The organism is Vibrio sp. 1731 (genome assembly GCF_033339955.1).
In the GTDB taxonomy this organism is placed as follows: domain Bacteria; phylum Pseudomonadota; class Gammaproteobacteria; order Enterobacterales; family Vibrionaceae; genus Vibrio; species Vibrio alginolyticus.
On the sequence record NZ_JAWOVO010000013.1, the window covers coordinates 57,672 to 150,043 of the forward strand.

The following is a 92,372-nucleotide window of genomic DNA, read 5'->3' on the forward strand; positions in this document are numbered from 1 at the left end:
TCGACTTGGTGGTTGCATCATCAGTTTTAGCGTTTGTGGAAGACTTAGACGCGTCATTAACGATCTCGCATTCTCTACTTAACCACGGCGGCTATTTTGTTCATTTTGATTGGATTGCAGAATGTGAACAAGACGGTTTTACCCTTGCGAAGTCTGAGCGTGCACTGAAAGAAGCGGGTTTTACTGAAGTTGAATCGCAACACGTTTTTGACATTACATCTGATGGTAAAACAATGTCGGTATTAATGGGGCTTGGTCGTCGCTAATACCGCTGAATAAAGAACAAAAAATGACAAAAGCGAGCTAACAAGCTCGCTTTTTTCTTATCTGCTGAGGATATATGTAACTTCACTTGCTCTAAACAAGCGTCGTGGTGCAGGCAAGGACATACTCGAACAACTTAGTCTTCGGAGGTTATTTTGAGACGACTATCCTGCGTATCTCCTCCAGCACTTCAGGGTTGGCTATTGCGCCTAAATTTTCGACGCTTCGGTTGTTAACGACTTGCTTAACGGCTAACTCGACCAGCTTTCCTGAGCGTGTCTTAGGTATATCGCTTATTGCGTAAATTGCACTAGGTACATGCCTTGGAGAACATGCAGACTTTAGCTGTGCTTTGATGGAAGCGATCATCTCGTCATTGAGCTCTACCCCTTTGACTAATTGGACAAACAGCCATATTTGTTCGTTGCGATCGACTTCTTTTCCTACTGCGATCGAATCTAGAATACCGTCTATACAGTTCACTTGCTGATAGATTTCGGCCGTGCCGATTCTTACGCCACCAGGATTCAACGTGGTATCACTTCGACCATAAAACACGTATGCCCCAACGCGAGTCTGTTCAACATCATCGCCGTGGTGCCAAATATTGTCGAACTTATCCCAATAAGCGCGATGATATCTCTCACCGGTGTCGTTCCAAAAGCCAGCAGGGAAGTTGGGTAATGAATTGGCGCAAACCAACTCACCGCGCTCTCCCATTACGCTATTACCTTGTGGGTTAAAGACTCGGACATCGACCCCTAACCCTGCTGATTGGCACTCTCCCCGATAAACGGGAGAAATAGGGTTGCCTAATACAAAGCAGCCACAAATGTCTGTTCCGCCAGAAATCGAGGCGAGGTGTACATCTTCTTTAATGTGCTGATAGACATAATCAAACTGTTCTGGATACAGAACAGAGCCCGTTGAGCATATGGTTTTCAGACTTGGAAATGCATCACTTTTCTGCGGAGAAAAAGATGCTTTTTCCAGCGCCTCTAGGTATTTTGCTGAGGTTCCAAACAGCGTCACTTCGGCTCGTTCTGCGAGGTCCCAGAGCACATCATGAGTGGGGTAAACAGGGCTACCATCAAAAATCACCAAACACGCACCGCTCGCGAGTGAAGAAACGTGCCAGTTCCACATCATCCAACCGCAGGTCGTGTAATAAAACACGCGTTCGTTCGGTTGAATATCGCAATGCAGTTGATGCTCTTTCAAGTGATTAAGCACCGTTCCGCCGACGGAATGAACGATGCATTTCGGTTTGCCTGTTGTGCCTGAAGAATAAAGCACAAATAGCGGATCGTTAAAATTCACACGAGTAAAAGTCAGCGCTTCGGGTGTGTATTGATTCAGGACGTTTTGCCAATCTTGGGTGCAGACATCGCATTCAAAAATGTGTGGTTTAAGGTAGCTAATTTGGCAAACTTGTTTAAGACCATCAAGATGATCCGCAATATGCTGGTTTTTCTCAGACATATCGAAAGTTTTGCCATTGAATGTATAGCCATCACAAGTAAACAGGATTTTGGGTTTCACTTGACCAAAGCGCTCCAAAACGCTTTCGACGCCAAAATCAGGTGAGGTGGAAGTCCAGATCGCCCCTAAACTGGTGGTTGCTAGCATAGCTATCACCGTTTGAGGTAGGTGAGGTAAATAACCAGCGACGACATCACCTTGCTTAATTCCACATTCTTTCAACCATTGCTGCACACTCGAAACTTCTTCGCACAATTGTTTCCAGGTGCAGGTCTGTTTTTCTTCACGTTCATTTTCAAACCAAATCGCGAGATCATCGGGTTGGTGACACGCGTAGGTTAGCAAATTTTCGGCGTAGTTAATTTGCGCGTTTGGGAACCATTTTATATCCCTATTTTCAACAGGTTGCTGCCAGCGACTTTCTGCTCGCTCTTTTATGGTCTCTCCCTGAGTGCCAATGACGTCGCAGAATAGCCAAACTTCCTGCCAAAACTTTTCTACATGATCGAGTGACCATTGATGCAGATCAGCGAAGCTTTCAAGGGTATTTCCTTGTCGATTAATGTGTTCAATAAACTGTGTAATGTTGGCTTCTTCGATACGACTTTCGCTCGGGTGCCATACTTTGCTGCTCTCGCGCATAGGTCCCTCTATAACAAAGTGATAACAGGTTTTAGTTTGAGAGGAATACACGATAAAGTCAAACAAGCCAGAGATTATATCGTGTCATAAAAATCATGCAGTTACGATGCATTGTAAACAATATGTTACATCGGGATGGTGCTGAGAAAATCGCGCAGGGATTGGAAGCTCTTAAGACTACAGATAGGCTTAATGTAAAGGATTTGTTAATGGAGATGAGCCATGACGCAGTATCGTTCTAAACCCGTAAACCAGGAAGGCAGGGTTGAATGGAGCCGTGAAGAAGACGCCATTTGGCGAGATTTGGTAACACGACAAATGGGTGTGATCCAAAACAGAGCTTGTGAGGCTTATTTACACGGTTTGACGCTGCTTGATTTACCTCAAGACCGCGTTCCTCAGTTACCAGAAATTAATCGTGTCTTGATGGAGACAACAGGTTGGCAAGTGGAGCCCGTTCCCGCGCTTATTGATTTCGACCGATTTTTTAATCTACTCGGTAATAAGCGCTTTCCAGTCGCCACATTCTTGCGTACAAGAGATGAGTTCGATTACTTACAGGAGCCAGATTTCTTCCACGAAATATTTGGTCATTGCGCGATGTTAACCAACCCAGACTTTGCTGCATTTACCGAGCATTATGGTCAACTAGGGCAAGCCGCTACCCCAAAACAAAGAGCCTATCTCGCTCGTCTCTACTGGTTTACCGTAGAGTTTGGTTTGGTGAAAGAAGGGGACAAAACCAAAATTTACGGTGGTGGTATTCTTTCATCTCCTGGCGAAACCCTCTACGCATTAGAGAGTGATGCAGCAATTCGCGCCCCATTTGAATTACAAACTGTGCTGAGAACGCCTTATCGTATCGACATCATGCAACCGAAGTACTACGTGATTGATGACTTTTCTCAGCTTTTTAAAATCAGTCAGTTGAATTTATTGAAACAAGCCGATCTAGCGATTGAAGCTGGACTGCTTCCTCCACTTTTTGAACCAAAGGAACCTGCTCATGTTGAATGAACAAAAATGCGAAGCTTGTAGTATCGATGCCATTGCACTAAGCAAAGAAGAACAACAATCTCTGCTGCTGCAATTGTCTGATTGGCAGATCATTGAAAGAGAAGACATACCTCAACTAGAAAAGGTGTATAAATTTAAGAACTTCAAACAAGCATGGGCTTTCAGTAACAAAATCGCGGAACTGGCAGAAGATGAGTTCCACCATCCTTCTATTTTGTTGGAGTGGGGTAAGGTTACCGTAACGTGGTGGAGTCACTCTATCAAAGGTCTGCATAAAAACGATTTTATCTGCGCATCAAAGTGTGACGCGCTAGCATCGGCAGAGTAGGACATTACCTCATACAAAAAACGCCCGGCTTACGTCGGGCGTTTTGGTTCTAAATGACTTTTACATTACTTTATAGATTGATTCGGAAGACGGATGTCGTGCCCGATACCTCATTGCCAACGACGATAAAATGACCACCGTTACGGGTAAAGTAATTAATGGACTCTGGACCTAAATCGCCTGCTTTTGGATTGTATGTGTCGTTCATGCATTCGCCATCTTCGACTTCTGTACATACTGGCTGATTGTAATCACGGCGGTTGACGTAATGCATAAACTGCGCTTGTTTCGGGTCTGTGATGTCATAAATCATGATACCGCCTTGACGCTCCAAGCCGATAAACGCGTAATGACGACCGTTAATTTGTGCTACTTCAATCGCCTCTGGCTCAATACCTTTATCATCACTTCGGTCATCGCCACTATTATTGTTATCGTTGGTGCTGTTGAAGTTCTTGCCTTCATTCAGCAGCGCGATAGTCGCGAAATCGTCACCACTATCGAAGACCAACTTGCCGTTTTCATCCCAAATCGAGAATGAACGCGCGCCAAATGATTGAACATTCTCTTGTGCAGAAAGCGTTTGTTCCGGCTTAATCACTTTTAAACGCGCGAGTTGTTTGTTGTCTTTTAGTGCCTCTGCCAATGGGTGTTCTGCTGCCACTTTCAGCTTCTTACCGCGCACTTCATCAATATGGCTTAAACAGGCTCCTTGCTCAGATGTATATTCATCTGTACCGAGGTAATCGTCTTCATCCCACATAAAGCCAGCTTTGTCGCACAGTTCTTGAGTGGTTTTGAATCCGTACTCACGCCCGTCGCCTTCATTTGCCGATACGATGTAAGTACTCCCATTCACTGAGTAGCTGTCGATAGTGTCAGGCATAAATAAGCCAACCAGTTGTGGGTAGCTTTTCAAGTTCCCAATGATTTTGTCTTTGTTGGATGCATCGAGTTTAGCGCCCGACCAAGACTTCTCACCCAAGCCAACAATTCGCTCTACTGATTTGCTCTCTGGATTGACGATTGCCATGGCGTTATTTTCTTGTAGCGCGACATAGATTTTACCGTTATCTGCAAAAGTGAGGTATTCAGGCTCTAGATCTTGTGCAACGGTGGCGTTTGGCCCCGAAATACGCACATTCATTGGGAGCTCTGCTTTTCGTGAACCATCAAATTCGTTAAAGCCAATTTGTGTCACTTCTGCTTGAGTAACACCAAGGCTCAGATCGATCAAAGTGATACTACCTTCAGGGTCAATGCTGTAATCGCTGTTTGGTTCTCCTTCATTAGCGGTTGCGATGTATCGGCCATCTTTCGAGAAGCCAACCATGTCTGGCAATGCGCCTGTTGGAAACGTCATGACTAATGACAAATCGTCGGAGCGGTACAAGCCAACAATACCATTCGCTTGTTTATTACTGTTTTCAATCGCAACAGCTACCAAACCATTGAATACAGCGACACTGTTTGCTGCGCCAATTTCAATGCCCGCTGCTTCGCCAGCGCTGTTGAGATCAATGAATGCGCTTTGCGTTGGTACGCCGTTGTCATCCATAGACATTACATCGACACGTTTTGCTTGAGCATTAACCACATAGAGCTTATCTGTACAGGCGTCATAACTCACGATTTCAGCTGCCGATGTGTCGAATGGTGCATCAGCAACGGATGTTCCGATAAACGTTAAACCTTGAATTGACGTTTCCCCAGTAACGGGTGCAGTGGTAGGTTTGCATTGTGTAGCGAATGAAGCCACGGTATCTTCGGGTTGTGATGAACACGCGATGGCAAGTGATGACAATGCGAGTGCACCGATTGCCTTTAAAGGGGTGATCATAATATCTCCTTATCAATCCGATAGGTTGTCAATCAGCATGGGTTTTATGCTGCTGTCCATTTCCGCAATTGGAATGATAGAGCGCTGAATGACGTTTGATTTGGTAAGGCTCTGAATATATGTATGATTGATGACTCTTATATTGGCTTTTTATGAAACTAATGTGTCATCAATATGATGAAGTAGGGATAGAGGAATAATGGAATTAAAATCGTTTTTAGATTTATTGGCAGCGTCACCAGAGCAGGTCGAATTTGAAGCAACGATGGCGGTGATCGAAGATAACTATACGTTTGAGCCAACCGCTTTTGTAAATGGTGAGACACAAAACAATGCAGGCGAGAACAACGGTTCGTGTAAGATCTTCGCTTTCGGTTTGCTAAACAACCTAGACAAAGAAGCGACGCTAGCCTGCTTTGGCCGTTTTTATCGTGAAGATGTATTGCAGCATCCAGAGAACAGCGATCACCAGAATATTCGTAATTTTATGGTGACAGGGTGGGAAGGCATTAAGTTTGAAGCGTTCGCTTTAACCGCTAAATAAACACCAGTCAGAAAACGATGATCAGTAAGCCAGTCGTATTACGCGACTGGCTTTTTTTCTAGACATTTTCGGCACAAACACAGCTGGTTGGCGCTTGGCTTGGGTAAATCACGGGTTTCAATAGTAAAGCACCAGCATGTCTCTTTGCCTGCGGCGATATCACAATGGGCTTGAGTCCCGCATTCAGGACAACTGTGTGTTGAATCTTCTCCTGCGATTTGTTCGATAATCGCATCTCGTTGGAGATCGGTTTTGTCTTTCCATTGGATGATTTCATCCATCGTCCGGTGACAACCAGAGCATATTCCGGCGTTATTTTTACATGCAGCTCGACAAGGTGACTTCATTGCTTTCTCGTTCTCATTTTTTATGCCGCGTACTCTAGCACAAAGCGAGTCAAGGCCGCCAAAAATAAACGTGACTGCGATTTGCTGGTGAGGAGGGAGAACCAGTGTTACCCTTGGACGAGTTACCTTAACTCTCTGTCACTTATGTTAGAAAAAGAAAACCTCATTAAACTCGCTAGAATGCAAATGCCATTTGGGAAATATGCAGGGCGAGTGTTAATCGACCTGCCTGAAGAATACTTACTGTGGTTTGATAAAAAGGGCTGGCCAAGCGGCGAGCTAGGGGATTTGCTCAAGCTATGTTTAGCGCTCAAAATTGAAGGCTTAGATAGTGTCGTGAAGCCTTTGAAGCGTATGTAACTAGCCACAGAAACTCCCACTCTTAATGAAAAGACTTATTATGAATTTTGATATCGATGCACTGAAACATCACCAATTGGTCGAAGATGGTAAATTAGAGGGATGTTACATTCATCAGCCAGCTCAAGGTAGCCAGCAAGATGACAAAGTTGTTTTGGCAGAGCGCCAAGCGTTGGAAAAGTTGGGATATAAGGTAATACAGGTTAAAGCTAAAGGCGGGACAACAACGTTTGCCGAGGCGATGCAAAAGCTTGCGAAGGAAACTGGTCACCTGCCTAAGGAGTAAGTGAGTGTAACCTGCCACAGCCTTACAAGTTCTCCCACCAGACTATTTTTTCATTCAAAAGAGCCAGACCGTTAGGCTGACTCTTTATTGCCCCAAAGTTTGTTTCGTCAAAAAGAACAGGATTGTTACTGGTTGAATTTTGACCAAGTATAACTAGTACGAAAAATGGGCATCATTGTGCTGTTCTTGTTTCAAGCGCACTCGCTGACTTTTGCCCTGTAAATCAAGTTCAAAGTGTCACAAACTTTCAAAACGTTAGGTATAGATTTCTTATTAAAACCGTTGCTAACGCTTTCTAGGTAACAGGAAGCCTGATTTTTGATAGCTAACTTACGGATTTACCATAGTAGGAATAACCTGCACTTAAAAAAGCCTCCCGAATGGGAAGCTTTTTGGTTGTGATAGCTCATTCGTAGCAAGCTACTAGAAGTTATATCTCATACCAACTGTCACACCTTGAATGTTGATATCTACACCATCAAATTCAGCAGACCTGTATCTGTAGCCGATAGCAAGGTCTACATTGTCAAGCATGTAACCTACTTCCAATCCTGCTTGATAAGAGAACTTGGATTCTGATTCAGATATACCGAAGACGTTGGCTTCGCCCTTTAATGAACCAACGCCAAGAATGAGTGCGCTATATAATTTATTACCTTTATCTATAAACTTAGGGCGTGCGTTAATATAAAAGGCATCACCTTTAACACTGGCATCTTCATTAAATTCAGCTTCACCAAAATGTTGGTATTCTAACTCCACACCTAAATCTACATTAGGGTGAACTGCAAAATTATAACCAGCATACACACCTCCACCTAAGTCGTTGCTTTCATCAATAGTTGCAATACCAGCATCTAACTCAGTATTGTGACCTACAAGTAAATTGCCGCCGACATAAAAATGGTCTACCTCGTTTGCACTTGCACTTGCACTTGCACTTAAGAGTGCTAGTAAAATCAGTTTTTTCACTTTAAGTCCTTATAGTTGATTTGGAGATATTATGCATGCATGGGAGTATCGTTAATAGCGAATATTTAACGTAACGCTCGTTGTGCGCATCAAGCCAAAGCCTAATCTTGAGGCAATCCTTTTAGCTAGCGCTATCTTAACCGAAGCGCTAGCTCTCCCAAACTCACTTTGCCATACAAAAAGTAATTTATGAATTGCTAATTTAAGTAGATGCTCTAGCTGATTTCTGTCCAATTATAAGCTATAGGGTTTTCTCAAGCTGTATTTTGCTTTACAGGAGTCAGAATGCCTGACTCCTTTTCACTTTGCTTGTCGTGAGCTTTACCATCTTGGTCGTAGAGTATTGGTTATCGAAACCATTAACTCATGTTAGTGAAAGGAAGTTCCTGAACCCTATAGTGCTTCTTTCACCAATCTTCTGTTTGGGCCATTATCTCTAACATCCAGACGCGAAATAGCATAAGATACACGGCCTTTACTAGCACTGAGCCACTCATTGTAATGACAGATAAAACACAGCAAGCGACATTTGCCGATCTTGGCCTGATTCCAACATTAGTCGAGCGACTAGAAGCGTTGGAATACAGCCAACCGACGCCCATTCAATCCCGTTCTATTCCTGATATCCTTGAAGGGAAAGATATTATTGGTGGTGCCAATACGGGGTCTGGTAAAACCGCTGCTTTTTCGCTGCCAATCTTGCAAAAAATTGTTCAGCAAGACGAATCAAACAATCGCCGTGGCAACTTCGTTTCCCACCTGATTTTAGTACCAACTCGTGAGTTGGCATCACAGGTGGCATATAACGTCAAATCTTACTCATACCATCTCAGAGATAAGATCAAAACGGTTGCCGTATTTGGTGGTGTATCGGTGAACCCACAAATGCTGGCGCTTCGTGGTGGCTGTGACATCATTGTTGCAACGCCGGGTCGATTACTTGATCTGGTATCCAGTAACGCGATTAAGTTGGACCAAGTAAAAACGCTTGTTCTTGACGAAGCCGACCGTATGTTGAGCCTCGGATTTACCGAAGAACTGAATAAGATTCTTGCGTTACTCCCAGAGAAGAAACAGACGCTGTTATTTTCTGCAACTTTCCCTGATAAAGTGACGACGTTGGCTCAGCAGTTGCTCCGCGACCCTGTTGAAGTTCAGTTGCAGAGCGCAGAAGCCAGCACTTTGGTGCAGCGCGTGTTTAGTGTAAATAAAGGTGAGAAGACGGCGGTACTCGCGCACTTAATCAAACAGCATCAGTGGCGACAGACTCTGATTTTTGTGAATGCTAAGAATGCCTGTAATCATTTAGCTCAAAAGTTGTCAAAACGCGGTATTACCGCTGAAGTTTTCCATGGTGATAAAGGGCAGGGCGCTCGTACTCGTGTCCTTGACGGTTTTAAGTCTGGCGAGATTCAAGTTCTTATTGCCACCGATATCGCAGCACGCGGCCTTGATATAGAAAAACTTCCAGTGGTGATTAACTTCGATCTTCCGCGTAGCCCTGCTGATTATATGCATCGAATCGGTCGTAGTGGTCGTGCTGGTGAAGTAGGTTTAGGGTTATCTCTTATCGATTACGACGACTACCACCATTTCAAAGTGATAGAAAAGAAAAATAAGTTTCAACTTGAACGCGAGCAGGTAGTCGGTTTTGAAGTGGAAGACGATCAGAGTGAAGCCTACTTTTTACCAATGAAGCCGCGAGCGAAGCCGGCAGGTACGGGTAAAAAGAAGAAAAAGCGTAATCAATAGAAAACGTAAACTACATGTGAGTTTACTTACGGGAGTTGTTAGAGAAAAGGAATGCTCACTAGCTTGAGTCTTCGCTTCTAGCCATTCCTTTAAAGAACAATAGAGCCCTGCTGGAGCTACCAGTAGGGCTCTATTGCTTTTCAAGATAGTGTTATTGGCGACGAGCAGGGCGTCCGCGAGGTGAACGCTTTTTAAATGCAGACGCTGCTTTGGCTTGTGACTTAAGAATAGAGTCAACGGTTAGCGGCATTGGCTCTTTAGGTTCAAGGCCATGAGGGAAGGTACGAGCTCTTGGTGGTAAGTTGTATTCTTCTTCGCTCGCGCGTGGCATGCGCTTAAAGCGATAAAGGTAAAAGTTTTCTAATTTTTCTCTCGCCCATTCGGTTTTCTTTAAATACTTCACGCTACTTGCAATCGAAGGCTTAGTGTTAAAGCAATTAAAACGCATTGCTGTATCTAGAATGTCCCAGCCGTAAAAATCCACTAACTCTTGCAACATAGTCTCTAGCTTTAATCCGTGCAGTGGATTGTTCTGTTGCAGCTCGATTCTCTCTTCGTCAGTCATCATTTTTAAGGGCCTTACTCATTAAAGGGCGGAGTTTAACAAAGTATACAATGTAGAGATATCTATAGTTACTTTGCGATGGATGCGAGCACAGTGCTCTCTACCTTGAAAGTATAAATCGGAATTGGCCGCTCTACTTGGCTCTCTGCTCAAAAATGACTCTTAAAAGTTCAAGCGTCCCAGCTCGATGTTAAATTATTGTGTAATAAGTGAGATTTTTGTTGTTCTTTTACTAATGTCTAATATTCCTACCCATAGCAACACATGCTTAATAAGCTCAAAATCAAAATTGGTTCATGCCGCTTTCTTAGTATGGCCTAGAAGTTTGATGTGGGTGTTGTCTCGTATTGGTCGAAGGCCTGTCTACCAAGCGAAACTCTAGTTGACGTAGTTCAACGTTGAAACATAAAAGGATGACTCAATGTCTGACAAAAGTAAGACTTTTTACAGGGATGTGCGCAAAAAACCGCATGAATTTGAAAGCCGAGAAGACTTTCTAAATCATGATTTAACCGTCATGAGTTTCCGTCGCTGGGGAATTCATTTGCCTTCACGTGATTACAGTATTGAAATCGAAGACTGGGTACCGGCATTAGCAGCAACCATTGGTAAAGTGGTTATGGTCACTGCCATGGTTTCCGCTTTTGCTGCTCAGTTTGGTTTATCTCCGGAATTCATTGCAGAAAACGTGCGTTACGAATTACTTATCGCTGGAGCCCTGTTCGTCATCCTGTTTTCTGCCATCCTAAACCCGAATGCAAACTTAGCGGGAACCCATGGACCAATGATACCGCTGATTCCTATGATTGCAGCTGCAGGAGGGCACCCTCTCGCGCTAGGTTTGATGGTGTGTGTTTTTGGGTTAATTCTCGCCTTAACCAAAGGTGGCTCTAAACTCATGACTCTTACTGGTATCGGGGTTCGAGGAGGGTTGTTGATCTACCTTGGTGCCGTTGGGTTGCTCGGGCAAATTAATAAGACGGAAGCGTGGGCTGCAAGTACGGACCAAGGTTACATTTCGTTTGTGGTCATAGGCCTAACCGTTATGGTTTACGCTTACTTAGCCAAGATCAATAAACGTTGGCTCGCTATCCCATTGTGCTCTGCACTCGCGGGTATTGTTGCTTATTTGATGGGCGCTGAGTTTGCTTTTACCACAGAACCGGGCCTACCTAATTTCAGTCCATTCTACTGGTGGGGGGAAGATACAGGCTGGCAGCTAGGCTGGCCAACCCTAGAGCACTTTATTGCCGTGACTCCATTTGCTCTACTGGCAGTCGCTATGTGGTCCCCTGATTATCTCGGCCATCGTGTGTTTCAAGAACTTAACTACCCAAAAGAAGCGAAAGGTGTACTCATGGATGTCGACGACACGATGGTCGGAGCATCTGTTCGTCAGGGGGTTGGTTCACTCTTAGGGGGCGGAAACCTAGCTTCTTCTTGGGGAACGTACATGATTCCTGCCGCAATTGCCAAGCGTCCTATTCCAGGTGGCGCTCTGTTGACGGGTTTCATGTGTATTGCGGCGGCGGTAATTGGCTACCCAATGGATCTAGCAATGTGGGAACCTGTTCTGCGCGTTGCTTTGATTGTGGGTGTATTCTTACCACTCCTTGAAGCGGGTATGCAGATGATCCATAAGCATAAAGATTCACTCAGTGCAGGTATCTGTATTTTTGCCTGTGCATTCGTTAATCCAGTCTTCGGTTGGGCAATCACGATGCTGTTGGATAACCTCGGGCTTATCGGCGACCATGAGCGTGCTAACGAACTATCGCGCAAAGATAAATATCTGATTCCTGGCACTGCGTTTATCGTATGTGCAGGCTCCCTTGCTATTGTTGGTCAGCTTCCAGGCATTCCAGCTCTTATCGGTTAATCGAATTATGCTCTAAAGGTATAGTGAGAGCAGTGAGTAAAGGGACTTGCTTCTTAAAATAGTAGACAAAAACAAAAAGCTACCTAGTACCAGGTAGCTTTTTGCATGTAGGGTTAGGCTACGGAGTTAGGCTATATGAGTGATTCAATGCCGTATTTTGCGCCGTAGTGTTCAACGACAAAATCAATGTCTTTGTCACCACGGCCTGATAAGTTGATCAAAATCGAGCCGGTTTCTCCTTGCTGTGCGAGTTTAATTGCGTAAGCGACAGCGTGTGAGGATTCAATAGCAGGGATTATTCCCTCTTCACGAGACAGCTCAAAGAAGGCATCAATCGCTTCGTCATCACTGATTGAGCCGTAATTGACACGGCCAATGTCTTTTAAGTAACTATGCTGAGGCCCAACCGATGGGTAATCCAAGCCACTTGCTACAGAGTACACTTCCTGAGGTTCGCCTTGCGCATCTTTAAGCATGTAAGACTTAAATCCGTGCATGATACCTGGCTCACCGAGTGTGAGTGTTGCAGCATGCTCGCCAACCTTTTGCAAAGAGCGGCCCGCAGGTTCAACGCCGTGAATGGCGACTTGTTCATCCTCTAAGAAAGCAGTAAATAGCCCCATCGCGTTAGAACCACCTCCAACGCATGCGACGAGATTATTGGGTAACTTGCCGGTCATTTCTTTGAATTGAACTCGTGCTTCGTTACCGATAATTGATTGGAAATCTCTCACCATTTTAGGGAATGGGTGAGGGCCAACGACAGAGCCTATCGCATAAAGTTGTGTATCAGGATCTTTCAGATAAGCTTCGAATGCAGAATCTACCGCTTCTTTGAGGGTTTTGCGCCCATGAGTGGCAGGAATGACATTAGCACCAAGGATTCTCATGCGGACGACATTCGGATGTTCTTTGGCGATATCAACTTCACCCATGTAAATGTCGCATTTCAAGCCAACCAATGCCGCGGCTGTAGCAAGCGCAACACCGTGTTGCCCTGCGCCAGTTTCTGCAATTAGTTTCTTCTTACCCATCTTTTTAGCGAGAATGGCTTCCCCTAAGCAGTGGTTAATTTTATGTGCGCCTGTATGGTTTAAGTCTTCGCGCTTTAGGTAGATGTCTGCTCCGTATTTTTTAGACAAGTTTTCCGCATGGAAGATTGGGCTAGGTCGTCCAACAAAGTGCTTATACAGGCGAGCGAGTTCCGCTTTAAATTCAGGATCTTTGCTGCATTCCTCATAAGCTGCGTTGATGTCATGCATGATTTGTTCAAGCTCAGGTGGAACAAAGCTACCACCGTATTCACCAAAGTATCCTTCTTCGTTGGGCATAGTGAGATCAAACGAGTTTTTCATTATTTACATCCTAGTTAACGAAAGTATTGATACTTTTATACCCAAAATTTAGAAGTGGTTGTGTGATCAGTTGCTTAAATCAGAGTTCGCGATCTAGTGCACTAGTTAAAAAGTACAACTTGTGTAGGGGACAATAGTTGTGATGTAGAATCAGGTGGTTTGAATAGATGCAAAAAAGCCTCGAGAGATCCTAGGCTGTCATAAGAACCTCTCGAGGCAAACAGAATGCTGGAAATACACTCTGCGATGGTGTCTGGAAACAAAAATTAGATTCGTTTCCTTTGTCAGATATTAGGGTTTTAGAATGAGTCGATGTCAGCGAAATGTCACAAGTTAATTGCGGTATTAAAAGCTTATTTTTTATTTTTGATTAATGGATTAGAAAGTAACCTAAAACAGGCTAACCTACCGCGTGTTCCGCGTCTTTTAAGTTGGACATGATCTTTCTTTGTCTCGAATCGGCGTCTTTAACCAACACGTGCACTTTAGCTCCTAAAGTAAACGTGGCGCTCTGGCTGGAAATTTTTTGTTTGACTGCATCAAATTCGAACTCACCATTTTGGAAACTTGATAAAGGAATGAGACCTTCGGTTCGGTTCCTCTAACTCAACAAATACCCCGAAGTGTGTGACTCCACACGCTGTCCCTATGAAGTGTTGTCCGATAAATGGCTTCATGTAATGACATTTCAGTGCTGACTCAACCTCTCAGCTAGGGATTATGTGCTCGTAGTTATTAGAATTTATTGATTGAGCAGATATATTTAATTTCATTTTTTCTCTTATATTCGCCAATCGCTTTTATTTTATAAACTTTATTTTTATGAGCAAAGCATGAGGCGAAGTGATTCAGATATGAATGAGATTAATTTAATTCCAAACTGGAATTGCAAGGTAGGTTGTGTGATTACCTAAAGATGTATACCAAAGTGACTTTATTGAAAGTGATTAATGATGGTGTGGGAGAGGTAAGTGATTTGGGTATATAAACTTAGATAGAGAATAGTAAGGGCAGTAATAAGTGGAAGGGGATTGTGGCACCAACAACATTGATGCCACACAAAGAATTACAGAGCAGTTACTTCAGCTGCTTGTAAACCTTTGTTACCTTGTTCAACAACGAACGATACTTTTTGGCCTTCAGTAAGAGTTTTGAAGCCTTCAGAAACAATAGAACGGAAGTGAACGAATACGTCATCACCGCCATTGTCTTGAGAAATAAAACCAAAACCTTTAGTTTCGTTGAACCATTTTACTGAACCAGTTAATTTATTAGACATAGATACCTCTATATTTGATTGTTTTAAATATTGAATTTTTAGCTAATATCAAGTGCTACTATATGATTTTAGAGATAACTATTTTGTCGCAGGAACGTAAACGAGGAATTCGATGTGGAACTGAGAGAAACTTTGATCTTTAATTACATTAATAGCTCTTTCCGTAAGAGCTGATGTGCAGTATACCGACAAAATTAATAAAGGCTAGCCTTTTCTTTTTTATTTTTTGAGTACACCAAGCGCATTGCTTTCAAAGCATACGCTTGGTGTATAAGACGGCGTGATGTTATAGGTGGCGTCGAGCGCTTAGTGTTTTCTGGTTGGGCCGTTACGAACGATGTCTTTACCATTGTCATATACGTGCTGCGAAACCCAGCGACCGAGGAGCAATTGGTGCTTTTCTCCTAATACGGCAACAAATGGACGACCATCGGTATTAGAGGTGGCTAGCGCAACGCCAGTGACACCTTCAAGGCCAAGAGCGCCGCTTTCTACTAAATGCAGAAATGCCTCTAACTCTTCAATCGTTTCGATTACATGGTTATCAATATTCATTGTATTCAATCTCTTCGAATTGCATTGCGGTCGCGTACTCTACCTAAGTTAAGCGTGGAAACCAAGCTTCTACGTGCGTCATGTAATGAGAGAACCTTGCCCTGCCACTAATCATCAATAAGTTAGTCTCGATAGTCCGGAACTTGCCTAGATTCAATGAGGCAGAAAACACTCTCTGGCTAGACATGAGTCACATAATGTTGTCTGGTTTATCTCATCAATACTTTTGCTATTGGATGGGGTAAAGGGGAGTGCAATAATTTGTAAAACTCTTTTCCTAAAGGCTGTTATGAAGAAAGTCCTGATTACCGGTTTTGAACCTTTTGGTGGTGACGCCATTAACCCCGCCTTAGAAGCGGTCAAGCAATTAGAGGCTGCGGCCATAAAAGGCGGTGTGATAGTTACTTGCCCAGTCCCCGTAGTTCGATATGACTCGGTGAAAGTCGTTATTGAAGCAATAGAAGCGCACCAGCCAGACTGTGTGATTACTGTAGGGCAAGCGGCCGGGCGTAGCGCGATAACCCCAGAGCGTGTCGCAATTAATGTCGATGATTTTCGTATTCCAGATAACGCTGGTCATCAGCCGATTGATGAACCCGTGGTGGCCGATGGTCCTGATGCTTACTTCTCGACGCTGCCGATAAAGCGTGTTGTTCAAACGCTGCAAAAGCAGGGGATACCTAGCCAGATTTCCAACAGTGCCGGAACATTTGTATGTAACCACCTTTTTTATGGCATCCAACATTATCTAAAAGACAAACCTATTCGTCATGGGTTTGTTCATATCCCATTATTGCCAGAACAAGCAGTAGATGGCAGTCAGCCTTCTATGTCTTTGGACATGATAGTCGAAGGGCTAAGGCTGGTGGCGCAAGTTTGTATTGCCAATGATAGCGATATCCTGGTAAGCGGTGGAACGATTTTCTAGTAAGTGTTTTAAAATCCAGTAAGTGTCTGAAAGATAATAATAAGCTCGTCGTTTGATGTTGTAGTAAATGTTAGCTTTGTCAAATTTCACAAGTAGCGAAAGGAGTAGCATTGAATAGTCAGGTTGGATGTTGTTCAAACTGGCATTCCTCTAGTACAGGAGGTGTTAGGGGCTAACTTTACGAAAGGCGAGTTATTATGAAAAGCAACAAAAGTAAGTCAATCGCACTTATCTCTGTCGTTGTTTTCGCGTTGGCTATTGCTGCGCTTAAATTCGAAAACACGCTCGGAGTTCTTCCCATCGTAGTCGCTATTATCGCGTTTTTTACTTGCGTTATTTATACCGGTAGGTACTTGTCCGATATGAAGCGTTCAGAGTTGATAAGTCAACCCAAACAAGCTCGAAAAATGTGTGCCAACGCATCACGCAATGAGCTTGATGAGTGCGATAAAAAGCGTTGAAGCGAGTCACATTCTCCGTATACTTTGCTGGAGCATTAATGCACTAACGTGTCGGAGATAAGCATGTCAAATCGAGTACCAACCAACATACTGACCGGATTTTTGGGTGTCGGTAAAACGACCACGATTTTAAATCTACTGAAGAACAAACCGGAAAAAGAAAACTGGGCGGTTTTGGTCAATGAATTTGGTGAGATTGGCATCGACGGTGCATTGATGACCGACCAAGGAGCGCTGATTAAAGAAGTGCCGGGTGGTTGTATGTGCTGCACTGCGGGTGTGCCGATGTCGGTAGGTATCACCGCATTATTGCGTCAAAAACCGGACCGTTTATTGATTGAGCCGACAGGCCTTGGTCATCCAAAACAGGTTATCGCGACGCTTACCTCACAGCAGTATGAACCTTACGTTGATCTTAAAGCGACGATTGCCTTGGTTGATCCGCGTAACTTAAGTGATGAAAAGTATCTTTCTAACCAAAACTTCGTGGACCAGTTAGACAGTGCAGATGTGGTTATTGGTAGTAAGGTTGACCTATGTTCCAGCCACGACCTTGATGTGTTTAATGACTGGGTGACGGGCCAATCCCCTTCAAAAGTATTCAGTAAGCTTATTCATGACGGTGAGTTGCCGATAGAAGTCTTGGATATTGAACGGGTTTACGGCAGCGCTTCTTCCCATATCGAGTCACATCATCATGACCACGCTCATCAAGAGCCTCAATTCCAGTTGGCGCCTGGTGAAGCCTTTGTGCGCAAAGAGAACGAAGGGCAGGGTTATTTTAGTTGTGGGTGGTTGTTTGGGGCAGAGTATAAGTTTGATTTTGAAAAGCTTTTCTCTATGCTTTCGGACTTGACCGCAGAGCGTGTTAAAGCAGTGGTCAATACGGATCAAGGTTGTTACGCGTTTAATGTTGCCAACCGAGTCGTGTCGGTGAATGAAATCAGCTTAGAAGGCTTTGAATCACGATTAGAAGTGATAGATTCTCAGCTGTTGCCATGGGATGAGCTTGAGCGAATTCTCCTTCAGTTATCTGGCATCAAACATTAAATTGCGCAAAGGTTAAACGAAAACGGTGAACCACTGATATATCTGTGCTCACCGTTTTTTCTTTTGTAGGATTTCAATGAGAAAAGTGAGATAAATCACTCAAATTCGGGTATAGTGCACGGCTAAATTTTTAAAGCTATTTTTAGTGGTTTGTTTAAGGAATACGCTCAATGTCATTTTCATCTCAAGGTTTTGCGCCAGAAGTGGTTAAAGCACTGGCAGAATGCGGTTATGAAAAGTTAACGCCAATTCAACAGAAGGCGATTCCAATGGCTCGCAAAGGCCATGATATTTTCGCTACAGCACAAACAGGTACTGGTAAAACGGCTGCGTTTTCTCTGCCTATGATTCAGCAGCTGCTAGACAGTAACCGTAGCGCTTCTCGTAAGACTGCTCGCGCACTTATCTTGGCTCCAACTCGTGAGCTTGCTGAACAAATTGCTGACAACATCAAAGCTTACACGAAGTACACGAACCTGTCGGTGGCTGCGATTTTCGGTGGCCGTAAAATGTCTTCTCAAGTAACGGCATTAGAAAACGGTGTAGATATCCTAGTGGCTACACCAGGTCGATTGGAAGAGCACATTGAACAAGGTAATGTCTCGGTCGCACACTTAGAGTTTTTAGTGTTTGATGAAGCAGACCGTATCTTGGACATGGGCTTTATTCACGCAGTACGTAAGATCATGCTAGATGTGGATACTGATCCGCAAATTATGATGTTTTCCGCAACGACTTCGAGCCAACTAAATCTGTTAGCAAAAGATATCCTGCGTAAGCCTAAGCGTATTGAAGTTGAGCGAGCGAATACGACAGCACAGACAGTTGCTCACGTGTTATATCCAGTTGATCAAGAGCGAAAAACGGAACTGCTTTCGGAGCTGATTGGTCGTAAGAACTGGAAACAAGTGTTGGTATTTGTGAACTACAAAGAGACCGCAAACGAAGTGGTAAAAGAGCTGAAACTTGATGGTATCAAAGCGGTGGTTTGTCATGGTGACCGTGCTCAAAGTGCTCGTCGTCGTGCGTTAGAAGAGTTCAAGTCCGGTAAAGCACGTGTCATGGTGGCTACCGATGTCGCTGCTCGAGGTCTAGATATTGAAGATTTACCTCACGTTGTGAACTATGACATGCCTTTTCTAGCGGAAGATTACGTTCACCGAATTGGTCGTACAGGCCGTGCAGGTAAACAAGGTCATGCCGTTTCATTTGTAAACCGAGATGAAGAGCTCACGGTTGTTCAGGTTGAAAATCTAATCCAGCAGCGAATTCGCCGTATTGAGCTTGCAGGCTATGAACCAAAACAGCGTGAATCTTACATTGAAAAGCTGCACTCAAAACCAGCGTTTAAGAATCGTCAAGGTCGTCGTAATAACCCGAACCAGTCGGCAACAGACCAGGGGTCGGCAGAGCGTCGTCTTGCTATGGTGAAGCGCCTGAAAGCGCGTCGTGGCGCAAAGTAAATTACACAGTCTGTGTGAAAAGAGCCCCTCAATTGAGGGGCTCTTTTTGTTTTGTCGTTTCGCGTTAATTTAGGCCAAGCATATTCGGTTCACCACGATAAATAATGCGATCGTTTCCTCGGTGAATACCAAACGTAACAATGACGGGTGGGTTTTCCTCTTCACTTGTAGAGCTATCCCAATCGTATTTTAGCCAAGGGATGCGATTGCCTGAGCTGTCTAAATCTAGGTGGAATTGTATTTGCTCGCGCGCTGAGTCAATTTGGCTTGCAACGATATCGGTTATCCTGCCGATACTCATCGTTCCAAGGCCAGAAAGCAGGGCGTTGTTTGCAGGCGCATGCGACCAAATTGGCGTGCTGAAGTAATATTCACCATTCGCCGTTGTTGAGCTGTCATCGAAGTTAGTCGTAAATCGACCGTTTTGCCAAATTTCCACATCAAGTGGCACTTTGATCACCATGCCTTGGTTGCCACCTACATCTTGAAAGTTCAAACGACCGAATCGAATGTCTGGTTGTTTTGTGAGCACTTCGCTATCGTCGAAGAAGTTTACCTCATCAACGGCTTTTACTGAGACTAAACCTATTTGGCTGCTGTCACTATTAGTCTCGGTATTGAATGGACCATCAGGATATTGCTTATCTGTCGTGTTCTTTTTCCAGCATGGGCTATTGTTACAAGTCGCATTGGTCGAGGGCTTCTCTATAACAAACGTTCCAACACTCGCGCTACCCAGTAGTTTCCAGTCTACCTTCTTAGGCTTAGGCGGCAAAAACCGATCGGAGTATGAGCTTAGCTCGCCTAAATCGAAATGTTGTTGAAGGTTAGACGAAAAGTGGACGTAATTCTTCACGTTTTCCTTATTCGCATTGAGTGCGACAACATCGTAAGTGACTTTCTCAAAAGGTTGATTCATGTAAGCAAAAGTTTGGCCATGTGGGTAGTGCCATTCTTGGTCTTGCACTTGAAAATATTTTGGGTAAAAACGACCAACGTAACGATAGCCTTCGTTCACAGTCATACCTAGATATTTACTTTCTAGGTTTGCTTTTACTCTCAAGCTCCCGACTTCTTCCCAATATAATCCATTAAAGAAGAATTGATCATTCTTGGCTGAATTATGCGCCTGAGCCAGTGAGTCACTACTTTTTAGCAATTTTGAGGTTTGGTTCGCTGTCTCTGATGGCGTATGTTGCTCACTCGACAAGACAACCGATGCTGCTGGAGCGTCATCAAGCGTAAAATTACGGGTGATAGAAGCATCACAATAGCGTGCTGATTCAACAGACCCACTTACAGAGCCGTCAGGTTGCCAAATGATTGGTTTCACCGTTAGAGAGAAAAGTTCTCCGGCAGCAAGAAACCCTTCTCCTTGTTCAGAGGTGCCAGAAGGCAAAGCACGTTGGTTGTCACAAATAGCGAGTGTCCATGGTCGCGAGTGCACATTAAATGTTCCTCTCACTTCCACTTTGCCTTTTTCTGGGCACTCTTCAAATCCCTCACATTCAAAATGATCGGACAGTGTCACTTCAAATATGCCGGATTCGTTCGTGATAAGGCCATGTTCAGACAAGCCATCTTCAAACTTTGCTGAATAGCTAAAGTTTCCTTCACTTCCTCCTAATGGTTGAACCAATGGATGAAAAACTTTAGGCGTACCATTGTAGTTGCTTGCTACTACAGGTTCGCCGGTGGTGGCACAAGCAAGTAATCGCGTATGCACGTTTTCTGGCTTACCTGCAATAACGTGTATTTCGTTTAAAGCGGTGCTTTTCGCCTTTGAGTAGGCCTCAAACATAAATGGTGTAAACATAAAGCTAACAGTTTGATGCTTGCTCGTGTCTTTCGCCATAGTGAAAGTCAGCGTGTAGTTAGTACCTAACGCGATGGTATCAATATCGTTCGGGACCACTCGAACAACAAGTTCACCATTCTCGTCAGATATAAATTGGTTTGCTCCTAATGTCTGCTGACCTTTAACCACCTCTAAAGTGAACAAGTCAGGGTGTGATAGGACAGCACTGACTTCTGCGCTTACAACTTCTCCATTATTGGTTGTTGTTGCTGTAAATTGCGGAAGATCGTCGCCGCACATCAGTGCCATGTCGTCCGATGGTGTGACGCTGAGGTTTAAGTCGTTCTCCGATGGAGGCTGCATGCTGCAATTCGGAACATCTTGAGGGGTGATTGGACAGACTTGGGAAGAGTAGTGACAATCAGCCTCGCCCAATCCACAGTATTGCGTGTATTTGTTGTCTTGTGCTTTCGTTTGTGCACTTCCTGGCGTTTGTTGGATTTCACCACAAACTTGACTAGGCTGATTTGGAGCGTTGTTGAAGTTCAATGTTTGGAAGTATTTAATTGCTGCGGTGGGACTATAGAATGAGCCACTTAATGTAGCTGACGATCCTACAGATTCAGCCGTACCATAGATCGACATATCTTTTATAATCAGAGATTTGTGCGCAGAAACATCACCGACGACAAAATGGTCTTGTAAAGGATGGCTTGTTTTTAGGTGTAGTGTTTCGCCTTGTGATTCGACCTTACCACAGATGTTTGTATTAAATATATTGGTCGTGCTGTGAGTCAAAATGTCACCAATAATGGTGTTGTACTCACCATTAATATGAAGGGCCTCACCTGTTAGCTCTATATCCCCATCGATGAGAACGTTATGCAGCTTTGTTGGATAAGCCGATAGAAGATCACCATAGATAACAGTGTGCTTGTTTTGGTAATCGTCGAGGTTTGATGCTTTCTCATTGTTAACCGTTAATCCGGTAGCGAGGGCGTGTAGAGAGATACGTTTATTGGGTTCACCAATTGTATTATTCCCCTCTAACACAATTCCATAATCTGCTTTTAATGTTATCTCTTTTTCCGGTAATGAGGAGACAATTTTATCACCAGCGGGTAGGACTAGTTTCCCTGTACAGCGATAAGTCGTGCCATCGCTTTCGATACTAAAACTCTTGTGTGAGCAAAGTTGACCTAACTCAGATAGATCTTTTACGTCATAAGTGGTGGCGTGTGAGGTTAGCGGTAAAAAAAGAACCGCAGTGAAAATACTGCAAAGACGCATCATCAAATGTCCTAATGAGTGGAACAAGATGGCATCAAGCGAGCGTGAGCAAATGCTCACTGAAATTGGAATAGCTGCGGTACTTTTTTGTTTTGAAGCCGCTTAGTTATTGAACTTTGGTTAATTTTTATTTCGTATGTCATACCAAAGTTTAGCGGCCTTATTACAACGTAAGTGTCAGGTTAGTTCAAGAGGTAAGTGTGATGTGTGTCGCTTTATATGTGTAACTATTTGTTAGTTAAGGATAATGAGTAAGCATGTTGGTTCAGAATCAGGAAGGACGCGATCCTGATTCTGAATGTTTATAACGCTAGGCAGCGTGAACGATGAGTGGGGCCATCTGATATAACTCTTCTAGTATGGCTTTCGTTTGTCTCGAATACACCAGACAATCTCGATCGCCAACGAGCTGAATTGCTCGCACTTTACCTGCAACCAAACATTGCCTAATCGTGCGTAGAACCATTTGGATATCAATTTCTGACGCGCCATCAAGGCTGTTTTTGGTTTTTAGAGATCCAAGGTCGATGCTAATGATTATTTGGTCGCAGTGGTCTAGGTAATTGCCGATCTGTTGCTTAACGTTATTGCGATGACGAAAAGAAAACTCTTTCTCGGTCACCCAATCACAACCTTGATCCTCCGCGTATTCCCACGTTTCCTGCTTCGTCTCTTGCTCACTGACGCCAGCAAAAAACAATCGTACGTTTTGATAGCGAGAAAGAGCAAAATGGAATGCAGAGCCTAAGCGTGGCTCAAGTGTCGGCTTCAAGTTCATGTTATGCCCGATATTTACGACACCCACTTCGTCTCGATAGGATACGACCACAGGTAACATGGACAAGATTGCCTCGGTACAGTTAGTGACTAAAACGGGAATTGAGTGGCGAGAAAGCGAAAGACTTAACGCTTCCTGAAACTCGCCATTCTCCAGTTTGTCGTGGTTGAAGTGCCCATAGTTTTCAGCGGTTTCATGATCATGTTGTTGGTAAAGCCAATCACTAGCATTTTCCAAACTTTGATCAGCTAATTCAAACGCGCCCTTAGACATGGGTGGCAAATACTCACACACTGTCATAAAAGAAAAAGGGTAATGTTGCGGCTGTTTCACTGTGTGATGGAGTTTATAGCGTTTGAAAAAGCTTAACATGATGAATTACCTTTCTGGTGGTAGTGCCCTTGCCGCTTGCAGTACATGTAAAATAATGCGCTGCTTATCCTTTTCGACTCGGTGGGCCGGAGCCATTACCGAGACTGCGCCAATCAGTTTGCTTCCTTTCATTACCGGTGCGCTAATACCTGACACACCAGGGTCAATCTCAGAAGTACTGACGGCATATCCGTGTTTACGGATGGTTGTGAGCTCTTTTTCCCACTCGTCGCGTCGGTGATCTTGATTAAAATATCTCAAGATTTTCTCGCATCGACTTTGAGGCATAAAAGCGAGCATCACTTTAGATGAGGCACCGCGCAGCAGAGGTTGACTTTGACCCTGGACGAAGCTGCAACGCAGCGCCTGCATACTTTCTTTCTGTCTGACACAAAGCGCACGATAACCAGCTGGTACCATATAAGCGGCCATTTCCCCGGTTTGTTGTACCAACCTAGCCAGTATGGTTTCGACCATGTCGAGCCCATGTTGCGCGGTCTCATAGCTGTGCATGAGTAATAATGCCGCTGGACCAACGACAAATGTCTTGTCGTGAACGCTTTCTTCGATCAAGTTCCACTCTTTAAGCAGTTTTAAGTGTCGGTAAAGGCTGCTTAAAGGAACGTTCAATTGCTCGCTTAGCGCTTTCGCAGAAACTGGGAACGGACTAACTGCAACTTGCATTAACAACTGCAGTGATTTTTCGTTTACCTGGTTAGCATTAGCTTTGTTTGTCGTCATGAGAGTGTTGTAACGTGTTGTAGGAGTTACGACAAATATAATTCTTAATTACTGAGAAAAGAAAAATAATTTTAATGGGTAATTCTTACATGATGAGAAACAGACCGGTAAAGACTTTCGCAAGTACCGATAGACATAACATGGTGTCGAATTAAAGTCTCAGGTTTGAGGCGCTTGATACTAAATTGGAACAGGAGTGAATAAGACATTGTTTAGTTTGCGGTATTACTCAGCGTTTCGCATACTGAGTTAATCCAAACAAATAATGTTAAAAAACGTGAGTTGCTAGCGGGTATCGGAATCGAGGTACCATCTCAGTAAATCGGTTTTATAAAAGGTTACTTTTATATGCTGAATAAGGCGATTTTTAAAAAAGCCATCATTTTCCTTCTGCCTATTCCCTTGGTTATTGGAGAGGTTTTGTATTTAGCTCGTGAAAGCGTGCAAAACAATCTCAATCATTTATTAGAAAAAAATGTGCAAATTGCAGATGAAATTTTATTCCAAATAGAGACAGAAAACCGCACGGCGCTGCTACACCCTGAACGATGTGAAGAGCTCCAGCAAAGCTTAATGTTTGAACGAGATATTGAAGAAATGCTCATTGTGAAAGAGGGAGTCATTACTTGTTCTTCGAAATTGGGAAGTATCTCTAAACCGTTAGCTGAGCACATCGCCTTTCCCAAGGGACAAACGCTAGCGCTTGGTAGTGTTGATAGCTTGTACGATCAGTTCTTGCTAGTGGTAACGGAAGGAGAGCGGGGTTATCAAGCCGTAACGATTATCGATCATGACTACTTTAATGCGACAATAGGGTTTAACAACGATTTACGCCTAAAACGCTCTGCGCTGTTTATCCATGATCAAGTTTCACCAGAAGGAGCATTAAGAGCGGGAAGTAATCCTATCGGTATCAAATCGTCGCAAATGTTTGAGTATGAAGCTTTGAGCGAAGCCAGCGATCTTTTCGTCAAACAGAGAACACTTTCCTATTTTTTGTACTCAATTCCAATTATTTTCGTTATCTACCTTTGCTTGTATGCGTTGAATAAGTTTATTGATCCCCATCGCAATTTGATACTGGATCTTAAAAGAGCGATAAAAAGAGGAGAGTTGACCCTGTATTACCAACCGCAAGTTAACGTTGATACCGGTCAGTTATTCGGGTTTGAAGCGCTAGTGCGATGGGAGCATCAAAGTAAGGGGTTCATTTCTCCGGATGAGTTTGTCCCTGCGGCAGAGCAAAGTGGATTGGTTTTTTTACTTACTGATTTCGTTCTGGATAAAGCGGCAGAGGACTTCAGTAAATTAGGCTTTGATCAGCCTGTCCACCTTGGTATTAACGTGCCGCCTGGTTATTTAGTCGGACCAAACGCGATCAGAAAAATTCAATTGCTCGACAGACAGTTGAGCCGAAACAAAGTCTCATTAGGGGTAGAGATAACGGAGCGTCAGCTCATTGATTCAGAGGCGAGAAAATGCATTGCAGCGCTGCGAGTGCATGGTATTGATGTGCTGATCGATGATTTTGGAACTGGCCAAACCTCGTTAGCATTTCTACAGCACATGCGCATAGATTACTTAAAAATCGATAAGTGTTTTGTCGAAACTATTGGTATTCCTAGCCTTAGTGCTTCTGTCTTAAAAGCGATGGTTCACTTCGCGGAAGAATTACAAGTACAATTGATCGCTGAAGGCGTGGAAACCATAGCGCAAGCTGAACACTTAAAGCAGATGGGAGTGAGATATCATCAGGGATACCTGTACTCCAAACCATTACCTTATGAGCAGCTTGCGCAGCGAAGTCATTATGATTGGTAGACGTTAGCTCTATAACACTGAGCATTTTCATCAAACACAAACTCTAACTCATTTTTGATGCTATCTAAGCGGTCTTCTTGGTAGTGAGACACATACAATAGTTGGCTTAAATTCTCTCTAGCGATGAGTTCAAGTGTGTTCTTAACTAACCGTCTACCCAAAAAATCTAACCCTTGATACGGCTCGTCCAAAATCAATAATGTGGGTTGTTTCACGATGGCTCTTGCAATCAGTAACAGTCGCTGCTGGCCGTACTCTAATTGCTTAAATGAGGTTTTTTTGTACTGGCTCATATGTAAGATATCGAGCCACTCGTTTGCAATATCCATTTCTTTGCGAGTTGGCTGGTTATACAACCCAATCGAATCGTAAAATCCTGACAAAATGACTTCTAATGCGCTGCAATTGACTCGATATTGGAGGTGTAGCGCTGAAGACACCATACCGATATGCTGCTTAATTTCCCAGATTGTCTCGCCAGTACCACGCTTTTTACCAAAAATATCAATGTCATTGCTGTAGCATTGCGGATGATCGCCAAAGATCAATCCAAGTAAGGTACTCTTTCCACAACCATTTGGGCCTTTGACCTGCCAATGTTGGCCCTTGTCTATGCGCCAGTTCAAGTCAGTAAAAATCTTCTTATCGGTGTATTCAACAGTCCCATTCTTTAGTTCAAATATTGGGTTGTTGAATGGTGTCGAGTGCTGATGCTGACGTATCAAGCTCATCATTTCTTCACTCTGTTGCTTTGACTGAGATTTAATTTGTCCAATGATTGGATGATTATCCCAACTGGACTTATCCATTGTACTATCAAGCTTTCCTGCACTGAAAAGCGCGATGCTATTGATCCACTCAGGCATGTCAGATTCGCGAGAGAAGGTTATGAGTAGTTGCACATTTTGAGAAAGCGAGTGTAAATAGCGAGCGAGAGCAGCTCGGTGCGCAATATCTAAGCCAGTAAATGGATTATCGAGTAATACTAAGTCAGGTTGTGTGGCTAAAGCTCGGGCGAGCATTACTCTTCTGGTTTCTCCGGTAGAGAGAACACGGAAGCCACTATCTCTAAGATGACTTAGGTCGAGATCATTAACTAGCTGTTCAGTTAAGTTAGTGTCTTGGCTCTGTTCTAGGATTAATGAATAAACAGTGCTTCCTTGGTCGATACGATCAAGAAAATCCGTATCATCTTTTTCTAATTCTCTTTCCAGTAATCGCTGTTGCTCTGATAACGACACTTGCGCAACGGACAGCCCATTTAGCTCAATTTCCCCACTATTTGGTGATATTTCATCACAAATAAGGTCTCCAAGCAGAGAGCCAATATCTCCATCCGCGCTGAATATCCCCCAAGACTGCTGAGTGTTAATTTTCCAATCGTCAATAAACAAGTGTGTCGTGTTTCTCTTAGCTGCAAGCTGACGAAAGTGAATAGTCATTGTGTTTGTCTTCCCTGTTTTCGTTTTAGTGGATTACTTATAACAATTTACGAACTCAGTACGGAAGCGCTTTTGTGTATTAATTTTGAACAGTGCTCAGTCTTGTGCATATTAACGAAGCCTTGTAGTAGAGGATAAAAATGCGACTAGAGTCATTAAGTAACAAGTAAACTTGTCAATAATTTTGTTTTATTTTTGAATCAACCTATCATTATGCATGTATATGTTATGCTGATAAATTCATATTTGCCGTTTGTTAATTAATCAATGTAAGGACACATGTTTATGAGTGAAACGGAATACGATTACCCTTCGAGTTACAGCCTAGTTTCCATTACCGATACCTCCAGTTACATCAAATATGCCAGTGAAAACTTTAATGAAGTCGCGGGGTTTGATGAAGGGGAGCTTATCGGTAAACCCCACAATGTTGTGCGTCATCCTGATATGCCAAAACAGGCTTTTAAAGATTTATGGACTCACCTGAAAACTGGCAAACACTGGATGGGAATGGTCAAAAATCGACGTAAAAACGGCGGCTATTATTGGGTTGACGCGTTTGCTTCTCCTATAAAATCTAATGGTGAAGTTGTGGAATACCAATCAGTGAGATTTAAACCTGAGCGTATACACATCCAGCGAGCGGAAAAAGCGTATTCGAAGCTTCGAAATAATCGTAAGCCGTGGAAAATGTATCTTCCTCGTACACGTTTGTGGATGAGATCGGCCTTCTTCCTTTTAATTTCAAACCTTCTTGGCTTACTCATTCTACAAATGAATCAATCACCAGTGATAGCGTTTGGCGTTGTTGCGTTACTTTCCGTTTTCTCTATTTATGTATTAACCAGACCAGTTGAGAAGCTCGCTAAACAGGCTAGGCAAGACTTCAACAATCCACTCATGGAATATATTTATTGCGGAAGAATCAACGATCTGGCTGAGATTGAGCTGGGTATGAAGATGCGTAAGCAATTTGCAAATGCGCTATTGGGGCGCGTTGGCGTGTCTGTAAAAGACTCTTGCGAAGAAACGCGCGCAAGTGCTAACAGTGCTGCGACAAATAGCCAGCAAGTGACGGAGAACTTAAGCGCACAGAAAGTGGAGATTGACTCGGTCGCAACAGCGGTCAACGAGATGCAAGCCTCTTCATCTGAGATATCAAATAATGCTCAAGCGACCGCCGAGGCTACGTTAGAAGCGCAAAATACGATGATAGACAGCCGTAGCGTTATCGATAATGTTAACCAATCGGTTTTAGAGTTGGTGGGTGAGCTCGGCGAAATATCTAAAGTGGTCATACGTTTGAACCAACAAACCGAGCAAATTGGAACCGTTGTTGAAGTCATCAATGGTATTGCCGAACAAACTAATTTATTAGCGTTGAACGCTGCAATTGAAGCCGCGAGGGCAGGCGAACAAGGCAGAGGGTTTGCCGTTGTAGCAGATGAAGTGAGAACCTTAGCTAAAAGAACTCAGGAATCGACAACAGAGATTAAATCGGCCATTGAAGGGATTCAAAATGGGAGCAAATCAGCGGTTTCTGCGTTAGAGAAAGGTAATGAAATGTCGACCGGAACGGTAACATTGTTAGGTACTGCTTTGGATAGCATTCAACAATTGGAATCCCTTGTTCAGGACGTCGTCGAACGAAACCAACAAATTGCGGTCGCGATAGAAGAGCAGGTTTATGTAACGGATGAAATAAATGAAAACATCCAGTCGCTTAATTTAAAGTACAGTGAATCGTATGAACTGATGACTGAAACGAATCATATGAACACCAAAGTGCAAAATTGCACCAATGACCTGTCTGAAATGATTAAGAAGTTTGCTTAAACTTTAGAAAATCGAAGTTAAAAGCCCGCTAAACATTAGCGGGCTTTTAACTGGAATATAGTGAAGTGCCGGATTCGTTTACGAGCGAGGATTTCTAAATCTCGTTTTTTAAGAGCTAAAACGACGAAAGCTCGCAATAAATGCGAGCTCTCTAAATAAGTGGCGGAGAGATAGGGATTTGAACCCTAGATACGCTATTAACGTATGCCGGTTTTCAAGACCGGTGCTTTCAACCACTCAGCCATCTCTCCGTTGTGGGCGGTATAATAAGGAGCATAGTCCGACTTGTAAAGTGCTGAATTATAATAGAAGTACTGTTTGCTTGTTTTATGATCACTGATGTGATGTTGGACAGTTTGAAAACGGAGTGAAAAAGGGACAAAAAGTACCAATTTATAGAGTTTTTACTTTATATTGGCGCACGTCAATAAAATGGTGTTTTATTGTTATCTTGCTGATATATAAGACATAACATGCTTTTAGGGTACATGTGTTCGCCCGAAAGTATTTGCAAGACTTTGTGAACTAATTCAAAATTAACTGGTATAGCCAGTTGTGCTTAGAATTCTTAAGGGTGTTTATGAAGGTCACAAATCTATTTAAAGACAAAGTTGATGCGATTTCTGCTCATCAATCCGAGTTTATGAATTGGATGTCTCCAACGTTACGCGATTATTGGAGTGACTTTTTGGGGAAAGCTCAAAATAGCTTTCTTTTCTCAAAAGTTCGTGATCACCAGCAGCCAGCCGTCAACGAAGAAGTTGCACCTCAACCTGCACCGATCGTAATGGCACCTGAGGCTCAAAAGCTTTATGACGAGTTAAGTGAAAAAATTGGCGAAGTTATTCACACTGGTGATTGGGTTCATGTGTCTCAAGAACGTATTAACCAATTTGGTGCTGTAACGGAAGACATGCAATGGATTCATACCGATCCAGAGCGTGCTTCAACTGAATCTCCATTTAAGACAACTATCGCTCATGGCTTTTTAACATTAGCATTGCTGCCTAAACTGACGGATTCAGTCGATCCAGACAAGCCAATGTTCCCAACAGCTAAAATGGTAGTTAACTTGGGTTTAAACCAAGTCCGTTTCCCTTACCCTGTCAAAGCAGGCAATAATGTTCGTGCAGTCAGCACGTTAACAAAAGTAACGCCAATCAAAAAAGGTTTGGAGATTGAGCGCGAAATTAAAGTGGAAATTGAAGGTATTCGTCGACCTGGTGCGGTTGTGGTCTCTGTAATTCAACTGCATTTCTAATTCCGAAACCGGATAGAACACGACATAGTAAAAGAGAGCATCAGGGTGCTCTCTTTTTCATTTTTACTGATTAAAGTTTTTTACTGGCGTATAACCGTAATCTGCAATCGCTTTTTGTCCCTGCTCTGAACGAAGGAAAGCGATAAAACCTTTACCTGCATCGCTAATCTTATCTACTTTGTATAGCACTAGGAATGGTCGCGCCAACTTGTACTTATGATTGCTAATGTTTGTCGAGGTTGGGTCAATACCATCTAACTGAATCGCCTTGATCGAGCGATCTACTGACCCTACAGAGATAAAACCAATGGCGCGAGTGTTATGGTTAACAATGGTTTTTACCATGCTGTTGCTGTTTACAACCAAGTTGTTTGGGCTGATATCCGAGACAAGGCGATCATTAACGATTTTGGTCAGTCCCAGCAAGCTTTCGAAGCTGTAACGTGAACCTGAAGACGCTTCTCTAGTAACCACCGCGATAGGCTGATCTGCGCCCCCGACCTCTTTCCAATTCTTAATCTTACCTTTGTAAATATCAAACAGCTGTTGCTGAGAAAGGTTTTCTACAGAGTTGGTACGGTTTACAACAACAGCGAGGCCATCATAAGCGATAGGGTATACATTGAGATCTTCACCTTTTTCGCTTTCAGTCAGATAGCGAGAGCTCATGCCTATTTCGGCTACTCCTTTATTGACCATGGTGATACCAGCACTCGAACCAATGCCCTGAACAGCAACGTAATCGTCTGGGTGTGTTTTGTTGTATTCCTCAGCAAGTACATCCATCACACGAGCAACCGACGTTGAACCCGAGATGTTGATTTCTTTTGCAATGGTAGGGAGGGAGACTGCTATGGCCAATAACGTCGCCACAGTAAAACGTAACATATTAAACTCCATATACGGGATAAAGCAGAGTTTATGATATTGCGTTCAGGTTACACTTTTGTGAACTGTTAGCGCTAAACAGGGGAATTGTTTCTAGTCAAGAGGTGATGGAGCTAGCGTTTCCAAGTGGACTGAGATGATAATCTGGGCAAATGATAATATAGCTATCTTATACTTGAGTTAGGTAGATAACTACCATCGGTGATGATGTAAAGGTTATATACTAGGATCGACAGCTCTAACTATCATCCATCGGGAGAACGTTGATGTCAGTGTCCCAAATGGCGACAAGTCGTTTATACAAATCAGTTCAATCGCTCTGCTCTGCGCGTAATGCTAACTTGCCTGTCGAACAGGGCAAGTGCCTCTATGAGCTAGTAGAAAATGGCGTTGAGCTTCATCGGGCGCATTTTCTCCTCGACTCCCAGCATAGCGAGTATACTTCTCCCGTCGCGAAGATCATGTTTGATGAGGAAAACCAACTTTGGTATTTCTATGTTCCCACATATCACAACGAGCTGTTAAGGTGGGTGCCTTATAAGCCACTTCCATTTAGCCGAATGCTTGAGGACTTACTCAACGAGTTGGAGCGCGATCCTCAAGCGTGTTTTTGGGAATAGGGCGAGCCCAACGGATGCGAATGCCGACATGATTTATACTTTAGGCCTAACAACTTGGTTTCTAAAGTCTTTGGGGGTCATGTTGTAAACGGATTTAAATGCTGTACTGAAATGCGCTGCACTTTTAAAGCCAGACTCAAACGCTATTTCTGTTATTGATTTTTCTGACTTGCGCAGTTGGGTTGCTGCGAAGTTTATCCGTTTCACCTTTAATATCTGAGAAAACGAAAGATCATCTGCGGCGAGGCGACGTTTTAAGGTTGCGATGGACATGCTCATATGAGCCGCTAAGCCTTCTAGCGTGATGTCTTTTTCAATATTACCCTCAATGTACTTAATGGCTTTTTGAGAGTCGCTCAGGCTACTTGCATCATCTATGATAGATAGGATGTTTGGCTCTACCTCAACCATCAACGACAGCAATGCCATTGCGATATGGCTTTGTGTGTAGTCTGGAGCATTGCGACTCGCTAACTTAACCAACATGTCCTTCAATTGTGCTACTTCGCTACTGGATTGCGTTGAAAAAGGATAGAAGCGCCTTTCTTCCGTTTTGGAACGTAGCATCGGGTGCGCTTTCTTAAAGTCACAGAATATATTTGGATTGAAGACTAAAGCCAGTGCTTTAAAGCCTCCGTCACTAGAGACGGCTTCTGCACTGCTCAGATCTGCGGAGTTATAGAGTGTGAAATCTCCGGCTTTAAGTTCAAATTGCTCGCCATTAGGTTGATGAACTAATAGGGCACCTTCTTCAACAATATATAACCCATTATGTGTTGCAGTGTAACGCTCACTTTTGCGCGCAGTGAAGTGATTAAAGCGAATGATCTCAATGTTCGGCATACTCTTTCTTATCGTTTTACATAACAAATAAAAAAGGCGCTCAATAGAGCGCCTTTTAACTTCATTCGGTATTACTCACTTACAGTCTGTTCTGTTTGTGCTGCTGGTTGTTCAGCGAATACCTGGGTTGGCTTTGCAACTAAACTGCGGTTTTCTTGGTTTACGTCCGTAAGGACAATTTCCAATGTATCCCCAAGTTTGTATACGACCTCTTTATCGATAGAGATGGTACCGTTGTCGCCATTGCACTCAATTCTTTCTTTATTATCAAGAATTAGTGCACCAGGAATAAAGGCTGCTGCGCCATTTTCGAGAAGTCGGACACGTGCGCCTGCACGATTAATATCGAAAATCTCACCTGTGAAACAAGTTTTCTTACTCGGCTCATCAGCAAGCGTGCGTGCATATAGCCAATCTGAGACATTTCGCTCAGCGATTTTATGATGTTTACGATGTAGAGCTAGCTCTTCGCCTACTTGGTCATCTGGTTTTTGTACGGGTTCTTTACCAAGGATGACGGCCTTCAACATACGGTGGTTGATCATATCACCGTATTTACGAATTGGTGATGTCCAAGTTGCATAGATGTCTAAACCCATTGCGTAATGAGGCAGAGGCTGATTACCCACCTCACTGTATGCTTGGAACTTACGAATGCGGTTATCTAGATAAGACGTTTCTTGAGCTGCCAACCAGCGGCGCAACGCAGCAAAGCCTTCTAGCGTAGCAATAGACTCCGCTGTGAACTCCAACTGGCCTTCTGGATTGACAAGTTGAACCACTTCTTCAATCTTCTCGTTCTTGATACCTGCATGCGTATTGAAGACACCTGTTTCAAATTTATCGCGTAATGTACGACCTGCACAGATGTTTGCGGTAATCATGGATTCTTCAACAAGACGGTTTGCACTGCGGCGCATGTCTGCGTGGATAGCGATTACATCGTTATCTTCACTGAGCTCAAAACGGTAGTCAGGACGATCAGGGAAGACCACTGCGTTTTTCTCACGCCATTCAGCGCGAGCAAGAGAGAACTCATAAAGATCACGAACGATGGTCGCGATCTCTTCAGATGGCGTCCATGCTTCAGAGCTGCCGTTTTCTAACCAATCAGACACGTGATCGTATGCTAGGCGTGCATGTGATTTGATGTTTGCCGCGAAGAATTTAATATCGTCGCCAATCACACCATCTTTACTTACCGTTACGGTACAGCAAATAGCAGGGCGGGTTTCACCTTCAATCAGAGAACATAGGTTGTCCGCTAAATCACGAGGTAACATCGGGATGTTGCGGCCTGGAAGATAAATAGTATAGCCACGCTCACGCGCTACTTTATCCATTTCATCTTCAGGTGTGATGTAGGCGGTTGGGTCCGCAATAGCGATGGTGAGTTCGAAATCGCCAGATACGGTTTTCTTCGCGTACAGCGCATCGTCCATATCTTTAGTCGATTCACCGTCGATAGTGACGAATGGAACATGAGTCATGTCTACGCGTTTTAGCTCCGCGTCGTCTTTCAGTTCCCAGTTATCGATGCCTGCTGGCTCAGAGTTTGGTAGATCGTTTTGAGCAAGCGTTACCCACCAAGGCGCAATTTTATCATTCGCGTCAGTGATTTTTTCAGAAATTTCTACGAAGAAAGAGTTATCGCCTTTTAGAGGGTGGCGAATAAGATGTGCGACAACCCAATCACCTTCGGCGAACTCGTCAGGTTTTAGACCTTTCTTTAGTTTCGCTTTAAGAGATAGCTTTTTAAGCTGTGGGTGATCAGGTGCTACGTTGAGCTTGCCTTTGAACATTTTTACTCGACCAATAAAGCGAGTCACGGCTTGTTCCAGCAGCTCTTGTGGCTCTGCAACTTCGCGTTCATTTTCGGTGCGGATAATGGCGATGACTTTGTCACCGTGCATGCACTTTTTCATGTACGCAGGCGGGATGAAGAAGCTCGTCTTACTGTCCACTTCCAAAAAGCCAAAGCCTTTATCTGTGGCTTTTATTGAGCCTTCTTTTTTAGGCAGGTTTTCTTGGATTTGCTGCTTAAGCTGAGCGAGTAGTGGGTTATCTTGAAACATCTTTTCTTAAATTACCTATGGAGTTGGGCACACTATAATCATTGCGAGCTATTATTACTACCTGTGAAGCGTAATTTCGCCGTGAATTTTGCCAATTTAACCACGAGAAATTGGCTTAAATATTGATGAAATTCTCATCTGTGAGTTACGCGAATCTACGGGGAATGGTAGGGTTGGTGGAAAAATATGCTAAAAATACCATTGTTGAGAATAAATTGTGATGTAATTCAATTTTTTCTGGATTTTTTTATGCTTTTAAGGAATAATCCGCCTCCCTTAGTCGTCCCTAATGGCTTATCGCGGTTGTGTACTGTGCTGTGTTCCCGTCTGAATGGAATCAGTATCTGGATGGATCAGTATCGAATTGGAAGAGCATATGGGACTGTTTTTTTGTTTAATTAAGTAGGATCCCAATGCAAGATTCTGTTATTCAATTCAGTGATTTATCTCTGAATGATTCTATCCTTTCTGCTCTAGACGGAATGGGTTTCGTGTCACCAACTCCAATTCAGGCTGCGGCAATCCCACACCTATTGGAAGGTGCTGACGCGCTGGGTAAAGCTCAAACAGGTACAGGTAAAACAGCAGCGTTCTCTCTGCCTCTTCTCAACAAACTCGATCTAAACCAACGCAAACCGCAAGCGATTGTACTTGCTCCGACTCGTGAGCTGGCAATTCAGGTTGCAGCGGAAATGAAAAACCTTGGTAAAAACATCAAAGGTTTGAAAGTTCTAGAGATTTACGGTGGCGCATCTATTGTCGACCAAATGCGTGCTCTTAAAAGTGGCGCTCATGTAGTTGTCGGTACTCCAGGCCGTGTTCAAGATCTTATCAATCGCGAACGTCTACACCTAGACGAAGTTAGTACTTTCGTTCTTGATGAAGCAGACGAAATGCTAAACATGGGTTTCGTAGATGACGTAACTGCGATCATGGAGCACGCTCCAGAGTCAGCACAACGCGTTCTGTTTTCTGCAACTATGCCTCCAATGCTGAAGAAGATCGTTGAACGTTTCCTTCGTGACCCTGTAACGGTTGACGTTGCTGGTAAAAACCACACTGTAGACAAAGTTCAACAACAGTTCTGGGTAGTGAAAGGTGTAGAGAAAGATGAAGCAATGTCTCGTCTTCTTGAAACTGAAGAAACTGACGCGTCAATCGTATTCGTACGTACTCGTCAAGATACTGAGCGTCTGGCTGACTGGCTATCTGCACGTGGCTTCAAAGCAGCTGCACTGCACGGTGACATTCCTCAGTCTCTACGTGAACGTACTGTTGATCACATCAAACAAGGTGTTATTGACATCCTAGTTGCAACTGATGTTGTAGCTCGTGGTCTTGACGTTCCACGTATTACGCACGTATTTAACTACGACATCCCATTTGATGTTGAGTCATACATCCACCGTATCGGTCGTACTGGCCGTGCTGGACGTAAAGGTAAAGCGATCCTTCTAGTTCGCACTAACCAAATTCGTATGCTTCGCACTATCGAGCGTGTAACTAAGTCATCTATGGAAGAAATCCAACTTCCTCTACGTGACCAAGTTGCTGAAGCTCGTCTAGCTAAGCTAGGCGCTGAGCTTGAAGCAGAGAAAGAGCACAAAGCACTAGACAAATTTGCTGAGTTGGTAGAGAAACTACAAACTTCTCTAGACATCGACCCTGCAACACTTGCTGCTATGCTTCTTAAGCGTCAGCAAGGCAAACGTCCTCTGTTCTATATTGGCGAAGACCCAATGGTTGAAGCAATTGAGCGTGACAAGCAACGTCGTAAAGAGCGCCGTGAAGGTGGTCGCGACGGCGGTCGTAACTTCAACAACCAAGACTGGGATACTTACCAGCTTCAAGTTGGTCGTGAGCAAGGCGTTCAAGTTAAAGACATCGTTGGCGCTCTAGCAAACGAACTAGGTCTAGGTAAAGGTTCTATCGGTGCGATCAAACTAGCTCAAGGTCACACATTCGTACAGCTACCTAAAGCAATGACTTCAGACGCGGCGAACAAGCTAAGCAAACTACGTATCCGTCAACAAGATGTTGGTGCTGTAGTATGTGACTTCGATGATTTCCGCGAGTCTCGTGGTGGTCGCCGTGACGGTGGTCGTCGCGATGGTGGTCGTCGTGATGGCGGTGGTTACCGTGGCAACCGCGAAGGCGGCAATCGTGGTGGTGATCGTCGTGAAGGCGGTCGTCGCGAAGGTGGTTTCCGTGGTAACCGTGACGGCAACCGCGATGGTAATCGTGAAGGTGGCGAACGTCGTTTCGATCGCAACCGTGGTGGTGATCACCGTGGTGCACATCGTGGTGAACGTGGTCACGGTCGTGGCCGTCGTACAGACGCATAATCACGAGTGATTAAAGCGACGGTTTAAGTTGCTACAAAAAGAATTGAAAGCCGAGCAAAGCGCTCGGCTTTTTTATGCGCGTCTAATACGGTTTTGCTTTTCATCGTGTTTGTTTACCCAACTTATTACTTCGTCTAAGGGCAGGGCAGAACAAGTAACCCTGAATGATGTCACAGCCTCGACTTCTCAAAAAATGCAGTGTGTCCATGTCTTGAACGCCTTCTGCTACGACCGAATACCCTAATCCATGTGCTAGCGCAATCGTGTTCTCAACGATAGAGCGGGAGCCTTCAGTGCGGCTTGCTGTGAAAAGAAATTAACCAGCTTACCTTGAAACGTATTATCAATCTTTCGACGTTTTTGAGGTTATCTCATAATTTGAATCAGTCATTGGCCTTCAGGTTGTGTCATGTCTTCGATAGACTCAAAGTAGTATTTACGATAAGGGAGCCCAGTAAGAGCGTCATGGACGGCATTGCGCTTCTCTCTTTCAGCAACGGTATGAAGCTCTAATATTGAATCGTTGCTCCACTTAATCACCAGCACGACAAAGATACTGCCGCCAAAAAGTATAAGAGAAACCCCCGTTTCTAAGAGAGAAGCAATAGGTTTTTGCATGATAGCGTGCAAAAAAACGGCATAAGCAAAAATGAAACAGCTGATTAACAATAATAGGAAAGTCCACCCGGTTACGTCAGTTTTCGAGCAGATGTTTTTTGTCATCTGCCATCCCCAGCAGAGCAAAATCAAACCTAAGATCACTAATAGAAATGCAATAGTGGGCACATTATTACCCCGATTTATTGATTGGTTTGTTATTTTTGTTCACCCAATAAACAACGTAGCTTATATATCTGACTTTGTACAAATTGACCTATTCATAAATTATGTTTAACAAGTGATATTTTTTAGTCTTCAAATAAAATCAAAACTTGCTACAGATCAACAAAATTTGTTCAATCAAATCGCTTTTACTAAAAGATTGTTGAAAGATTAAAAAATTATTGAATAATAGAGGGGCAAACAAGAAGTACGCAGCGCACAAGCGCTATTACAACCTCTGCTCTACAACAGGATAACTATTTCATGTCTAATTCGTTTGTACTGGTGATCAACTCTGGTAGCTCTTCATTAAAATTTGCTGTTATTGATTCTGAAACCGGTGAAGCTTTGGTATCAGGTATTGGTGAGTGTTTTGGCCTACCTGAAGCTGAAATCAGTTGGAAATATCAGGGAGAAAAAACCGTTGAAGCAATTCCAGCTGGCGGTAACCATCATCAGTACGCTGTTGAGCGAGTGGTAAAACTACTCGAAACTCTAGGTTTGAGCTCAAAATTTGTCGCTGTAGGCCATCGCATTGTCGCAGGCGGTGAAACCTTTAAAGGAACTGTGAAAGTTGATGAAACAGTTATTCAAGAAGTAGAGCGCCTTGCTGAACTTGCACCACTTCATAACAAAGCGAACGCTGAAGGCATGAGAGCGGCAATGGCGGCGTTCCCTTCACTGCCTCAATTTGCTGTATTCGACACTGCTTTCCACCAAACAATGCCAGCCAAAGCCTTTATGTACGCACTTCCTTACGAGCTTTACGAAGAGCATAAAGTGCGTCGTTACGGTGCTCATGGCACAAGCCACTACTACGTAAGCCGTGAAGCAGCGAAAATGCTAGATAAGCCGGTTGAAGAAAGCAGCTTTATCACTGTGCACTTAGGTAACGGTGCATCAGTGAGTGCGGTTAAAAATGGCGAATGTGTTGATACAAGTATGGGTTTGACGCCGTTAGCTGGCCTAATGATGGGCACTCGCTGTGGTGACCTCGACCCAAGTGTTATCGAGTTCCTTTTCCGTAAAGGCTGGGAAAAAGACGAAGTGTTCGAGATGATGAACAAGAAGTCAGGTTTCTTAGGTGTATCTGGTGTGACAAGTGATGCTCGTGGTGTACTAGAAGCAATGGAAGCGGGGAATTCACGTGCGAAGTTGGCATTTGAGATCTTCACTTACCGCGTTGCGAAGTACATTACTTCCTACCTAGCGGCTCTGGATTCATTAGACGGCATCATCTTCACTGGTGGTATTGGTGAAAACTCACTACCAATTCGTCGTGAAATCTTGAAAAACCTAAAACTGTTAGGTTTTGTTGAAGATGAGAAAGGTAACGAAGATGCAAGATTTGGTAACGCAGGTGTTATTGCAACATCTGAGTTGCTCGGTGCGAAAGCACTAGTTATTCCTACTAACGAGGAATTTGTGATAGCCAAACAATCGGTTGAGCTATTGTAATATATAACGAAAACAGAAAGTTAAAAGCGAGCCTCGTGCTCGCTTTTTTTATTTAAAGCAATTTGGCAATTACTCTTTGAGTTTCAGAGCTTCGCGCTTTTTGATTAAAAAATCCATCAAGACGCGGATTTTTTTCGGCATATGCTCTCGTGAAGGTATATATAAATAAAACCCTGGAAACTCTTTGCACCAAGGTGTCAGAACTCGGGTCAATCTTCCCTCATCTATGTGCTTTTCCACCCATAAATCAATATGCTTCACTAAACCCACACCCTGTATTGCAGCTTGTAACATACTATAGTCATCATTAAAAATAGCATTACCTTTAGGCTCGAAAACGAGGGTGCGCTTTGCAACATCTGGAGAGGTTAGCGACCAATGATCAATTGTTCCGCTAGAGGTAAAACGATAAGCAAGGCAATTGTGATCTTCTAAATCCTCAGGAGTTTGAGGTAGTCCATTTTGCCTAAAGTATTCAGGAGAGCCCACTATTGCCGTTGTTAACGGCGGAGTAATAGGGATCGCAACCATATGTTCATCTAAGCTTAATCCTAAGCGAATGCCAGCGTCAACGCCTTCTGCGACGATGTTAGAAAACCCATCATCCATGATTAGCTCTAGGCGTATTTTAGGATAACGAGAGAGGAACTCACCTAGATAGGGCTCAATAAGCAGCCGAGCAGCGGTTCTTGATACACTGATACGGATTAATCCCGAAGGCTCAAGATGAGAGTCGTTCAATTCGTTAACGACCTGCTCAATGTTCACCAATGAAGGTTGCAAAATATCAAGCAGACGTTGGCCTTCTTCCGTCAGCGACATACTTCTGGTGGTTCGATTAATTAACCGAACTTGTAGCTGTTGTTCTAACGCTTTTAGGTGTTGTGATAAGGCAGCACGGGTTACCCCCATTTCTAAGGCTGCTTTAGTGAAACTACGATGGCGAGCAATATGTGCAAACCACGTCAGTGATGAAATTAAAGAAGGTTCTATTCTCATTTGTTAAGTATAACTAAACAGTCATGTAGATAAAACGATATTTATCCGAAACAGTGTGTTGACTAATATTACATCGAAGCTTAGGTCAGCCTGAGATGAACAGTTAACTTCTAATGGAGAATGTCGCTATGTCTAAAGTCACTTTCAAAAATCTCAATGGTCAAGGTATTGAGATTTCAGCGGTTATCAACTTCCCTACAGATTTTGATGCAAGTAAACAATATGCGGCGGTTGTTGTTTCACACCCAGGTGGTGGCGTAAAAGAGCAAACCGCAGGCCTATATGCGAGTAAACTTGCAAAAAGCGGCATAATTGCCATTGCGTTTGACCGTTCGTATCAAGGTGAAAGTACAGGTGAGCCTCGCCAAATGGAAAACCCTTACACGAGTACTGAAGACGTGAGCGCAGTCGTCGACTATCTGACAACGTTAGAGTACGTCGATAACGATAAAATTGGCGCAATGGGGATTTGTGCTGGTGCGGGCTATAGTGCAAATGCAGCGATCAATGATCGTCGAATCAAAGCACTGGGTATGGTTAGTGCCGTAAACATTGGCCAAATGTTCCGTAATGGTTGGGATAATTCGGTTAACGATGCTGACGCTGTTGGTTACTTAGAATTTGGTTCGAATGCTCGCACAACCGACACGAATGGTACAGAATTCGCGACTATTCCTCTAGCTCCGATGCGTGAAGAAGATGCCTCAAATGCAGAGCTACGCGAAGCTTGGGAGTATTACCACACACCACGTTGTGAACATCCAAATGCGCCGGGTTTTGCTCTAACTCGTAACTTAAACCAGATCATTACTTACGATGCGTACCACAAAGCGGAAGCATTCCTAACTCAGCCAATTCTTGCTGTCGTTGGTAGTGACGCAGGCAGCAAATGGATGAGTGATGACCTGATAGAACGTGCAGCGAGTTCAGATAAAACCTTGTATGCCATTGATGGTGCAAACCATATGTCGCTTTATGATGTTGCCGAATACGTCGATGACGCAGTATCCCAACTCGCATCTTTCTTCCAACGCACTCTTTAATATTCCCGATGAAAGGCTCAATTGCTTCGAGCCTTTCTGCTCTCAAGGCTTTTTACTCTTAAGGTATTGATTATGAATATGCAAAAAATCACTTTTAGAAATGCTGATATGTCTTGGGATATGTCTGCATTAATTTTATTCCCAGAAGGCTTCAATGAATCGAAACGCTACCCAACAATGATAAGTGTTCATCCTTTTGGTAGTTGTAAAGAACAAACATCCAGCGCTGTCTATGGTAAAGCCCTTGCTGAGTTAGGTTACGTCGTGATCGCATTTGACGCGAGCTTCCAAGGAGAATCGGGAGGATTGCCTCGCTACGTAGAAGACCCAAGTCAACGTGTTGAAGATATCAGTCGCGTTATCGACTATGCAGTAACTTTACCATATGTCGATGAGAATAGAATTGGTGGACTCGGTATCTGCGGCGGTGGTGGTTACATGATCAATTCAGCCCTAACCGAAAAGCGCTTGAAAGCTGTCGTAGGTATTACGCCTGTTAACTTAGGCCGCTTGTTCCGTGAAGGCTTTAGTATGTACGACCCTATCGCCAATCTTGAAGCTATGGCTGCACAGAGAACAGCCGAAGCTCGCGGCTCAGAGCTGAAAATCGATGAACTTCTTCCTCCAAATATTGAATTTGCAAAAGAAAATGGATTAACAGAACGAGACGTGTTCGAAGCTACTGAATACTACAAAACATCACGTGGACAAACCGAAGGTGGTGCAACTCGTATGCTGTTTTCACATGCACAGAAAACACTGAGCTGGGATGCCTTTGCATTTGCCGAAACGTTATTGACTCAGCCTGTTATGGCCGTGGTAGGGCAAAAAGTCGGGGCATTTGGTGCTTATCGTGATGGGCAGGAAATTTATGGCCGCTCTGTTCAATCAAAAGACCGACAGCTGGTTAATTTGGAAAATTGGTCTCACTATGAACTGTATGACCATCCAGAAGCAGTCGGCATTGCAATGGACAAGGTTTCTGCATTCCTTGAAACACACTTAAAATAATCTAATAAGTTAGAAGCGTTTTGTAGAGTTGCAAAGCGCTTATTTTTAACAGCGTAAGATGTAGTTCGAAGCGAGTAGGTCGGTAAATCTTCGTGCGAATAACCTCATCTACAGGCTATTGACTAAATACCACTGCCAAATACTGTTTAAGACAATGTACACTGAAACCTAATTAAAGGCGTTAGATAGGAATGAAGTTTAATTTATGCGCAAATCAGATAAGAAGGTCGAGAATCTAATTAGAGAAGTGTTGACCGAAGTTTGTGAAGATACGCTAAAAGGTTACGATGGCTTTCTTTGGGTGACTCATACCGTCAAATTCTCTTCTTTTCCACAAAGTTTAGAAATAGTCTGCGTATTCGAAACGAAGCAAGATCGAGCTAACTTTTTTGAAGGAGAGGGCCGCCAGCATGTTTCCACAACTATTCAAAAGGCATTTAATAAGGCAGGAGTGCAACTAAAGAACGCCAGTAAGCAAATCAGTTACGATACAAAACAAAAGTGTTAGTGCGGGCAGCAATGGTCCGTAATAAAATGGTGCTTGGCTACCTTGCTATAAAAATGCAAAGGGCACTGGATGGGCAATGGAGCTTCAGCTCACTTAGATATACATCGGTGTAACTATGAGTTATGGAGTTATGGAGTTATGGAGTTATGGATTGTGAATACGGTTGGTTTTCTAATGTTGCCTTAAGAGGCCATGATTAGTCGTTTACAATGAGTAAAGTACAAACTTCTGCATGGTGGATATCCGCAGAAAATTATTGAAAAGAAAGGCTCTAGCTGGAGCGGTCTATCATTTTCTTTGGGTTACCTCGACTATGAATAGCTTAATTGCTATGTTTCGCAAAATATATGGATATTCTTCTGCTCGTTATCTTCAGATGCCGTGCAGAAGAATGTGTTTGCCGGCTGAGGGAAAAATGAAAACCAAAATAATAATGTCTTTTCTACTCGCTACATTATGTGTCAGTGTCAGCGCCAGTACGAATGAGCCGAAATACCATTCTGCGCTAACAGTCAAAACGGGATTCAGTGAAGACAGAGACAAGCCTGTGGAAGTCTATTATTGGTATCCCACAACGAACGAAAAAAACAACTTCTCGTTTGGTAGGGGGAACATTTTTAAATCAGTCGAAACGCAGTTAGATGCCCCTTTAGCAAGTGGAAAATTTCCCGTTGTGCTTTTGTCGCAGGGCGGAACACGGTCAGCGTTTTCCCACAGTGGTTGGATAGCCTCGAGCCTGGCGCAACAAGGTTATGTCGTTGTGGTACCAAAGCCTCCTGCACCGAACGAAATCAATGCAGAAATGGCTGTTGATGAAATCACATTCAGAACCAGTGATTTGGTGCTTGGGCTGAACGAATTAAGTTCGGTCGGGATACTGTCCGGAGGCGTAGATACTGATGCAGTGCAGGGGGTCGGCTTTTTTCTGGGCGGCACATCTATGCTGATGCTCTCCGGAGCGCAAATAAGCCCGGAGAAATATCGAACATCGTGTCACAACGCCACCAATGTAGACTGTCATTGGTTACGTGAAAATAACGTTGATATTACCAGCATCCCGGATCAAAAATTCCCCCGATTTCAGTCTGAAAACAAACTGAAATCGGTCGTCGTTATCAACCCTGAGCTAACGAAAACTTTTGTCCCTGAAACTCTGGCCTTGATGAACAATGCTATCACCGTGGTGGCGCTCTCTGATCGGCTACATCCCGCACTGACACCAGCCGAATCACTTGTTGCTCTTCCCAATGTGACGTTTCAAGAGATCCCCAGTGCGAGTCAGTTTAGTGCGTTCGCAGAATGTACTGAGCGTGGCATTAAAATTCTCGCATCAGAAGGGGAGGAAGCACTTTGCCAGGAGCGTGACGAGGTTTCCAGAAAGGACAATCACCAGAAAATTTTGGATGTAATTCTGACTAGCCTAACAAAGCCACAAGAATAGCAACAATGTGACACTTTCTTACACATTGTCTGTTCGAGTAAGCAAAGCGAGGAGTAAGTTTTGTGCAGGCTTATCCCTCCACCATACTGCAAGACATACTAGTGACCGTATTATTTGCCTTAATTAAGTACTTGTCCCAGCATTTTAAAGCTTAGAAGAACACACAAAATACCAACGATTTTCTTAAGAACTTTATTTGGGAAATACGCTGCACAACGCACGCCGAGGCTAGTAGTTAAGTAGCTACTAATGGAGAAGCTGATCATTGCAGGAAGGTATATGTATCCTAAGACTAAGTTGTTCCAATCTGTATTTTCCCATCCGTTTAACATGTAACCGAGGCTTCCTGACAGCGCGATAGGGAAACCTATCGCAGCAGAGGTACCAATAGCACGTTTTACCTCAAAATTTTGCTGGACAAGATAGGGGATGATCAACCCCGCACCGCTTATAGAGACAAGTGCTGATACAGAGCCAATCACCGAGCCTACAGTGATATTACCGATAGCCCCATGTGGGTTAGGGTTGTACTCATTTTCAGTGTTGAGGAACATCTTATAAGCAACATACAACATGAATACGCTGAAAAAGCCTGCAAGATAGACGCCTCGTAGATACGATGCTACGAATGTGGCGCAAAATGTTCCGACTAGAACTCCGCTCAACATTTTTACTACCATTGTCGAGTCTACATTCTCTTTTTTGTAGTGAGCGCGCATGCTGCCCAATGTTGTAATAATCATCGAAGCCATTGATGTCCCCAACGCAAGATGCACTACTTCCGTATCAGCTATTCCCTGTAGTGAAAATAGAAACGCAAAAATAGGGACGGCCATTCCACCACCACCCACACCAACGAGTCCTGCGAGAAAGCCAATGCCCAAGCCTGCCGTAATGTAATAGATAATAAAGATAGGTTCGTTCATGATGGTTCTGCCTTCGATAAAATGGTCGTTGCTAAAATGTTACTCGAACGCTAACTTGCTATGGTAACGTTAAGAGGACAGAAAATAATGAATAATGGCCAAAATGGAATTGAGTAAATAAAGTGACAAACTCTGATTACAGCGAATGGAAAAATGGCGCCGCACTGATCGTTAAGGAGTGGCAGCATGAAAGGAGCGACTTCAACCATTTGGATCAACGGCCACATAATTGGCACAGTCATCATCGAGGCCAGTTACTGTGTATAGATGAAGGGCTAATTCAGGTCAAAACCGATGAAGGAACGTGGATACTACCACCTCACCGAGCTGGTTGGATCCCCCCGGGTGCGATGCACAGTGTTTATTTTTGTGGTTCTCTGAAAGGTCGTTCATTACTGTTTACTCCAGAGAGTTGTGAGCGGTTTCCAATGAGACCTTGCGTGATCCAAATGAGCGATGTGTTGAAAGCCCTATCGGTTAGAGCATCGATATGGAGTAAAACAGACGATCTATCCATACAGTCTTTACGTATTCTTGCCGTAATATCCGATGAAATCGTCAATAGCCCTCATGAGTCACTCCACATCCCACTGCCCAGTGATCCGAGACTGCAAAAAGTTACTCAAGCAATTTTAATAGACCCAAACAGCAAGCATTCTGTGGAGCATTGGGCCAATATCGGGGCAGTCTCATCTCGGACGTTAAGACGATTGATTCGAAGTGAGTTAAACATGAGTTTTAGTGAATGGCGGCAACAAGTACTGCTAATACATTCATTAGAAATGATAGCTCGAGGGGAATCGGTGGGAGATATTGCACATGCTTTAGGTTATTCGACGCCCAGTAACTTTATTGCGATGTTTCGTCGGGTCTATGGCGATTCACCCACGCGTTACTTTTCTAATCGCGGAATATAATTTCCGTGCTCGCATGCTCATGATGTTCCCCTAATTATCTTTAATCAAAAAAGGTAAATATTGAAAAGATTAATTGTTATGTTATAACATTCCTTTGTTTGGGGCTCTACAATTTGTTGTTTAAAGAATTGATCTCACAACCAGTAGTCTCCTATTGAGAGAGAGTAAACGTTGATTTCTTCACAAGCGCTGTCTGACTTGACTCTACATGGGGTGGGACTGTGTCAATATGTCCGTGAACTAGAGCGAAATCGTAACGATTACTAGGTCTCATAGCCCTAGAAAATCAACGTTATTAAAACCTTTACCTGACCTTTTTAACGCTTGGGAGGAAGATATATGAGCATTGATGTAGTTGAGAACCCGCTTCGTGTCCAAACAACATCATCGTTGGCGATATCGACATCAGCGAACATACTTAGCGACATCTACAAACCAGAGCACAATATTGCCATATGGCAGCGAACGCTCTCGAAAGAGTTGACGAAGGACATTAATCTGATGCTGGCTCAGGAGCCTAGATTGGCACTGGTACAAAGTGTCACGCCAGATGATGCTGCACAATGGGTACGAAGCAAGTTAGAGGGCTATGCGTGTGCTGATGCGCTGAGTGAAGATGTTGCTTTAATCGTCGATATGTTCTGCTGTTTGTTTGAGGTTAAAGAAGCAGGTTTGAGACTAACTCGCCTAGACAGCCCGATGTGCCCGAAATTTCACTTTGATCGTGTGCCTTGCAGACTTGTCATAACTTATACCGGCCGAGCGACCGAATGGTTAACCAACGATACCATTGATCGCACTAAACTCGGTGCCGGTAGTCTTGGTCAACCTGATCACCTATCGGGATTATACGACTCTGAAAGTGCAATACGACGAATGCAGCCTGGCGATGTTGCCCTGCTCAAAGGAAGTGGTTGGGAAGGCAATGAAGCCACTGGAGTTATACATCGCTCTCCACATGTTACAGACAATGAACGTCGCTTACTACTCACATTGGATTTCATCTAGAGATATGAGAAAGCTCAAAACGGTAGATGACGTCATGAAGCAGGTAGAGAAAATCTGCCTGCTGCGAGGTAAACAACTCACTACTAAACGGAAATTGATACTGACTTCACTGCTATATGCGGAGAAGCCGCTTTCTGCCTACGAACTAGTTGACTACTGCAATCACAACTTTTCTCAAAACATTCAAGCGATGTCGGTTTATCGAATACTAGATTTCCTTGAAGCAGAGCACTTTGTCCATAAGCTCAATACATCTAGTAAATACGTCGTTTGTTCTCAAATCGCGTGCGATCAGGAGCATGGCGTTCCACAGTTTTTGATTTGCTCTCAGTGTGGAAAGGTTAGTGAAATAGCGGTTGAAGCCAATGTTATTTCTAGCGTATGTGCGAAAGCCATACAAGAAGGCTTCACTGTTCTTAGCCCACAATTTGAGATTTCCTGTGTTTGCGATGAATGCGCAAAGCGCCCGCTATGAGGCGGACACACGATTTCCCCTTATAGCTTCACAAGGTGACCGAGTATTGGCCACCTTTTCAAATTATCTAAAGAATGAATTATGTCAGCAACATTGATTAAAAACGCTCGGGTGGTCAACGAAAGAGCCATTACCGAAACAGATTTACGTATTGTTGATCAAAGAATTGACAAGATTGCTACTAATATATCCGTACAACACGGAGATATTGTAATTGATGCTAAAGGGGCTTATTTACTGCCAGGCATGATTGACGATCAAGTGCATTTCCGAGAGCCAGGGCTGACACATAAAGGCACAATTGCAAGTGAGTCGCGGGCAGCGGTGGCCGGCGGTATTACAAGCTACATGGAAATGCCCAATGTTAGTCCGGCTACAACGACTATTGACTCGTTAGAGCGCAAGTTCGCTCTCGCTAAAGAAAGCTCGTTTGCGAATTATTCTTTCTACCTCGGTGCAACCGAAGACAATCTTGAACAGATTAAACAACTTAACCCCAAACAACATTGTGGTGTGAAAGTATTTATGGGGGCATCAACAGGAAATTTGTTAGTCGAAGATCCGCAAGCGTTGGGGTCAATTTTTCGTGACTCTCCAGTACTCATTGTTACTCATTGTGAAAGTGGGACTGTTATTAAACAAAACCAGCAAAAGCAAAGGCTTAAGAAGCCAGGTTTCACTATCGAAGACCATCCCATTTTGCGTGACGAAGAGGCCTGTTACGCTTCATCTTCTTATGCGGTAGAACTTGCCAAAAAGTATCACAGCCAACTGCATGTGCTGCACATCACAACGGCGAAGGAGCTAGCACTTTTTGACGAGGGAGACATTCGAGATAAATCAATCACCGCGGAGGCTTGTGTTCACCATCTTTGGTTCAGCAACAAAGATTATGGCGCTCTTGGTAATTTGATCAAATGTAATCCTTCAATCAAGTTTCCTAGTGACCGCGATGCGTTGTTAAAAGCGTTAAATACGGGGCAAATAGATATCATTGCAACAGATCACGCTCCTCACACTTGGCAAGAAAAACAAGTGCCTTACGAGCAGGCTCCAGCCGGACTGCCGTTAGTTCAGCATGCGTTACTTACTCTCTTCGAGCATGTCCGTTTAGGTCATATGAGTTTGACTCAAGTAGTCGAAAAAACTGCGCACAACCCGGCCATTCGCTATGGCATTCAAGGCCGAGGTTTTATTCGTGAAGGTTACTACGCCGATTTGGTGTTGGTTGATGCTCATACCCCAACACGAGTTAGCAACGAAAACAGTTTATATCACTGTGGTTGGTCGCCTTTTGCTGGACATGAATTTTCAGCTCAAATTCAAAAGACTTGGGTTAATGGCGCGCTAGTTTATGCCAATAACAAAGTCATCGATAAACCAGCTGGAGCGATGCGTTTATCCTTCAATCGTTAAGTCGCTGACCGCAAAGAAAGAGCCATAAACAAACTGGAAGCATTATGTTAAGAAGAAACCCAACGGGCCATATGCCACAGGTGTCCTCAACAGCCTTTATCGATCCAACCGCTATTATCTGTGGCAAAGTCATTATTGAGGATAACGTTTTTATTGGACCCTATGCTGTTATTCGAGCTGACGAAGTTAATAACCATGGAGACATGGAAGCTATCGTCATCAAACGTGACACCAATATCCAAGATGGTGTCGTAATTCACTCTAAGGCAGGGGCTGCGGTGACCATTGGTGAGCGCTCATCCATTGCTCATCGTTCGATTATTCATGGTCCTTGCCAGGTTTGTGATGATGTTTTCATTGGCTTCAACTCCGTCGTGTTCAATAGCGTCATCGGTGAGAGGTGTGTTATTCGTCATAACTGTGTCGTCGATGGCCTCGATTTACCCGCTTATTTCCATGTACCACCGATGACCAATATTGGTGTCGGTTTTGATTTAGAGAGTATCTCTAAAGTGCCGCCAGAATATTCAGCTTTTTCCGAATCCGTCGTTTCTGCCAACCATGAACTAGTCCAAGGCTACCGGAGAATTGCCAATGAACTTTAATAAGCCACTGATTTCGCGAGTGCCGACTAACATCATCACTGGCTTTCTCGGGGTGGGGAAAACATCGGCAATAATGCACTTATTGACCCATAAACCGAGTCATGAACGTTGGGCTGTATTGGTCAATGAATTTGGCGAAGTTGGTATTGATGGCAGCTTGTTACAAGGCCAAAAAAAACAACAAGACCAAGTGTTTATTCGAGAGGTCCCCGGGGGATGTATGTGCTGTGCAGCAGGTCTTCCGATGCAAATCGCCTTAAATCAATTATTGTCTGAAGCAAGGCCAGATCGATTGTTGATTGAGCCTACAGGCCTTGGTCATCCTAAAGAAGTACTGCAAGTGCTATCGACCGAGTATTATCGTCAAATTCTCGCTTTGCAAAAAAACATTACTTTAGTCGATGCACGTAAACTATCGGATCCTAAGTACACTGAGCATGAAACGTTTAACCAGCAAATCACTATCGCAGATACAGTGGTAGGTAATAAGCGCGATCTCTATCAAGATGAAGATGAGCAAAAGCTGACGGCTTATATAGCAAAGCTCGGTCTGCGGGAAACAAAAGTGATTTTCGCTGAACATGGCGCTATCCCTTTTCATGAATGTGAGGGAGCGACTCGTATTGACGTGCAAAAAACGCCCTCTGTTCTTTATCGTGAAAGAGAGAAAAAGTCACTTGTTCCTGAGTTGCCTATGCCTGAGAGCGGCATTCTAAAAGCAACCAATCAGGGGGAAGGTTTCTACAGTATCGGTTGGCGTATATCCGCTGAAAACGTGTTCGATCATCAAAAGCTGAGATTATTGCTGCTCGACCTCAAGGTCGAACGAATGAAAGCGGTTTTTATCACGGGAAGCGGTATTTTTGGTTACAATCTAACATCAGATGGACTCACAGAATTTGAACTAGACGAGTGTTCAGAAAGCCGCCTAGAACTGATCTCTTCCGGTCTAGATGACCAATTTGAAGATAGATTATTTCGATGTTTGGAGAAGGCATCATGATAGAAAAGAGAAAACTCTCCTTTTAACCATAATGTCTTACCTCCTTAAAATTCTAGTGGGGTTTCTTTTAAAGCTGAGCTTAGGGCACTTATGCTGCCGTATTAGGGTGGGGTTAGTACCCGTATTTTCTGCCTATGCGGTTCAGGCACAGTTTTATTCATGGGGTGAGGTATCCACGTTACACGTGGCCTAATTACTTGCTTTAAGTTACACGGAAGAAACACGTCTTTTTTTAGCGAGGGCCATTGCTATATTTGCGGTACTGTAGGCGCTCTCATTGATAAAGTGCGGGTAAATTTCCCCTTTGCCATTCCAATGGATATCATAACCAGCGAAAGTCGCTAATAAAGGTGCTCCTGGTTTGACCGCCTCAAAATCTCTGCCACAAATAGTAGGGTGTACTAGTGCTTGCCGCATACCCTCTTGATCAAGTGGAACCCTGATTTCTTCGGTGTAAAAAAACGCCTCATAATCGCTCAGTAAGCCTATTTGGTTGAGGTTGTGCTTTTCAACATAGTCCAATACTGCGGTAAGCATCTGTTTCATCAACTCCAACGTACTGTACTCTAGCGCACCATGTGCTTGCGCCCCGACCTCAATCATTATTCCATATTGCCCAGCAGTACAAAGGTAAGGTTGCTCTTGCCATTCTTTTCGCTCTTCGAAAAGGACATGTGCTGATGGCATTCGTTGTTTGACGTACGCGCCCAGTTTCCGATAAAACACATCGTTAGAAAGCAAAATCAACGTCGCTCCCATATTGCTTGTTGTATTGTGCAGGTCAACAATCAACAGTTTTTCTTGGTTTGCATATTTCTCGATAAATTGATGTGCAATCTTGCTTTCATGCAAATCAGGACAATGATTGCTATTCATTGCTGAGAACTCGCGATTTAAGTCTGTATCGATGTATCGGACGTTGTGTTTTACTGCTTCGGAGTTTGCGATGATCGAGCAGGCTGAAAAGGTTGATCTATTGACAGAGTAACGTTTTTCTTTGATTAGTTTATGTAAATAAATACTAGAAAGTTCGTTTCCGTGTGTTCCTGCAACGATAAGTGCTGAATTGAATGTGTTCATTATTGAGCCTTCTCAAAGAGAATGGGTTGAATGACTGGTCTTCTCTTAGCCAATCCAGTGAACTGAATAAACGTTTCTAAACTGAGTAAAAATAATTCTAGATATGTTATAACATAACAATCGTTGTTATTGATACTTAGTTTCTCATGAGTCAGTTTAAATTTATTGCTTTAATCGTTGCTGTGTTTTGTTTTTCGGTCGCTTTGCTTCTACCTACAGAGGATGAGCCAAATCAAGATAGTCACAGCACTCAACTGAATCAAAGCAGTGATTCGTCACCACCTCCATCATCAAAGATAGTGGTTCCCTCAGATAGCAGTTTGACTCCGTTGCCTAAACCTAAACCTAAACCTAAACAAATACACTACATAGTTAAAGTGGGAGATACGCTCAGTGGTATCTTCGCTCAATTGGGTCTCCCTTACGGTATTTTGCAGCAAATTCTCTCAGTTGATCTTGATCACCTCCAGCTAGATATGATTAAGCCCGGAGAAGAGCTTGAATTAGTGATGGATGACATGGGGCAATTGAGTCGACTAATTTATCATATGAGCCTTGTAGAGAAGGCTATCTACACTAGAGAAAACGATGGCTCCTTCTCTTACGAATTTCAGGAAATTTCAGGGGAATGGCGTGAAACCTTATTTTCGGGAGAAATCAAAGGGAGTTTTTCAGTCTCGGCACATCGAGTTGGATTGACATCAGGCCACGTCGCAAATATTACGCAGGTGATGAAAGATAAGATTGATTTTGCGCGATCTCTTAGAGCCGGTGACCGTTTCGATATATTAGTGAAACAGCAATATTTAGGTGAACACAAAACTGGCAATAGTGAGATTAAGGCTATTTCTTTTAACTTAGCGAAGGGCGAAGTCGCTGCATTTCTAGCCGAGGATGGATGGTTCTATGATAGAGCTGGTAACAGTTTGGAGCGAGCGTTTAACCGTTATCCTGTCGATAGGGCATACCGCCGAATCACCTCTGGGTTTAACCCTAAGCGTAAACACCCAGTGACGGGAAGAGTCACCCCGCATAACGGAACGGATTTCGCGACACCAATCGGTGCGCCAGTTTATTCTACTGGGGATGGAAAAGTAATTGCGGTCCGCAAGCACCCTTATGCCGGTAATTATTTAGTGATTGAACATAACAGTGTGTACAAAACTCGTTACCTACACTTGAATAAAATCTTGGTTAAAAAAGGTCAAGTTATAAAGCGTGGGCAAAAAATAGCCCTCTCTGGGAATACTGGTCGTTCAACCGGACCACATTTACATTTTGAAGTTTTAGTTCGTAATCGTCCGGTTGATGCAATGAAAGCCGACTTACCTATCGCGAAGTCGCTTCCTAACATCCAGAAACCTTCATTTTTGGCGCGAGTATCAGAGTTTGATTATCTAGTAGAAACGAAAAACTGAGTCCCGACAATTTGTTAGGGCTCAGTTATGCTATTTTGTGTTGTGAGGTTGGAGCAATAGGTGAGTCTCAATATGTGTTCCTAGAAGAATAATGACTGCGATTTTTTCTTTTACGTGCGTCCACATCCGCAACATCGGACGCTTTGCAACAACCTCCGCCTTTGATCGGCCTACGTGAAAATATCACACCAATTGCGAGCATCGCAATACAACTTAGGAAAATAAGAACGGTAAGAACTAAAGTCATAACACCACCTCCTATAAATCGCTGTATTGTCATCTTTCTCCAATTTTATAAACAAAGCAATGGTCGTTTTGTAACCACTTATTATTTTTATCAATAGTCAGACCTTTGCTGGTGATGAAACGTGATGAGAAACGAAGGAGAGTTCTGAGAAATCAGCCCCTGTGATCTTTACCGATTCTTAAGTTTTGCGTCTAAGACAGCAATTGGATTCCTTCTATAACTCACTAAGTTGTTATGTTATAACATGCGCTCATCCAGAGTTTGTAGGTCAAAAGTATGCCATCAATTCCAGTCACCATTTTGCATGGGTTTCTCGGGTCCGGGAAAACCACGTTTTTACGCAACATTCTTCAACAAGCCGATTCTTCTGGTATTGATCTGTCCGTTATTGTTAATGACATGAGTGAGTTAGACGTCGATGGCGTGCTTATCTTAAATACCGATGCGGTGAGTGAAGAGCAGGGCAACTTTGTTACGATCAGTGGAGACAGCATCAGCAGCCTGAGTGGTGTAAAGCAGCTCGATAAAGCCCTTAAAAAGCTCTGCGCAGAAAAATCGCCAGAATGGGTTGTGATTGAAACGTCGGGCAGTAGTCATCCTTTACCTTTGGTCGAGTACTTCAAAAGTAACGCACAATTCGCACTCAAAGACGTAATTACGTTGGTGGATGCGACTTGGTTGCGAGATGACTATCGACAAGGTTCTGCCTTAATCCCTAAGTGGCAGGAGAACGTGCAGCAGGGTGTTCGCGGCGTTGAAAACTTGTTGGTAGAGCAAATCATGTTCTCAAACCGTATCATGCTCACCAAGACGGACAAAGTGGACGACAATACCGTTCGCAACATCGCGCAGGCGATTCACCCGCTTAACGTTTACACCGAGATAATCAAAACGTCGTGGGGAAACTTGGATATCCGCATGTTGAAAGGTGAGCAAGACTACAATTTCTTCCTTGTTGAGCAGTTAATCGCAGAACTTCGTGAGACGGTGAATGAGCCGTTGAATCTCTCTGATAAAGACGAACAAAGCCTTGTCGCGAAAGTGATCAAAGATGATCGACCTTTTCATCCTGCGCGTTTGTGGAATACCTGCCACCAGTATTTAACTAAAGGTGTGTTCCGCAGTAAAGGGTTCTTTTGGTTTCCAACTCGAGACGATGTTTCACTGCTTTGGAGCCAAGCGAATGGCAATGTGGGGCTTGAAATTACAGGCTTTTGGCGCGCTTCGGTAATCAATGACGAATCGCAAAACTTCACTGAGGAACATCGTCAAATCCTGCAAGATAAGATAGACAGTGTTGAAAGCCGCTTTGGTGATCGTCGTTGTCGCTTAACGGTGATTGGGCAGGAAAACGAAGTCGATGCGTTTATTGATGCGCTGGAAAACTGCTTTTTAACGGAAGGGGAATTGGAGCAATGGCAACAAGGGGCAACATTTGAAGATCCTTGGCCAAAGAAAATAGCTAAGTTGAGCCAGAAGAAGACGGTTTGAATGCGCTGGTGAGGATTCCCTCGCTGCATGCTTGAATCTCAGCTTGTTCCAAGACGGACTTGCTGCGTTGGTTCTATATAACAAAATTGGCTCAGTGTAACTAAAAAGCCTCCCGAATGGTGGGAGGCTTTTTTGAATCTCAGTCGTTTACTGTTCCCATTCAGGGAAAGGGTCTTCCAGAGATAACCAATAGTCGAGCCCTTGCTCCATCTCATCTTCTGTTAACAAGCATTCGTTAAGACGAGCAATCAATTTCTCTTGCTCTAATCCCTGACCAATAAACACCAATTCTTGTCGCATATCGCCGTATGGTTCTTGCCAAATGTCGTTTATAGCGTCGAGGTAATCTTGATCCGTCGGCCATTCCTCCTTCGGAATCGCTTTCCAAAACATACCCGCAACACCATAACGTGCGATGCCTCCCGCTTGGCTCCATTGACCGACAAACTCAGGTCTGGTCGCTAGCCAAAAGTAACCCTTGGAACGAATCAGTTTGCCGTAATCTTTCGCATTGTGGAGGAAGTCATAAAACTTCTTTGGATGGAAAGGGCGTCTCGCATGATAGGCAAAGCTGGAAATGCCGTATTCTTCGGTTTCAGGTATGTGTTCGCCTCGTATTTCCTTCAACCAACCTGGGGCTTGTTGTGCCTTTTCAAAACTGAAGCTTTGTGTGTCGAGTACCGCATCAAGTTCTACTTCACCATTCGAGATAGGAAGAATAGTGGCCGATGTATTAAGAGTTTTAAGAATCGCAAGAAGCCTTTCGATTTCTGATTTCTCAGCAAGGTCGGTTTTACTTATCAAGATAACGTCAGCGAACTCTACTTGATCAACGAGTAAGTCAGCAACGCTGCGTTCATCGTCTTCACCTAATGATTCGGCTGTCTCTGTTAAGAACTTAGCTTCATCGTAATCACGCAGAAAGTTAATCGCATCAACCACCGTAACCATGGTGTCTAAACGTGCAACGTCTGAAAGTGATAGCCCGTTTTCATCAGCAAACGTAAAAGTCTCTGCAACGGGAAGTGGCTCGGCGATGCCAGTGGACTCGATAACTAAGTAATCGAGTCTGCCTTCTTGCGCGAGTTTAGTGACTTCTTCAAGCAGATCTTCACGCAGGGTACAACAGATGCAACCGTTACTCATTTCAACCAACTTTTCTTCACTGTGGTTGAGAGAAACTTCATTCTGAACGGTCGCTGCATCGATGTTGACTTCGCTCATGTCGTTGACGATGACCGCGACTTTTCTGCCTTGTCTATTGTTAAGAATATGACTTAAAACGGTTGTTTTTCCTGCGCCTAGAAAGCCGGACAAAACCGTAACAGGGAGTTTCTGGGTGTTCATGCTCATGCTCTTTATAGTGTAATGTTATAATATAACAATTAATATAGTCGGTGATCTTAACTCTGGCATCAAGCAGTTTGTGACTGTGTCGAGTGCTGCACCTTGTTGGTGCATTCATTCGTCGTTAAGTTATACAGATTCAGATGTACGGAATTTAGAGAGCGAACTCTTATCTCGGTGTGGAGGTTCTATGAACGAAGAGAAAAAGCATGTCATGACAGAAGAAGAAATTCTTGCAGCGCCCGAGGCGGATTATATGAATGAAGCTCAGCTCGCATTTTTTGAAAACCGATTATTTGAGCGTTATGAATCGACGTTAGCGCATATTGAACGCGCGAAAGAAGAGATGATTGCGCCAATGGAATTCAGTGACGAAAGCGATAGGGCGTCCAGTGAGGAGCAATCTGCAATCGCATTAAGAATCATAGATAGAGAGCAAAAGTTGTTACCTAAGATTCAACAATCGTTGGCTCGCTTGCGCACAGGGGAGTATGGCTATTGTTTAGAGTCCGGAGAACCTATCGGCATTCCAAGGTTATTGGCACGACCTACTGCTGAATATAGTGCAGAAGTAAAAGCTCAAATGGAGTCAAAAGAGCACTGGTATAAACACTAAAGCCTCACTATCTTATGACGTCGATATTCTTCTCGTTCACTTGTTTTTTTTGATGTTCTCTGAGAAGTCTAAAGCGATGGCGACTACCGTTAGGTATGGTAGTCATTACCTTTGAGATATTAATAGTTATCGATAGGATAGAAGTAAGTTCTGTATTGTAAATAACGCACCATTTTTGTTTTTCTGAATGAGCTCTCGCTATGTTAGCGTCAAACATTTTCTCTGCTACTTCAAGCTGATCTTCTATCCTTAAAGCTAAATTGGTACTGGAGAAGTAGCATGATTGACTTTGTGGCAACTTTTATCTTTTTCTTTGCTGTCATCGATCCCATAGGTACTGTGCCCGTTTTTATCGCAGCCACAAAAAGCTATGAAGAAGTGGCAAAGCGTAAGGTCGCTCTGTTTGCGACTCTATTCTCCGCTGCTATCCTACTGTTTTTTGTTGTTGCTGGTGAAATCATACTTACAGCAATGCGTATTCCCTTGTCTGCGTTTCAAATCTCGGGCGGTATCGTATTGTTCTTGTTTGCTTTGACTATGATATTTGGTGAGAGTAAACCAGCAGAAGAAATCAGAACGCTCAATAGTCATCATGATACAGCAGTTTTTCCTCTAGCCATTCCATCAATTGCTAGCCCTGGCGCAATATTAGCCGCCGTTTTACTCACAGAGAACGTGCGGTTTAATATTTGGGAGCAAGTCCAGACCGTGGCTATGATGCTGCTGGTACTATTGGTTGTTTATATCTTGCTATTAATGGCCAGCGGCATACACAGGATTATTGGGAATACAGGAGCTAGTGCTGTAAGTCGGATCATGGGGTTGATATTAGCCGCTGTGGCCACGACCAACACTCTGAATGGGATTGAAAGTTACTTTGACCTTTAAGGCTTTTTCGCAAACTGAGCTGAAGGTATACGTTAAGAGCTAATTTTACGGCGAGATGACCGACCACCTGACAATCACTTTTCTGGCTGTTACTTCTAGCCGGATGTAATCCTTCAGGCTACTCGTGACGACCTTGTTTAAGAGGACCACGGAAAAGTTGAAAGTAAAATGCATAGATGTTGAGGGTATATATCAGATGGGGGAACTGGAGCAACACTTGCCCCCATTGAGCTGTGCCAATACTCAAAGATTAGCTGCTAGAAAACAATATCGATAATTTCTCCGCCTAGGCACTACTCTATACTCTTGTAGTCTCGCAGTATATAGAGCCTAGCATGGAGGAATTTATTAGCTTCCAACGTGCTAAGACAAGACTTTTTCATGCCTTGAGAGTATCTGAAAATTCGGGAGGCTGAGAAGTTTATTCAGTATGGCTCTTATTGGGCAGTTTATGGATCAGCCAGTAACCAAGACTCATACTAAGAACTACAGCCGCAATTCCAATCAGGTACATTGAAGACAAGGTTTCAAAGTCTATAATAATGACCTTTCGGGAGATTGCCATCAGCGCGGTGGCCATGACGATTTTTACATGAATAACATTTTCTCTCAGGTAAATAGTTATATTGATGAAAATTTCAATAGCAATTAAAACGGCCATAAAAGCACCAAAAGTGGCTAGCATATCTGAAATCGTCAGAATGAGTTTAGGTGGCGTGATAAGTTTTTGATATATCGTCCATGCAACATCTATCACACCCATGACGATTACAAACAACATAACTATCGACAATACTCTTACAGACCAATGAATCACTATCTGTAATTTTTTTGTTAACTTATCATTTTTATCGACTTCCATGGCCCTGTTTCCTTCGCTTGTTTATGTTCACTTAACCTTCATATGTTGAAGCTAGACAATTGAATACATGTCGTTTAAAGCATAGTTGCTGTGGTGAGAGATAGAAGCGTCCGAGGGAAGGAAGTTATGAAACTTAGGAGTGGGCACAATGTTGGACACATAATGTAATCTCTGGTGTCATGCGTTATTACCTCATTACCTCATTACCTCATTACCTCATTACCTCATTGCCTCATTTCTGATCGTGACGAGTCGACTGGTGAGGTGGTGATTCATCACCTTCACGGCAAACTGAATGAGCGGATACTACAACGTATTGATACTGGGCAAATCGATGCGCTTGTTGCTGGTTCCTCCGTGCGCTATTAATAGAAATACAAGCGAATAAGGAGTGGGTAATCGCTCAAAAGTCGGGTGGAAAAGCGGTAAAACGGCGAAAATTATTGGAACTAAGTCAAGGCCCTTTTTTTAAATGAAAAGGCTTATTGATCTGAACACACCACTTCTCCATATAAGTATATCCACAAATACAAACCTCAAATTGGCGATAAAGAGCTTTAATATTGATAAATATATAAACAACTTGGGTGCTGAAGAAATTTCAGTATACTGCGCTTAGGTTACACTGGAGAAAAAATCGCCGTATTCCCAGCGGGGTCCTTTGATAAGAAATAGAAATCGCGTTTGAATATGCAACCAAACGATTTTGCCGCTTGCAGTTTATTCGGTATACAAATAATAAACCTTTGACTAATCCGAAGGTCGGTCAAATGAGAGAAAGTCATGTTTTTTAATAAGTCGCTTCAACAAGAAAATCAACGATTAAAGCAGGAGTTGCAAATCCTGCAGCAAATCCAAACCAGTTTAGATGAAGAGATGATCCGCTTAACATTGGATAGTAAAGGCCTCATTACTTCTGCAAATACCAAACTACAGCAAGAACTTTTCTTACATGATGATGAGATCTTAACGAAATCAATTACTGAATTGGTACCGTCAAATTCGCGCAATACAGACCACTTTCATCGAATGAAGAAAGCCGTCCAAGATAAAGTGTTCTGGAATGGGGCATTGCAAGTACGGAAAGGTAATGGTGAGGAAGCCTGGTTAAGAACGATTATCCAGCCTGTTTTAAATGAGCGCAGAGAAGTAGAAAGCTTTTTTGTTTTTGCTTCTGAACTTACGCGAACGATCAAATCATCCCGTGAGCAAGAGGACATGCTAAATGCATTAAGTCGTTCTATGGCGGTGATTGAGTTCACATTAGATGGCCATGTTTTAAAAGCCAACGATAATTTCCTAAACACAATGGGTTATACGCTTGATCAGATTCTAGGGAAGCATCATCGCATGTTTTGTGATCAGGGAGAGTCGAGCTCTCAAGCTTACCGTGAGTTTTGGCAACGTTTAGCAAAAGGGCAATTTTCATCAGAGCGATTCAAACGAGTTAACCGTTATGGTGAAGAGGTGTGGTTAGAGGCTTCATATAACCCTATCCATAACGACAGAGGAGAGCTCTACAAGGTCGTTAAGTTCGCGACAGATATTACCCAGCAGGTGATGCAGGAACAGAAAATGGCCCAGGCTGCGCAATTGGCGAACGAAATCTCCCAAGAAACTGGAACACAAACCCTGCAAGGGCAAGAGGTTATAGGCTCAACGTTAGAAAAGATGCAGATACTTTCCGAGCAAATGCAGCAAGCGAACACCGCGATTGACGAGCTTAAAGCGCACTCATCGCGTATTAGCGAGTTGGTAAATAGCATCAGTGGTATCGCTGACCAAACTAACTTATTGGCGTTAAATGCGGCGATAGAAGCGGCTCGTGCGGGTGAGCATGGTAGAGGTTTTGCCGTTGTTGCTGATGAAGTCAGACAGCTTGCTACAAGAACCAATGCAACCACCGATGAAATTGTCACAATGGTCAGTGAAAACCTACAGCGAACAGATAACGCCGTTAAGCTGATCGCTAAATGCCAAAAAGAAGCACTAGATACGCTAGAGCTCTCTGAAAAAGCAGGCAATGTGATGAATGAAATACAAGATGGCGCTAGCCGTGTTGTAGAGGCCGTGGAGCAATTTAACCGCTCGTTGTAGTTAATCAATAAGTTTTCATTGTAGGGGCGATGGGTAAAAAGCAATTCGCCTTATTCAACCTGTATTGAGGAGCGCTGAAGTCGCAATACTACTCCTGCCGCAGTCAAGTTAAGCGTTTTGAAGGGGAGGTAGTTCGACACCTGGTACAGGTTTTAGCCAGTTTGCTTGCTGTATAGAATGCTAAAGTAATTTAGTATGCGAAAAGGCTTGCCTTAAGACTTTGCCTGCATTTAATGTATCTAGCAGCAGAACTTCAATCTGCGTGACAACAATACAGGAGAGGATCGGGCTTTCACTTTTTCGCTCGACACAAACCCCTTTCAAATTTACACAATAGTGCAGTAAAACTCTCTTGCTGCGCTATTGTGTGTTCCATATTTTGTGAGTACTTATGTTTAACTCAGAACGCAAAGCGACGGTTATTCTGGTTGCGACGACGATGATCGCTGCACTTGGCTGGATATTCTCTAAGGAAACAATACAGGGTTTACCACCTTTTGGCTTTATTGGGGCGCGATTTACTATCGCTTCGCTCTGCTTACTGCCTCTATGTTACCGACCTTTGCTGAAAGCAAACTTAAAAGATGTGCTTTCTGCTGGTGGTGTCGGGCTCCTGTTAGGCAGTGCCGTTATGACATGGATTTACGCTATTTCTATCAGTGATACTCTTGGGGAAGGCGCATTTATCATGAGCCTTTCCATGCTGTTTGTGCCGATTGTTGCATGGGTTATGTTTCGTCAACGACCACAACGAATTTTCTGGCTTTCTTTGCCTATCGCTGTATTAGGTCTTGCTTGTCTTTCTTTAGTTGGTGGCTGGAAACAATCGGCCAGTCAATTGTGGTTTCTTGGTGCAGCACTGGTTTTGGCGCTTCATTTTAATGTGAACAGCAAATACTCTCAAAAACTACCTGTGCTGCTGCTTACTTGCGTGCAACTTTTTTCAGCAGGTTGCTTAGGTTTGTTGGTTTCATTTTTTATGGAATCTTTCCCGGCTGAGGTGGACTCCTCTATTTGGTGGTGGTTTGCGTTGAGTACCTTATTAGCGACGAGCTTGCGTTACGTAATGCAAACCATGGGGCAAAAATTTGTTCAGGCAGGTAACGCTGCTCTAATTATGATATTAGAACCAGTTTGGACGGTTATTCTGAGCGTGCTGTGGTATGGCGAAGTGCTAACGGCAAATAAACTAGTAGGTTGTGTGCTTATCTTATTTTCTCTAATTATTTATCGTACTGGCGGGCGGTTTCGCTTTCCTACTCGAAAGTAGAGCAAATTAACTTGGGTTGGGAGAATTTGAGGTGCCGGATGGCCTTCTACGAAAGTGATAATACGCGGTTACGCAATGCTAATGACACTTTTGATGTAGGCTGCCGACCCAGCTCTTCGCTGATCATCCAGCCAGCTTTAGCCAGTAGCTCTAAGTCGATCCCCGTTTCTATTCCTAACCCTTGGCATAAATACAGTACATCCTCCGTTGCGACATTTCCTGATGCGCCATGAGCGTATGGGCATCCACCCAGCCCAGCTACACTACTGTCGATGGTATTGATGCCCATACTCAATGCCTGATAAATGTTGGTGAGAGCTTGTCCCCATGTGTCGTGGAAATGGACAGCAAGCTGGCGAAGAGGTGCAACCAACATGACGGCTTCCAGCATAGCAGCGATACGGTTTGGCGTGCCTGTACCGATTGTGTCGCCTAGAGACACCTCATAACACCCTAAATCGATGAGTGATTTGACCACGCTCGCCACTTGTTTAGGGGCTGTCGGGCCATCGTAAGGGCAGTCGGCAACGCAGGATAGATAGCCACGAACAGGGATGCCGTGTTTGGTGGCTAATCGCATTACAGGTTCGAAGCGAGTTAGGCTTTCTGCAATCGAGCAATTGATATTGTGTTGGCAGAATCCTTCTGATGATGAAGTGAAAATCGCGACCTGATTGGCACCAGCCTCCAAGGCTTGTTCGAAGCCTTTTAGGTTTGGTGTCAGGGCAGAATAAGTAACATGATTTCGCCTTGTTATTGCTTTCATGACCTCTGTTGAGTCCGCCATTTGTGGCACCCATTTGGGCGAAACAAAAGAGCCCGCCTCAATATGCGTTAACCCAGTATCAGAGAGTAAGTTGATCAGCCGGATTTTAGTCTGGGTCGCAACAGGAGGTTCATTTTGCAACCCATCTCTAGGACCTACTTCGACAATCTTTACTTTGGAAGGTAGCATTACTTGTCCTGTGACTTGGTGACCCAACTTGGGCTACGTTTTTCAAGAAACGCTTGCAGCCCATCTTGACCTTGGGGTGATACTCTAATGTCCGCAATGAGCTTGCTAGTATAGTGAATCAGTTGTTGATCGATGGGGTTTTGATGACATTGATGGCAGAGCGTTTTCGCTTTACGCATCGCATCTGGGCTATTCAGTAGCAACGTCTTGATTACGCTATCGACCGCATTTTCAAGCTGTTTGGCTTCTTTCACTTCGTGCACAATACCAAACCGTTCGGCATCTTCGGCTGAAATGACTTCACCACTTAAGATATAGCGTCTAGCTTGTCTATTCCCCATCGCGCGCATGACGTAAGGCGCAATGGTCGCTGGAACTAAACCAAGCTTAACTTCACTTAAGCAAAAGTTGGCACTTTGGCTTGCGATGGCGATATCACTACAACAAATCAACCCTAAAGCACCACCATAAGCGGAACCTTGAACAACTGCGATGGTGGGTTGAGGGAACGAATCTAATGTTTCCATGAGTCTTGCCAAGTTTTGGGCATCAACGAAGTTATCTTGCCTCGTGCTGTCGGCCATCGACTGCATCCAATTCAAATCGGCCCCGGATGAAAAGTGCTTGCCGTTACTTCTTAATACCAAGCACCGCACATCCGTTCGTAAAGCGAGATAATCTAGGCGGTGGATCAGCAAGTCGATCGTACAAGCGTCAAAAGCATTGTGTTTAGCTGTTCTGTTTAGGGTAATGGTCGCTACGCCATTATCATCGACATGCCAAAGAACATCATCTTGCCTTTGGGCGTTGGGAATAATGCTTGGTTGCATTTCCTGCATACTAACTTCCTTAATTCATCTTTGGATGTTTACATTCTGAAGACGCCAAACTCGCTATCAGGAATGGGGGCATTTAATGCTGCCATTAACGCTTGACTCAACACCTGACGCGTTTTTTTAGGGTCAATAATTCCGTCATCCCATAGCCGAGCACTCGCAAAATAGGGATGTCCTTGTGTTTCATACAAGCCTATGATCGATTCTCTAAAAATGTGCTCTTCTTGCTCTGACCACTCTTCCCCCTGACGTTCCTTCGCGTCTTTTCGAACTTGTGTTAAAACGCCTGCTGCTTGTTCTCCGCCCATAACAGAAATACGCGCGTTCGGCCACATCCACATCATGGTTGGATCATACGCTCGGCCGCACATGCCGTAATTACCAGCGCCGTACGATCCACCGATGATCACGGTAAACTTCGGCACGTCAGCACAAGCGACGGCCATCACTAGCTTGGCGCCATGTTTTGCGATGCCTTCTTCTTCAACCTTTTTTCCGACCATAAAGCCGGTAATGTTTTGGAGAAAGAGAAGCGGTGTTTTCCGTTTGGCGCACAGCTCAATAAAGTGCGCGCCTTTTTGTGCCGATTCAGAAAACAAGATACCGTTGTTTGCCACAATACCAATCAAGTGTCCTTGAATACGAGCGAAGCCACACACTAGCGTTCTGCCGTACAAGGCTTTGAATTCGTCGAAATCAGAATCATCGACGATGCGGGCAATAATTTCTCGAACGTCGAATGACAGTCGTAAGTTGGCATTCACAATTCCGTAGATTTCTTCTGCGTCGTAGCGGGGAGGAAGCACGGTGTTTTCTGGCTTAACAGGTCTTGTTCTATTGGCATTGGCAATGGCTTCTCTCGCAAGCATTAGGGCATGTTCATCATTTTCAGCGTAATAATCTGCGACACCAGATTTTCGACAATGCACGTCTGCACCGCCGAGCTCTTCACCCGTCACGACTTCGCCAGTGGCCGCTTTCACCAAAGGTGGCCCCGCCAAAAAAATGGTGCCTTGCTCTTTAACCATAATGGACACATCCGCCATGGCAGGAACGTACGCGCCCCCAGCAGTGCAAAGCCCCATCACAACAGCAACTTGGGGGATGCCTTTCGCCGACATTCTCGCTTGGTTAAAGAAAATGCGACCAAAGTGTTCTTTATCGGGGAAGACGTCGGACTGATGAGGGAGATTTGCGCCACCGGAGTCCACCAAGTACACGCAGGGGAGTTGGCAACGTTGGGCAATCTCTTGCGCTCTAAGGTGTTTTTTTACCGTGAGTGGGTAGTAGGTTCCGCCTTTTACCGAAGCATCGTTGGCGATGACCATGCATTGAATCCCCTCTATGATACCAATGCCGGCGATAACGCCAGCGCAGGGGATCGCTTCGTCATACACTTGCCAGGCGGCAAACTGGCTGATTTCAAGAAAGTCAGTGTTGTCATCAAGCAAGCGCGCGATGCGTTCTCGTGCGGGGAGTTTTCCTTTTTGCCTCTGGTGCTGAATGGCTTTTTCACCGCCGCCCTGTTTGATGGTCTCGATGTGTTGATTAAGTTGAGTGACCAACGTTTCCATCGCAGCTTTATTGGAAAGAAATAACTCGTCAGTTGGCTTAGTTTTACTTTTGATAATGGCCATAATGACTTCCTTGTCGTATGTTCCGTTAGCGAGATTCTTCGAACAACTCTCGGCCTATTAACATGCGGCGAATCTCTGAGGTACCCGCGCCGATTTCATAAAGCTTTGCATCACGTAGCAAACGACCAGCAGGGTATTCATTGATGTAGCCATTCCCACCGAGCAGTTGTATTGCATCGAGTGCCATTTGTGTGGCGAGCTCTGCACTGTACAAAATCGCTCCTGCCGCATCTTTGCGTGTTGCGTTACCTCGATCACAAGCCGCTGCGACGGTATATACATACGCTTTTGCTGCACTCATTCGAGAGTACATATCGGCGATCTTGCCCTGAACTAACTGAAACTCGCCAATGGATTTTCCAAACTGCTCTCGTTCATGTACGTACGGGACCACAATGTCCATGCAAGCTTGCATTATCCCGAGTGGTCCGGCAGCGAGGACGACGCGCTCGTAATCCAGCCCACTCATTAACACCTCGACGCCTTTATTCAACTCGCCAAGAATATTCTCTTTTGGCACTACGCAATGGTTAAATACAAGTTCGCAAGTATTCGAGCCTCTCATGCCTAGCTTGTCCAGCTTTTGAGCATGAGTGAAACCTGCGAAGTTACGTTCAATAATGAATGCGGTAATGCCACGTGAACCTGCGCTGACATCCGTTTTAGCGTAAAGCACCACTACGTCAGCATCGGGCCCGTTTGTTATCCACATTTTGTTGCCATTCAGTACAAAATGGTCGCCCTTGTTCTCCGCTTTCAGTTGCATGCTTATCACGTCTGAACCGGCATTGGGCTCACTCATCGCTAGGGCGCCAACGTGCGTACCATCAATGAGTTTTGGAAGGTATTTTTCGCGTTGAGAAGGCGTGCCGTTACGAAAGATTTGGTTGACGCACAGGTTAGAATGAGCGCCGTAGCTTAGAGCGACAGACGCAGAGGCACGGCTGATTTCTTCCATGGCAACAACATGAGCGAGGTATCCCATGCCTGCACCACCAAGCTCTTCATCGACGGTCACACCAAGCAACCCCATTTCTCCCAACAAAGGCCATAAATGATTCGGGAACTGGTTATCGCGGTCTATCGCAGCGGCGATGGGCGCAATATGTTCCGTAGCAAAGGCATTAACGTGTTCTCGGAGCATATCGATGGTATCACCAAGTCCGAAATTGAGTGGGGTATAGGTGCTTTTCATAACGTCTCCCGGTATCAGAGGTAAGGTGGAAAAGCCGATAGCGGTGTTGCTAATTGAGTATAGCGTTTATGTCTGCTTGCTTTTGAGTGTTTGAATACAACGCTCCTTAGCGGCATTCAACTCAGCCATAACGACGCTGATGTCGTTGAGTTGTTGTTGTAGGACAGCTTGTTTCTCTTCAATGATATTGAGCATTTTCAACAACTGTCCTTCGGTTTGTTGCATGTCGTAGAGCTCGAAAAGTTCACGAATTTCTGCCAACGAAAAACCGAGTCGTTTCCCTCTTAAAATCAGTTTGAGGCGAATTCTATCCCTGCGTTGATAAACGCGCATATTGCCTTTTCGCTCTGGTTCAATCAGACCCACGTCTTCATAAAACCGGATACTGCGAGTAGTAATATCAAACTCCTTGGCGAGGTCACTGATCTTGTATTTTTCCATAACATACTTACCTCGAATAAAAATCCAGTTTCTGGAAATCGAACCTTTAATGGGAAGGTCGAACATCAACTTTGAAATATAAACGCCTGCTTGGTGTGTTTTTTCATCTCATTGTAAAGGCTAGTGCTATGCTTACGTAAACGTCAAGAAATCGCGGAATGAAAGTTTGTTAGTGAAAAAGGCGATAAAGGCTGGTGTGGCGCTTGGTGAGTAATTCTATGTAGGGTGTCATCATTCTGCCAAGTGTTCACATATACCTTAAGGGAATGCGAATCATGGGAAAAGACATCTGGATTGTCAGCGCGAAAAGAACGCCAATTGGGCGCTTTCAAGGCAAGTTGCAAACTTACTCTGCTCCTCAATTAGGCGCACTGGCGATCAAGGCGGCAATGCACGAAGTGAATGTGACTTCGGTGGATGAAGTGTTCATGGGATGTGTGCTTCCAGCAGGGTGTGGACAAGCTCCTGCGAGGCAAGCATCTATGGGGGCCGATCTTCCTTTGGGTGTAGGGTGCACCACCATTAACAAAGTGTGTGGCTCTGGCATGAAGAGCGTCATGTTAGCGCACGATCTCATTAAAGCTGGAACGATTCGCTCAGCCATTGCTGGTGGTATGGAAAGTATGACCAATGCGCCGTATTTGCTGAGGGAGGCGAGAAAGGGAATGCGCATGGGGCACCAGTCTACGTATGACCACATGTTTCTCGATGGGCTACAAGATGCTTACGAAGGGCACTTAATGGGTGTTTATGCTCAGCAAGTCGCTGACAGGCTTAAGTTCACCAGAGAGCAAATGGATGAATGGGCCGTGATGTCGGCAAAACGTGCGTTGGAAGCTCAAGAGCGAGGCTTGTTTGCCGATGAACTTTCGCCGGTTTCACTCAATACCAAGTCAGAACAAGCGGTGCTGGACTACGATGAGCACCCACGCTCGATTGACCTTGGTAAAATTCCTCAACTCAAACCTGCATTCGATGAAAAAGGTACGGTGACCGCTGCTAATTCGAGTGCCATTTCAGATGGCGCGGCGGCTCTTGTGCTTATGGATGAAGACACTGCGCGTCATCAGGGGCTTAAACCACTTGCGATCATCAAGGCGCACTCTACACATGCCAGAAAACCTGCAGAATTTACTTTGGCACCCGTCTACGCAATTGAGCAACTGCTGTTCCAGCTAGATTGGTCAATTTATGAAGTGGACCTGTGGGAAATCAATGAAGCCTTTGCCGTTGTGACACAAATAGCGGTGGCGGAACTTGGACTAGATACGAGCAAAGTAAATATTAAAGGTGGAGCCTGTGCACTTGGGCATCCGATAGGGGCTAGTGGCGCACGAATTCTGGTGACATTGATTCACAGTTTGCGTCAGCTACAAGCGCTAGGCACCAATGGTGATCTCGAAGCCAAAAAAGTGATGCGGGGTGTTGCGTCACTTTGTATCGGTGGTGGAGAAGCCACGGCGATAGGCATTGAAATACCGCTTTAATTGAAATCAGAAAGGAGTAAATGATGACTCGTTTGGTTCCCTTGTTTATTGGTGGCGAGTTTCGTGAATCTCAAACATCGGATTGGGTTGAGGTAACCAATCCTGCCACTAATGATGTCATTGCGTACGTTCCATGTTCCACAGAGCACGAGATGGAAGCTGCCATTGATAATGCGAAAGAGACATTCCAATCCTGGAAGGAAGTGGCAGTATCCGAGCGTGCCAGAGTCATGCTTCGTTATCAGCACTTGCTCAAAGAGCATCATGATGAGCTTGCCACACTGCTTTCTCATGAAACGGGTAAGATTTTAGCGGATGCTAAAGGCGATGTATGGCGTGGTATCGAGGTGGTTGAGCAGGCGGCAAACATTGCTAGCAACATGATGGGCGAAACCGTCGAAAACGTTGCCACGGATATTGATAGTTACTCAATGATTCAGCCCCTAGGTGTGTGTTGCGGCATTACGCCATTTAACTTTCCTGCCATGATTCCGTTGTGGATGTTCCCAATCGCTATCGCTGCGGGCAATACATTTGTGCTTAAACCCTCCGAACAAGTGCCATTGACCTCTATTCGTTTAGCTGAATTATTTGAGCAAGCTGGCGCGCCGAAAGGAGTGTTGCAGATCGTTCATGGCCGCAAAGAGCAAGTCGACTTTCTTCTGGCTCATCCTGATATTCGAGCGGTGTCATTTGTTGGCTCGGTTCCCGTTGCCCGTTATATCTACACCACAGGGACTAAACATTTTAAACGGGTTCAAGCTTTTGCTGGTGCAAAGAATCACATGGTGATCATGCCTGATGCAAACAAAGATCAAGTGGTGAATAACCTAATCGGAGCCTCCGTAGGGGCTGCGGGGCAGCGTTGTATGGCAATTTCTGTTGCGGTATTTGTCGGCGATTCAAAACAATGGATTACAGACCTCAAACAGGCAATGGCGAAAGTACACCCAGGGCCTTGGGACGATGAGCAAGCTGCTTATGGCCCACTGATCAGTGAGCAAGCTAAACAACGCGTATTGGACCTAATTGAAGATGGCAAACAACAAGGCGCAGTGTGTGAACTCGATGGCAGTCAGTGTGAAGTGGAAGGCTTTCCCGATGGAAACTGGATTGGCCCAACCTTGTTTAGCGGTGTAACAGCGAACATGTCGATTTACACGCAAGAGATATTTGGCCCTGTCTTAGTTTGTATGGAAGTCGAAACGTTGCAAGAAGCTATTGAGTTAGTGAATCGCAACCCTTACGGCAACGGAACTTCTATATTTACCGCTAATGGCGCTGCTGCGAGAAAATATCAGCATGACATTCAAGTCGGTCAGGTTGGGATCAATGTGCCAATTCCAGTCCCTTTACCATTTTTCTCCTTTACTGGTTGGAGAGGCAGTTTCTATGGTGATTTACATGCGTATGGTAAACAAGCGGTACGTTTTTATACCGAGACTAAAACGGTGACGGCACGTTGGTTTGATGACGATATTCCGACGGGGCCCAATCTGACCATCCAACTGCGCTGAGTGAATAAAAGGAGCTTTTATGGACTTTGAACTTAATGAAGATCAACGTGCATTTGCTGATACCGCTCAGCAATTTGCCGATGAGTGTTTAGCACCGATGGCGGCGGAGTGGGATGAAAAGCAGATCTTCCCCAAAGACGTATTGAGAGAGGCGGGGGAACTGGGGTTTCTCAGTCTCTACACTCCAGAAGCGCAAGGTGGCCTAGGGCTGAGTCGCTTGGATGCTTCAATTATCTTTGAACAACTGGCCATGGGATGTACGTCCACTACGGCGTTTATGACGATTCACAACATGGTCAGTTGGATGATAGCCAGTTTTGCTACCGATGAAGCCAAAACGCAGTTCTGTCCGAAATTAGTTACGGGGGAGTGGTTAGGCTCCTATTGCTTAACCGAGCCTAATGCGGGATCGGATGCCGCTTCGTTGGCCACAACCGCGAGCAAAAAAGGTGATACTTACGTGTTGAATGGTGGCAAAACCTTTATCTCTGGCGCAGGAGAGACAGATGTTTTGGTCGTGATGGCGCGAACCGGAGAAGCGGGTGCCAAAGGCGTGTCCGCATTTGTTATTCCTGCTCACGCTGATGGTATCAGCTATGGGCGCAAAGAACCCAAAATGGGTTGGAACAGCCAACCAACACGAGCGGTTACTTTTGAAAATGTCGTTATTCCAGCTAGCCATTTACTGGGCGAAGAAGGGCAAGGTTTTGTCTTTGCGATGAAAGGGCTTGATGGAGGGCGTATAAATATTGCGACCTGTTCCGTCGGTACGGCTCAACAGGCCCTTGAGCAGGCGACACAATACATTCAGGAGCGTAAGCAGTTCGGCAAGTCGCTTGCGCAGTTTCAAGCCTTACAATTCAAATTGGCAGACATGGCAACAGAGCTAGTGGCTGCGCGGCAGTTAGTGCGCTATGCCGCCAGCAAACTCGACCGAAATGACCCCGATGCCAAGGCTTATTGCGCGATGGCAAAACGGTTCGCAACCGATGTGGGCTTTCAGGTTTGCGACCAAGCGCTGCAGCTTTATGGCGGCTATGGTTACATCAAAGAGTATCCAATGGAGCGTCATTTCAGAGATGTGCGTGTGCATCAAATTCTGGAGGGGACAAACGAAATCATGCGCTTGATCATCGCACGTCGTTTGCTCTCTGAGGAGTCGGCCTTGCTGTAGCGAAGTATTGGATTTGCTCATTGAGAAAGGATTCAGATATGCCATTAACCCAAGAAGCCATTCAACATACGATCACTAATCACGTTGCGGTGGTGACGATGAACAACCCGCCAGCCAATACGTGGACAGCAGAGAGCCTCAAGGTACTGAAGTCGCTGATACTCACACTTAACAATGATAAGCAGGTCTACGCACTGGTTTTAACCGGCAGTGGAGAAAAGTTTTTCTCTGCTGGTGCAGATCTCAAGCTATTTTCTGACGGTGACAAAGCGATTGCGTTAGACATGGCGCGATGCTTTGGTGAAGCCTTTGAAACGCTCTCGGAATTCCGTGGTGTTTCCATTGCCGCTATTAATGGTTACGCCATGGGTGGAGGTTTAGAAGTGGCATTAGCTTGTGATATTCGAGTCGTTGAAGAGCAAGCGGTACTTGCTTTACCTGAAGCCAAAGTCGGACTTTTGCCCTGCGCTGGCGGTACCCAAAACCTCACAGCGTTAGTAGGGGAAGGCTGGGCAAAGCGTATCATTTTATGTGGAGAGCAAGTCAGCGCTGACAAAGCAAAAGAACTAGGCCTAGTTGAGGAGTTGGTTCCCAAAGGTGAAGCTTTAAGTAAAGCGCTGGAACTTGCTGAATCTGTTGCGAACCAGTCACCATCTTCTGTCGCCGCATGTAAGGCGCTCATTCAAAATATGCGCTCTGCGCCACTTAAGCACGGCTTAATGAAAGAGCGAGAGTTGTTTCTGAATCTTTTTGATACGGAAGATCAAGTTGAGGGTGTTCGCGCCTTTTTAGAAAAACGCCCACCGCAATGGAAAAACCGATAGGAGGCCACATGGCAGGGATGGTAACCATTAGTGAAATAGAGTGCTTAGATGGCGTGCACCGCATTGGTATCGCAACGTTAGACAACACCGCTTCATTGAATGCATTGACGTATGACATGTTAGTCCAACTTAACGATCAGCTTATCAAGTGGCAAGATGATCCACATATGGCTTGTGTGGTACTGACTGGCGCTGGAGAAAAAGCATTCTGTGCTGGTGGTGATGTTCGAGCTATGTATCACGTCATGCATAACGAGAGTAAAGAAAAAATCGTAGAGTTCTGTACGAACTATTTCTCGTTGGAGTATGAGTGTGACTATCTCATCCACACTTACAACAAACCCATTATCGGTTGGGGAGAAGGTATTGTCATGGGCGGTGGGATGGGGCTTTTTATGGGAACCAGCCATAAAGTTGTGACAACAACATCACGCCTTGCTATGCCAGAAATCAATATCGGACTGTATCCTGATGTGGGAGGTACGTGGTTTTTAAGCCAGATAGATCCGCAAGTGGGCTTATTCCTCGGATTGACAGGTTCAATGGTAAATTCAAGTGACGCTGTCACTATTGGTTTGGCCGATTGGTTACTGTTGGAAGAGCAGTATCCCACCTTACTGGATGAGCTAAAGCGGCTCCAGTGGGGCAAAGAAGATGCGAAAGAGTTGGTAACTGCACTACTACAGTTAATGGAAGAACAAGTTATTGATAGCAAACCAACCACGCAAATTTGTCCATACTTAGATCAGATAGAGGAAGCGTGCAAAGGCTTTGATCTTAATACGATAGCACAGCGAATCATGGCTATCGACGGGAACAGTCAGTGGATAGAAAACGCGAAACAAACGTTCGCCGCAGGCAGTCCGATCACCGCGCATATTTGCTTCAGACAAGTGAAAGAATACCACAGTTTACCACTTGCAGGTTGCTTCCGCTTGGAGCTGAGTTTATCGGTTCGCAGTGCCTTATTAGGTGAGTTTAAAGAGGGCGTCCGTTCTCGGCTTATTGACCGGGATGGCGAACCTAACTGGATGTTTAACAATGTCAGTGAAGTCGATGAAGATATCATCGATACCTTGTTTACCTCACTTTGGCCGGATGACGAACATCCGCTTGCTGATTTGGGTGAACAAACACTAGGTCAATAAGGAGAATGATCATGAGTACCATCGCATTTATCGGTTTAGGAAGAATGGGGCATCCGATGGCGCAAAACTTATTAGCGTCTGGATTTAACGTGCAAGTATTTGATGTCGATAGCGAAGCGGCAAAGCAACTTGCACCTTTTGGTGCGGTGGTGGCGAGCTCTATCGAGGAAGTCGTGGATGGTGCAAGCACGGTCATCACGATGCTACCAGCAGGATCTCACGTTCGTTCCGTGTATCTTGGCGACTTACACGGCGGCGTAGGTGTCCTCAATCTTGTCTCGCCAAGTACCTTGATGATTGATTGTTCAACCATTGATCCGGACTCTGCGCGATTAGTCGCCAATGAAGCGGCAAATAAACGCGTGTTGTTTGTCGACGCACCCGTTTCGGGGGGCGTTGCTGGCGCTAAAGCGGCGACATTAACCTTTATTGTTGGTGGTTCGGATCAAGCGTTTTCTAAAGCCAATGCGATTTTGCAGTATATGGGAAAAAATGTTTTCCATGCTGGCAAAGCAGGCGATGGTCAAATGGCGAAAATCTGTAACAACCTTATGCTCGGCATTTTAATGTCTGGTACGTGCGAGGCATTAAACCTAGGTATCGATCATGGACTCGATCCAAAAGTGCTATCAAACATCATGCTGCAAAGCTCTGGCCGAAATTGGGCATTGGAGCTTTACAATCCTTGCCCAGGCGTGATGGACAGTGCGCCAGCCAGTCACGATTACCAACCGGGCTTTATGAGCAAACTCATGCTGAAAGATCTCGGCTTGGGGTTAGATGCGGCGTTACAAACACATTCTTCGGTTCCGATGGGGTCGTTAGCGCGCAACTTATATTCTTTCCACAACGCGAGCGGCCACGGCGAGCTCGATTTCTCAAGCTTATTTGAGTTATACAAGAGTAAGAAAGGCTAGACTGAGTTTTGTGACAAACCAACCCGAGATGGTGACCTAAAACGCGCATCATTTCGGCCAACTTAGACTGGTTGAGATAGAGAACATTACGAGCTATGGAGTGCACCAATATGGACATAAAAAGTAGTGTTATTGCCATTACAGGAGCAGGGCAGGGGCTTGGGCAAATGATGGCCATTACCCTTGCTCAAGCTGGCGCTGATTTAGCGTTGTTGGATGTAAACGCCAGTGGCTTAATGGAAACACAAGAGCAGTGTCGAATGCTGAGTGCGAAAGCGTTGACATATCAAGTGGATGTCACCAACGAAATCGACGTTGAAACCACGTTTGAAGCGATTATCCAAGATTTTGGTCAACTCAATGGGTTAGTCAATAACGCTGGCGTGTTAAGAGATGGGTTACTTGTAAAAGCAAAAGATGGCGTGATCAGTAAGATGTCTTTGGATCAATTCAACTTGGTCATGAACGTTAACGTGACAGGAACATTTTTGTGTGGGCGTGAAGCTGCCGTCAAGATGATTGAGAGTGGCTCCCAAGGCGTTATCATCAATATTTCTAGTGTTGCGAGAGCAGGGAATATCGGACAAACCAATTATTCTGCATCTAAAGCGGCGGTCGCGACCATGGCGACAACATGGGCCCGTGAGCTCGCAAGATACGGTATTCGTGCGGCGGCGGTTGCACCAGGTGTAGTACACACCGCGATGGCAGAGCAAATGAAACCCGAAGCCATAGAGCGATTAGAAAAGATGATCCCAGTTGGCAGGATGGGCGAAACAAGCGAAATCGCGCATGCAGTAAAATACATTATTGAGAGTGATTACTTTACTGGCAGGGTTTTAGAAGTGGATGGCGGTATTCGTATGTAAGTGACCACTGAAATAAGGCTCTGATAGACCTGAATAATAAGTTTCTTTCCATTTCAACATTTTCTATGTTGTGGAGTGCTCATTCTGCGCAGCCCAAATGTATTTACAACTTATGTTTGGATTTACCTTGAGAATGATTTCTCACAATCCAATAAAGAGATGCAAATACCACTCAAATATTAAGTGAAATCATTAATTTGATTCTGATCACACTTTTGGTTTTTTAGTTTCCGCTTCTCATTAAGGCTATCTGCGTAAATGAAGTTGATAGTCAGTCTCATCAATTTTTAGTTTCAACTGTTTGTTTTTAAATAATTAATTGTTGAAGCACGAGAAATTCGTGTTGAGGTTAATATTCTATTTAAAGTGTGTAACTTCCATTAATGGAAGGTTAGTTTCCAGTTGTGGCTAATGAGCTTTAACTTTTTACTCCTCATAATGCGCCAAATGTAACATAGTGTTTCAAAGTGTAACAATAAACTCACACTAAGAGTGTGGTTTTGATCTCCACTCAATTCCGTTTTGTTTCGCTCTGAGCCCGACGTTACTCATGCTCAACACATAAACATTCTAATGACTATAACAACTGGTTCTTGGCTTGATATCAATCGTATCGTAGTAAATAACGGTTCATTCTAGCTGGTTAAATGCTTGATGACGAAGTTGAAAAATTGTAAGTAGAATAACTACTTATCGAAGTTTTTTCTTGTTCTCATACATTACCTCTGCGCTATTTGTGAGCTCTTATTTACTTTGATTGGCATCTGCTTTGAAACCAGACAACCATCGAGAAAGTTAATGGAAGCCTCAAGATATAAACGCATCTTGTCGAGGGGAAGTTTGGCGTCCGTCATACTTATGCTCTCAGGATGTAATTCAGCTTTACTTGACCCCAAAGGTGCCATTGGTGTGCAAGAAAAAGAGTTAATTATTACTGCTCTTTTGCTGATGTTGATCGTTGTAATCCCTGTGATTTTAATGACGATTTACTTCGCTTACCGATACCGCGCCTCTAACACTGAAGAAGAGTACGCACCCGAGTGGTCACACTCGACCAAAATCGAAGTGGTGGTATGGACAATTCCAATCATCATCATTGCGATTCTTGCGACGATCACATGGCGTTCGACTCATGAACTAGAGCCATCCAAACCTTTGGAAAGTGATGTTAAACCAATGACCATCGAAGTGGTGTCACTCGATTGGAAATGGTTGTTCATTTATCCAGAAGAAAACATTGCGACGGTGAACTATGTGGCGTTCCCGAAAGACGTGCCAGTGCAGTTCAAACTGACTTCGGACAACATCATGAACGCGTTTTTCATCCCTCGCTTAGGTACACAGATCTACGCGATGCCAGGCATGGTAACCAAGCTCAACCTCATAGCGAACCACGAAGGTGACTACAAGGGTTTTGCATCGAACTACAGCGGCGAAGGCTTTTCGCAAATGAAGTTCACAGCTTCAGCAATGTCTGATCGTGCTGCGTTCCTAAATTGGGTGCAGAAAGTGAAGGCGAGCCCTGATCGTATTGAAGATTGGGAGCAATACAGCTCACTGGCAGCGCCAAGTATCGCAGAGCCAGTCACTTTGTTCTCTAGCGTTCCTCCGTTCTTGTTCACCGACGTTGTGACTCAGCATCCTGGTTCAATGAACTGTTTGCCTGAAAACCAAGGATAATCGTAATGTTTGGAAGATTAACTCTTGATTCAGTTCCATTCCACGAACCTATTATTGTCATCACCCTAGCGGTTGTGGCGCTGGTTGGTTTAGCCGTAGTTTACGCGGTGACCAAAGCTGGAAAGTGGCAATATTTGTGGAATGAATGGTTTACTTCAGTAGACCATAAAAAACTTGGCTTCATGTACATCGCAGTAGCGATGGTGATGCTTGTTCGTGGTTTTGCTGACGCAGTCATGATGCGTAGTCAGCAACTCCTTTCTTCTGCGGGTGAAGCAGGTTACTTACCACCGCATCACTACGATCAAATTTTTACTGCCCATGGCGTGATCATGATCTTCTTCGTAGCGATGCCATTGGTCATTGGTCTGATGAACATCATCGTGCCATTGCAGATTGGTGCGCGTGACGTAGCTTTCCCGTATCTGAATAACTTGAGCTTCTGGCTGTTTGTTGTAGGTGTCATCCTAACAAACATGTCTCTCGGCTTAGGTGAATTTGGTCGTACCGGCTGGTTGGCGTATCCGCCGCTTTCAGGTATTGAGGCTAGCCCAGGAGTCGGGGTCGACTATTGGATTTGGGCGCTGCAGATATCAGGTGTTGGTACGACGTTAACAGGCGTGAACTTCTTCGCGACCATTTTGCGTATGCGTACACCGTCTATGCCAATGATGAAGATGCCAGTTTTCACTTGGGCATCTCTATGTGCAAACATTTTGATCATCATTTCATTCCCAATCCTAACGGTGACTATCGCTCTGCTTACGCTGGATAGATACCTAGGCATGCACTTCTTTACCAATGATCTTGGCGGCAACGTAATGATGTACGTCAACCTGATTTGGGCTTGGGGCCACCCAGAAGTGTACATTTTGATCTTGCCAATTTTTGGTGTGTTCTCAGAAGTCACCGCAACCTTCTCACGTAAAAAGTTGTTCGGTTACACATCGCTAGTTTGGGCTACCGTAGTTATCACGATTCTTGCCTTTGTCGTTTGGCTACACCACTTCTTTACGATGGGGTCTGGCGCGAACGTAAATGCCTTCTTCGGTATTGCCACGATGATCATTTCTATCCCAACAGGGGTGAAGATCTTCAACTGGCTATTCACGATGTACAAAGGCCGCATCCGCTTTACGACGCCAATGATGTGGACGCTGGGTTTCCTGATCACCTTTACTGTTGGTGGTATGACGGGCGTACTAATGGCTGTTCCGGGTGCAGATTTCGTTCTGCATAACTCAGTATTCCTAATTGCTCACTTTCACAACGTTATCATCGGTGGTGTGGTGTTTGGATGTTTCGCTGCGATCACTTACTGGTTCCCGAAAGCGACCGGTTTCACCATGAATGAAACTTGGGGCAAACGCGCGTTCTATCTTTGGATTATTGGTTTCTTAATGGCGTTCCTGCCGCTTTACGCGCTGGGCTTTATGGGGATGACTCGTCGTTTAAGCCAAGATATCAACCCAGAATACTTCCCACTGTTGTCGATTGCCGCAGCAGGTACGGTTGTGATTGCGCTGGGCGTATTGTCTCAGTTCATCCAAATTTACGTGAGTATCCGTGACCGCGAGCAAAACCGTGATTTAACTGGTGACCCGTGGGGTGGACGTACTCTTGAGTGGGCAACATCGTCTCCACCGCCGTTCTACAACTTTGCGCACCTACCAAAAGGTGATGTGCTAGATGCCTTCTGGTACCAGAAACAAAGTGGCGAGTTCGATCCAACTAAAGAAGTGGAATACGAACGTATTCATATGCCAAAAAACACGGCAACAGGCATCTACGTGTCGGCTTGGTCGCTCCTATTTGGCTTCGGCATGATTTGGTACATCTGGTGGCTAGCGGCGGCAAGTTTGGTCGGTATTATCGTGACGTGTATTCAGCATAGCTATAACGATGATGTGGATTACTACGTGGAAGTTGAAGAGATCAAAGCAATTGAGGCCGAACGTCGAGCTCAGCTTGAAGAAGCGAAGAAAAACTCAGTGAAAGACAGCGAAAGTAAAGATGATCTGGAGGTGACGTATGCAAACTAATATCGCAGCACATCACGACCATGATCACCACCATGACACGAATGGCAACAAGCTATTTGGCTTCTGGGTTTACCTGATGAGTGACTGTGTACTGTTTGCGACCTTGTTCGCGACATACGCTGTGCTGTCGAGCAATTCAATTGCGGGCCCAACAGGTAAAGACATTTTTGAACTCCCATTCGTGTTTGTCGAAACCATGCTGCTTCTGTTTAGCAGTATCACATTTGGTTTTGGCATTATCGCGATGAAGCGCAACAACGTTGCTGGTCTCAAACGTTGGATGTTAGTCACGTTCGCGCTTGGTCTTGGCTTTATCTGTATGGAGGTCTATGAGTTCCATCACCTGATTGAAGAAGGCTATGGGCCACAAACAAGTGCATTCCTATCGGCATTCTTTACGTTGGTTGGTACGCACGGCCTGCACGTAACCTTTGGTCTGATTTGGTTAGCGGTAGCGTATCATCAACTGTCGACGAAAGGTCTGAACGACAATATGGCAATGCGCTTTAACTGCTTAAGCCTATTCTGGCACTTTCTAGATATCGTTTGGATTTGTGTCTTTACCATCGTTTACTTACTGGGGGTAATGTAATGGATCAACATGTAGAAACCAGTTCGTCAGATTACGTGAAAGGCTTTATTGCCTCACTGATTCTGACGGTAATTCCGTTCTACTTTGTTTGGACGAAATCATTACCAGATACAACGACCTATGCGATTCTATTTGGATGTGCATTAGTGCAGATATTTGTTCACTTTAAATACTTCTTGCACATGGAAACAAAAACATCCGACGGACGTTGGAACCTTGTATCACTGATGTTTACCGCCATTGTTGTACTTATCCTTATCGCTGGCTCGGTATGGATCATCTACAACATGAACGTCAACATGAAGTTGTAGGTCAAGGTATGCTGAAAAGTTATTTGTCTATCACTAAACCGGGCATTATTTTCGGCAACCTGATTTCTGTTGCGGCGGGGTTCTTCCTCGCCGCAAAAACAGAACCAGCCAGTCTAATGCTGTTCGTTACGACGTTAGTTGGTGTTGGGTTAGTCATCGCTTCAGGTTGTGTGGTGAATAATATTTTCGATCGTGATATCGACCAAAAGATGGCACGTACACGAAATCGTGAAACAGTGAAAGGCAACATCAATATCGATATTGCGTTTGTTTATGCACTTGCTTTATTGCTGGTAGGAACCGCACTGTTATTTATCCGAGTGAACCCACTATCCGCTGTCGTCGTGTTGCTTGGCTACGTGTATTACGTGTTCTTTTACACGATGTGGTACAAACGTAACTCGGTGTATGGAACCTTAGTGGGAAGTATCTCAGGCGCAGTTCCGCCATTGGTGGGTTACTTAGCGGTAACAAACTTCATTAGCTTGGAAGCGATTTTACTCTTTACCATGTTCTGTCTCTGGCAAATGCCGCACTCGTATGCCATTGCCATGTTCCGCATGCAAGACTACCGAGAAGCCGGGATTCCCGTATTGCCAGTTAAAGAGGGCATTCATAAAGCTCATCGACACATGAAAGCGTATGTCGTGGCGTTTGGAGCAGCATCATTGGGGTTATTTTTACTAGGTGAAGCCGGGTATGAATACTTAGCGGTTGCAGCGGTTGTTTGCTTTATGTGGACGAAAGTGACCTTTCGCAGCATTGATGACAACAACTATATCGCTTGGTCAAAGTCGGTGTTTAAAGTCTCACTGCTAGTGGTGATGGGGATCAGTGGTGTGCTTGGTGTCGAGTTGATTCCTCTAGCTCTGTAACAACCAAACCTAAGCGTTTGCTAAGCGCCAATATCTTTTGCTGCTGAATGCATGAATGGCCTTACCTAGAAGTAAGGTCATTTAACTTTCTATTGTTCTTTATTTTCCCTGTTTTTCCTGCTCCTCCTCTAGCTTCACTATCACGTATTCATATCTAAAAGCAAAAACAACCAGTGTGTAAAACATAGTGAAGCACGTTTTCGCTGACGCGTAATAATGCCAAGAGATAGTGACTATTAAGCTAAAAAGTATAAACAGCGCAATAACTCTATTTGCCATATGAAAATTCAATATCGATAGTTTGTAATGTAAACATTTGGGGAGAGTGCTAGTTCCCATAGCAGCATACAAACTAACAATGTGAATGTTTGAGTTGAATCACCAGCTAGCGAAATACAAAAGTTTTACGACTGAAAGTGGGTGAGGAAGCACCTTAGCTCCAGTGAAATGAACACGATTAAGAATCATCCTTTTACATAATCTAAAAACTCACCAAACCTTAACCCAGATTAAAGTTTTGTCGTCTCCGAGGCATTAAGGTGCGCCTGTAGTTTGCAGGTCTCAAGGATTCAGAGAAGGAACAGCCATACATCGTGTATCGCTGTTCCTTTTTCGTTCTTGTTTACTTGCGAAAAGATAAAACATAAAGACAACTTTAAGAGGACTGGTTTTGAGCATTTTGTTTTCCGAAGCCCGAATTGGCAACATGACCCTAAAGAACCGTTTTGTGAGAAGCGCAACGTGGGAGAACATGGCGACCGAAGATGGTCACATGACGGTAAAGCTTTACGATATTTACGAAACGCTTGCGAAAGGGGAAGTTGGGCTTATTGTTACGGGTTATGCCAATATCGTTGAAGAAGAGAAACCCAACGCAGGTATGATGGGGATCTACAACGACTCTTTTATTGAAGAATACAAAAAGCTAACAGAGCTAGTACATCAACAAGATTCTAAAATCGTGATGCAAATTGCTTACGGTGGCACCAAAACCACCCATAACGTCGGTGAGCGTGTCATCTTCGCTCCGAGTGACGTGCCTGAGCGTGGTACAAATACGCAAGGCAAAGCGATGACAAAGGACGAAATAGACTACATCGTAAAGGCATTCGCATTGGCGAGTAAACGTGCTCAAGACGCTGGTTTTGACGGCGTAGAGATTCATGCGGCGCACACTTATTTAATTAACCAGTTTTTAAGCCCGTACTATAATCGTCGCGAAGACGAATATGGTGGTGACTTAGAAAATCGCATGCGCTTTCTTTTAGAAATTTATTCTGAAACCAGAAAGCTGGTTGGAAGCGAATTTCCCATCCTCGTTAAACTGACGGCAACAGAGTTCTTTGACGGCGGTTTAACGTTCAATGAAACTCGCGTCGTCTGCAAGAAACTTGAAGAAATAGGCGTTGATGCGATCATCGTATCTGGCAATGTTCACGGCAAAGCAAACGAACTTGTTGGTCAAACGTTCGATGGTTACACACTACAAGAAGAAGGTTACTTTCACGAATATGGTCACGTGATCAGTCAGGACGTTAGCATACCGGTGATTACTGTCGGCGGGCTGAGCGACATTGATGCGATTGAGAAAATTGCAGAAAACACAGGTATCCAATTTTTTGCTGTGTCACGCCCTTTATTGGCTGAGCCACAGTTGATCAAACGTTGGAAAGAAGGCAATCGCGCACCAGTAGATTGTGAACGTTGCTCAAAGTGTCGTACCAAGCGTGGTAACTTTTGCGTGGTGTATAAGAACCGAAATCGTCGCAAAAAATAGAACGAAGCGAATACACAAATACAAATTAGCCTCCACTCTGAATATGGAGGCTTTTAATTATCCGCATGTTAATCGAACCATTATTTATCTTCTTTTTGATAGTTTAAATAATGCACACAAAGATCGTGAAATGCTTTAGCTTGAGGCGAGATCGTGCGATCGGTTAACGTAAATATACCAATTTGCCTTTCAAGTGGTGGATCGATAAGCGGAATCCAAACCAAGCGTGTTTCATTGGTTGGGAAAGCAAGCTTCGGTAGGGTCGTGACACCAATCCCAAGTTCTAAGACAGAAAACAGTGAAGTAATATTTTCGACCGAATAGAGCGCTTGCTGACTCAGAGCTCTTGCTGGGGTTGGATCGAGAAGTGTACAAGTGCCGTTACGGATAAAGGGTTGTTCCAACAAAGTTTGCCACTCGATTCCTTCTGGATGACTTGCAATAGGGTTGTCCTTTAAACACACCACGCCTATTGGATCGGCTAACAGCGGCGTAAAGTCAATGCCGCCCTCATCGAGGTGAGAGGGGTTACCGAGCGCCAAGTCGACTTCACCGGAGAGTAAGCGAGCCTCGACGCCCGCCGCGTTATCATCGATCAAGCTTACTTCTACATTTGGATACTGCTCGCAAAAGGCACCCAACACGCTAGGGATGAGTTTCGCTGCAACAGAAGGAACGCTCGCAATTCGCACTCTCCCTTGCTGTCCGGCCGCGGCAGCTTTGAGATCGTTGTCCAGCGCACTGTAGATATTGAGAAACTGAACCACCTTGGGCAGACAAATTTCACCAAACGGGGTCAATTTGGTTTTGTTTCCGGGTTCAAACAGCGTTTGCCCTAGAATTTTTTCAAGCTCTTTTATCGATGTTGACAGTGCCGCCTGAGAACGATTTGCACGATGTGAAGCGGCTCGAAAGCCTCCTTCCTCGACTACCATCACAAAATGCATTAATTGTTGAAGCTTAATACTCATCCCTAATGCCTCTTAATCCCTTTATTTACGTTATTTTAAACAGGGTGATAATTTTAATTTATCAAATGTCAAAAATTTACCGTTAGATTTATCGCCTGTCAATGTGCATCATTTAACCATATTGAAACAAAGCTGTTACAAAGGTTGAAAGGCACGTGAATACTCCTACTAAAAAACACCCAGTTAAAACCAGTCTATTTGCTTCTAAAGCGCCGCTTGAATGGGCGATAGTCAACAACGGAACCCTGTATACGGCTCAAATTCCTATTGATGACACAGGCGCGGTTGTGGAAGGCGGTATCGAAGCACAAACACGTCAAACCTTTAACAATCTCATTCACACCCTGGAGTGTGCAGGGGAGTCTTTGGACTCGGTGTTGCAGGTCCTGATTTATGTGACTGACAGAGAATACTTAAAGACCGTTAACCAAGTGTACGCGGAATATTTTGAAGCGCCGTACCCAAATCGCGCCGCCATGGTGGTTGCAGGGTTAGCGCGAGAAGAGATGTTGGTGGAGTTTGTTGTCTACGCGTCGGCAAGCCAACCAGAATAAATCCAACGAGAATAATTAGAGATCAGTGAGTGAGTGGCTTGCCATCACAAATCGGAAGAACAAGGAAAGAACCATGACTTTTATTAACAATGTTCAAGCAGAAAAATCCCTCTATATAGCAGGTGAATGGCAATCGGGCATGGACACCATCGCCAATATTAACCCTTCTGATATCAGCGAAAACATTGGCGATTTCGCACAAGCGAGTGTGTCGCAAGTAGAGCAAGCGATTCAAGCGGCTAAATCAGCGCAGCCAGAGTGGGAAAAAACACCAATCGAGCGCAAGCAAGCAGTGCTACAAGCGATTGGTGATGAGCTCATTGCACGATGTGACGAATTGGGCACCTTGCTTTCGCGTGAAGAAGGTAAGCCATTTGCTGAAGGTCGAGGTGAGATTTACCGTGCTGGCCAATTCTTCCAATACTTTGCTGCTGAGGTTCTGCGTCAAATTGGCGATAGCGCTGCTTCCGTCCGTCCAGGTGTCTCCGTTGAAGTTACTCGCGAAGCCGTCGGCGTTATCGCCATTATCTCTCCTTGGAACTTCCCAACAGCAACAGCGGCTTGGAAAATCGCGCCAGCACTTGCGTTTGGCAACAGCGTCGTCTGGAAGCCTGCCAACCTAACCCCAGCAAGTGCCGTTGCGCTGACAGAGATTATCCATCGCCAAGGTTTACCTGCTGGCACGTTTAACCTCGTTTTGGGTAGCGGTTCGCAAGTAGGTAATACCCTTATCAATTCGAAGGATGTGAACGGCGTGAGCTTCACTGGTTCTGTGGACACAGGCCGTAAAGTTGCAGCGGCAACGGCACCAAATTTTGTGCGTTGTCAGCTAGAGATGGGTAGCAAAAATGCGCTCGTAGTGGCAGATGATGCAGACATTCAGATTGCTGTCGAAGCAACAATCGCAGGCTCATTCTCGGGTGCAGGTCAAAAGTGCACCGCGTCTTCTCGTCTTGTCGTTATGGACGGAGTTCACGACGCGTATGTTGAAGCGCTAATCAAACGCATGAGCGAACTTAAAGTGGGTCACGCTCTAGAAGAGGGCGTGTTCATGGGCCCTGTTGTTGATGGTAACCAGCTGAATGCGAACTTTGAGTGGATCGAAAACGCACGCCAAGCAGGCGCGGAGCTGGCTTTCGGTGGTGAGCGTCTGAGCCTAGAGCATGACGGTTACTACATGTCACCAACTCTGTTTTTAAATACACAGAATGGCTGGGAAGTGAACCAAGAAGAAGTCTTTGCGCCAATGGCGAGCGTGATTCGCGTTTCTGATCTGGATGAGGCAATTGCAGTCGCGAACGATACGCGCTTTGGCCTGACAGGCGGCATTATCACGCAAAGCTTGCGTAATAGCGCGATCTTCAAACAGCAAGTCCAAACGGGCTGCGTCATGGTTAACTTGCCAACTGCGGGTACAGATTATCACGTTCCATTTGGTGGCCGTAAAGAGTCTAGCTTTGGTCCTCGTGAGCAAGGTCAGTACGCCAAAGAGTTCTACACCGTAGTGAAAACCGCTTATCAGCGTCCTTACTAAGATCGGCAGGGTAACTGATGGTGTCAGTTACCCGCACTGAAAGGCTAAGAAATTGTTTAAGGAGTGGTTATGTACCAACAACGGATTGTGATTGACGGATTGCAGTACTGCAATTGGGATCGAGAGTATTTCCAAACGCTTAAGGCGAGTGGCATTACCGCCGTTCATGCCACCATCGTCTACCACGAAACTGCGCGCGAAACCTTAACGCGTTTTGCTGAATGGAACTTGCGCTTCGAGCAAAATGCGGACCTCATCATGCCTATTTATTCAATGGCAGATGTAGAAAAAGCCAAAGCAGAAGGTAAAGTCGGCATCTTCTTCGGCGCGCAGAATTGCTCACCGATTGATGATGAAATTGGCCTGATTGAAGTGATGCGCCGCCAAGGTCTGCTGATCATGCAACTGACCTACAACAACCAAAGCTTACTGGCGACAGGTTGTTACGAACAAAACGATTCCGGCGTAACTCGCTTTGGTAAACAAGCGATTGAAGAGATGAACCGAGTCGGGATGATCATTGATATGTCCCACAGCGCAGAGCGTTCAACGTTGGAAGCTATCGAGCTCTCTTCGCGTCCAATTTGTATCAGCCATGCTAACCCGACGTTTGCGCATGACGCACTGCGCAACAAGTCCAACACCGTGATCAAAGCACTGACGGAGCGCGGTGGTTTGATTGGATTCAGTTTATATCCGTTCCATTTACCAAATGGCAGCCAGTGCACGCTGGATGATTTCTGCCAGATGGTAGCGAAAACCGCAGACATGTTTGGCGTCGACCATTTAGGCATCGGTAGTGATTTGTGCCTAAATCAGCCGCAACAAGTGTTGGAGTGGATGCGCAACGGGCGTTGGTCAAAAGCGATGGATTACGGCGAAGGTTCAGCAAGTAACTCGGGATGGCCAGATGCGCTGCCATGGTTCTGCGGCAGCGCAGGGATGGAGAACATCTACAACGGATTAATGGGTCACGGATTCAGTGAATCTGAGGCTGGAAAAATATTGGGTGAAAACTGGTTCAACTTCCTTAAAGAAGGATTAGAGCCTATTTCATAGCATTCCCCAAAGTAGGAACCGCCTACCCACATAATAACAATACGGCAGGCGTAAAACTCACATTTGTAGCCAGTCTTTGGCTGCTGCAAAGAACCTCTGGAGCCAGAGTATGTCTGATTTAACCAATAGCATGAAAGCTTCCACGATGAGCGTGTCATCGGGCAAGTCGAAAGCAAAACACAACACATCAACAACAGAAAACACGACGGACAAATTAGGACTGAATAACCCGGCCTTTTGGTATAGCGGTGGTTTCATCGCGTTGTTCGTTGCTATTGCACTTTATGACGGCGAGCTGTTATCTACGATCGTTAACGCTGGCTTTGGCTGGGCAGTTCAGGTATTTGGTCCATACTGGCAGTTACTGCTGCTTCTCACTTTTCTTATTGGTCTTGGCTTGGCTGCAGGGCGAACAGGCAAGGTGATGTTGGGCGGGATTGCAAAACCAGAAATGGATTCTTTCCGCTGGATGGCGATTATTTTCTGTACCTTATTGGCTGGTGGTGGTGTTTTCTGGGCCGCGGCTGAGCCTATCGCGCATTACGTTAGCCCACCCCCTTTGTACGGCGCGCAAGATAACCCGCAGCAAGGTGCGGTGAATGCGTTGTCGCAATCCTTTATGCACTGGGGCTTTCTGGCTTGGGCGATTGTAGGTAGCTTAACTTCCATCGTGGTGATGCACCTGCATTACGACAAAGGTTTACCACTAAAACCCCGTATTTTGCTTTACCCAGTCTTGGGCGAACGAGCACTTAAAGGCCAACTCGGTGCATTGATTGACGCGTGCTGCATTATCGCGGTAGCCGCGGGCACCATCGGGCCAATTGGGTTTTTAGGCTTGCAGGTTAGCTACGCGTTAAATGCGCTGTTTGATATTCCTGATGGCTTTACCACTCAGCTTATCATCATCTTGTTTGCGATTGCTCTTTACACCTTGTCAGCACTCAGTGGATTAAGCCGAGGCATGCAACTGCTTAGTCGTTACAACGTGATTCTGGCAATGGCATTGATGGTTTACATCCTGTTTTTTGGCCCTACGAATTTTATCTTTAACGGATACATTCAAGGTGTAGGGAGCATGCTGGATAACTTTATCCCAATGGCGACCTACCGTGGTGATGAAGGTTGGCTAAGCTGGTGGACAGTATTTTTCTGGGGCTGGTTCCTGGGTTATGGTCCGATGATGGCAATCTTTATTGCGCGTATTTCCCGTGGTCGAACTATCCGCCAAGTCATTTCCACCATCAGTATTGTGGCTCCGTTAACCACCTGTTTTTGGTTCACGATTGTGGGCGGCTCAGGTCTTGCGTTTGAAATTGCTGAACCGGGTAGCGTGAGTGCGGCGTTCGAAGGCTTTAACCTGCCAGGTGCTTTGCTTGCGGTGACTCAGCAACTACCAATGCCAATGCTGACTTCAATTCTATTTCTGATTTTAACCACGATCTTCATCGTCACGACGGGCGACTCAATGACCTACACAATCAGTGTCGTGATCAGTGGTGAAACGGAGCCGAATGCGATCATCCGTACCTTCTGGGGCGTAATGATGGGTGTGACGGCACTAATCCTGATTTCTCTTGGCTCTGGTGGCATCTCTGCACTGCAATCTTTCATTGTGATTACCGCGGTTCCGGTTTCGCTGATTCTGTTACCGTCACTTTGGAATGCGCCGCAAATCGCAATCAAAATGGCGAAAGAGCAAGGGCTATAACAATTATCTAATTCAAACAACGTGGAGCTTGTGCGGGTGTTTTCCTCCTGCATCCGCACAAACCCTAGTATTCTTACAATAACAAATAGGTGGTGAGCAAAATGGATGCACATCGTTCTACTTATACGGAAGCAACTATGCGCGATGCAGCGATTGTCATGGCAGCCGAAAGGCTTGGCGCAATGCACCAAAACCGAATCAGCTTTGTTCGCAGTCTGATTCGTAATATGGCAAGCCAAAACTGGCAAGTAACCAAGCATGAGTGGCAGCTTTGTCCTCGTGGTTATGGTCATGTGATTTACAAATTGACCACGCCAGAGCACGTTTATCATTTGGTGGTATTCTGTGATGAAATTGCCGACGACGAGCGTAATGATCGCGTCATTGCTGAAAAGTGGGACGTCACATTTGCACTGGTTCAAGGCGATGTTGATGTTACTTTGTTGGAAAGATTGCGAGAAAATGTACCGCTGCAAGAAGCGGGACGTAATCCAAACAACGTACTTGTTCTTGCTCGCGCAAACAAAAGTGTGCGCGTGTTTGAGCACATTGTTAGCGCGCTTTCTCAAGGCGAGCAGCCTGAGCCGAAAGAGTTAGCGGAAGTGGGTTATATCCTGCGTACCACAGCTGTTTATGGTAACGGAAAGTTTGGTATCGCCGATTTCAAACTGTTAGAGAATAACTCAGATTTCAGCCAGTCTTTTAGTGCGCAAATGTGTGCCGTATATATGTTGCGTGAATTCAGCCTAGATTGGGTGCACTATCTGGCACTTCAACAAGGTGGCGACAAGGCGGTGGCTTTGCATCGTGGCTTGCAGCGCTACCTTGGTGTCGGCAATGCTACTGGCTTAGGCATGGCTCCATACTTGATTAATCACCCGTGCATCGTTGACCAATGGATGACCTCTCGCGAACGTGCGGTAGCGCGAGTCTTTGCGATGCCATGTGAAGCGTCGTTCCATGTTCCTTTGCAAGGATTGCTGCAAAAAGCACAGCGTCATTTAGAGCAAGTCATCACCATCAATGAACATCAAGACAGGCTCAATCATCAAGCGATAGCAGACATCAAACAACTGCTATCGAAGCTAACAACGTTAATGGAATTACATCCGAACTGGGCGAGTTTGGTCGAGCATAAGAAAACAATGAGTGTGGAAGCCCAAGAAATCCTCACCTCTTGCTTGATCGAACTCTACCCATCTTTAGTGGATGAATTTGCTAGCCAAATGAATACGGATGAAACGTTATCTATTCCGGGCGGGAAAAAGATCCAAGATTTACTGGAAGTGTTGCAAAGCAAGTACCGCTGGGCGATTGATGCGGATTACTCACTAGCCGAGAACAACTACTGGTTCTGGTATCGCTCACAAGATAAAGAAGAGCCAAGGCTTGGTGTTCGCGGGGAAGAGGCTGGAGAAGAAAAAGAACTGCCGCTTGATATCGGCAGACAAGTGAATCGCTTGTACCAGGCCTTGCTTGACTGTGATGTAGAAATGTCCGTAGCAGAGTTTCTATTGCAAAAACCGGCTTATCGTTCGATCACACGTCGCGTATGGACGCTAGGCAACCGTGCGATGGGGGATATTCAAATGAATGTGCTGCGTAAAGATGCGTTACCAATGCACTTACTGCGCTGTAAATTGGCGATCTTTGGCGCGACTAAGTTTGATCCGCGCTCGGATCGTTGGGTTCGAGTAACCTTCTTCCAGGGCGCGCCGCTGTTAGATGAAATTCACGATCCTAAACTGGCAGACACATGGATTTTCCCTAGCATGCCGCCGCGTGACGAAATTGTGCAAAGTGACAATCAAAAAATCAACGGAGGATTTGCATTATGATCGTCTCTCACAACGAATTGGTGGCCGCGGTTAATAAGGCATTTCTTGGCATGCGCCGTCACTGTGGTGAGGCGGATGTCATTGCGAACATGGTGGCGGACTTGCAAATGGTTGGCTTGCACGGGGTGCGTCACTTTAATAACGCCAGCCTGTTTCTTGGGTTAGATTCGGACTGCGCCGTATCGGTGACCAACAGCACGTCAGCGAGTATCGAGATGGATTTGCACAATGGCAGTGTGGCGTGCCACTTACCCGCCGTGTTGGATTTCGCACTTGAGAAAATGATTAACCGTAAGTCGATTACTATCACGTTGAAACAGTGCCATAACCGCTGGCTCGGCTTTAGTGAGTTGTTGAAGCTCTCTGCGAAAGGCATCGCATGTCGCGCACAATGGGTCAATGGCTCTAGTCCCAAGCGAACGCTTTATGTGTTAAACCGCGGACGAATCGCACCAGAAGTCTTTTTCTCGGATCAGTTTGATGGGCATGATACGGATTTGCATAGTATGGTTATCGAGCTCTCCGTGAACGATTTCGATATCGAGAAAAGTGCACAAGGGTATACCACCCACATTGAAGGTGATGAGTTAAGCCGCACGCAACAAGCTTCTTGGCAAAATGGTATCTTTGTCGAAGACCAAGAATGGGAAACACTGAAACAAACCGCAACCGCGTTGCTGGTGGAGAACAGTGAGCGTTCTATGCTCGGTGCTGGTGGTGTGGTTTAAGCGATGAAAGGCGATGATTCCAAGTAGAAGTGATGAAGGCTGCTGTTTAGCGGCCTTTTTTTGTGCGCGATGTTTGGTCACTTCTGAAGTTCAAAGACTATGATTACCGTTATCCGCAAGATGGAGCAACACAGGTAAGAAAAATGGATCTTCAAGAGAATAAAAGAAATGCCATTGCGTTTTACGAAACCGCTTATAGAGGTAACCCAAGAAAGGCAGTTGAAAACTACGTAGGTGATGAGTACATCCAGCACAATCCATTAGTTGGAAATGGCCCCGAGGCTTTTATCGAGTATTTTGAGCGGATGCAAAACGAGTATCCCGATAAAGATATTACGTTTGTGCGAGCCATTGCTGAAGGGAATTTGGTGGCACTACACACTCACCAAACATGGCCTAATGATATTGAATACGTGACGATGGATTTCTTTCGTTTTGATCACAATGGGAAGATCGTTGAACATTGGGATGCTCTGCAAGAGATACCCAAAGAAACATTGAATGGTCACACCATGTATTAACGAGTCATTGATTAGTCTCCCATGCCGTTTATTCAAACGGTATGGGAGGTTAAATGATTTGTGGCACTCGAAGTATTAATCATCAAAGCGCTTTTTCGATTCTCACCGCGACGTCTTCAGATACCCAGCCTTTCCACAAGTCAGGGTAGGTATTAAAGAAGTAAAACATCGCTTCTTCACCGTCCGCGTAGTTATCTTCCATCCAGGCCAGCATTTCACTCATTTGCTCGTTGGTAAATCCGCGTTTCTGCAAGTACGCGAATGCTTGGGGTTCTTTGCTCGCAAACGCCTCAGTTGTTACTGTGCGAACTGGAGAAGGTGGGTACATTGTTACTTTTGGTGAAGCGCAATCAGGCTGAGTGGTACAGTTGCGATACTCTTCTAAATCTGTTCCGCTACCAAAATCCACTTTGACCATATCATACTTGCCCAATACGGGCGTCGGTGACCAGTAGTAACCAAACCAAGGCATTTTGCGATCATAGGCCTTGGCGATGGTGCCAGCTAATGCTGCGCCAGATCCTGGGTCAACCATCTCAAAGCCGTGCTCACTTAACCCTAATGCATTAAACAAGTGACCGGAGGTGATTTGGCATGTCCAACCAGCAGGGCAGCTATAAAACGCGAACTTGTCATCATCCTCTGGGTGTTCAAATAGTTTGGCGTGCTTGATGATGTAGTGGTCAACTAAAATTGGCCACGGTTTTAGAGTTTTCCCAATATAACCGTTCTGATTCATTGGGAGTTAGGCC

The 92,372-nt window shown here is 44.6% G+C and carries 81 protein-coding genes, 1 tRNA gene and 6 pseudogenes (1 of these 88 only partly in view); 56 read left to right on the forward strand and 32 right to left on the reverse strand.

Annotated features, from left to right (window positions below; genetic code table 11):
• Window positions 1-266, forward strand: the 3' end of a protein-coding gene (locus R7035_RS15590; protein WP_017821100.1) for a class I SAM-dependent DNA methyltransferase. The gene continues 310 nt to the left of window position 1, outside the view; 266 of the gene's 576 nt are visible here — the last part of the coding sequence; its start codon lies beyond the left edge, outside the window; the stop codon is at window positions 264-266.
• Window positions 267-414: 148 nt separating this feature from the next.
• On the opposite strand, the gene R7035_RS15595 is transcribed toward R7035_RS15590, so the two are convergent.
• Window positions 415-2,388, reverse strand: a complete 1,974-nt coding sequence (locus R7035_RS15595) for an acetoacetate--CoA ligase (RefSeq protein ID WP_318146191.1) — start codon at window positions 2,386-2,388, stop codon at window positions 415-417.
• A 222-nt stretch (window positions 2,389-2,610) separates the two neighbouring features.
• Here R7035_RS15595 and phhA point away from each other — a divergent pair, with 222 nt between their 5' ends.
• Together phhA and R7035_RS15605 are read left to right on the forward strand one after the other, a co-directional pair.
• Complete coding sequence (gene phhA / locus R7035_RS15600; RefSeq protein WP_262651402.1) at window positions 2,611-3,405, forward strand: phenylalanine 4-monooxygenase; 795 nt, start codon at window positions 2,611-2,613, stop codon at window positions 3,403-3,405.
• The gene (locus R7035_RS15605) at window positions 3,395-3,733 is read left to right on the forward strand and encodes a 4a-hydroxytetrahydrobiopterin dehydratase (protein WP_005375563.1); all 339 of its coding nucleotides are present in this window, start codon (window positions 3,395-3,397) and stop codon (window positions 3,731-3,733) included. Before phhA ends, R7035_RS15605 begins: the two co-directional genes overlap by 11 nt.
• Before the next feature lie 70 nt (window positions 3,734-3,803).
• Here R7035_RS15605 and R7035_RS15610 read toward each other — a convergent pair whose 3' ends face one another.
• A complete protein-coding gene (locus tag R7035_RS15610) occupies window positions 3,804-5,573 on the reverse strand; it encodes a choice-of-anchor I family protein (RefSeq protein ID WP_262651401.1) in 1,770 nt (589 codons plus the stop codon).
• Between the two features lie 199 nt (window positions 5,574-5,772).
• On the opposite strand from R7035_RS15610, the gene R7035_RS15615 reads away from it, so the two are divergent.
• Window positions 5,773-6,117, forward strand: coding sequence for a HopJ type III effector protein (locus tag R7035_RS15615; protein ID WP_033906840.1), 345 nt, complete (start codon window positions 5,773-5,775; stop codon window positions 6,115-6,117).
• A gap of 38 nt (window positions 6,118-6,155) precedes the next feature.
• Here the strand turns inward: R7035_RS15615 and R7035_RS15620 are convergent, their stop codons facing one another.
• Window positions 6,156-6,464 carry a cysteine-rich CWC family protein gene (locus R7035_RS15620; RefSeq protein WP_080276966.1) on the reverse strand — a complete coding sequence of 103 codons (309 nt, stop codon included), beginning with the start codon at window positions 6,462-6,464 and terminating at the stop codon, window positions 6,156-6,158.
• 144 nt (window positions 6,465-6,608) lie between these two features.
• On the opposite strand from R7035_RS15620, the gene R7035_RS15625 reads away from it, so the two are divergent.
• On the forward strand, window positions 6,609-6,824 hold the full coding sequence (locus tag R7035_RS15625) for a DUF3820 family protein (protein WP_005375557.1): 216 nt from the start codon (window positions 6,609-6,611) through the stop codon (window positions 6,822-6,824).
• A gap of 40 nt (window positions 6,825-6,864) precedes the next feature.
• The gene (locus R7035_RS15630; RefSeq protein WP_256900989.1) at window positions 6,865-7,110 is read left to right on the forward strand and encodes a hypothetical protein; all 246 of its coding nucleotides are present in this window, start codon (window positions 6,865-6,867) and stop codon (window positions 7,108-7,110) included.
• Window positions 7,111-7,533: 423 nt separating this feature from the next.
• On the opposite strand, the gene R7035_RS15635 is transcribed toward R7035_RS15630, so the two are convergent.
• Window positions 7,534-8,082, reverse strand: coding sequence for an outer membrane protein (locus R7035_RS15635; protein WP_025594094.1), 549 nt, complete (start codon window positions 8,080-8,082; stop codon window positions 7,534-7,536).
• Between the two features lie 501 nt (window positions 8,083-8,583).
• Here R7035_RS15635 and R7035_RS15640 point away from each other — a divergent pair.
• Window positions 8,584-9,834 (forward strand): DEAD/DEAH box helicase, encoded by a 1,251-nt coding sequence (locus tag R7035_RS15640; RefSeq protein WP_005375545.1) that lies wholly within the window; start codon window positions 8,584-8,586, stop codon window positions 9,832-9,834.
• A 151-nt stretch (window positions 9,835-9,985) separates the two neighbouring features.
• Here the strand turns inward: R7035_RS15640 and R7035_RS15645 are convergent, their stop codons facing one another.
• Entirely contained in the window at window positions 9,986-10,402 is a 417-nt protein-coding gene (locus R7035_RS15645) for a VF530 family DNA-binding protein (RefSeq protein WP_005375544.1), read from the reverse strand.
• A gap of 418 nt (window positions 10,403-10,820) precedes the next feature.
• On the opposite strand from R7035_RS15645, the gene R7035_RS15650 reads away from it, so the two are divergent.
• The gene (locus R7035_RS15650) at window positions 10,821-12,278 is read left to right on the forward strand and encodes a DUF3360 domain-containing protein (protein ID WP_053303744.1); all 1,458 of its coding nucleotides are present in this window, start codon (window positions 10,821-10,823) and stop codon (window positions 12,276-12,278) included.
• A 131-nt stretch (window positions 12,279-12,409) separates the two neighbouring features.
• Here the strand turns inward: R7035_RS15650 and trpB are convergent, their stop codons facing one another.
• From trpB to R7035_RS15670, 4 genes and pseudogenes are all read right to left on the reverse strand, one after another.
• The gene (gene trpB / locus R7035_RS15655) at window positions 12,410-13,633 is read right to left on the reverse strand and encodes a tryptophan synthase subunit beta (protein ID WP_005375643.1); all 1,224 of its coding nucleotides are present in this window, start codon (window positions 13,631-13,633) and stop codon (window positions 12,410-12,412) included.
• A gap of 400 nt (window positions 13,634-14,033) precedes the next feature.
• A pseudogene (locus tag R7035_RS15660) lies at window positions 14,034-14,340 on the reverse strand (S1 RNA-binding domain-containing protein); the annotation flags it as partial.
• Window positions 14,341-14,699: 359 nt separating this feature from the next.
• Entirely contained in the window at window positions 14,700-14,912 is a 213-nt protein-coding gene (locus tag R7035_RS15665) for a cold-shock protein (protein ID WP_005375644.1), read from the reverse strand.
• A 306-nt stretch (window positions 14,913-15,218) separates the two neighbouring features.
• Entirely contained in the window at window positions 15,219-15,467 is a 249-nt protein-coding gene (locus R7035_RS15670; RefSeq protein ID WP_005375646.1) for a hypothetical protein, read from the reverse strand.
• 289 nt (window positions 15,468-15,756) lie between these two features.
• Here R7035_RS15670 and pcp point away from each other — a divergent pair, with 289 nt between their 5' ends.
• The 4 genes from pcp to R7035_RS15690 all read left to right on the forward strand — a co-directional run bounded on the left by pcp (window position 15,757) and on the right by R7035_RS15690 (window position 19,369).
• Window positions 15,757-16,395: a pyroglutamyl-peptidase I gene (gene pcp, locus R7035_RS15675; protein WP_318146192.1), complete on the forward strand. Its 639-nt coding sequence runs from the start codon at window positions 15,757-15,759 to the stop codon at window positions 16,393-16,395.
• Between the two features lie 197 nt (window positions 16,396-16,592).
• A complete protein-coding gene (locus R7035_RS15680) occupies window positions 16,593-16,856 on the forward strand; it encodes a hypothetical protein (RefSeq protein WP_053303741.1) in 264 nt (87 codons plus the stop codon).
• Window positions 16,857-16,919: 63 nt separating this feature from the next.
• Window positions 16,920-17,906, forward strand: coding sequence for a GTP-binding protein (locus R7035_RS15685; protein ID WP_318146193.1), 987 nt, complete (start codon window positions 16,920-16,922; stop codon window positions 17,904-17,906).
• Window positions 17,907-18,076: 170 nt separating this feature from the next.
• Window positions 18,077-19,369, forward strand: a complete 1,293-nt coding sequence (locus R7035_RS15690) for a DEAD/DEAH box helicase (protein WP_005375652.1) — start codon at window positions 18,077-18,079, stop codon at window positions 19,367-19,369.
• A gap of 64 nt (window positions 19,370-19,433) precedes the next feature.
• Here R7035_RS15690 and R7035_RS15695 read toward each other — a convergent pair whose 3' ends face one another.
• The 3 genes from R7035_RS15695 to R7035_RS15705 form a co-directional block, all read right to left on the reverse strand.
• Window positions 19,434-22,460 (reverse strand): DUF6701 domain-containing protein, encoded by a 3,027-nt coding sequence (locus tag R7035_RS15695; RefSeq protein ID WP_262651399.1) that lies wholly within the window; start codon window positions 22,458-22,460, stop codon window positions 19,434-19,436.
• Between the two features lie 307 nt (window positions 22,461-22,767).
• Window positions 22,768-23,607 carry an arginase gene (locus R7035_RS15700; RefSeq protein ID WP_005375657.1) on the reverse strand — a complete coding sequence of 280 codons (840 nt, stop codon included), beginning with the start codon at window positions 23,605-23,607 and terminating at the stop codon, window positions 22,768-22,770.
• A 6-nt stretch (window positions 23,608-23,613) separates the two neighbouring features.
• The gene (locus R7035_RS15705; RefSeq protein ID WP_053307814.1) at window positions 23,614-24,348 is read right to left on the reverse strand and encodes an IclR family transcriptional regulator; all 735 of its coding nucleotides are present in this window, start codon (window positions 24,346-24,348) and stop codon (window positions 23,614-23,616) included.
• A 348-nt stretch (window positions 24,349-24,696) separates the two neighbouring features.
• Here R7035_RS15705 and R7035_RS15710 point away from each other — a divergent pair, with 348 nt between their 5' ends.
• Window positions 24,697-26,169 (forward strand): EAL domain-containing protein, encoded by a 1,473-nt coding sequence (locus R7035_RS15710; RefSeq protein ID WP_005386194.1) that lies wholly within the window; start codon window positions 24,697-24,699, stop codon window positions 26,167-26,169.
• On the opposite strand, the gene modF is transcribed toward R7035_RS15710, so the two are convergent.
• The gene (gene modF / locus R7035_RS15715) at window positions 26,157-27,611 is read right to left on the reverse strand and encodes a molybdate ABC transporter ATP-binding protein ModF (protein WP_104976535.1); all 1,455 of its coding nucleotides are present in this window, start codon (window positions 27,609-27,611) and stop codon (window positions 26,157-26,159) included. The genes R7035_RS15710 and modF overlap by 13 nt on opposite strands.
• 285 nt (window positions 27,612-27,896) lie before the next feature.
• On the opposite strand from modF, the gene R7035_RS15720 reads away from it, so the two are divergent.
• A complete protein-coding gene (locus tag R7035_RS15720) occupies window positions 27,897-29,447 on the forward strand; it encodes a PAS domain-containing methyl-accepting chemotaxis protein (protein WP_033907145.1) in 1,551 nt (516 codons plus the stop codon).
• 160 nt (window positions 29,448-29,607) lie between these two features.
• On the opposite strand, the gene R7035_RS15725 is transcribed toward R7035_RS15720, so the two are convergent.
• Window positions 29,608-29,698, reverse strand: a tRNA-Ser gene (locus R7035_RS15725).
• Between the two features lie 329 nt (window positions 29,699-30,027).
• On the opposite strand from R7035_RS15725, the gene R7035_RS15730 reads away from it, so the two are divergent.
• Window positions 30,028-30,708, forward strand: a complete 681-nt coding sequence (locus R7035_RS15730) for a MaoC family dehydratase (protein ID WP_005375670.1) — start codon at window positions 30,028-30,030, stop codon at window positions 30,706-30,708.
• 63 nt (window positions 30,709-30,771) lie between these two features.
• Here the strand turns inward: R7035_RS15730 and R7035_RS15735 are convergent, their stop codons facing one another.
• Window positions 30,772-31,596: a phosphate ABC transporter substrate-binding protein gene (locus R7035_RS15735; protein ID WP_017635752.1), complete on the reverse strand. Its 825-nt coding sequence runs from the start codon at window positions 31,594-31,596 to the stop codon at window positions 30,772-30,774.
• Between the two features lie 266 nt (window positions 31,597-31,862).
• On the opposite strand from R7035_RS15735, the gene R7035_RS15740 reads away from it, so the two are divergent.
• A complete protein-coding gene (locus R7035_RS15740; RefSeq protein ID WP_017821084.1) occupies window positions 31,863-32,216 on the forward strand; it encodes a DUF3024 domain-containing protein in 354 nt (117 codons plus the stop codon).
• A 33-nt stretch (window positions 32,217-32,249) separates the two neighbouring features.
• Here the strand turns inward: R7035_RS15740 and R7035_RS15745 are convergent, their stop codons facing one another.
• Together R7035_RS15745 and rnb are read right to left on the reverse strand one after the other, a co-directional pair.
• Window positions 32,250-33,059: a helix-turn-helix transcriptional regulator gene (locus R7035_RS15745; protein ID WP_017635750.1), complete on the reverse strand. Its 810-nt coding sequence runs from the start codon at window positions 33,057-33,059 to the stop codon at window positions 32,250-32,252.
• 71 nt (window positions 33,060-33,130) lie between these two features.
• Window positions 33,131-35,134 carry an exoribonuclease II gene (gene rnb, locus R7035_RS15750; protein WP_213967996.1) on the reverse strand — a complete coding sequence of 668 codons (2,004 nt, stop codon included), beginning with the start codon at window positions 35,132-35,134 and terminating at the stop codon, window positions 33,131-33,133.
• Window positions 35,135-35,547: 413 nt separating this feature from the next.
• On the opposite strand from rnb, the gene R7035_RS15755 reads away from it, so the two are divergent.
• Entirely contained in the window at window positions 35,548-37,479 is a 1,932-nt protein-coding gene (locus R7035_RS15755; RefSeq protein WP_005375680.1) for a DEAD/DEAH box helicase, read from the forward strand.
• A gap of 72 nt (window positions 37,480-37,551) precedes the next feature.
• Here R7035_RS15755 and R7035_RS26180 read toward each other — a convergent pair.
• Both R7035_RS26180 and R7035_RS26185 read right to left on the reverse strand, forming a co-directional pair.
• Window positions 37,552-37,795 (reverse strand): annotated as a pseudogene (locus R7035_RS26180) (EAL domain-containing protein); the annotation flags it as partial.
• Between the two features lie 86 nt (window positions 37,796-37,881).
• A pseudogene (locus R7035_RS26185) lies at window positions 37,882-38,202 on the reverse strand (GGDEF domain-containing protein); the annotation flags it as partial.
• A 363-nt stretch (window positions 38,203-38,565) separates the two neighbouring features.
• Between R7035_RS26185 and R7035_RS15765 the strand changes: the two are divergent.
• Window positions 38,566-39,759: an acetate/propionate family kinase gene (locus R7035_RS15765; protein WP_005386205.1), complete on the forward strand. Its 1,194-nt coding sequence runs from the start codon at window positions 38,566-38,568 to the stop codon at window positions 39,757-39,759.
• A 69-nt stretch (window positions 39,760-39,828) separates the two neighbouring features.
• Here R7035_RS15765 and R7035_RS15770 read toward each other — a convergent pair whose 3' ends face one another.
• Window positions 39,829-40,758, reverse strand: coding sequence for a LysR family transcriptional regulator (locus tag R7035_RS15770; RefSeq protein ID WP_213873957.1), 930 nt, complete (start codon window positions 40,756-40,758; stop codon window positions 39,829-39,831).
• A 128-nt stretch (window positions 40,759-40,886) separates the two neighbouring features.
• On the opposite strand from R7035_RS15770, the gene R7035_RS15775 reads away from it, so the two are divergent.
• The 4 genes from R7035_RS15775 to R7035_RS15790 all read left to right on the forward strand — a co-directional run bounded on the left by R7035_RS15775 (window position 40,887) and on the right by R7035_RS15790 (window position 44,761).
• Window positions 40,887-41,801, forward strand: coding sequence for an alpha/beta hydrolase (locus tag R7035_RS15775; protein WP_017821078.1), 915 nt, complete (start codon window positions 40,887-40,889; stop codon window positions 41,799-41,801).
• Between the two features lie 72 nt (window positions 41,802-41,873).
• The gene (locus R7035_RS15780; protein WP_017635745.1) at window positions 41,874-42,812 is read left to right on the forward strand and encodes an alpha/beta hydrolase; all 939 of its coding nucleotides are present in this window, start codon (window positions 41,874-41,876) and stop codon (window positions 42,810-42,812) included.
• A gap of 205 nt (window positions 42,813-43,017) precedes the next feature.
• Window positions 43,018-43,320 carry a Fis family transcriptional regulator gene (locus R7035_RS15785; protein ID WP_132936368.1) on the forward strand — a complete coding sequence of 101 codons (303 nt, stop codon included), beginning with the start codon at window positions 43,018-43,020 and terminating at the stop codon, window positions 43,318-43,320.
• A 232-nt stretch (window positions 43,321-43,552) separates the two neighbouring features.
• Window positions 43,553-44,761: an alpha/beta hydrolase family protein gene (locus R7035_RS15790; RefSeq protein WP_240694219.1), complete on the forward strand. Its 1,209-nt coding sequence runs from the start codon at window positions 43,553-43,555 to the stop codon at window positions 44,759-44,761.
• 119 nt (window positions 44,762-44,880) lie between these two features.
• On the opposite strand, the gene R7035_RS15795 is transcribed toward R7035_RS15790, so the two are convergent.
• A complete protein-coding gene (locus tag R7035_RS15795; protein ID WP_053307804.1) occupies window positions 44,881-45,687 on the reverse strand; it encodes a sulfite exporter TauE/SafE family protein in 807 nt (268 codons plus the stop codon).
• Between the two features lie 122 nt (window positions 45,688-45,809).
• Here R7035_RS15795 and R7035_RS15800 point away from each other — a divergent pair, with 122 nt between their 5' ends.
• The 6 genes from R7035_RS15800 (at window position 45,810) to R7035_RS15825 (ending at window position 51,111) form a co-directional block, all read left to right on the forward strand.
• Window positions 45,810-46,604 (forward strand): AraC family transcriptional regulator, encoded by a 795-nt coding sequence (locus R7035_RS15800; RefSeq protein ID WP_132936370.1) that lies wholly within the window; start codon window positions 45,810-45,812, stop codon window positions 46,602-46,604.
• Window positions 46,605-46,943: 339 nt separating this feature from the next.
• Window positions 46,944-47,612, forward strand: coding sequence for a DUF1826 domain-containing protein (locus R7035_RS15805; protein WP_132936371.1), 669 nt, complete (start codon window positions 46,944-46,946; stop codon window positions 47,610-47,612).
• Between the two features lie 4 nt (window positions 47,613-47,616).
• A complete protein-coding gene (locus R7035_RS15810; RefSeq protein WP_025767649.1) occupies window positions 47,617-48,087 on the forward strand; it encodes a Fur family transcriptional regulator in 471 nt (156 codons plus the stop codon).
• An 81-nt stretch (window positions 48,088-48,168) separates the two neighbouring features.
• Complete coding sequence (locus R7035_RS15815; protein WP_318146194.1) at window positions 48,169-49,503, forward strand: dihydroorotase; 1,335 nt, start codon at window positions 48,169-48,171, stop codon at window positions 49,501-49,503.
• A gap of 44 nt (window positions 49,504-49,547) precedes the next feature.
• A complete protein-coding gene (locus R7035_RS15820) occupies window positions 49,548-50,108 on the forward strand; it encodes a carbonate dehydratase (RefSeq protein WP_017821071.1) in 561 nt (186 codons plus the stop codon).
• Window positions 50,098-51,111: a CobW family GTP-binding protein gene (locus R7035_RS15825; RefSeq protein ID WP_021707804.1), complete on the forward strand. Its 1,014-nt coding sequence runs from the start codon at window positions 50,098-50,100 to the stop codon at window positions 51,109-51,111. Before R7035_RS15820 ends, R7035_RS15825 begins: the two co-directional genes overlap by 11 nt.
• A gap of 207 nt (window positions 51,112-51,318) precedes the next feature.
• Here the strand turns inward: R7035_RS15825 and R7035_RS15830 are convergent, their stop codons facing one another.
• Window positions 51,319-52,191, reverse strand: a complete 873-nt coding sequence (locus tag R7035_RS15830) for an aspartoacylase (protein ID WP_054574360.1) — start codon at window positions 52,189-52,191, stop codon at window positions 51,319-51,321.
• 146 nt (window positions 52,192-52,337) lie between these two features.
• Here R7035_RS15830 and R7035_RS15835 point away from each other — a divergent pair, with 146 nt between their 5' ends.
• Entirely contained in the window at window positions 52,338-53,609 is a 1,272-nt protein-coding gene (locus R7035_RS15835) for a peptidoglycan DD-metalloendopeptidase family protein (protein ID WP_213891240.1), read from the forward strand.
• Window positions 53,610-53,676: 67 nt separating this feature from the next.
• On the opposite strand, the gene R7035_RS15840 is transcribed toward R7035_RS15835, so the two are convergent.
• Window positions 53,677-53,856 carry a hypothetical protein gene (locus R7035_RS15840; RefSeq protein ID WP_225455671.1) on the reverse strand — a complete coding sequence of 60 codons (180 nt, stop codon included), beginning with the start codon at window positions 53,854-53,856 and terminating at the stop codon, window positions 53,677-53,679.
• 276 nt (window positions 53,857-54,132) lie between these two features.
• Between R7035_RS15840 and R7035_RS15845 the strand changes: the two genes are divergently transcribed.
• The gene (locus tag R7035_RS15845; protein ID WP_205391120.1) at window positions 54,133-55,347 is read left to right on the forward strand and encodes a CobW family GTP-binding protein; all 1,215 of its coding nucleotides are present in this window, start codon (window positions 54,133-54,135) and stop codon (window positions 55,345-55,347) included.
• Between the two features lie 147 nt (window positions 55,348-55,494).
• Here the strand turns inward: R7035_RS15845 and zigA are convergent, their stop codons facing one another.
• Complete coding sequence (gene zigA / locus R7035_RS15850; RefSeq protein WP_262651389.1) at window positions 55,495-56,694, reverse strand: zinc metallochaperone GTPase ZigA; 1,200 nt, start codon at window positions 56,692-56,694, stop codon at window positions 55,495-55,497.
• Between the two features lie 190 nt (window positions 56,695-56,884).
• On the opposite strand from zigA, the gene R7035_RS15855 reads away from it, so the two are divergent.
• Window positions 56,885-57,310 (forward strand): TraR/DksA C4-type zinc finger protein, encoded by a 426-nt coding sequence (locus R7035_RS15855; RefSeq protein WP_205391121.1) that lies wholly within the window; start codon window positions 56,885-56,887, stop codon window positions 57,308-57,310.
• Window positions 57,311-57,589: 279 nt separating this feature from the next.
• The gene (locus R7035_RS15860; protein ID WP_017635732.1) at window positions 57,590-58,198 is read left to right on the forward strand and encodes a MarC family protein; all 609 of its coding nucleotides are present in this window, start codon (window positions 57,590-57,592) and stop codon (window positions 58,196-58,198) included.
• Window positions 58,199-58,619: 421 nt separating this feature from the next.
• Here R7035_RS15860 and R7035_RS15865 read toward each other — a convergent pair whose 3' ends face one another.
• A complete protein-coding gene (locus tag R7035_RS15865) occupies window positions 58,620-59,060 on the reverse strand; it encodes a phosphate-starvation-inducible PsiE family protein (protein ID WP_318146195.1) in 441 nt (146 codons plus the stop codon).
• 174 nt (window positions 59,061-59,234) lie between these two features.
• On the opposite strand from R7035_RS15865, the gene R7035_RS15870 reads away from it, so the two are divergent.
• The 4 genes and pseudogenes from R7035_RS15870 (at window position 59,235) to R7035_RS15880 (ending at window position 62,427) form a co-directional block, all read left to right on the forward strand.
• Window positions 59,235-59,429 (forward strand): hypothetical protein, encoded by a 195-nt coding sequence (locus R7035_RS15870; protein WP_318146196.1) that lies wholly within the window; start codon window positions 59,235-59,237, stop codon window positions 59,427-59,429.
• A 507-nt stretch (window positions 59,430-59,936) separates the two neighbouring features.
• Window positions 59,937-60,623: pseudogene (locus tag R7035_RS26190) on the forward strand (PAS domain-containing protein); the annotation flags it as partial.
• A 180-nt stretch (window positions 60,624-60,803) separates the two neighbouring features.
• Window positions 60,804-61,157, forward strand: a pseudogene (locus tag R7035_RS26195) (methyl-accepting chemotaxis protein); the annotation flags it as partial.
• A gap of 391 nt (window positions 61,158-61,548) precedes the next feature.
• Complete coding sequence (locus R7035_RS15880; RefSeq protein WP_005375761.1) at window positions 61,549-62,427, forward strand: DMT family transporter; 879 nt, start codon at window positions 61,549-61,551, stop codon at window positions 62,425-62,427.
• Window positions 62,428-62,473: 46 nt separating this feature from the next.
• On the opposite strand, the gene R7035_RS15885 is transcribed toward R7035_RS15880, so the two are convergent.
• From R7035_RS15885 to R7035_RS15905, 5 genes are all read right to left on the reverse strand, one after another.
• Entirely contained in the window at window positions 62,474-63,382 is a 909-nt protein-coding gene (locus R7035_RS15885; RefSeq protein WP_213965143.1) for a hydroxymethylglutaryl-CoA lyase, read from the reverse strand.
• Entirely contained in the window at window positions 63,382-64,221 is an 840-nt protein-coding gene (locus tag R7035_RS15890) for an enoyl-CoA hydratase-related protein (RefSeq protein ID WP_042521092.1), read from the reverse strand. Before R7035_RS15890 ends, R7035_RS15885 begins: the two co-directional genes overlap by 1 nt.
• A 29-nt stretch (window positions 64,222-64,250) precedes the next feature.
• Window positions 64,251-65,855, reverse strand: a complete 1,605-nt coding sequence (locus R7035_RS15895; protein ID WP_025767660.1) for a carboxyl transferase domain-containing protein — start codon at window positions 65,853-65,855, stop codon at window positions 64,251-64,253.
• 25 nt (window positions 65,856-65,880) lie between these two features.
• On the reverse strand, window positions 65,881-67,050 hold the full coding sequence (locus R7035_RS15900; RefSeq protein WP_248525410.1) for an isovaleryl-CoA dehydrogenase: 1,170 nt from the start codon (window positions 67,048-67,050) through the stop codon (window positions 65,881-65,883).
• Window positions 67,051-67,116: 66 nt separating this feature from the next.
• Window positions 67,117-67,491 (reverse strand): MerR family transcriptional regulator, encoded by a 375-nt coding sequence (locus R7035_RS15905; protein WP_017821195.1) that lies wholly within the window; start codon window positions 67,489-67,491, stop codon window positions 67,117-67,119.
• 275 nt (window positions 67,492-67,766) lie between these two features.
• Between R7035_RS15905 and R7035_RS15910 the strand changes: the two genes are divergently transcribed.
• From R7035_RS15910 to R7035_RS15970, 13 genes are all read left to right on the forward strand, one after another.
• Entirely contained in the window at window positions 67,767-68,978 is a 1,212-nt protein-coding gene (locus R7035_RS15910) for an acetyl-CoA C-acyltransferase (protein WP_017821196.1), read from the forward strand.
• Window positions 68,979-69,001: 23 nt separating this feature from the next.
• Window positions 69,002-70,495 carry a CoA-acylating methylmalonate-semialdehyde dehydrogenase gene (locus R7035_RS15915; RefSeq protein ID WP_064354633.1) on the forward strand — a complete coding sequence of 498 codons (1,494 nt, stop codon included), beginning with the start codon at window positions 69,002-69,004 and terminating at the stop codon, window positions 70,493-70,495.
• A 19-nt stretch (window positions 70,496-70,514) separates the two neighbouring features.
• Window positions 70,515-71,669, forward strand: a complete 1,155-nt coding sequence (locus tag R7035_RS15920) for an acyl-CoA dehydrogenase family protein (RefSeq protein ID WP_256900981.1) — start codon at window positions 70,515-70,517, stop codon at window positions 71,667-71,669.
• A 38-nt stretch (window positions 71,670-71,707) separates the two neighbouring features.
• A complete protein-coding gene (locus R7035_RS15925; RefSeq protein ID WP_053307785.1) occupies window positions 71,708-72,493 on the forward strand; it encodes an enoyl-CoA hydratase in 786 nt (261 codons plus the stop codon).
• An 8-nt stretch (window positions 72,494-72,501) separates the two neighbouring features.
• Window positions 72,502-73,641, forward strand: a complete 1,140-nt coding sequence (locus tag R7035_RS15930) for an enoyl-CoA hydratase/isomerase family protein (protein WP_053307784.1) — start codon at window positions 72,502-72,504, stop codon at window positions 73,639-73,641.
• Between the two features lie 11 nt (window positions 73,642-73,652).
• Entirely contained in the window at window positions 73,653-74,558 is a 906-nt protein-coding gene (mmsB, locus tag R7035_RS15935) for a 3-hydroxyisobutyrate dehydrogenase (RefSeq protein ID WP_053307783.1), read from the forward strand.
• 110 nt (window positions 74,559-74,668) lie between these two features.
• On the forward strand, window positions 74,669-75,427 hold the full coding sequence (locus R7035_RS15940) for an SDR family oxidoreductase (RefSeq protein WP_005375778.1): 759 nt from the start codon (window positions 74,669-74,671) through the stop codon (window positions 75,425-75,427).
• A gap of 798 nt (window positions 75,428-76,225) precedes the next feature.
• Entirely contained in the window at window positions 76,226-77,107 is an 882-nt protein-coding gene (gene cyoA, locus R7035_RS15945; protein WP_005388604.1) for a ubiquinol oxidase subunit II, read from the forward strand.
• Between the two features lie 5 nt (window positions 77,108-77,112).
• Entirely contained in the window at window positions 77,113-79,149 is a 2,037-nt protein-coding gene (cyoB, locus tag R7035_RS15950) for a cytochrome o ubiquinol oxidase subunit I (RefSeq protein WP_262651372.1), read from the forward strand.
• Complete coding sequence (gene cyoC / locus R7035_RS15955) at window positions 79,139-79,741, forward strand: cytochrome o ubiquinol oxidase subunit III (RefSeq protein WP_005375782.1); 603 nt, start codon at window positions 79,139-79,141, stop codon at window positions 79,739-79,741. The genes cyoB and cyoC overlap by 11 nt, the downstream gene beginning before the upstream one ends.
• Window positions 79,741-80,052 (forward strand): cytochrome o ubiquinol oxidase subunit IV, encoded by a 312-nt coding sequence (gene cyoD / locus R7035_RS15960; protein WP_005375783.1) that lies wholly within the window; start codon window positions 79,741-79,743, stop codon window positions 80,050-80,052. The genes cyoC and cyoD overlap by 1 nt, the downstream gene beginning before the upstream one ends.
• Window positions 80,013-80,927 carry a heme o synthase gene (gene cyoE, locus R7035_RS15965; RefSeq protein WP_033906955.1) on the forward strand — a complete coding sequence of 305 codons (915 nt, stop codon included), beginning with the start codon at window positions 80,013-80,015 and terminating at the stop codon, window positions 80,925-80,927. The genes cyoD and cyoE overlap by 40 nt, the downstream gene beginning before the upstream one ends.
• A gap of 670 nt (window positions 80,928-81,597) precedes the next feature.
• Entirely contained in the window at window positions 81,598-82,704 is a 1,107-nt protein-coding gene (locus R7035_RS15970) for an NADH:flavin oxidoreductase (protein WP_062730958.1), read from the forward strand.
• 80 nt (window positions 82,705-82,784) lie between these two features.
• On the opposite strand, the gene R7035_RS15975 is transcribed toward R7035_RS15970, so the two are convergent.
• The gene (locus R7035_RS15975) at window positions 82,785-83,675 is read right to left on the reverse strand and encodes a LysR family transcriptional regulator (protein WP_005375788.1); all 891 of its coding nucleotides are present in this window, start codon (window positions 83,673-83,675) and stop codon (window positions 82,785-82,787) included.
• 155 nt (window positions 83,676-83,830) lie between these two features.
• On the opposite strand from R7035_RS15975, the gene R7035_RS15980 reads away from it, so the two are divergent.
• The 7 genes from R7035_RS15980 to R7035_RS16010 all read left to right on the forward strand — a co-directional run bounded on the left by R7035_RS15980 (window position 83,831) and on the right by R7035_RS16010 (window position 91,620).
• Window positions 83,831-84,229, forward strand: coding sequence for a RidA family protein (locus R7035_RS15980; protein WP_005375789.1), 399 nt, complete (start codon window positions 83,831-83,833; stop codon window positions 84,227-84,229).
• 73 nt (window positions 84,230-84,302) lie between these two features.
• The gene (locus R7035_RS15985) at window positions 84,303-85,763 is read left to right on the forward strand and encodes an aldehyde dehydrogenase family protein (RefSeq protein WP_031781215.1); all 1,461 of its coding nucleotides are present in this window, start codon (window positions 84,303-84,305) and stop codon (window positions 85,761-85,763) included.
• 69 nt (window positions 85,764-85,832) lie between these two features.
• Complete coding sequence (locus R7035_RS15990; RefSeq protein ID WP_053303711.1) at window positions 85,833-86,822, forward strand: membrane dipeptidase; 990 nt, start codon at window positions 85,833-85,835, stop codon at window positions 86,820-86,822.
• Window positions 86,823-86,931: 109 nt separating this feature from the next.
• Window positions 86,932-88,533, forward strand: coding sequence for a BCCT family transporter (locus R7035_RS15995; protein ID WP_005388593.1), 1,602 nt, complete (start codon window positions 86,932-86,934; stop codon window positions 88,531-88,533).
• A gap of 101 nt (window positions 88,534-88,634) precedes the next feature.
• Entirely contained in the window at window positions 88,635-90,371 is a 1,737-nt protein-coding gene (locus R7035_RS16000) for a hypothetical protein (RefSeq protein ID WP_262651369.1), read from the forward strand.
• A complete protein-coding gene (locus tag R7035_RS16005; protein ID WP_137282554.1) occupies window positions 90,368-91,099 on the forward strand; it encodes a DUF3726 domain-containing protein in 732 nt (243 codons plus the stop codon). Before R7035_RS16000 ends, R7035_RS16005 begins: the two co-directional genes overlap by 4 nt.
• A 143-nt stretch (window positions 91,100-91,242) precedes the next feature.
• Entirely contained in the window at window positions 91,243-91,620 is a 378-nt protein-coding gene (locus R7035_RS16010) for a nuclear transport factor 2 family protein (protein WP_262651365.1), read from the forward strand.
• An 82-nt stretch (window positions 91,621-91,702) separates the two neighbouring features.
• Here the strand turns inward: R7035_RS16010 and R7035_RS16015 are convergent.
• Window positions 91,703-92,296, reverse strand: a pseudogene (locus tag R7035_RS16015) (glycine betaine ABC transporter substrate-binding protein); the annotation flags it as partial.
• Window positions 92,297-92,372: the final 76 nt, after the last annotated feature.

Bases quoted from the DNA above. Each gene is read 5' to 3' on its own strand.
- R7035_RS15595 (WP_318146191.1), bottom strand. From the start codon at position 2,388: ATGCGCGAGAGCAGCAAAGTATGGCACCCGAGCGAAAGTCGTATCGAA.
- phhA (WP_262651402.1), top strand. From the start codon at position 2,611: ATGACGCAGTATCGTTCTAAACCCGTAAACCAGGAAGGCAGGGTTGAA.
- R7035_RS15605 (WP_005375563.1), top strand. From the start codon at position 3,395: ATGTTGAATGAACAAAAATGCGAAGCTTGTAGTATCGATGCCATTGCA.
- R7035_RS15610 (WP_262651401.1), bottom strand. From the start codon at position 5,573: ATGATCACCCCTTTAAAGGCAATCGGTGCACTCGCATTGTCATCACTT.
- R7035_RS15615 (WP_033906840.1), top strand. From the start codon at position 5,773: ATGGAATTAAAATCGTTTTTAGATTTATTGGCAGCGTCACCAGAGCAG.
- R7035_RS15620 (WP_080276966.1), bottom strand. From the start codon at position 6,464: ATGAAGTCACCTTGTCGAGCTGCATGTAAAAATAACGCCGGAATATGC.
- R7035_RS15625 (WP_005375557.1), top strand. From the start codon at position 6,609: ATGTTAGAAAAAGAAAACCTCATTAAACTCGCTAGAATGCAAATGCCA.
- R7035_RS15630 (WP_256900989.1), top strand. From the start codon at position 6,865: ATGAATTTTGATATCGATGCACTGAAACATCACCAATTGGTCGAAGAT.
- R7035_RS15640 (WP_005375545.1), top strand. From the start codon at position 8,584: ATGACAGATAAAACACAGCAAGCGACATTTGCCGATCTTGGCCTGATT.
- R7035_RS15645 (WP_005375544.1), bottom strand. From the start codon at position 10,402: ATGATGACTGACGAAGAGAGAATCGAGCTGCAACAGAACAATCCACTG.
- R7035_RS15650 (WP_053303744.1), top strand. From the start codon at position 10,821: ATGTCTGACAAAAGTAAGACTTTTTACAGGGATGTGCGCAAAAAACCG.
- trpB (WP_005375643.1), bottom strand. From the start codon at position 13,633: ATGAAAAACTCGTTTGATCTCACTATGCCCAACGAAGAAGGATACTTT.
- R7035_RS15665 (WP_005375644.1), bottom strand. From the start codon at position 14,912: ATGTCTAATAAATTAACTGGTTCAGTAAAATGGTTCAACGAAACTAAA.
- R7035_RS15670 (WP_005375646.1), bottom strand. From the start codon at position 15,467: ATGAATATTGATAACCATGTAATCGAAACGATTGAAGAGTTAGAGGCA.
- pcp (WP_318146192.1), top strand. From the start codon at position 15,757: ATGAAGAAAGTCCTGATTACCGGTTTTGAACCTTTTGGTGGTGACGCC.
- R7035_RS15680 (WP_053303741.1), top strand. From the start codon at position 16,593: ATGAAAAGCAACAAAAGTAAGTCAATCGCACTTATCTCTGTCGTTGTT.
- R7035_RS15685 (WP_318146193.1), top strand. From the start codon at position 16,920: ATGTCAAATCGAGTACCAACCAACATACTGACCGGATTTTTGGGTGTC.
- R7035_RS15690 (WP_005375652.1), top strand. From the start codon at position 18,077: ATGTCATTTTCATCTCAAGGTTTTGCGCCAGAAGTGGTTAAAGCACTG.
- R7035_RS15695 (WP_262651399.1), bottom strand. From the start codon at position 22,460: ATGATGCGTCTTTGCAGTATTTTCACTGCGGTTCTTTTTTTACCGCTA.
- R7035_RS15700 (WP_005375657.1), bottom strand. From the start codon at position 23,607: ATGTTAAGCTTTTTCAAACGCTATAAACTCCATCACACAGTGAAACAG.
- R7035_RS15705 (WP_053307814.1), bottom strand. From the start codon at position 24,348: ATGACGACAAACAAAGCTAATGCTAACCAGGTAAACGAAAAATCACTG.
- R7035_RS15710 (WP_005386194.1), top strand. From the start codon at position 24,697: ATGCTGAATAAGGCGATTTTTAAAAAAGCCATCATTTTCCTTCTGCCT.
- modF (WP_104976535.1), bottom strand. From the start codon at position 27,611: ATGACTATTCACTTTCGTCAGCTTGCAGCTAAGAGAAACACGACACAC.
- R7035_RS15720 (WP_033907145.1), top strand. From the start codon at position 27,897: ATGAGTGAAACGGAATACGATTACCCTTCGAGTTACAGCCTAGTTTCC.
- R7035_RS15730 (WP_005375670.1), top strand. From the start codon at position 30,028: ATGAAGGTCACAAATCTATTTAAAGACAAAGTTGATGCGATTTCTGCT.
- R7035_RS15735 (WP_017635752.1), bottom strand. From the start codon at position 31,596: ATGTTACGTTTTACTGTGGCGACGTTATTGGCCATAGCAGTCTCCCTC.
- R7035_RS15740 (WP_017821084.1), top strand. From the start codon at position 31,863: ATGTCAGTGTCCCAAATGGCGACAAGTCGTTTATACAAATCAGTTCAA.
- R7035_RS15745 (WP_017635750.1), bottom strand. From the start codon at position 33,059: ATGCCGAACATTGAGATCATTCGCTTTAATCACTTCACTGCGCGCAAA.
- rnb (WP_213967996.1), bottom strand. From the start codon at position 35,134: ATGTTTCAAGATAACCCACTACTCGCTCAGCTTAAGCAGCAAATCCAA.
- R7035_RS15755 (WP_005375680.1), top strand. From the start codon at position 35,548: ATGCAAGATTCTGTTATTCAATTCAGTGATTTATCTCTGAATGATTCT.
- R7035_RS15765 (WP_005386205.1), top strand. From the start codon at position 38,566: ATGTCTAATTCGTTTGTACTGGTGATCAACTCTGGTAGCTCTTCATTA.
- R7035_RS15770 (WP_213873957.1), bottom strand. From the start codon at position 40,758: ATGAGAATAGAACCTTCTTTAATTTCATCACTGACGTGGTTTGCACAT.
- R7035_RS15775 (WP_017821078.1), top strand. From the start codon at position 40,887: ATGTCTAAAGTCACTTTCAAAAATCTCAATGGTCAAGGTATTGAGATT.
- R7035_RS15780 (WP_017635745.1), top strand. From the start codon at position 41,874: ATGAATATGCAAAAAATCACTTTTAGAAATGCTGATATGTCTTGGGAT.
- R7035_RS15785 (WP_132936368.1), top strand. From the start codon at position 43,018: ATGCGCAAATCAGATAAGAAGGTCGAGAATCTAATTAGAGAAGTGTTG.
- R7035_RS15790 (WP_240694219.1), top strand. From the start codon at position 43,553: ATGGTGGATATCCGCAGAAAATTATTGAAAAGAAAGGCTCTAGCTGGA.
- R7035_RS15795 (WP_053307804.1), bottom strand. From the start codon at position 45,687: ATGAACGAACCTATCTTTATTATCTATTACATTACGGCAGGCTTGGGC.
- R7035_RS15805 (WP_132936371.1), top strand. From the start codon at position 46,944: ATGAGCATTGATGTAGTTGAGAACCCGCTTCGTGTCCAAACAACATCA.
- R7035_RS15810 (WP_025767649.1), top strand. From the start codon at position 47,617: ATGAGAAAGCTCAAAACGGTAGATGACGTCATGAAGCAGGTAGAGAAA.
- R7035_RS15815 (WP_318146194.1), top strand. From the start codon at position 48,169: ATGTCAGCAACATTGATTAAAAACGCTCGGGTGGTCAACGAAAGAGCC.
- R7035_RS15820 (WP_017821071.1), top strand. From the start codon at position 49,548: ATGTTAAGAAGAAACCCAACGGGCCATATGCCACAGGTGTCCTCAACA.
- R7035_RS15825 (WP_021707804.1), top strand. From the start codon at position 50,098: ATGAACTTTAATAAGCCACTGATTTCGCGAGTGCCGACTAACATCATC.
- R7035_RS15830 (WP_054574360.1), bottom strand. From the start codon at position 52,191: ATGAACACATTCAATTCAGCACTTATCGTTGCAGGAACACACGGAAAC.
- R7035_RS15835 (WP_213891240.1), top strand. From the start codon at position 52,338: ATGAGTCAGTTTAAATTTATTGCTTTAATCGTTGCTGTGTTTTGTTTT.
- R7035_RS15840 (WP_225455671.1), bottom strand. From the start codon at position 53,856: ATGACTTTAGTTCTTACCGTTCTTATTTTCCTAAGTTGTATTGCGATG.
- R7035_RS15845 (WP_205391120.1), top strand. From the start codon at position 54,133: ATGCCATCAATTCCAGTCACCATTTTGCATGGGTTTCTCGGGTCCGGG.
- zigA (WP_262651389.1), bottom strand. From the start codon at position 56,694: ATGAACACCCAGAAACTCCCTGTTACGGTTTTGTCCGGCTTTCTAGGC.
- R7035_RS15855 (WP_205391121.1), top strand. From the start codon at position 56,885: ATGAACGAAGAGAAAAAGCATGTCATGACAGAAGAAGAAATTCTTGCA.
- R7035_RS15860 (WP_017635732.1), top strand. From the start codon at position 57,590: ATGATTGACTTTGTGGCAACTTTTATCTTTTTCTTTGCTGTCATCGAT.
- R7035_RS15865 (WP_318146195.1), bottom strand. From the start codon at position 59,060: ATGGAAGTCGATAAAAATGATAAGTTAACAAAAAAATTACAGATAGTG.
- R7035_RS15880 (WP_005375761.1), top strand. From the start codon at position 61,549: ATGTTTAACTCAGAACGCAAAGCGACGGTTATTCTGGTTGCGACGACG.
- R7035_RS15885 (WP_213965143.1), bottom strand. From the start codon at position 63,382: ATGCTACCTTCCAAAGTAAAGATTGTCGAAGTAGGTCCTAGAGATGGG.
- R7035_RS15890 (WP_042521092.1), bottom strand. From the start codon at position 64,221: ATGCAGGAAATGCAACCAAGCATTATTCCCAACGCCCAAAGGCAAGAT.
- R7035_RS15895 (WP_025767660.1), bottom strand. From the start codon at position 65,855: ATGGCCATTATCAAAAGTAAAACTAAGCCAACTGACGAGTTATTTCTT.
- R7035_RS15900 (WP_248525410.1), bottom strand. From the start codon at position 67,050: ATGAAAAGCACCTATACCCCACTCAATTTCGGACTTGGTGATACCATC.
- R7035_RS15905 (WP_017821195.1), bottom strand. From the start codon at position 67,491: ATGGAAAAATACAAGATCAGTGACCTCGCCAAGGAGTTTGATATTACT.
- R7035_RS15910 (WP_017821196.1), top strand. From the start codon at position 67,767: ATGGGAAAAGACATCTGGATTGTCAGCGCGAAAAGAACGCCAATTGGG.
- R7035_RS15915 (WP_064354633.1), top strand. From the start codon at position 69,002: ATGACTCGTTTGGTTCCCTTGTTTATTGGTGGCGAGTTTCGTGAATCT.
- R7035_RS15920 (WP_256900981.1), top strand. From the start codon at position 70,515: ATGGACTTTGAACTTAATGAAGATCAACGTGCATTTGCTGATACCGCT.
- R7035_RS15925 (WP_053307785.1), top strand. From the start codon at position 71,708: ATGCCATTAACCCAAGAAGCCATTCAACATACGATCACTAATCACGTT.
- R7035_RS15930 (WP_053307784.1), top strand. From the start codon at position 72,502: ATGGCAGGGATGGTAACCATTAGTGAAATAGAGTGCTTAGATGGCGTG.
- mmsB (WP_053307783.1), top strand. From the start codon at position 73,653: ATGAGTACCATCGCATTTATCGGTTTAGGAAGAATGGGGCATCCGATG.
- R7035_RS15940 (WP_005375778.1), top strand. From the start codon at position 74,669: ATGGACATAAAAAGTAGTGTTATTGCCATTACAGGAGCAGGGCAGGGG.
- cyoA (WP_005388604.1), top strand. From the start codon at position 76,226: ATGGAAGCCTCAAGATATAAACGCATCTTGTCGAGGGGAAGTTTGGCG.
- cyoB (WP_262651372.1), top strand. From the start codon at position 77,113: ATGTTTGGAAGATTAACTCTTGATTCAGTTCCATTCCACGAACCTATT.
- cyoC (WP_005375782.1), top strand. From the start codon at position 79,139: ATGCAAACTAATATCGCAGCACATCACGACCATGATCACCACCATGAC.
- cyoD (WP_005375783.1), top strand. From the start codon at position 79,741: ATGGATCAACATGTAGAAACCAGTTCGTCAGATTACGTGAAAGGCTTT.
- cyoE (WP_033906955.1), top strand. From the start codon at position 80,013: ATGGATCATCTACAACATGAACGTCAACATGAAGTTGTAGGTCAAGGT.
- R7035_RS15975 (WP_005375788.1), bottom strand. From the start codon at position 83,675: ATGAGTATTAAGCTTCAACAATTAATGCATTTTGTGATGGTAGTCGAG.
- R7035_RS15985 (WP_031781215.1), top strand. From the start codon at position 84,303: ATGACTTTTATTAACAATGTTCAAGCAGAAAAATCCCTCTATATAGCA.
- R7035_RS15990 (WP_053303711.1), top strand. From the start codon at position 85,833: ATGTACCAACAACGGATTGTGATTGACGGATTGCAGTACTGCAATTGG.
- R7035_RS15995 (WP_005388593.1), top strand. From the start codon at position 86,932: ATGTCTGATTTAACCAATAGCATGAAAGCTTCCACGATGAGCGTGTCA.
- R7035_RS16000 (WP_262651369.1), top strand. From the start codon at position 88,635: ATGGATGCACATCGTTCTACTTATACGGAAGCAACTATGCGCGATGCA.
- R7035_RS16005 (WP_137282554.1), top strand. From the start codon at position 90,368: ATGATCGTCTCTCACAACGAATTGGTGGCCGCGGTTAATAAGGCATTT.
- R7035_RS16010 (WP_262651365.1), top strand. From the start codon at position 91,243: ATGGATCTTCAAGAGAATAAAAGAAATGCCATTGCGTTTTACGAAACC.